Here is a 113,449-nt window from a genome sequence, read left to right as displayed (position 1 = left end):
GCGGGGCGGCTCGAATCGTCGCTGCGCCCGGACGTCACGGAGATCCTGCGCTGGGTCGGGCTGGAGGCGCGGGCCGATGCGCTGCCGCCGCAGCTCTCGGGCGGCGAGCAGCAGCGCGTGGCGATCGCCCGCGCCGTGGTGGGCCGGCCGGAGCTGCTGGTGGCGGACGAGCCCACCGGCAACCTCGATTCCCGGCAGGCACGCCGCCTGCTGGCGCTGCTGACGGAGATGAACCGGATGGGCACGACCGTGGTCGTCGCCACCCATTCCGAGGATCTGGTCGCCGCCTTCCCCGCGCCGATGCTCGTGCTCTCGCGCGGCCGGCTCGTCTCCTATGACGGTCCCGGCCCGGAGGAGCAGGCCATGCCCGCCCGGGAGGACCGGGTGGCCGGGGCGCCGGGCCACGTGCCCGCCCCGCCCGCGGACCCGCCAGCCGGCCACGCCGTCTCCACCTGGCCTATGGAGGAGTGGGAGGACCCCGCCCCGCCGCAGCCCCCGGAGGATGGCGGCTGGGGGGCGGCGCCGCGGGACGCACGCCTGCCGCCGCGCCCCACCCGGCCCGTCCGCCCCTACGACCCGGCGCGCGAGGTGCCGCCGCCCGCCCTGGACCCGCGCTCCCCCTGGGAGGACGGGCCGGACCCGCGCCATGGCTGAGCGGCGGCGTCGTTCACGCGATCCGCTCGGCCTCCGCCGGGCGCTGTCGGGGCGCCTTCTGCCCGGGCTGGTGGCGGCCATGTCGCTGCTGGCCGCCCTGGCCCTGGCCGGCGCCCATGGCGCCGCCGGCCTGGCCGAGCGGTGGCAGGAGGGGGCGGCGGCGGCCGTCACGGCCCAGGTGCCGCGCCCGGAGGAAGGGCGGATGGCGCTGGCCCTCTCCGTCCTGCGTGCCAGTCCGGAGGTGGCGAGCGCCACGCCCGTGGACCCGGAGCGCATGGCGACGTTGCTGAAGCCCTGGCTGGGCGATGCGCCCGCCTTGCCGCTGCCCGGGGTGATCGAGGTGCGGCTGCGCGACCTCGACGCCGATCCTGCCCTCCTGGCGCGCCGGCTGTCCGAGGCGGTGGAGGGGGCGGAGCTGGAATCCCACGGCATCTGGGTCGCCCGCCTCGCCGCCCTCGCGCGCAGCGTGCAGGGCCTGGCCCTCGCCACGCTGGCCCTGGTCGCGGGCGTGGCCGCGGCGGTGGTGGCGGTCGCCACCCGGGCCGGCCTGGCGGCGCGGCGGGAGGCGATCGGTATCCTCTACGACCTGGGCGCCACCCATGGCGACATCGCCGGCCGCTTCTCCGTGCGCGTGGCCGGGTTGGCGGCAGCGGGGGCGATGCTGGGGACGCTGATCGCCGTTCCCGCCCTGCTGGCGCTGGCCCGGCTCGCGGCGCCCTTCGCCGGCGGGCCGGCGGTGCCTGGGCTGCTGTGGGAGTCGCTGCCCTGGATCGGGCTCGTGCTGCTGCCCTTCGCCGCGGCGCTGATCGGCTGGCTCACCGCCCAGGCCACCGTCCGCCGGTGGTTGCGGCGCCTGGCCTGATACGCCGGGTCGCCATGCGGCTGCCCCCCGTCCTGCGGCGTGCGCTGTTCTCGCTGGCCGTGCTGGGGCTGCTGCTGGCGGGTGCGGGCTTCGCCTGGTTCCAGGACGCCGCCTCGGCGCCGCCCGCCGCGCCCCTGCCGGCCACGGACGGCATCGCCGTGCTGACCGGCGGACCGGATCGCGTGGAGGCGGGGTTGCGCCTCGCCCTCGGCCGTCCGGAGGCCCGGCTCATCGTCTCCGGCGTCGGCGAGGATGCCGATCTGGCCGCGCTGACCCGGGTGGCGGGGGTGGAACCCTATGCGCTGCTCGGGCGCGTGCATCTGGGACGGGAGGCGCGCAGCACGCGGGGCAATGCCGTGGAAGTGGCCGCCTGGGCCCGGGCGGAGGGGCTGCGCTCGGTGACGGTGGTGACGGCCGGGTTCCACATGCCGCGCGCCATGCTGGAGCTGCGCCGCGCGGCGCCCGGCGTGGAGCTGGTGCCCTATCCGGTGCAGCCCTTCCACGCCCGGCCCCCGGCGATGCTGCGCGAGTACGCCAAGCTGGCGGGCGCCTGGATGGGGTTGTCCTCGCTATCCCGGCGGCGCTGAGCGGGTCCCGCGCCACCCTGGGGATAACTTCGTGGACGGGATGCCGGCCGTCCTTGTCACCACTTGCCAGGACTGCCTTCCAAGCACTTGCCGAAGCTGGATTGCGGGCGTTGCCATTCTGTTCATACGGGAAAAAATACCCTTTCTTTTCATGTCGTTGGCAAGTAGTATCCCCTTGTCGCCGGGCCGTCTGTGGGTAACTGCGCCGGGCCCCTGGACGAACGGGATAACGGCGCCGGGTGCCTGTGGAAAACTCGGCGGAAAACCTTGGCGGCCCTGCCGATGGCGGGCGGCTATCCCTCCATGCCCGCCGGGGGCGGCGGCAACAGGGAGGCCAGCTGTTCCAGCCTGCCATCGCGCACCCCCATGGCGCGGAGCCGGGCGACGGTCTGGAGCAGGTAGTCGCGGTTGGCGCCCATCGCGCCCTGGCCGCGGGCGATGGTCGCCGCCGTCTGGGCCGGATCGGCCCGGCCGCAGTAGTCGGCCGCCCGGCGGTTCGCGACATAGGCCAGGGCCTGGACCTCCCGCCCGTCGTCCAGCAGTCGCACGCGCAGCCGGGTCTCGTGGTAGACGCCGCCCAGCATCTCCCGCTCGTGCAGGTACGCCAGGACCTCGGCGGCCCGCGGCCCGCCGACGCGCAGCACGGCGCCGCGGCAGGCACCGCCCCGGTCGAGCCCCAGCACCAGCCCCGGCGTCTCGGGCGTGCCGCGGTAGTGGGTGGAGCGGATGCAGAAGCTGCGGTGGTAGCCCCGCAGCAGCGCGGGGTGCACCGCATCCGGGATGAAGCCCGGCCTCCAGATCAGCGAGCCGTAGGCGAAGACGTAGAGCGACCCGTCCGGGTCCAGCAGCCTGTCCAGGGCGGGGGGAGGATGGGCTGGGGTGGCGCCGGCCGGGGGCGGAATGGGATCGGGGGTCATGCGGGGCGGGGGCAGGCGCGCTATAGCGGCCCGCGTGGACACCGAGAAGGACCGCGACCCCGAGGGGCGCGCATGGCAGGCCGCGAACGGGGGAACCGATGCGCGGCCAGGTGGAGGAAGGGCGCGGCCGGCGCGACGGTTGCGCCTGGGCTGGCTGCTGCTGCCCGCCGGGCTGGGGCTGCTGGCGCTCCTGGCCCTGGGCCACACCCTGTTGTGGCGAACCATGGCCAGCCGGCTGGAGGAGGGCTTCACCGTCTGGGCCAATGCCCGCCGGGCCCAGGGCTGGCGGGTGGAGCACGGTCCGCCGCAGCGGGGCGGCTGGCCCTTCGCCGCCAATCTGCGCCTGCCCGACTTCCACCTGGAGGGCGGCCAGGCCAGCGTGCCGGGCGGGGTGGAGTGGCAGGCCACGGCCGTGGTGCTGCGGGTGGTCCTGCCGCGCCTGGACGAGCTGCGGGTCGAGGCGCGGGGCCCGCAGCGGCTGCGGCTGGGCCATGTCGACCTGCCCTTCGCCGCCGACCGGCTGGAGGCGCGGGTGCCGATCCAGGCGGACGTCCTGCCGCGTGGCGGCGACCTGCTGGCGGAGCGGCTCCGTCTGGGCCTGCCGGGCCCGGACGGCTCCCCCGCCCCCGGCGGGCTGGAGTTCCGCAGCCTGCGCGGCACCATCGAGACCCGCTCCACCGCGACGGAGGGGGAGCCGGCCGTCACCCTGACCGCCGAGGCGGGGGAGGTCATGCTCCCGGCGCCGCCCGGCGGCGGCAGCTACGCACTGGGCCCCAGCATCGGGCAGATGGGGCTGGAGGCGGTGCTGACCGGCCCCAACCCCGGCGGGCGCCTGCCTGCGGCGCGGGCCGCGGCCTGGCGCGATGGCGGCGGCGTGCTCGAGCTGCGCGGCGTCACGCTGCGCTGGGGCGAGGTGGAGGCCACCGCGGCGGCGACCCTCGCGCTCGACGAAGCGTTGCAGCCCATGGGTGCGGGGACGCTGCGGCTGACCGGGGCGCAGGCCGCGCTGAACGCCCTGGTGCAGGCCGGGCTGTTGCCGCAGCGCAGCGCTGCCATGGCCGGACAGGTCGCGGGCTTCCTGGCACGTCCCACGGCCGAAGGCGGGCCGCCGCAGCTGGAGATCCCGGCCACCCTGGAGGAGCGCACCCTGGCCGTGGCCCGCATCCCCATCGCGCGTCTGCCGCCGCTGGCCTGGCCGGAGCCGCCGGCGGCGGAGCCCGGGCCGGAAGGGGAGGTGTCCGATCCTTCCCTGCCCGGCACGCGGCCCTGAAACGCCCGGGGCGGCGTTGACCGGGCCAGCGCTTTCGGGCGCCATCGGCGGCGTGACCACAACCGCCGCCGACGTGACGACCGTGCCACCGCCTGCGGCCGCCCCGCCCGGTAGCCGGGAGCTGTTCCTGGGCTACCTGCGCATCGGCCTGTTCGGCTTCGGCGGCGTGAACGCCTGGTCGCGCCACGTCATCGTGGAGGAGCGGCACTGGCTGAGCGAGCGGGAATACGCGGAGCTGCTGGGGCTGGGGCAGGTGCTGCCCGGGCCCAATGTCGGCAATGCCGCGATCATGCTCGGCCGGCGCTTCGGCGGGCTGCGCGGGGCGGTGGCCACCACCGCCGGGCTCTACGCCATGCCGCTGGCGATCCTCGTCATCCTGGCAGGGTTGTGGGAGCGCTTCGGCAGCCTGCCGCCGGTGCAGGGGGTGATGGCCGGCGTCGCCGCGGCGGCGGCGGGGATGACGCTGGGCAACGCGCTGCGGATGGGCGAGCGGCTGCGCCTGCCGCTGCCGATGGTCGGCCTGGCCCTGCTGACGGTGCTGGCCGCCGCCTGGTTCCGCGTGCCGCTGCCGCTGATCGTCCTGGGCCTGGGGCTGCCGGGCATCTGGCTGGCCTGGCGCGGGCCATGATCGCCTGGCAGGTCTTCACGATCTTCGCGACCCTGTCGCTGCTTGCGGTCGGCGGCATGAGCGCGCTGCTGCCGGAGATCCACCGGCAGATCGTCGAGCTGCACGGCTGGCTGGACGATGCCGACTTCGTCCAGATGTTCGCGCTCGCCCAGGCGGCGCCGGGGCCCAACGTCCTGGTCGCCTCCCTGCTCGGCTGGCGCGTCGCGGGCGCCGCCGGGCTGGCGGCGGCGACGGCGGGCATCCTGCTGCCCTCCGGCGCGCTGGCCTGGGTGGTGGGCGGGGCGCTGATCCACCGCGGCGACTCCCGCTGGCTGAAGGCGATCCGCCTCGGGCTGGTGCCGGTCGCGGTCGGGCTGATGTTCGCCTCCGGCCTGGTGCTGGGCCGGGCCGCGGGACATAGCTGGGCGCTGGTGGCCATCACCGTCGGCGCCACCGTCTTCGTCTGGCGCGCGCCGTGGTCGCCGCTCTGGGTGCTGGCCGCCGGCGGCATGCTGGGGCTGGTGCTGGTGCTGCTGTGACCGGGCGGGCCGGAACCGGCTTCCGGCCACCCGCCGGCTGTGGCAGACGAAGCGGAATGTCGTGCCGCGCCTGCAGCCTGTCCTTGCAGCCGACGCCGTGCCGTGCCGCCAGCCGGACCCGGGCCGGATGGGCATGACGCGCCGCTTCCTGTCCGCAGGGGGCGAGATGGGCGCGCTGGTCCGCGCCTACGACTGGGCGGCCAACCCGCTCGGCCCGCCCGAGACCTGGCCGCAGCCGCTCCGGACCGTGGTGGGCGTGATGCTGGGCTCGCGCCAGCCGATGTTCGTCGCCTGGGGGCCGCAGCGCATCGTGCTGTACAACGACGGCTACGCCCCGATGCTCGGCCTGCGCCACCCGGGGGCTCTGGGGCGGCCCTTCCACGAGATCTGGTTCGACATCATCGACGAGGTCGGCCCCATCCTCGACCGCGCCTATGCGGGCGAGGGCACGCACATGGACGACATCCGCTTCGTCATGACGCGCAACGGCTACCCGGAGGAGACGCATTTCGCCTTCTCCTACACGCCCGTGCGCGACGAGGGCGGCGAGGTGCGGGGCATGTTCTGCGCCTGCACGGAGACCACGCAGCAGGTTCTGGACGAGCGGGACCGCGTGGCCCAGCGCGAGCGGCTGACCCAGATGTTCGAGCACGCGCCGGGCAGCATGGCGCTGCTGCGCGGCCCGCAGCACGTCTTCGAGCTGGCCAACGCCGCCTACCAGCACCTGGTCGGGACCCACCGCCCCGTCATCGGCCTGCCCGTGGCCCAGGTGCTGCCGGAGGTCGTCGGCCAGGGCCTGATCGACATGCTCGACCGCGTCTACGCGACGGGCGAGCCCTTCGTCGGCACGGCGGTGCAGGTGGTGTTGCAGCGCCATCCGGAAGGGCCGCCGGAGGGGCGGGTGCTGGACTTCGTCTGGCAGCCGCTGCGCAACGCCGAGGGCCAGGTCGACGGCATCTTCGTCGAGGCGACGGACGTCACCGAGCGCCGGCGCGCCGAGGAGGCGATGCGCGAGAGCGAGGAGCGCTTCCGCACCATCGCCGACCAGGCGCCGCTGATGCTCTGGGTCACCAATGCCGAGGGGCGATGCACCTTCCTCAACCGCGCCTGGTACGAGTTCACCGGGCAGCGCGAGGAGGAGGCGCTGGGCTTCGGCTGGCTGGATGCCACCCATCCCGAGGATGCGCAGCGTGCGGAGCGCGCCTTCCGCACGGCGATCGCGGACCGCGAGGGGATCTGGCTGGAATACCGGCTGCGGCGTGCGGACGGCGCCTGGCGCTGGGCGATCGACGCCGCGGCGCCCCGCTTCGATGGGGAGGGGCGCTTCCTGGGCCATGTCGGTTCGGTGGTGGACATCACCGAGCGCAAGGAGGCGGAGCAGGCCCAGGCCCAGGTCAACGAGATGCTGGAGCGCCGCGTCGCCGAGCGGACGCGGGAGCGCGACAGCATGTGGCGCCTGTCGGACGACCTGATGCTGGTGTGCGACGCGGCCGGCAGCCTGCTGGCGACCAATGCCGCTTGGTCGGCGCGGCTGGGCTGGAGCGAGGGGGAGCTGCTGCGGCACCGCTTCCTCGACCTGGTCCACCCGGAGGACCGGGCAGCGGTCGGGGAGGGGCTGGCGCGCCTGGGCCGCGGCGAGACGGCGCGGTTCGAGGGGCGCGTCCGCCATCGCGACGGCAGCCACCGGGCCATCGCCTGGGCCGCGGCCCCGGAGGGCGAGCGCTCCTACGCCATCGGGCGCGACGTGACCGACCAGCGCGAGCTGGAGGAGCAACTGCGCCAGTCGCAGAAGATGGAGGCGATCGGCCAGCTCACCGGCGGCATCGCGCACGACTTCAACAACATGCTGACCGGCATCATCGGCAGCCTGGAGATGCTGAAGCGGCGGATCGAGGCCGGCCGCCTGGACCAGGTGGACCGCTACGTCGCCGCCGCCGCAGCGTCCGCCCAGCGCGCCGCGGGGCTGACGCACCGGCTGCTCGCCTTCTCCCGCCGGCAGTCGCTCGACGTGCGCGCCACGGACGTCAACCGCCTGGTGCACGGCATGCAGGAGATCCTGCACCGCACCCTGGGCGAGAACATCCGGCTGCAGCCCGCGCTCGACGCCCGCCTCTGGCTGGCGGAGACGGATGCGAACCAGCTGGAGAGCGCGCTGCTCAACCTGGTGATCAATGCCCGCGACGCGATGCCGCATGGCGGGCGGGTGACGATCAGCACGCGCAACCTGCACTGGGAGGCGGGAGAGCGGGACCACGGCTCCGGCAACATGGCGGAGGCGCTGCGTCCCGGCGACTACGTGGCGATCGCCGTCACGGACAGCGGCACCGGCATGACGTCCGATGTCGTGGCCAAGGCGTTCGACCCCTTCTTCACCACCAAGCCGATCGGGCAGGGGACGGGGCTGGGCCTGTCCATGATCTACGGCTTCGTCCGCCAGTCCGGCGGGCAGGTGCGGATCGAGAGCGCCCCGGGCCATGGCACCTCGGTGACCCTCTACCTGCCGCGCGCCCTGCGGCGGGAGGCCGCCGCGGCCGCGCCGCGCCTGCACGAGGTGCCGCGCGCCGTCGCCGGCGAGCGCGTGCTGGTGGTGGAGGACGACCCCGCCGTCCGGATGCTGGTGCTCGATGTGCTGGAGGAGCTGGGCTACGCCGCCATCGAGGCGGCGGACGGCCGCAGCGCCCTGCCGATCCTGGAAGGCGGGGAGCGGATCGACCTGCTCGTCTCCGATGTCGGCCTGCCCGGGTTGAATGGCCGCTAGCTGGCGGAGGTCGCGCGCCGCCATCGCCCGGGGCTGAAGGTGCTGTTCATGACCGGCTATGCCGAGAATGCCCTGCAGCGGGCGGATTTCCTGGAGGAGGGCATGGAGATGGTGACCAAGCCCTTCACCACCGAGGCGCTGGCCCGGCACATCCGCGGGATGATCGAGCGGTAGGGGCGGGCCGACGCGGCGCGGCCCCCTGGCCTTCGGGATTTGTTTCTTGTTAGCATCGGATCGGGCCGCGCCGCGGTCCGGCCGGACTCCCCTGCCCGGCCGCAGCCAGACGGAAGGGAAGGTGGCATGGCGGGTTCGGTCCTGCAGACGATCGGCCGCATCAGCGCGCTGACGGCGATCACGACGATCAAGCCCGGCGAGGCACCTGCCCTGCGGCAGGCGCTGCAGCGCCTGACGGCGGCCAAGGGCGGCCTGATCTCCTCGCTGGGCACGATCCACATGGTCCGCTGGGTGATCTTCGACAACGACACGCGGCTGCTCTTCGCCACGAACTTCGACGGCGACGTCGAGACCTACATGCGCGACTTCGCCGAGCGCGCGCCGGACGGCATCGACGCCATCTGGGGCCATTGCGAGGGCTATCCCGGCGCGCGCGACTACGAGAAGCTGCGCGACTACATCCTGGGCTCGGCGATCGAGACCACCGGCTACTACGTCGCCTATCCCGAGGCGACGGTGGCCGACATCAACAAGGCGCTGGACTGGAAGGCGAAGTTCGAGACCTTCCTCGACCAGCTGGGCTGATCCGCCATGCCGGATGGCACCGCGCCTGGCCTGGTGGTGCCGGATCTGGACGACATCCAGGGCATGGCCCTGCGCGTCTACCGATTCCCCGTCGCCCGCCACCGCCTCCTGCGCATCGACGACGCGGCGGCGGCGCGCGGCTGGCTCGGCATGCTGGCCGCGCAGGTCGCCAGCGTCGCCGCGATCGATGCGGGGCCGCCGAGCGCGGTGAACCTGGCGGTGAGCGCCTCGGGGCTCGTCGCGCTGGGGCTGCCGGCGGAGAGCCTCGACAGCTTCGCGGAGCCCTTCCGCCAGGGCATGGCGGCGCGCGCCGCGGCGCTGGGCGATGTCGGGGACCAGGCGCCGGACCGCTGGGACCCGCCCTGGGGCCGGCGCGAGCTGCATGCGCTGCTGACCCTGTCCGCCATCTCGCCCACGGCGCTGGAGGCGGCCGATCCGGCCCTGCGCGACGGGATGCGGGGGGTGACCGTGCTGGGCACGGAGGAGGTCGCCCTGCTGCCGGATGCGGCGGGACGGCCGGCGCCGGTCGAGCATTTCGGCTACCGCGACGGCATCGCCCAGCCGGCCATCGCGGGGGATGGCGCGGCCAGCGCCCGCGGCCAGGGCCGCGCCGGCCCCGGCGGGAGCTGGCGCAAGCTGCAGCCCGGGGAGTTCGTGCTGGGCCTGCCGGACGAGAGCGGCGCGGCCCCGCCGCTGCCGCGGCCCGAGGCGCTGGCGCGCAGCGGCACCTACCTGGCCGTGCGCAAGCTGCACCAGCATGTCGCGCGCTTCCGCGCCTATCTCGACGGCGTCGCCCGCGACGACGGGGACCGGGAGTGGCTGGCCGCGCGCCTGCTGGGCCGCTGGCCGAGCGGCGCCCCCCTGGCGCTGGCGGCGGAGGCCGACGACCACGCCCTCGCTGCCGACGATGCCCGGGTGGATGATTTCGACTATGCCGGGGACCCGGGCGGGCGCGCCTGCCCGGTCGGCGCGCATCTGCGCCGGATGAACCCGCGCGCCGGCCTCGCCGGCCCGGCGGGCGCCACCGTCCATCGCCACAGGGTACTGCGCCAGGGCCTCCCCTACGGCCCCCCCCTGGCGCCCGGTGCCCCGGAGGACGGCGTCCCGCGCGGCGCGCTGCTGCTGATCGGCGGCGCCGATCCCGCGCGGCAGTTCGAGTTCGTCCAGAAGGTCTGGATCGGCGACGGCGACTTCGCCGGGCTCGGCCGCGACAAGGACCCGCTGATCGGGGCACAGGACGGGACGGGCGGGTTCACCATCCCGCAGCGCGGCCAGCCGCGCCGGCGCCTGTCCGCCCTGCCGGCCTTCGTGGCCACGCGCGGCGGCGAGTACTTCCTGCTGCCCGGCCGCCGCGCCCTGGCGCATCTGGCGGCGGGTCCCGGAGCGCCCCCGAAGGAGGGAGAGGAACGGCCATGAGGAAGCGGATCGCGGCTCTGCTGGTGGCCGTGCTGGGGAGCGCCTGCGCCGGCCCGTCGGAGGTGATGCCGGAGGCGACGCCGCCGCAGGGCCTCGGCGCGGCGGGGCAGGGCTGGAGCGAGGCGCAGCGGCGCTGGTTCTACCACGCCTCGCAGGGGACCATGCTGCTGCCGGTGAGCTGGTTCCTGGCGCTGGAGCGGCCGTCGGCGCCGTTCCAGGAGGCGCCGCTCTTCGCCACGACCGAGAATCTCAGCCGCTATGGCTTCCTGCCGGACGAGGCCTCATCCGAGAACCCGCTGGGCCTGCCCGTGGGCTTCGCCCTGGATGACCGCGGCGGCTTCAGCCGGGCGGGGCTGGGCGGCCGGGAACAGGTGGTGGGGCTGACCTGCGCTGCCTGCCACACCGGGCAGATCGAGCGCGGCGGCCGCGCCCTGCGCATCGACGGCGGGCCGGCGATGACCAATGTCGGCGCCTTCCAGAAGGATCTCGGCCTCGCCCTGGCGCAGACGCTGCGGCCGATCCGCTTCGGGCGCTTCGCCGGGCGGGTGCTGAAGGAGGGCGACACGCCCGCGGCGCGCCTCGCGCTGCGCCGCCAGGTCCGGAGCATGGTGCTCGGCGGGCTGACCGAGCAGGCCGAGGCCCACTGGGCCAAGGTCTACCCGCTGGAGGAGGGCTATGGCCGGCTCGACGCGCTGGGGCGGGGCGGCAACTTCGTCTTCGGCACCCAGGCGCGCGACCGCAACAACCTGGTCCCGGCCGACGGGCCGGTCAGCTACCCCGCCCTGTGGGACGCGCCGTGGTTCGACTGGGTGCAGTACAACGGCGCCATCCGGCAGCCGATGGGCCGCAACGTGGCCGAGGCGATGGGCGTGCGCGCCGTCACGACGGTGACCGGCTCGCCCGACACGCTCTACGATTCCACCGTCCGGCTCGACACCATCGCGGCGATGGAGCAGCAGCTCGCCGGCCCGGCGCCGGGGCAGGGGCTACGCCCGCCGCGCTGGCCGGAGGAGCTGCTCGGCCCGATCGACCGCGCCATGGCGGAGCGCGGGGCCGCCCATTACGCGCGGCTCTGCGCCGGCTGCCACGAGGGCGGGGCCGTGGCCTGGACCGAGCCCGACGCCTTCGGCCGCCGCTACCGCCGGATCACCATGGTGGCGCTGGAGAAGATCGGCACGGACCCGACCGCCGCGATGAACTTCGTGAACCGCCGGGGCCGGCTGGAACGCGACCAGGCACCGATCCCGGCCGACCAGGCGCTGAAGGCCGTGACCGACCGGGTCATCGCCCGCTGGTACGAGCGCAACGCCGTCCCGCCGGCGCGGCAGGAGGAGATGAACGGCTTCCAGCCCAATGACTGGCGCGCCCTGGCCGCCTACCGCGCCAAGCCCCTGGACGGGGCCTGGGCCACGGCGCCCTTCCTGCACAACGGCTCGGTGCCCAGCCTGTACCAGATGCTGCTCCCGGCCGCGCAGCGCGACGCCGTGTTCCATGTCGGGCGGCGCGAGTTCGATCCCGTGCAGGTCGGCTTCGTCAGCACGCCCTCGGCCGGGGCCACCCGCTTCGACACCGCGCTGCAGGGCAACCGCAACACCGGGCACGAGTTCCGCAATGCCCCGCCGGGCACGCCCGGCGTGCTGGGGCCGGAGCTGAGCGAGCCGGAGCGGCGCGAGATCGTGGAGTACCTGAAGACGCGCTGACGCGCCTGCGCCCCCCCGCCCATCCGTCGGCGTGCCGGCCCGCGGCCGGGATGACCGGCGCCGGCGCGCCACGGCCTTGGCCAGGAAGCCGCACCGGGGGCAGGCGAAGCTCAGTCGTTGGCGCCGCGGATCGCCTTGACCACGGCGGCGGTGACGTCCGCCGTGCGCGCCGTGCCGCCCAGGTCGGCCGTCAGCACGCCATCGGCGCAGACCTGCTCCACCGCCGTCATCAGCCGCTTCGCCGCGGCCGCCTCGCCCAGGTGCTCCAGCATCATCGCCGCTGTCCAGAAGGTCGCGACGGGGTTGGCCACGCCCTGGCCCGCGATGTCGAAGGCGGAGCCGTGGATCGGCTCGAACATCGAGGGCGCGCGGCGCGAGGGGTCGAGGTTCGCCGTCGGCGCCACGCCCAGCGAGCCCGCCACCGCGCCGGCCAGGTCGCTCAGGATGTCGGCATGCAGGTTGGTCGCGACCACCGTGTCGATGGAATCCGGCCGGCGCACCATGCGCGCGGCCATGGCGTCCACCAGCTCCTTCTCCCAGCGCACCTCGGGGTAAGCGGCCGCGACCTCGGCGGCGATGTCGTCCCACATCACCATGCCGTGCCTCTGCGCGTTGGACTTGGTGACCACGGTCAGCAGCTTCCGGGGCCGGGAGCGCGCGATATCGAAGGCGGTGCGCATGATCCGCTCCACCCCCGCGCGGGTGAAGATCGCCGTCTCCGTCGCCACCTCCTCCGGATGGCCGCGATGCGCGCGGCCGCCATGGCCGGCATACTCGCCCTCGGAGTTCTCGCGCACGATCACCCAGTCGATGTCGCCCGGCCGCACCGCGCGCAGCGGCGAGGTCAGGCCGGGCAGCACCCGCGTCGGGCGGATGTTGGCGTACTGGTCGAAGCCCTGGCAGATCCGCAGCCGCAGCCCCCACAGCGTGACGCTGTCCGGCAGTTCCCGGTCGCCCACCGCGCCGAAGAAGATGGCGTCGAAGCCGCGCAGCGTCTCCAGCCCGTCCTGCGGCATCATCTCGCCATGGGCGCGGTAGTGGTCGCTGCCCCAGGGGAAGTCCGTGACGTCGAGGCGGAAGCCGCCGTCGCGCTCGGCCAGGGCGTGCAGCACCTCCAGCCCGGCGGGGATGACCTCCTGGCCGATGCCGTCGGCGGGGATGGCGGCGATACGGTGCGTGCGCATGGCGTTCCTTGTCGTTGAGTCGGGGCTGTTGCGGCGGGTGTCCCGGGACATGGGCGGGAGGGCGGGGACATCGCCCTTCTGTTCCCGCGTCCCGCCGCCCGGAGGCCTGGACATGGGGAGCGGCGACCGCCCCACCCGCCGGCGGCCGGGCGAGCCGGCCGGCCGCCCCAGCCTGGCGGACGAGGCTATGCCGCGCTGCGCCGGAGGCAAGCCTCGTGTCGGTGCCTCGCGTGCGGGCGAGGCCAGGGTGGCCCCCGGCCGGACAGGGAACGCCGGGCCCCTGGCCAGCCGGCGGAGCGGGAAACCCGGCCTGTCTCCCCCCCCCGGGGCACAGGGCCGGCGGGATGCCGCTCCTACCGCCCGGACCAGTGGACGAAGCGCTTCTCCGCCAGCAGGAAGAGCAGGTTCAGGACGTAGCCCAGCGCGCCGGCCAGGAAGATGGCGCCGTACATCAGCCCGCTCTCGAACAGCATCTGGGCGTTGATGACGCGCTGGCCGATGCCGTCGGTGGAGCCGATGAACATCTCCGCCACCACCACGATCACCAGCGCGAGCGAGACGCCCTGGCGCATGCCGACCAGGATCTGCGGCAGCGCCTCCCACACCAGCACGTCCCACAGCACGCGCCCCGGCCCGGCGCCCATGACCTTCGCCGCCAGGACGCGGGTGCGGCGGGCGTTCATCACGCCATAGGCGGCGTTGAACAGGATGACGAGGGCGGCGCCAAAGGCGGCGACGGCGATCTTGGTCGCCTCACCCGTGCCGAACAGCACGAGGAACAGCGGAAAGAGGGCCGAGGCGGGGGTGGAGCGGAAGAAGTCCACCACGAACTCCACCGCGCGGTAGAGGCGCTCGCGCGCGCCCAGCGCCACGCCCAGCGGCACGCCGATCAGGCTGGCCAGCAGGAAGGAGAGCAGCGTGCGCCACACCGTCATGGCCAGGTCGTGCCCCAGCGTGCCCGTGCGGAAGGCGGCCCAGGTGTCGTGCGCCGTCTCCAGCGGCGAAGGGAGGAGGACCGGATCGGCCACGCGCAGCAGGACGGCGAGCTGCCACACGGCGAGGAAGCCCAGCGCGCCCAGGACGGGGGAGAGGATGCCCCTCATGCCGCCTGCACGGCGCGGGTGAAGGCGTCGAGGCAGCGGCGCTTGATGGCGACGAAGTCGAGGTCGGAGAGCGTCTCCGCCGTGCGCGGCCAGAACAGCGGCACGGGCACGTCGTCGGCGACGCGCGTGGGCCGGCGGGTCAGCATCAGCACGCGGTCGCCCAGCACGATGGATTCCTCCAGGTCGTGCGAGACCAGCAGCGTCGTCACCCCGGCCCGCTTCAGCACGTCCTGCAACAGCTCGCGCAGCGAGAGCGTCGTCTCGTAGTCGAGTGCGGAGAAGGGCTCGTCCAGGAACAGCACCTCCGGCTCCACCGCCAGCGCGCGCATGATGGAGACGAGCTGCTGCTGCCCGCCCGACAGCTCGTAGGGATAGCGGTTCAGGTCGAAGCGCACGCGGAAATCGGCGCTCAGCGCCTCGACCCGCCGCTCGATCTCCGCGCGCGGCAGGCCCATCAGCCGCAGCGGGTAGCGGATGTTGTCGGCGGCGCGGCGCCAGGGGAACAGCGCCTCGCGGTAGTTCTGGAAGACGTAGCCGATCCGCACCTCGGCCGGCAGGCGGCCGTCGAACAGGATCTCGCCGCCGTCGGTCGGCAGCAGCCCCGCCAGCATGTTGATCAGCGTCGACTTGCCGCAGCCGTTCGGGCCGAAGATGGACAGGATGTCGCCCTGCCGCACCTGGAGGTCGAAGCCGTCATAGACCGGCTGCCCGGCGAAGAACTTCCGCAGGCCCCGCACCGTGAGGGCGAGGCGCGCGGTCGGAAGCCGGACGACGCTCAAGCCCCGCTCCTCACAGGGCGCGCAGGAAGGTCTTCACGTCGATCTTCTCCCGCACCACGCCCTGGGCCACGGCGAGGTCCACGAATTTCTGGAAGTCCGCGACATCCTGCCCGCTCAGGTCGCGCACCATGCGGAAGTTCACCAGCGGGATGGTGGGCGCGAGCTCGGCGGAGGTGTTCATGAAGCGCACCAGCAGCTCGCGCGCCGAGGCGTCCTCCCGCGCCACCTGGCACGCCTTCGCCCAGGCGGCGGCGAAGCGGCGCGCCACGTCGGGCTTCGCATCGAGGAGGCGCTGCGGCAGCGCGGTGCCGGCCGCCCAGGCATTGGCGCCCGGCCGGCCGATCAGGTGGGTGGCGATCACCCCCGCCTCCAGCCGCCGGGCGACGCCCTGGCGCTCGGCGATGGTCGCCTGGGGCTCCAGCGTATAGGCGGCGTCGAAGGTGCCGGCGGCCAGCGCGCCGACGTGGACGCCCATCTGCTGCTCGGTGATCGTGTAGTCCGTCCCTTCCTTCAGCCCGACGGAGGCCAGCACCGCGCGCGCCGCCGAGAGGTTCGCGGGACCGGGGGCGGAGACGATGCGCGCGCCCTTCAGGTCGCGCAGCGTCGTGCCCTGCCAGTTCGGGCGGACGATGAACTGCTCCATCTGGTACTGCGCGTTCTGCCCGTTCAGGCTGATGTAGACGGCCGTGCCGGCGCGGCGGGCGTTGATATTCGCCCCCTCCAGCGTGACGAGGTTGGCGGCCGCGTCCACGTCGCCCGAGACCAGCGCCTGGACGATCAGCGGCGCGGTCTGCAGCGGCACGGCGGTGACGGCGAGGCCCTGCTCCGCGAACAGCCCGCGCTCCTGCGCCACGTAGAAGGGCAGGGCGGAGGAGACGTTGAAGACCGCGACCTTCATTGCATCCGCGGCCTGCGCGCCGCGCGCGAGGAAGGGCAGGGCCAGGGCCGGCAGGGTGGCGAGGAGGGGGCGGCGGTGCATGGCGGGTCTCCTCAGCCGAGCTTCGGATAGGCGGCGGGGTCGAAGAAGCTGCTGCCGGCGACGTAGCGGCGGCCCTCCGACATGTCGGGCGGCGGGCCGTCCTCGGCGGCGCCCTCGAAGGTCAGCTCCAGCTGCACGCCGGAAGGGTCGTAGACGAAGAGCTGCCAGAGGGTGGTGCCGGGCACCAGGAACTCCCGCCAGTCCAGCCCCGCCGCCCGGAAGCGCGCGACGAAGGCGTGGTAGCCGCGGCAGGCGAGGGAGACGTGGTCGATCGCCGCCGTGCCCATGGGCGCCCGTCCCTCCGCCCCCAGGGCCGGTCCGCCGGCATAGACGTGCAGCAACGCCGGCCCGCCCGGTAGCGGCACGGAGAGCCAGGCGCCCGGGTAGCCGAAGTCGGGCCGGTGCGTCTCCCGCAGGCCGAGGATGCCGCAATAGAAGGCGACGGTGGCGGCGAGGTCGTTCGTCTTCACCGCCACGTGGAACAGGCCGGCCACCAGCGGCTCGGCCGGCGGGCCTGCGGGCGTATGCGGCAGCGGGGCATGGTCGTTCATGGCAGGCTCGTTCTTGGGTCCGGCCGGCAGGGCAAGCCGCATGCCAGACCGATGGCTTGGTGCGGCCCATGGCGCGGCCCAAGGCGCGGCCATGCAGGACCCGTGGCCGAGGGGAGGGGGGCGCCGCCCGTCACGGCCCTTGCCGGTATCGCACCGGAGCGAAGGCCCGCCCCACGCGCCGTCCACGCCAGGGCTGCGGGCGCGGGAGGCGGCCCCGGATCGGGCCGCACCCCGGCGACCGGGCGCGGCGCGATCCTGGAGCCTGGCGCGCTACATCGCCCCGGCGGCCTCCGGCTGCTTCCACGACACGCGGTCGCGCTGGAAGCCGGCATAGACGCTCTCGCCCGCCACGATCGGCGCGTAGTCCGGCTTGGCGGGCGCTTCGCCGACCAGCGCCTGCGGGTCGATCACCGTGTGGAAGGAGGGGTGGACGAAGAGCGGCATGGAGTAGCGCTCGCGACCGGAGCTGTTGATCACCCGGTGCAGCGCGGCCGGGTAGCGGCCGTTGGTCCAGTGCCGCAGCAGCCGGCCGACATTGATCACCACCGCCTTCGGGTCGGGCACCACGGGCAGCCAGTCGCCTTCCGGCGTCTGCACCGACAGGCCGCCGTTCATGTCCTGGATGAGGAGGGTGATCAGGCCGCGGTCCACATGCGCGCTGACACCGAACTCGGAGGTCTCGGCGACCGCCTCCTGCGGCGGGTAGTGGATGACCCGCATGTTGGAGTAGGTCTGGCGCGACATCTCGGCGAAGAAGTCCTCCGGCGCGCCCAGATGCAGGGCGCAGGCGCGCAGGATCGCCTCGCCCAGGCCGAACATGGCGCGGTAGCAGGGCTCGATCCGCTCGCGGAAGCCCGGCAGCTCCGGCCAGGGCGTCGGGCTGTAGAAGGGCAGCGCCAGCAGCTCCGGATCGTCCGGGCGGTCCGGATGGCCGATGCTGAAGGCCTCGTGGCCGCTGGGCTTCTGGCCGGCCAGCTGGCTGTCGAACATCGGCACGAAGCCGCGGTTGTTGCGCTTGTCCTGCACCAGGCGCTTCTCCTCCTCCGGCCGGGCGAAGAACTCCTGCGCGGCGTCGAAGGCGCCCTGCACCACCTCGGGCGGCAGCCCGTGCCCGACCAGCGAGACGAAGCCGTAGCGTTGGAAGGTGTCGCCCAGCGCGGCGACGGTGGCGGCCCGCCCGGCGGCGTCGCCGGACAGGAAGGGCGCGAAATCCACGGTGGGGATGCGGTCGACGGCGTTGCTCATCTCGTCCTTCCTCTGCGGTTCCTCCGGCCCCTCACAGCATCCGCATCTCGCGCGGCGGCAGGTAGGCGTCGGTATAGACATCCTCGGGCCTCAGCCGCGGCGGCAGGCCGAAGGCCTCCTCCACCGCGCGGATCCCGCGCCCGAGCCGCGCCGGATCGACCGAGGACAAGCCGTTGCGCAGCACGTTCTCGGTGACCAGGTGCTGCTCCGCGTTGAAGCGGTAGCGCTCCAGCTCGATCGGCGCCTCGCTCAGCGGCTCCGCCTTCACCAGCGCGGCGATCGCCTCCTCCGGGTGCCGATAGGTGTAGGAAAGGCTCCGGAACAGCGCGCGAAGCATGCCGCGCACCGCCCCGGGCTCGCGCGCCAGGTAGTCCCGCGTGGTCAGGTAGCAGGTGGCATAGAGGTCGAGCCCGTGGTCGCGGTAGAACAGGATGCGCTGCTGCGGCAGGTCGAGGCCGAGCGCCTTCAGCGACAGCGCCGTGCTGGTGACGATGCCGGTGATGGCGTCCGCCCGCCCCTGCAGCAGCATCGGCTCGCGCAGCTCGGCCCGCACCGTCAGCCATTCCGTGCGCTTCATGTCGATGCCCGCGGCCCGGGCGAAGGCGGGGAAGAGCTGCCGCCCGGCGTCGATGTCCGGGGCGCAGAGCACGCGGCCCTCCAGGTCCTTCGGCAGGCGGATGGGCCCGTCGCCCTTGGCGGTGACGCAGAGGCCGCTGCGGTCCGCCGCCACCGCGACCGCGACCAGCCCGCTGGAGGGGTTCTCCGCCATGAACTTCAGCGTCGGGTTGATGTCCCCCTGCCCCATGTCGAAGGTGCCGGCGGCCACGTCCACCGGCACCCGGCCGGAGCCGAAGCCGCGGCTGAGGGCGAGGTCGATCCCCTCCTCGCGGAAGAAGCCCTTGTCGCGCCCCAGCAGCGCATAGGAATTGGGGCCCTGGAAGGCCCAGTCGAGCGTGAAGCGGACACGCTTCGCAGCCCCCTCCGCCCGCGCGATCCCGGGCCGGGCCAGGGGGGCGGCCGCCAGCGTCCCGCCGGCGGCGAGCAGGCCCCGCCGGCCGAACGCCACCGCGCTCACAACCGGCGGTCCGCCAGCGGCGGCAGGAAGCTGTCGTTGTAGATCGCCGCGACCTGCAGCTTCGGCGTCAGGCCATAGGCCTCCTCGACGGTCGCCAGCGCCTTCTGGAAGCGCGCCTTGTCCGGGTTGGACAGGCCGTTCGCCTTCACGTGGTCGGAGGAGACCTGCTCCTCGAAGCTGAGGTCCTGGCGCTGGCTCTCGATCGCCACGTCGGTCAGCGGCTCGACCTGCTTGAGGATCGTGATGGCCTCCTCGCGGTGGCCGTTGGTGTAGATCAGCCCGCGGAACAGCGCCTTCAGCGCGCCGCGCACCACTTCCGGGTTCTTCTCGATGAAGGCGCGCGTGGTGAGGAAGCAGGTGCCGAGCAGGTCCAGCCCGTAGTCGCGGTAGTACATGATCCGCTGCTGCGGGAAGTCCATGCCCAGCGCCTTGAGCGACATGCCCGAGGAGGTGACGGCGCCGGTGATGCCGTCGGCGCGCTTCTGCACCAGCATCGGCTCACGCAGCTCGGGGCTGACCGTCATCCAGTTGACCTTGGCGGCGTCGATCCCCGCCGCCTTGGCGAAGGCGGGGAAGAGCTGCCGGCCCGCATCGGATTCCGGCGCGGCCAGGGTCTTGCCCTCCAGGTCCTTCGGCGTGCGGATCGGCCCGTCGGCGCGCACCGTGGCGCAGAGCAGCGAGCGGTCGCCCCAGACGCCGACCACGACCAGCCCGGCATTCGGGTTCTCGGCCATGAACTTGATGACCGGGTTGATGTCCGCTTGGCCCATGTCATAGGCACCGCCCGCGATGTCCACGGGCACGCGGCCTGAACCGAAGCCGCGGTCCACCGTGGCGTCCACCCCGGCCTCGCGGAAGAAGCCCTTCTCGCGGGTCAGGGTGACATAGGCGTTGGGCCCCTGCCGCGCCCAGTCGATGGTGAAGCGCAGCTTCGGCAGGCTCTGGCCCAGGACCAGGCCCGGCATGGCCAGCGCGCTGGCGGCGCCCAATCCGGCGCCAAGGGCGATGCGTCGCGGGAGGAGGGTCATCGGCGGATCCTGGACGGTCATGGCCGCCGGCGGCGCCGGCGGGCCGAGGTGACGGGGCCGGGCTGCCCCTGTGGCGGAAGCCGAGCAAAAGCCGCGCCAGGGACCGCCGCCCCGGGGTGCAGGACCGCCCCGCGGCCGCCCCTCCGGGCTGGTCCCCGGGCGGCGGACAGCGCCGACGCCGCTACCGCCCCGCGCCGCCGATCAGCGCCAGCCCCTCGGCCACCGAGACGAACTCGCTGCCCCCCGCGATCCGCGCGGGGTCGAAGCGGGTCTCGAACAGCCGCCGCACCGCCGGGACCAGGGAGGTGCCGCCGGTCAGGAAGACCCGGTCCACCTCCGCCGCGCGCAGCCCCGCATCGGCCAGGGCGCGGTCGATGGCCGTGCCGAACTGCGCCAGCTCCGGCGCGATCCAGCCCTCGAAATCGGCGCGGGCGACCTCCGCCTCCACCCGGAACCCGCCATGGGCGAAGCGCAGCACCGTGCTCGCCGCCCGCGACAGCTCCGCCTTGGCCGAGGAGACGGCCTGGTAGAGCGCATAGCCCGCCTCGTCCTCGACCAGCCGCACCAGATGCGCCAGCCGCTCCGGCGCCTCCGCCGTACGCATCACCTCGCCGATCTCGCGCAGCGTCTTCGGCGCGCGCATCAGCGACAGCCGGTGCCAGCGGGCGAAGCTGGCGTACCAGGCGGGCGGGACGGGCAGGGGGCTGCCGCCCATCACCGTGTAGTGGCTGCCCTTGCCCAGCAGCGGCGAGATCACCCGGTCGATGATGCGGTAGTCCAGCGCGTCGCCCGCCAGCCCGACGCCGGCATGGCCCAGCGCCTCGACCCGCCGGCGGGCGCCGGGATCGAAGCGCAGGATCGAGAAGTCGCTGGTGCCGCCGCCGAAATCCCCGACCAGCACGGTGGCCGCCCCCTCCAGCGTGGCGGCGAAGCGGTGGCCCGCCGCCTCCGGCTCCAGCGCCACGGTCAGGTCTCGCCAGCCCGCGGCGGCGAAGGCGCCGCGCAGCCGGCGCTCGCCCAGGGCGTCGTCGGCCGTCCCGCCCACGAAGCGCACCGGCCGCCCCGCCACCACATGCGCCCCGGCCAGCGCCCCCATGCCGCCCAGGCTGCCCGCGGCGGCGCCCAGCAGCCCGCGCAGCAGCAGCGCCGCCAGATCCTCCAGCGGATAGGCCCGGCCCAGGATGCGCACCTCGCCCAGGCTGCGCTGCGCCAGGTAGCTCTTGAGCGACATGATCAGGCGGCTGCCCAGCGGATCGTCCAGATAGGCGTCGATCGCCGCCGGTCCCGTCGCATGGCGCAGCGCGGCGCGGCCGGAGACCCCTTCCTCCGCCCAGAAGCAGAGGACGGAGCGGAACACCTCCAGCTCCGCCGCGCCCACGGCATAGCGCGCGGTGGCCACCTGCCCGTCCGGCTGCAGCAACGCGACGACGCTGTTGGTCGTGCCGAAGTCGATGCCGATCACCGGGGGCATGGCGCAGGTCCAGGGGAAGGAGGGGAGGGAGGGGAGGGGGCGTGGGTGTGCCCGTATTCGGTCGCCCCGCAAACCCCGGGCGGCGCCGGGACAGGGGTTGAGCGAAGCCTTTCCGGGCTCGGGCGCCGTTAACCCTTCGCTAAGCGTTGCGGCGCAACAACGTCGCCGCGCCTCCCCGAATGGACTGCCATGCCGAACCGCCCCAAGTCCTGGGTCCCCCTGTTCCTGGAAGAGCCGGCCCTGTTCGAGCAGATCATGGCCCACCCTTCGCTGGACCGGCGGATCAGCGCCTGGCCCGGCTTCCCGGATCTGCTGGTGGGCGAGTCGCTGCGCCAGATCCGCAGCCCCGATGCGGATGCCCTGGGCGCCATGCGGGACCTCTACGCCTTCGGCCTGGCCAACGGGCTGCCTCCGGCCGCCCGCCGCTCCGCGGTCGAGGCGATGCGGGCGCATCGGGACGGCCGCCGCGTCCCCGCCCTGGCTTGGGCCACCTTCCTGGCACTGGACCCGGACCCGCTGGTGGCCTTCGGCGCCGCCTGCGGCTGGCTCGATGCGGCACCGAAGGAAGCCCTGGCGGCGCTGGACGCCCTGCTGTCCGGCAGCGGCTGCGCCTGCCGCGGCGGCGTCTTCGGCGCCCTGCTGCAGCGGATGCAGCCCGGCTGGTCGGACCGCATGGCCGCGTGGCGGGAGGTGCTGGCACTGGAGGAGGTCGCGGTGGCCCTGGCGCTGCCGGGGCTGTCCCTGACGGTGCCGGCCCGGCGCTGGCTGGAAGGCTGGCTGGCCGGGCTGGACCGCGCGCGCGACGCCGTCCTGGCCGACCTGCTGGCCCAGGCGCTGCGTCAGGCGGCCGACACGGTCCGCGACCCCCGGCGGGTGGCGGAGGCGCTGCTGCCGCCCCTGGCCCGCCTGCGCCCGATCCGCCTGGCCGCCGTCCCGGCGCCGTCGCCCGGCAGGGGCGGCGAGGCCGCCTCGCGCCGCTGACGGATGGCGGGGCGGCGGGGGCGCGCGCCTCCCCGCCCGTGACCTCGCGGCCGGCGCGGCGTTCAGCCCGCGTGGCCCGGGGCCGCCGGGTCCGCTATCCCTGGCCCTGACCCATCCGCCAGGAAGCAGGAGACGCGCGTGACGACGACGGCCCGCATCGTGACCCTCACGCTGAATCCCTCGATCGATATCGCCTGCGAGGCGGAGAAGGTGATGCCGATCCGCAAGATCCGCACCACCAACGAGCGCCAGGACCCCGGCGGCGGCGGCATCAACGTCGCCCGCGTGGTCACCGCCTTCGGCGGCGACGCGCTGGCCCTGGTGCTGGCGGGCGGGGTGACGGGGCAGTTCCTGTCGGAGCTGCTCGAGGAGGGCGGTGTGCCGCACCGGACCATCCCGATCGCCGGCCGCACCCGCATCAGCCAGACGGTGCTGGAGCGCAGCAGCGGGCAGGAATACCGTTTCACCCCCGAAGGGCCGGAGGTGGCCGAGGCGGAGTGGCGCGCCGCGCTGGAGGCGCTGGAGGAGGCGGAGGGCGAATGGCTGGTGGCCAGCGGCAGCCTGCCGCGCGGCGTACCCGCGGACTTCTACGCCCAGGCCGCCCGGATCGCGCGCCGCCGCGGGAACCGGCGCTTCGTGCTCGACACCTCGGGCGAGGCGCTGAAGCAGGCCCTCTGCGAGCGGCCGTATCTGATCAAGCCCAGCCTGGGCGAGTTCGAGGCGTTGCTCGGCCGCAAGCTGCCCGGCCGCGCCGAGCAGGAGGAGGCGGCCATCGCCCTGGTCCGCGAGGGCCATGCGGAGATGGTCGCGCTGACCCTGGGCCGGGACGGCGCCATCCTGGCGACGGAGGCCGGGGCGGTCTTCCTGCCGGCGCTGGAGGTGGAGATTCGTGGCGCGGTCGGCGCCGGGGACAGCTTCACCGCCGCGATGGTGATGGCCCTGTCCCGTGGCCGCCCGGCCGAGGAGGCCTTCGCCTGGGGCGTCGCGGCGGGCGCCGCCGCCGTCTCCAGCCCCGGCACGGCGCATCCGGAGCGCAAGACGGTGGAGGCGCTGTTCCACCGGCTGCCGGTCCCCGCCCCCTGAGCGGCGCCCGGGACGCCCCGCTGCCGGCGCGGGTGGTGCCACCGGCCCGGCCGCTGCGCGACCTGGCGCTGCTGCGCGCGGTGATCCGCAACCCGCTCGAATCCGTCCCCGCCGCCGCCTATGTCGAGGGGCTGGTGCGGCAGCGCTTCCTGGGCCGCGAGCGCCTGCTGGTGACCGATCCGGCGCTGGTGCAGCGTGTGCTGCTGGACGAGGCGGACGCCTTCGGCAAGGCGGAGGCGATGCGGCGCGCCCTGGCCCCGGCCCTGGGCGATGCGATCCTGACCGCCGATGGCGAGCGCTGGCGCTGGCAGCGCCGTGCCGCGGCGCCCGCCTTCCGGCACGAGCAGTTGCTGGGCGTCCTGCCGGAGATGATCGCGGCCGCCGGGCGGACCCGCGACCGCTGGCTGGCACGGCTGGAGGCGGGCGCCGCCGGGATCGAGCTGGGCCACGAGATGATGCGGACCACCTTCGACATCATCCTGGCCACCATGCTGCCCGGCGAGGAGGGGCTCGACGTCGCCCGGGTGGAACGCGGCATCACCGACTACCTCGATTCCACCAGCTGGGCGATCGCGCTCGCGCTGCTGAAGGCGCCCGCCTGGGTGCCCTATCCCGGCCAGGCCCGGGCGGCGGCCTCGCGCGACCACCTGCGCGCGGAGATCCTGCGCATCGTCGCGGCAGCCCGGGCGCGCGGGGAGGACGGCCGCCGCGACCTCGCCTCCCGCCTCGTCGCCGCGCGAGACCCGGAGACGGGGCAGGGGATGAGCGACCGCGACGTGGCCGACAACCTGCTGACCTTCATCACCGCCGGGCACGAGACGACGGCGCTGGCGCTCACCTGGACCTTCTACCTGCTGGCGCTGCACCCCGGGGTGGAGGCGCGGCTGCTGCGGGAGATCGACGCGCTGACCGGGGGCGGGCCCCTGCGGCCGGAGCACCTTCCCGGCCTCGCCTACGGGCGGCAGGTGCTGCAGGAGGCCATGCGGCTCTACCCGCCGGCGCCGCTGGTGGTGCGCACCGCGCTGCGCGACATGGAGCTGGGCGGCGAGGCGCTGCGGGCGGGCACGCCGGTCTATGTCCCCGTCTATGCGATCCACCGCCATCGGGCCTTGTGGGCGGAGCCGGACCGCTTCGACCCCGACCGCTTCGCGCCCGGGGCGCCGGCCCGGCACCGCTTCGCCTACCTGCCCTTCGGCGCCGGCCCGCGCATCTGCATCGGCGCGGGCTTCGCCATGCTGGAGGCGGCGGCGATCCTGGCCGTGCTGCTGCCGGCATTGCGCCTGTCGCTGCCGCCTGGGGCCGCGCCGACCCTGCGCATGCGGATCACGCTGCGGCCGGCGCGCGGCATGCCCATGCGGGTCGCCCGGCGCGGGGCCTGACGGCCGCGCCGGCCCGCGGGGCGGCTACTTCGTCCCGAACAGCCGGTCGCCGGCGTCGCCCAGGCCGGGGCGGATATAGGCGTGCTCATCCAGCTCGCGGTCGATGCCCGCGGTGAAGATGGGCACGTCCGGATGCTCCTCCGCCATCACCCGCAGCCCTTCCGGGGCGGAGAGCAGGCTGACGAAGCTGATCTGCTGCGCCCCCGCCTGCTTGATGCGGCCCACGGCGGCGGCGGCCGAATGGCCGGTGGCGAGCATCGGGTCCACGGCGATGACGAGCCGCTGGTCGATGTCCTCGGGCAGCTTCAGGTAGTATTCCACCGGCACCAGCGTCTCCGGGTCGCGGTACAGCCCGACATGGCCGACGCGGGCGGAGGGGACGAGGTCCAGCATCCCGTCCAGCAGACCGTTGCCCGCGCGCAGGATGGAGACGAAGCACAGCTTCTTGCCCGAGAGCAGCGGCGCCTGCATCACCTCCAGCGGCGTCTCGATCGTCACCGTCTCCAGCGGCAGGTCGCGCGTGACCTCATAGGCCATCAGCAGGCTGATCTCGCGCGCGAGGCGGCGGAACTCGCCCGTCGGCGTCTCCTTACGGCGCAGCAGGGTCAGCTTGTGCTGCACCAGCGGGTGGTCGATCAGCGTGACGGTGTCGGGAAGCGGGCCGGGCATGCGGATGGTCCTCTCGGGCTCCGGCGCAGGTTAGAAGACGGTGCCGTCGCTGACGACCTGCAGCGGCGGCGCCCCGCCCGGCCGTTTCTCCGCGGCGATGCGCCGGCCGGCGGCCCAGGTGCCGCCCTCCAGCACGCGGGCCAGCGGCATCTCCGCGGCCGTCTTCCCCAGCCGCGCGCGGACGAGGTCGGCGACGCGGTCGAGCAGGGCCACGGTCAGCGCGCGCCATTCCACCACCGCCTCGCTGTCCACGTGCAGCAGCTCGGCCGGCAGGCCAGGGTCGCGCGGGACCAGCACGCCCGTATCCAGGAACAGCCCGCCGTTGCGGTATTCCGGCAGGCCGGTCAGCGCGTCGAGATCCGTGACGGCGAGGCCGGAATCCTCCAGCGCCTCGACCAGCGAGTAGGAGAGCCACTGCGACAGCTTGTGGAACGGCACCAGCCCCGGCGCCGGCCCTTCCGGCGCGGCGAGGCGGTGGCGCCAGACATCGCCCAGGTTCACCCCGTGCAGCCGCAGCCGCGCCGGCCAGATCGGGCCGAGCCCCTCCAGCACCGCCGCCAGGATCGCCGTGGCCGGCAGGGCGCCGCCCACCGCCTGCGCGGCGAGGTGGTCGTAGAGCCCGCCGATCCGGGCATCCGCCCCGAACAGGTCCGGCCGCGCGCGCAGCGCCTCGCCCAGCCCGTGCAGCAGCGCCGCGCGCCCCTCCACCCCGGTCAGCGGGTTGCCCGGCCCCACCTGGAAGGCGGCGGCGAGGCGCGAGGGATCGAGCCGCGACAGCCCTGCCGCGTCGGCGCGCAGCCGCTGCGCCGGATCGCCGGAGAAGAGCCCGGCGCGGAAGGCGTCGAGGCTCGCCACCGCCAGCCCCTCGGAGCGTCCGATGGGCGCGCCCCCCGGTTCGGCATAGCGCCAGTCCGGCCCCGCCCCGGCATCGAGCAGCACGGAGACGACGCAGAGGTCGAAGCGCCGCCGCGCCACCTCCGCCGCCGGGACGTCGGCCATGGTCGCGGCCAGCGCGCCCCAGCGGTCCACGCCCCCGGCCGCGAAGTGGCGCCAGCGCGCGTGATAGGGGATGTCGAGCGTCGGGTAGTTCGACCGGATGGTCGCGGCCACCAGATCCGCCGCGGCCTCCAGCTTGTCCGGATGCACCCGGAAATGCGGCAGCCCGTCCTGCTCGCCCAGCGCCAGCAGGGCATGGGCGCGGGCGCGCACGGTGGCCGGATCGCGGAGGAGGGCGATCTCCGCCGCTTCCGTCTCTGTCAGGGTCAAGCGCGTCAGTCCTGCAGCCCGCGGCCCTTGGCCACGGCGAGCTCCGCCGCGTCGGGGACGGTCATGCTGAAGTAGCCAGCGGCCTTCTTGGCATCCATCTCCACCCTGGCATCGGCGGGGATCAGCTCGTCCGGGATGGGCACCCGCTCCATCACCGCGATGCCGCTCGCCACGATCGGCTCGAACTTCATGTTGCTCATCGAGACGAGGCGGTCGATGCGCGCGATGCCCAGCCAGTGCAGCACGTCCGGCATCAGCTCCTGGAAGCGCATGTCGGAGACGCCGGCGACGCATTCGGTGCGGGTGAAGTAGCTCTCCGCCCGGTCGCCGCCCTCCTGGCGCTTGCGCGCGTTGTAGACGAGGAACTTCGTCACCTCGCCCAGCGCCCGGCCTTCCTTGCGGTTGTAGACGATGACCCCCACCCCGCCGCGCTGTGCCTCCTCGATGCAGACCTCGATCCCGTGCACGAGGTAGGGGCGGCAGGTGCAGATGTCGGAGCCGAACACGTCGGAGCCGTTGCACTCGTCATGGATGCGGCAGGCGATGCGCGTCTCCGGCCGGCCGAGCTTCGTGGGGTCGCCGAACAGGTAGACCGTCATCCCCCCGATCGGGGGGAGGAAGACCTTCAGGTCGGAGCGCGTCACCAGATCGGTGAACATCCCGCCCGTCTGCTCGAACAGCCCGCGGCGCAGCGCCGTCTCGCTGATGCCGAAGCGCTCGGCGATGCCGGGCAGCCACCAGACGGGCTCGATCGCCACCTTGGTCACGCGCACGTCGCCGGTGGCGCCCAGCACCTCGCCATCGGGGGAGAGGCGGCCCATCCGCATCGCCTCGACCAGCTCGGGCATGTTGATGTGCGCGCGGGTGACGGCGATGGAGGGGCGGATGTCCATCCCCGCGGCGATCTCCTCGCGGAACGCCTCGGCCGTCAGGTGTCCCCAGGGGTCGATGGAGACGATCTTCGCCGGGTCGCCCCATTGCGCGAAGGGCCCCAGCGGCACCGCGGGCAGGGTGTTGGTCAGGTCCGGCCGGTGGTTCGCCTTGAGCTGCCCGGCCGCGACCGCCAGGGCGCGGTACAGCGCATAGGCGCCGGCATGGGTGCCGATGGCATTGCGGTTGCCCGAGGGCTCCGGGGTGGCGATGACGGGTCCGCGCAGGCGCGGGTCGGCCTCGCCCCAGCGCACGGTGGCCGCCCGGCCGCCCGGCCCGGGGTGGGAGCTGAGGATGATGGGTCGCTTGGCAGCGGGCACCGGCGCGCGGGGCCAGCTCGGGTCGCTCATGGCCGGTCCTCAGGCTCGTCCCGGAAGCGCCCGGTCCGCCCGGGTGGCTGCCGGCCTGCGGAGGGAGGGCAGGCCGCGCGGGCGGCGCGTCGTGCGGCGGGACAGCGGAAACGCATCGGTGGTCACGCTAGGGCCCGCCTCACGCCACGGTCAATCTGTGTCCGGCCGGGATGTGTGATCGAAGCGGGGGCGTTTTCATTTTTGTGACTTGTTGCGAAAACACCATAGCATTTCATGCATTTTGCGGCAAACTATTACGGTGTGCGTTAAACCGCCGATTGCACCGATCCGGATCGCCGGGGGCATCCCCTCGGCCACCGCATCATGACCGCGCTGCTGGCCCTCAGCCAACGGAACGATGATGCCGGACCGCGTGGCGTGCGCCGCCTCCATGCCGCATGGGAGGAGTTCGCGGCCCGCTTCGTCATGCCCGATGGCCGGGTGGTGGATACCGGCAATGCCGGCATCTCGCATTCCGAGGGGCAGGGGCTGGGGATGCTCCTGGCGCTGCAGGCCGACGACCGCGCACGCTTTGGCGCCATCGCCGCCTGGACCCGCCGGCATCTGCGCCGCCGCGGCGACGCCCTGCATGCCTGGCACTGGAGCCCCGCCACCGGCCAGGTGATGGACGACAACAACGCCTCCGACGGGGACCTCTTCGTCGCCGCGGCGCTGATCACGGCGGGCCAGGCGTGGTCGCGCCCCGACTGGGTCGCCGAGGGGCGTCAGGTCGCGGCCGACCTGCTGCGGCTCTGCATCCGCCGCGTGGCCGGGCGCACCCTGCTGCTGCCGGGCGCGCGCGGCTTCGAGCGGACGGACGAGACGGTGGTGAACCCGTCCTACTACGCCCTGCCGTTGCTGCGCCTGGTCGCGCGCGGCTCGCCCGACTCGGCCTGGCTGCCGCTGGCCGTCGACGGGGTACGCCTGCTGCGCGATGCCTGCCTCGGCCCATGGGGCCTTCCGGCCGATTGGGTCGCCGTCCCGCATGACGGCGGACCGGTCACCGCCGCGTCGGGCTGGCCGGCGCGCTTCTCCTACGATGCCGTGCGCGTCCCTCTCTGGCTCGCCTGGGCCGGGCTGCCGGACGAGCCGGGCTGTTCCGGCCCAGCGCAGTTCTGGTCGACGCACTGGGGTCGGGGGGGCAGCGTGCCCGTCCCCGCCTGGGTCGAGCTGCACGGGGGGCCGGTGGCGCCGCATCCTGCCTCGCCCGGCATCGTCGCGGTGGCGCAGTTCGTGACCGGGTCGCGGGGGGAGGGGCGTTTCGCCCCGCCCGTGGAGCATCCCGACTACTACTCCGCCGTCCTGTCGTTGCTGGCGATGGTGGCGGCCGCAGAGACCGGGAGGCCCCATCCATGAGCGGTCCGGTTCCGGGCAGATGTTCCGCTGCTCCACCTCCCAACAGAAGGGTTGTGGAGATGATGGGTATTTCTCGCTTAAGGTTAGCAAGGCATCGTTGCTCCGCTGCTGGAGTCGCCCATGGCGGATGAGACGGACGTGACACGTGTGGCGGCGGCTCTCGGAGCTCCAGCCATCCGCTACCGCAGCTTCGGCAACGAGGCTGTCCGGAAGGTGACGCCGGCAGCCCCCCCGGCGTCGCCGGAGCCCTTTCCCCTGCTGGACGCGGCCATGGCCGAGGCGCGGGCCCAGGAGCAGCTGGATCGCCTCGCCGCCACGCCGGCGGCAGCCCCCGTCACGCCGCTGCACCTGGTCACGCCCGACCCGTTCCAGCCCGTTCCGCCGCCGCCCGGCCCGGCGCAGATGCCCCAGGAGCCGCCGGGCGCCGCGATGCCGCCCGCGCCGGAGGGACCCTTTCCCTATGCGGCCCCGCCCCCCGGCTGGCCGCCCCCCGCGTCGCCCCAGCCCGCGCCGCCGGCCTGGCCACAGCAGCCCCCCCGGGGCTGGGCGCCGCCACCGCCGCCCTGGAACCAGGCGCCGCCGCCCTACCCCTTCTTCGGTGCCGTGCCGCCCGCGCCGGGCTGGGGGCCGCCACCGGCCCCGGGCTGGGCTCCCGCCGCCCCCGTGCCGCCCCCGCCCGGGGCAGGCTGGGGACCGTTGCGCGAGCCCTTCCCCGTGCCGCCCGCCGCCTCCTGGCCGGGCGCGCAGCCGCCGCGGCCGGCGGCGAACTACCCCTTGCTGGAGCAACTGGACAGCGTGATGCGACAGATCCCCGCGGCCCCGGCCGGCGCCGGACAGGGCAGCGTCTCCTCTCTGCTGCGGTCCGTGGCGATGGGCGGCGGTGCCGCGTCCACCGGGTCCGGTCGGGGATAGCGGGCGGGTGCCCCTGATCTGCTTCACATCGCCCAAGGGGGGCGTCGGCAAGACCACCCTGGCGGCCAACATCGCCTATGCCCTGAGCCAGACGGGGCGGCGCATCCTGGCCATCGACTGCGATCCGCAGAACGCACTCCGCCTGCATTTCGGCGCCCCCATCGCCGAGCAGGAGGGCTGGCTGGGGAGCCTGCTGCGCCAGCCTGACATGCGGCCGGCGCTGCGCCATACCGGCTCCGGCGTGGTGCTGCTGCCCTACGGGGCCTCCGACATGACCGGCGCGCTGGGGCTGGACGTGGCGCTGGAGCGCCAGCCGCAGCTGCTGACCGGCCCGGTGCGGGCGCTGCTGGCGGACGGGGCGCTGACCATCGTGGCCGACATGCCGCCCGGCCCCTCCCAGGCGCTGGCCGCCCTGGCGCCGATCGCGGACATGATCGTCTGCGTCCTGGCCGCGGAGCCGATGAGCGCCGCCCTGGTGCCCGAGATCGAGAGCGGGCGGTTCCTGGGCGGCGGCGTCGCCGGGACGGCCGCCGGCCAGCGCCTGCGGGTCGTGGTGAACGCGGTCAACCTCGACTCCAACCTCTCGCGCAGCGCCGCGGAGGCCGTCGCCCGCCATGTCGGCTGGCGCCTGCTGGGCGCCGTCGGCCGGGAGGAGGTGGTGGCGGAGGCCCTGGCCTGCCAGCGCCTGGTGCTGGACCACGCACCCCATTCCCGTGCGGCCGCCGACCTGCGCGAGGTCACGGCCGCCATCAACGAAACCCTGGCCGCGCCGCAGCAGGGCCAGACCTACGCCTGGGGAAGCCGATGAGCGCCACGACCACGGCAGGCGGACAGGGCGGAAGCCGCCCGGGGCGCGGCCTGCGCGGCACGCCCGGGCCTGCGCCGCGCAGCCGCTGGCTCCTGGTGCTGCTGGGGCTCTGGGTGGGCATCCCCTTCATCGTCGCGCCGCTGGGGGCGGAGCAGCAGGCCTGGCTCGCCGTGGCCGGCTTCCTGGTGTTCCTGATCGTCTCGCGGCTGAAGGGCCGTCTGGCGCCGGTCATCCTGGTGATGCTCTCGGTGCTCATCTCCTTCCGCTACCTCTACTGGCGGCTGACCGACACGCTGGACGTCACCGGCTTCTGGCAGACCTTCCTCGGCACCGGGCTGCTGCTGGCCGAGCTCTACGCGGTGGTGGCGCTGCTGCTCTCCTACCTGCAATCGGTCTGGCCGCTGCAGCGCAAGCCCGTGCCCATGCCCGAGGACCTGGACGCCTGGCCGACGCTCGACGTCTTCATCCCGAGCTACAACGAGCCGCTCTCGGTGGTGAAGCCATCCATCTTCGGTGCGCTGGCGATGGACTGGCCGCGCGAGAAGCTGAACGTCATGGTCCTCGACGACGGGCGGCGCGAGGATTTCCGCGCCTTCTGCGAGGAGATCGGCTGCGGCTACATGATCCGCCCGGACAACAAGGGCGCGAAGGCCGGCAACATCAACCACGCCCTGGGCAAGACCAAGGGCGAGTTCATCCTGATCTTCGACTGCGACCACGTCCCCGTGCGCGCCTTCGCGCAGATGACGCTGGGCTGGATGCTGCGCGACGAGCGCATCGCCATGCTGCAGACGCCGCACCACTTCTACAGCCCCGACCCGTTCGAGCGGAACCTCGCCTCCGGCCTGCGCATCCCCAATGAGGGGCTGCTGTTCTACGGGCTGATCCAGCCGGGCAACGACCTGTGGAACGCCGCCTTCTTCTGCGGCTCCTGCGCCGTCATCCGGCGCACGGCGCTGGAGCAGGTCGGCGGCGTGCCGCACCAGACGGTGACGGAGGACTGCCACTGCTCCCTCAAGATGCAGCGGCTGGGCTGGCACACCGCCTTCATCCGCCTGCCGCTGGCCGCCGGCCTCGCCACCGACCGCCTCGTCTCGCATATCGGCCAGCGCATGCGCTGGGGCCGCGGCATGGTGCAGATCTTCCGCGTGGAGAACCCGCTCTTCGGGCCGGGGCTGAGCCTGGCGCAACGGCTCTGCTACGTCTCCTCGATGTGGCACTTCCTCTTTCCCGTGCCGCGCTTCGTCTTCCTCACCGCGCCGCTCGCCTTCCTGCTCTTCGGGCAGAACCTGATCGCGGCCTCGCCGCTGGCCATCGTCGCCTATGCGGGACCGCACGTGGTCCATGCGGTGGCGACGAACAGCCGCCTGCAGGGCGCGGTGCGCCATTCCTTCTGGTCGGAGATCTACGAGACCGTGCTGTCGCTGTGGCTGCTGCCCGTGGTGGTGACCACCCTGCTCGACCCGCGCAAGGGCAAGTTCAACGTGACCGACAAGGGCGGCGTGCTGGACGAGGGCTTCTTCGACATGCGCGCCGTGGGGCCGAATGCGGTCCTGGCGGTGGTGCAGGCGATCGGCCTGGCCGTGGGGATCTGGGGCATGCTCACGACCACCCCCGGCACGCTGCCCTTCCAGGCCTATGCGCTCAACACGCTGTGGATCTTCCTCTCCCTGTTCGTCGTGCTGGCCGGCATCGCCGTGGGACGCGAGCGGCGGCAGGTGCGGGAGCGCGCCCGCGTCGGCGCCCGCCTGCCCATGACGGTGGTGCTGCCGGACGGCCAGCGCTTCGAGGGGCGGACGCTGGACCTCTCCCTGGGTGGCGCGGCGCTGGAGATCCCGGCGGTCCCCGGTGCCGAGGACGGGGAGCTGGTGGCGCTGGAGGTGACCATCGGCGACGAGCGCATCGCCCTGCCGGCCCAGGTGCTGCGCTGGCGGGAGGGCCGGATGCAGGTCCGCTTCGCGCCGCAGAACGTGCGCGACGAGGGCAACGTCACCCGTGTCGTCCTCGGCCGGGCCGATAGCTGGGTGGAATGGGACAAGGTCCGGCGCGACCGCCCGATGCGCGCCCTGTGGGAGGTGATGGTGTCCATCCGTGGCCTGTTCCGCGGCGACAGCCAGATCTCCCTGCGCCGCAACCGCGCCGCCGCCCGCAACCGCCCGCCGGCCTCGCCGCCGCCGCGCCTGGGTCCGCCGACGCGTTCGGCCCAGCGGGCCGCCGCGGTGCTGCTCGGCCTCGGTCTCGCCCTGTCGCCCGCCATGGCCCAGGCCCAGCGCGGGGCGCAGCGGCAGGCGCCGGCCACGCCGCCGCCTGCCGCGGCCCCGGCCACGCCCGCCCCGCCCCCGGTCGTGGAGCCCGTGCCCGCGGCGCCGGCGCCTGCCGAGGTGGTGGTGCCGGAGGCCGCGCCCGCCGCGACCCGGGTGGCCAGCCCGACCGCACGGCAGGTCAGCCGGACCCTGCGCCAGCTCGGCCTGCGCAGCCCGATGCAGCTGCGCGGGCTGACCGATCTGCAGGGCGTGCTGTTCGGCCTGCGCGCGGACGAGGTGGCGACCGAGGCACGGCTGGTGCTGCAGGGTGCCAGCTCCCCGGCGCTGATCCCGGAACTGTCGCAGATCGCGGTGACGCTGAACGAGCAGTTCGTGGGCACCATCACCCCGGACCGCGCGCGCCCGAACTTCGGGCCGGTGGAGTTCCCGATCAACCCGGCCTTCTTCGCCGAGACCAACCGCCTGAACTTCCGCTTCACCGGGCGGTACGCGGTGGAGTGCAACGACCCTCTCTCCGGCCTGCTCTGGGCGACCGTCTCCGACCTCTCCACCCTGCACCTGACGGTCGAGCGCCTGCCGCTGGCGCCTGACCTGTCCCGGCTGCCGGAGCCCTTCTTCGATTCCCGCGTGGTGCGGGACACGCTGGTGCTGCCCATGGTGGTGCCGGACGGGGCGACGGATGACGTGCTGCGCGCGGCGGTCGTCGCCTCCTCCTGGTTCGCGGTGCAGGCGGACTACCGCGGTGCCAGCTTCCCCACCTCCGCCAGCCTGCCGGCGCAGGGGAACGCCGTGGTCATCGCCCCCGCGGGCGATCAGGCGGCGCGCCTCAACCTGCCGCGGGTGGACGGGCCGACCCTGGTGCTGGTGCCGAACCCCAACGACGCGGCGGGGCTGCTGCTGGTGGTGACCGGCCGCACGGGCGCCGAGATCGTGGCGGCCGCCCAGGCCCTCGCCGTCTCGCGGGCCGGGCTATCGGGGCAGGCCGTCACCGTCTCCCCGCCGCAGATCGCGGCGCGCGCGCCCTATGACGCGCCGCGCTGGATCCCCTCCGACCGGCCCGTGCGCATCGGCGAGCTGGTCGACCCGTCGGAGCTGCAGTCCTTCGGCTTCGCGCCCGGCAACATCGCCGTGCCCTTCCGCACGGCGCCGGACCTCTACACCTGGCGGCAGCACGCCCTGCCGGTGCAGCTGCGCTACCGCTCGCCGCCGGGGCCGGTGGCGGACCTGTCCGTGTCGCGCCTCGACGTCTCCGTGAACGACATCTACCTGAAGTCCCTGCCGCTGCGTGCCGGCGATCCGTCCTGGCCCTGGAACTGGATCATCCGCCGCCTCGGCCTGCCGGAAGGCTCCGACCGCGGCGAGGGCTCGGCGGGGCTGCCCCCCTACCTGCTGTTCGGCCAGAACGAGCTGCAGCTTCGCTTCGACATGCGGCCGCTGAACCGCGGCGACTGCACGGCCGTGCCGGGGGACATCCGCGCCTCGGTCGATCCGGACAGCACGATCAACCTGTCCCGCGCGCATCGCTACGCCGTGCTGCCGAACCTCGCCTTCTTCGCGGGCTCCGGCTTTCCCTTCAGCCGCCATGCGGATCTGTCGCAGACGGCGCTGGTGCTGCCGGACCGGCCGAACCCGATCGAGCTGTCCGCGGCGCTGACCCTGGTGGGGCGGCTGTCGGCCAATCTCGGCCTGCCCGCGCTGAACATCACCGTGGCGCGTCCGGGGGCGCTGCCGCAACTGGCCAACCACGACCTCCTGGTGGTCGGGCCGCTGCCGCGGCTGGGCGGGGTCGCGAACCTGCTGCGGGAATCGCCGGTGACGCTGGAAGGCAACCGCCTGACGGTGGCGCTGCCGACCCCGATGGAGAACTTCCGCAACCTGTTCCAGTCCAGCAACGCGGCGCGGGAGCGCGACCGCCTCAGCGCCACCCTGTCCAACACCGCCGACGGGCAGGGGATGCTGCTGGCCACGCAGAGCCCGCTGGAGCCGGGCCGCTCCGTCGTCATCCTGACGGGCACCACGGCCGAGGGGATGGAAGGCATGCTCGCCGCCCTGCGCGATCCGGCGCAGCTGCCCCGCATCCAGGGCGATCTCGCCTGGTTCTCGGGCGGGCGGGTGGATTCCTTCCAGGTGGGCAGGACCTATTCGGTCGGCGAGCTGCCCGTCTGGCTCTGGCCGCAGCTCTATCTCGGTGACCGGCCCGACCTGGTGCTGCTGCTGCTGATCGGCGGGGCGGTGCTGCTGGCGATTCCCGCCTACTGGTCGCTGCGGCGACGGTCCGCCGCCCGGCTGCGGGCGCGCACGCAATGAGCGGCCGCCCCTCCCGGCCGGGCGCCCGGCGCCGTCCCGTGGCCCGCCGCCTCGCCCCCCCGGCCAGCCTCGCCCTGGCCCTCCTCGTCGCGCCGGCCCTGGCGCCGGCAGCGCTGGCGCAGGATCGGGGCGTCCAGGTCCTGCTCGACCAGGCGAATTTCTGGCGTTCGCAGAACCGCCTCGACCAGGTGGTGCGGGTGCTGGAACGCGTCCTGGCCTCCGACCCGGACAATGTCGAGGCCCTGGCCGGACTGGCCGCGGCCCAGGCCGAGCAGGGCAACCGGGCCGCCGCCGAGCGCGCCCTGGGCCGGCTGCGCCAGGTGGCACCCAACGATCCGCGCCTGGGCCGGACCGAGCTTTCGGTGCGCGGCGCCTCCGTGGACCAGGGCCAGCTGGCCGAGGCGCGCCGGCTGGCGCAGTCCGGCCAGGCGGCGGCCGCGGTGGCGCGCTATCGCACGCTGTTCCAGGGCAGCACGCCGCCCGATGCCTTCGCGACGGAGTACTACCTCGCCCTGGCCGCCACCCCGGATGGCTACCAGGAGGCCCGCATCGCGCTGGGCCGCCTCGCCGACCGCAACCCGGGCGACCGCCGGCTGCAGCTCTCCTACGCGCAGATGCTGACCTGGCGGGAGCCATCGCGGGACGAGGGCATCCGCCGCCTGCGCCAGCTCGCGCAGACCCCGGAGATGGCGCAGGCTGCCGGCAACGCCTGGCGCGACGCGCTGCTCTGGCGTGGCGCCAGCCCGTCGGTCGTACCGGACCTCGAAGCCTATCTGCAGCGCTTCCCCAACGACCAGCAGGTGCAGCAACGGCTGGCGGAGGCGCGGAACCCCTCGCGCACGCCGCAGGACGAGCTGGGCGCGTTGCGCCAGCAGGGCTTCGAGGCGCTGAACGCCAACCGCACCGCCGCGGCGCAGCAGGCCTTCGAGGCGGTCCTGGCGCGCGTGCCGGAGGATGGCGACGCGCTGGGCGGCCTCGGCCTCGTGCGGCTGCGCCAGGGCCGCAATGCCGATGCCCGGCAGCTCCTCGCCCGCGCCATCGCCGCCGACCCGCAGCAGGGTCGGCAGAAATGGGGGCGCGCGCTGGAGGGGGCGAGCTTCACGGGCGAGGTGAACGTCGCCCGCAACCAGCTCTCCCGCGGGCAGGTGGACCAGGCGGAGCAGACCCTGCAGCGGATCGCCCGCGGCAATACCGGCGAGCGGGCGGATGCGGAGGTGCTGCTGGGCGACATCGCCCTGCGCCGTGGCGACCCCGCCGGGGCGGAGCAGCGCTACCGTGCGGCGCTGTCGCGCCGGCCGGACCTGCCGGGGGCGCTCTCCGGCCTCTACGACGCGCTCCAGGCCCAGGGCCGGATCGCCGAGGCGGAGGAGCTGGCCGCGCGTCGCGGCAGCGTCTTCGCCAATGCCGCCGCCGCCAGCCGGGCGGAGCAGCTGCGCAACGAGGCGCAGCGCAGCACCGACCCCGAGGCCGCGGCCGCGCTGCTGCGCGGTGCGCTCGCCGCCAATCCCGCGAACCCCTGGGTCCGGCTGGACCTGGCCCGCATCCTGGCCCGCCAGGGGCGCGGCGCCGAGGGGCGGGCGCTGATGGACGAGCTGGCCAGCTCCCGCAGCGATGCGGACAGCCTCTACGCCGCCGCGCTCTTCGCGCAGGAGGAAGGCCGCTCGGCGGAGGCCGCCACCCTGCTCGAGCGCATCCCGGACCGGCTGCGCTCGGCCGATGCCAACCGGCTGCTGCGCGCCACGCGGGTGGAGCGCGAGGTCGCCCTGGCCGTCGAGCCAGCCCGCTTCGGCCGGCCGGAGGAGACCCGGCGGCGCCTGCTGGAGATCGCCGCGCGGCCCGACCCGACCGGCGCCGTGCCGGCCGCCGTGGTGCGCGCCTTCAACGGCATCGGCGATGCGCGCGGCGCGGCCGAGGCGGCGAGGGTGGCTCTGGCGGTGAACCGCGGCGCGCCGCCGGCCGGCCGGATCGCCCTGGCCGGGGCGCTGCTCGATGCCGGGCAGCAGGCGGAGGCGACGGAGGTCATCCGTTCCGTCCAGGCCGATCCGCGGCTGAGCGCGGAGGACCGGCGGCAGGTCGCCGGGCTCCAGACCGGGCTGGCGATCCGCGCCTCCGACGAGGCCAACGAGGCCGGGGACCAGGCCGCCGGCTACGACCGGCTGCTGCCGGCGCTGCGCGCCAACCCGCAGGACCCGGCGGCGAACCTGGCCCTGGCGCGCCTCTACCAGGGCGCGCGCGACCCGCGCGAGGCGCAGCGCATCGCCGAGGCGGTGCTGCAACGCGAGCCGCGCAACCTCGATGCCCGGCTGGCCGTGGCCGATGCCGCGATCGCCCAGCGGCAGTGGGGCCGGGTCGAGAGCCTGCTGGCCGAGGGCCGGGCCATCGCGCCGAACGATCCGCGCATCGCCGTGCTGGAGGCGCGCTACGCCCGTGCCTCCGGCGATCTGCTGCGCGCCCGGGCGGCGCTGGAGCGGGCGGCGGAGCAGCGCCGGGCCCAGCTCGGCGCCGCGGCGCAGGAGGAGGCGGCCAGCCCCCCCATCGCGGCCGGTCCCGGGCCGGTGTCGCAGAACCCCTTCCGCCGTGTCGCCCTGGCCGGCGGCGGCACGCCGCTGACCCCCGTATCCACCGGCGCGCCGGCCGACACGATGCTGGCCGACATCAACCGCGAGCTGGCGGACGTCCGCAGCGAGGCCGCGCCCTACGTGCTGGGCAATCTGGGGACGCGCGTGCGTTCCGGCACCGCCGGCACCGACCGGCTGCGCGAGTTCAGCGGCACGGCGGAGGGCTCGGCAGTGCTGCCGGGCGTCGGCGGGCGCCTGACGCTGCGGGCGCAGGCGGTGACCATCGATTCCGGGCAGCTCGGCAGCAACACCGCCGCGCTGCGGGCCTTCGGCACCAACCCGCTCAGCCTGCCCGGACCCGGCGTCAACATCCTGACCACGACCGCCGACCGGTTCCGCTCGCAGGACACCACCGCCTCCGGCGTGGCGCTGGGGCTGGCCTATCAGCGCGGCTGGTTCTCGGCGGATATCGGCACGACGCCGCTGGGCTTCCGGCAGGAGAACATCCTGGGCGGCGTCGAGATCTCGCCGCCGCTGGGCGCCAATGCCAGGCTGCGGATCACCGGCGAGCGGCGGGCGATGACGGACAGCCTGCTCTCCTGGGCCGGGTCACGCGATCCCTCCACCGGCCTGATCTGGGGCGGCGTGGTCCGCAACACCGGCCGTGGCCAGGTGGAGTTCACCTCCGGCCGGACGAACTTCTATGTGGGCGGCGGCTACTCCACCCTGGAAGGGCAGGGGGTGGCCGACAACACGCGCTTCGAGGGCGGGGCAGGCTTCGCCACGCCGCTGTTCCGGCAGCCGGATGCCGAGCTGACCACGGGCCTCGACCTCGTCTATCTCGGCTACGACAAGAACCTGCGCTTCTTCACCCTGGGCCAGGGCGGCTATTTCAGCCCGCAGACCTATGCCGCCGCCAATATCCCGATCGACTACCGCGGGCGCGCCGGCAACCTAGCCTATCGCCTCGGGGCCCAGGTCGGCATCGCCTATTTCAAGGAGGACCGATCGCCGCTCTTCCCCAACAACCCGTCGATGCAGGCGCAGGCCGTCGCCGCGGCGGCAGCGGACCCGACCGTCTCCGCCTACTATGCCGGGCAGACGCAGACCGGCTTCGTCGGCGGGCTGCGGGCCGATGCGGAGTATGCCGTGACGCCGAACTTCCGCATCGGCGGCCTGCTCCGCTACGACAAGGCGGCCGACTGGAACGAGCTGCGGGCCATGCTCTACGCCCGCTACCGCTTCGAGTAGGGGACGGCGGGACCCGGGCCGGCCGTCTCGCCCGCGCCCCGCTCCACCGTGCCCAGCGCATCGGCCAGCCGGGCATTGGCACTGCCGCGCGGGGCGGGCTTGGGCTGGTCCGGAGCGGGGGCCCAGCCGGTCAACGTCAGCAACCGCAGCGTGACGGGCGTGGTGCCGTCTGCGCCGGGCAGCCGCGACAGCGCGGCAGGGAACAGCGCGCGGGGCACCGGCCGCGGGTCGCGCGCCAGCACGGCGTTGGATTCGCCCGCCGCCTGGAGGTCGCGCAGCAGGGCGAGCGGGTCGCGATAGGCCAGCGCGATGCCCTCCGCATCCGCCACCGGCAGGGCGAAGCCCGCGCGTTGCAGCAGGGCGGCGCCGTCCACCACCTCGGGGAATGGGGAAACGCGCGGCGCGGCGCCGTCACGCAGCGCCGACTCGGCCGCCGCCAGCGACTCGCGCAGGGCCTGCAACGTCCCCAGCGCCGGCAGGCTGGCCAGGAACAGCCCGTCGGGCGCCAGGGCGCGGCGGAGCTGGATCAGCGCGCCGGGCAGGTCGTTCACCCAGTGCAGCGACAGGCTGGCCACGATCAGGTCGAAGGTGCCGGCGCCGAAGGGCAGCCATTCCTCGTCGCCGCAGACGGCGAGCCCGCCCGCCCGCGCCGCCATGCCGGCCGAGAGGTCGAGCGAGACCACCGTGCCGATCCCGCGCGCCTTCAGTCGCGGCGCCACCGCCCCGCGCCCGCCGATGTCGAGCGCCCGGGCGAAGCGGTGCGTCGTGTCGTCCAGCCGGTCGAGCAGCCGGTCCGCCGCCTCCTCCAGCACCGGGGCGACGCGATCCACCGTGCGGGCGGCGCGGTCGCGGCGGAGCCGGTGCAGCCGGCGGTCGAAGATCAAGGCTGGGGAGGACATGCCCCGGAGATGGACCGGCGGGCTGCGTGGCGCCAGGGGGGAGGCCCGGGGGTGCGAGGGCGGCGGGAATGCGCGCCGCCGATGCCGCCGCACCCCTGGCGCGATCCGGCGCGGCGGGGCAGGAAACGGACCATGCTCTCCACCGCGATCATGTTGGACCGGATGGACGCGGTCGCCGCGGCCATCGCCCGCATCCGCGCCATCGAGGCCGCGCGCGGTCCGACCCCGGACGGGCTCGGCGCGATCCTGGAGGAGATGCTCGCCCTGGCCGCCCGGCCGGAACTCTTCCCCGTGGAGACCTTCCCCGCCCCGCATGGCCCGCCGCCGCGCGCGCGCCGCTACCACCTCAGCGAGGACCCGGACGGTCGCTTCTCGCTGCATCTCAACGCGCTGTCGCCGGGCGTCTCGACCCCCCCGCACGACCACCCCGGCTGGGCCGTGCTGGTGGCGCTGGAGGGGCAGGAGCGGAACCGCCTCTTCGATCCGCCCAGGCGCGGGGAGGCCCCGGTCCTGCGCGAGGAGCGGATGGTGGAGCCCGGCCGGGGCCTGGCCCTGCCGGCGGGAGCGATCCATGCCATCGACATCCCTGGCCCATCCCCCGCACGGCACCTGCATCTCTACGGGCTCGCGCTGGAACGCCGCGGCGGATGAGACTCCTGGCCCCCGTGCAGGCGGCCCCCGCGGCGCTGCGCCGGCTGGCCGGGCGCGCAGGGATCGGCGTGCTGGACGCGCTGCTGCCGCCGCACTGCCTCACCTGCGACGCGCCCGTGACGGCGCACGGCACGCTCTGCGCGGACTGCTTCCGCGGCCTGCACCTGATCGGCGAGCCGCTCTGCGCCCGCTGCGGCGTGCCCTTCCTGCATGCCGGCCAGGGCCTTCGCGCGGAGGGCGGCGCCGCGCCGGTCTGCCCGCGCTGCGCCGAGCGGCCGCCACCCTGGGACACGGCGCGGGCGGCCTTCGCCTATGGCGAGGGGGCGAAGCGCCTGCTGCTGCCGTTCAAGCACGCCGATCGGCCCGACCTCGCCGGGCCGATCGCCCGCCACATGGCGCGGGCGGGGGCGCCGCTGCTGGCCAGGGCCGAGCTGCTGCTGCCCGTGCCGCTGCACTGGCGGCGGCTGTTGCGGCGGCGCTACAACCAGGCGGCGCTGCTGGCGGCCCGGCTGTCGCGGCTTTCCGGAACGCCCTGGCTGCCGGACGCCCTGCGCCGCGCCCGCGCCACCCCCTCCCTCGACGATCGCGGTGCCGAGGAGCGGGCGGCGGTGCTGCGGGGTGCCTTCGTCCTCACCGCCGCCGGCGCGGCGCGGGTGCGGGGCCGGCGCGTGCTGCTGATCGACGACGTGCTGACCAGCGGCGCCACCGCGGGGGCCTGTGCCGAGGCGCTGCGCGCCGCCGGGGTGTCCGGGGTGGACGTGCTGGCGGCGGCGCGGGTGCCGGACCCCGCCCTCTCGCGCGATGCGGCGCCCTCGGGTGGCCCCCGGCGGGGCGAGTGAAGGGCCTTCGCCCAAGGCCGCGGCCGGTCGGCCCGATGCGGCAGCATGGCGATCCTGCCGGCGATGCGTCCGGCACGCCTTGACCGCGCCATGTTCCGGAACGACTTGCAGCGCATGGCCAAGGTCGAGATCTACACCACCCCCTTCTGCCCCTATTGCGCGCGCGCCAAGGCGCTGCTGTCGCGCAAGGGCGCCAGCTTCGAGGAATTCGACGCGCCGCACGGTTCCACGGCCCGCGAGGACGCCATCCGGCGCTCCGGCGGGCGCACCACCGTGCCGCAGATCTTCATCGACGGGCAGGCGATCGGCGGGTCCGACGACCTCGCCGCGCTGGAGCGGGCGGGCAAGCTGGATGCGCTTCTTTCTGCCTGAGCGCCGCGGGGCGTGGTGGCTCTGCGGCATGGCAAGTGCCAGATTGGCGGCCCGATGACGGCCGGGACCGAGACGGAACAGGAATGATCCACTACCAGTTGCGCTGTGACGGGGGCCATGCCTTCGACGGCTGGTTCAAGGACAGCGCGGGCTTCGACAAGCTGGCCAGGGCGGGAATGGTGGAGTGTCCCGTCTGCGGCGGCACCCAGGTGCAGCGCGCACTGATGGCCCCGGCCATCGCCAAGGGCCGCGCCGATCCGGTGCCCGACGTGCCGCCGGCCCCGCCCCCCGCTGCGGCCCCCGCCCCGGGCCAGGTTCCGGCCCATGGCCAGGCGGCCGCGGCCGGCCCCCTGCCGGCGCAGATGATCGCGTTGCTGCAGCGGATGCGGGCCGAGGTCGAGAAGAACTGCGACTATGTCGGCAGCGATTTCGCCGAGGAGGCGCGCCGCATGCATGCCGGCGAGAGCGAGCGGCGCGGCATCTACGGCGAGGCGAGCGACACGGAGGCCGAGGAGCTTCGCGACGACGGCATCGAGATCGCGCGCATCCCCTGGCTGCCGCGCGCCGACGGCTGAGCCGGGCGGCCTGTCGCGCCGGCACGCCGCACCGGGGACAGGGAAACCGGCGGGGCGTGGCACGCCCTGCGGCAGGTCCATCCAAACAGGTGTATTTCAGCGGATTGCTCGCCCTTAATGAAGAACCCTGCCGAGGCCGTCGGGCCCGGTAATCGGCGGAGGTCGCGGGCATGTCGAAGCAGCGTGCGGGAAGGCCCGGGGCGGCCGAGAGCGTCGAATGCTTCGTCGAGGGCACCCGCCTGACCACTTGGCGCGGCGAGGTCCCCGTGGAGGAGATCGAGCCGGGCGACATCCTGCCCACCGTCTCGGGCCTGCGCGCGGGCTATGGCCGGGTCCGTTGGGTCGGCTGGCGCCAGGTGGATCTGCAGCGCCATCCGCAGCCCGAGAAGGTGCAGCCCGTCCGGGTGCGCGCCGGTGCGCTGGGCGAGAACCAGCCGGTGCGCGACCTGCTGCTGAGCCCTGATCATGCGCTGTGGCTGGAAGGCGCGCTGATCCCCGTGAAGCTGCTGATCGACGGGGTGGGCGTGGTGCAGGAAAGCGGCTGGCCCCGCGTGACCTACTTCCATGTCGAACTGGAGGCGCATGACGCCATCCTGGCCGAGGGCGTCCCGGCGGAGAGCTACCTGGACACGGGCAATCGTGGCGCCTTCTCCAACGTCGCCGGCGTGACGATGCTGCATGCCGAGTTCGGACCCATGAGCGACCACGCGCCGGAACGCCTGGCCCCCCGCATGGCACGGAACGGCGGCCCCGCCCTGCGCCGGGTGCGGATGGCCATCGCCGAGCGCGGCGGCCAGATGGTCCCCGCGGCGAGGAAGCGCCGCGCCGCGCGGAGCTGAGGCCGGGGAGGCGCTACGTCTCCTTCTTGCGGCTGACGCGACGGCGTGGGGCGGCTTCGGCCGCGAGGGATTCCGCGACCGGCGCTTCCACCCGGATGGCGGCCTTGCGGCGGGGCTTGGCGGGCTTCGCCTCCGCCGCCGGCGCGGCGACCGGAGCCGGGCCGGGCTCCGCCCCGCCCTCGATTTCCTGGCGGGCACGGTCCCAATGGTCGGCATCGCGGCCATGCGGGCGGCCCTCGCGTTCCCAGATGGCATAAGCGCGCTCGCGAATCCGGTCCTGATCCTGCATCGACTCCTCCGGCGGGTCTGGCACCAGCCTAACGCCCGCTGCCGGCGAGGCGACGCACAAGAACACGAGCGGCCGAGGGGCTGCGCCGCCGCCGGGCTCGGCCGGAACTGCCGGGTGAGGGGATCGAACCCCCGACCTTCGGTTTACAAAACCGCTGCACTACCGCTGTGCTAACCCGGCCCCGCGCGCGGTCTAGACCCGGCGGCAGCCTTTCTCAAGCGCGTCGGAGGGCTGTCACGCATGGCCCGCCGGGACCATCGCCTCGGCGTTGGTGGCCCGCACCACCGCGGCGAAGAGACGCAGCGCGTCGGGCCCGCCACGGTCCAGCAGCGTGCCGGCCTCCATCTCCACCGCCAGCATCTCGGCATGGCCAGCCAGGGTTTCCGCCGCGTGGCGCAGTGCCTCCCGCGACAGGGTCAGTTGCAGGTCGTCGCTCAGGGACTGCCACTCGAAGGGCCGCATGGGTTGTTTCCCTCTGGGCTGGCCGTCCTGGCCGATGCTTCGCCCGAAACGGGTCGCGACGGCATCATCGCCGGGAAAGGTTAACCGCCCCTTCCGCGGACGGCCGCTCCCTCACTCGAAGCGCGCGACGGCCTCGCCCAGCCCCTCGAAGGCAGCCCGGACGGTGCAGCGACCCTCCAGCCAGATCGGCGGGGTGACGCTTCCCAGGAATACCACCTGCCCCGCCCGCAGCCCGCCAAAGGCCTCGGCTGCGCCGGAGCCGGCGAGCCAGGCCAGGGCGTTCAGCGGATGGCCGAGCAGCTCGGCGCCCAGGCCCTCATGCACGAAGCTCCCGTCGACCTCGATGTGCCCGCGCGTCCCGGCCAGGTCCAGGGCGCGCCAGCCGGGGGCCGGCGCGCCGGTGACACCGCCGGCATGGAAGACCTGGTCGGCCACGAGCATCGGCGTGCCGAGCAGGCCGAGATCGTTGTAGCGGCGGTCCACCACCTCGATCGCGGCGAAGACCTCGCCCACCGAATCGGCGAGGGAGGCCGGGGCATGCGTGCCGAAGGGGATGTCCCGCGCCAGGCGCAGGCCGATCTCGCACTCCACCCCCGGCTCGACATGGTCCGCGAAGCGGAAGCTACCCTCGCGCTCGCGCAGCCCGGAGCGGCCGACGAAGGCGGCGACCGGCCCGCCCAGCCCGAGGTAGCGCTGCATGTGCTGCGCCGTGGCGCCGATCTTGAACCCGGCGGGCGGCACCTCGCCCCACCGCTCCGCCAGGCGCCGCTGCAGGGCATAGCCGGCGGCGAGGTCGGCCGGGGCATCCCCCGGCGGCACCGGGGCCAGGATCGCCACCGCGCGCCGCGCGGCGAGGATGGATTCCAGCGGATCGGCCATGCCTGTCCCTCCCGTTCCGTTCTTCGTCCGGCCGTGCCGCTAGTCGCCGCGCGCCAATTCGTACAGCGCCACCGCGGCGGCGGCGGCGACGTTCAGGCTCTCCATGGCCGGGGCGATGGGCAGGCGCACCAGCTCGTCGCAGGTCTCGCGTTGCAGCCGGCGCAGGCCGCTGTCCTCCGCCCCCAGCACCAGCACGGCGCGGCGGTCGCGCGGGGCGGCTTCGGCCAGGGTGCGGGTGGCCTCGCCGACCAGCCCCAGCACCCAGGCGCCCTTGCCCTGGAGCAGCTGGATCACGCGCGACAGGTTCACCTCCCGCACCACCGGCACGACCTCCAGCGCGCCGGAGGCGGCGCGGGCGAGGGCGCCCGTCTCGGGCGGCGCGTGGCGGTCCTGCATGACCACCGCCGCCGCGCCGAAGGCCGCCGCCGAGCGCAGGATGGCGCCGACGTTGCGCGGGTCCGTCACCTGGTCGAGCAGCAGCACCGGGCCGGGCGAGGCGGCCAGCGCCTCCTCCAGCCGGGCGTTGGGCAGGGGATGGACCAGCAGCGCCGCGCCCTGGTGCACCGAATCCTCGGGCAGGAAGCTGTGGAAGCGGGTGCGGTCCTCGACGCGCTCCGCCTGGACGCGCCAGGGCTTCGGCAGGCGCTCGACCAGCGCGGCCTCGGCCTCGGCGGTCAGCAGCAGGCGCTTCACCCCGCGGCGCGGATTGGCCAGGGCGGCCGCGACCGCGTGCAGCCCGTAGAGCCAGTGGGTGCCGGGCTCCGCCCGATCCGCCAGGCCCGGCGGCGGGCCGCCCTGGGCGCGCGCCGGGATGGGGCGGGGCGAGGGGGCGTCCTCCGCGCCGTGGCGCCGTTGCGGGGCGGGGCCGGCCGCACCCCGCGGCGCGGCACCGCCCTTGCCGCGCGGGGCATCGCCGCGGCCGGGGCGCGTGCCCTCTCGCGCTGCGCCGCGCATGGCCTCGGCGGCGGCGGGTTCCGCCGCCCGGCCGTCGCGCGGCGGGCGGCCACCGGTTTGGCGGCCACCGGACGGGAAGCCACCGGACGGGAAGCCACCGGACGGGAAGCTACCGGGCGGACGGCCACCGGGCGGGCGTCCTGCGCCGCCGGCGGAGGCGCCGCCTGGGGCGGAGGGGCGGGGGCGGTTCGGGCCCTGGGGCCGGCGGGGGGGAGCCATGGCGGCATCCTGCGCATCGTGCGGCGCGCCACAAGGGCATGTCCCGCGGCGGATCGCAGCTTCCTGCCGGGGGTCCGATTGACACCGCCCCGGCTTGTCGGATAGTCCGCCGGCTCCCGCCGGACGGGAGCCATGCGGAGGGGTGCCCGAGTGGCTAAAGGGGACGGACTGTAAATCCGTTGGCTAGCGCCTACGTTGGTTCAAATCCAACCCCCTCCATATCTCACGCTCCTGGTCCGGCGGCGGGTGTAGCTCAATGGTAGAGCCCCAGCCTTCCAAGCTGGTTGTGCGGGTTCGATTCCCGTCACCCGCTCCAGGACCCGGAAGCACCCTCTAGACCGCCCCCCAAACAACCGCCTAGGGCCCAGCCCCCGGGCGCGCTGCACGAGGATCGAGCACCACCATGGCGAAGGCGAAGTTCGAGCGGAACAAGCCGCACTGCAACATCGGGACGATCGGGCACGTTGACCACGGCAAGACGTCTTTGACGGCTGCGATCACGAAGGTGCTGGCGAAGGCGGGTGGGGCGACCTTCACGGCCTACGACCAGATCGACAAGGCGCCGGAGGAGCGCGCGCGCGGGATCACGATCTCGACGGCGCACGTGGAGTACGAGACGGCGAACCGGCACTACGCGCACGTGGACTGCCCTGGCCACGCCGACTACGTGAAGAACATGATCACGGGGGCTGCGCAGATGGACGGCGCGATCCTGGTGGTCTCGGCGGCCGACGGCCCGATGCCGCAGACGCGCGAGCACATCCTGCTGGCGCGGCAGGTGGGCGTGCCGGCGCTGGTGGTGTTCCTGAACAAGGTGGACATGGCGGACCCGGACCTGCTGGAACTGGTGGAGATGGAGGTGCGCGAGCTGCTGTCCTCCTACCAGTTCCCGGGCGACGACATTCCCATCATCCACGGCTCGGCGCTGATGGCGCTGGAGGACAAGCAGCCGGAGATCGGCGAGCAGGCGATCCTGAAGCTGATGGAGGCGGTGGACGCCTACATCCCGCAGCCGGAGCGCCCGAAGGACCTGCCGTTCCTGATGCCGATCGAGGACGTGTTCTCGATCTCGGGCCGCGGGACGGTGGTGACGGGCCGCGTGGAGCGGGGCATCGTCAAGGTCGGCGAGGAAGTCGAGATCGTGGGCCTGAAGGACACGGTCAAGACGACGGTGACGGGCGTGGAGATGTTCCGCAAGCTGCTGGACAGCGGCGAGGCGGGGGACAACATCGGCGCGCTGCTGCGCGGGACGAAGCGTGAGGACGTGGAGCGCGGGCAGGTGCTGGCCAAGCCCGGCTCGATCACGCCGCACACGAAGTTCAAGGCCGAGGCCTACATCCTGACGAAGGAGGAGGGCGGGCGCCACACGCCGTTCTTCACCAACTACCGGCCGCAGTTCTACTTCCGCACGACGGACGTGACGGGGATCGTGAAGCTGCCGGAAGGGGTGGAGATGGTGATGCCGGGCGACAACGTCGCCATGGACGTCGAGCTGATCGCGCCCATCGCCATGGACCAGGGCCTGCGCTTCGCCATCCGCGAGGGCGGCCGCACCGTCGGCGCCGGCGTCGTCGCCTCGATCGCGGCCTGACCCGCCCGGCCTGACCTGACGCAAAGGGGCGGGGGGCCTGGCGGCCTCCCGCCCTTTTCGCATCCGGCCCGATGGCTGGACAGCGGCGCCCGCCCGGTGGTCCCATCCGGGGCGAACGGAATCCGGAGGGCGCATGGACGGCCGCTTGGATCCCGCCGGCCGGCCCCTGGCGGGCTTCGGCCGCCGCCTGCTGGCCCAGTTGGCGGACGCCGTCTGGATGCTGCCCTTCGCCCTGTTCCTGCTCCTGCTGGGAAGCCTGGTGCGCGGCGGAGCGGGCCTGTCGCCGGGCAGCCACGACCTGGTGAAGCTGATCCTGCTCCTGACCGTGCTGCTGTTCTGGGCCGGCCGCGGTGCGACGCCAGGGAAATGGATCATGGGGCTGCGCATCGTGGACGCGGCGACGGGTGGCGCGCCATCGATGGGACAGCTGGTCCTGCGCTGCCTCGGCTATGTGGTCTCGGCCCTGGCCATGGGGCTGGGCTATCTCTGGGTGCTGTGGGACCCGCGGCGGCAGGGCTGGCACGACAAGCTGGGCCGGACCCTCGTGGTGCGGGTGCAGCCGCCTGTCTGAGGCGCCGTCCGTCCGGGACGTCGCCGCTCTGAAACCCTGACGGGACCATCCGGGACCTCGTGCCGAACCCGGCCTCCCGGCCTCGACAGGACGCCCGGGCTGACCTATAGGACCGGCCTCGCGTGGCCGGGTTGGCCCTGCAGGGGCGTAGCTCAATTGGCTAGAGCGCCGGTCTCCAAAACCGGAGGTTGGGGGTTCGAGACCCTCCGCCCCTGCCACCCCTCCCTGCCGCGTGGCATCATCCCCGGGCGGTGCCGGTTGCGGCGCCGCCCGCGAAGCGTTTGGAGAGGCCGCCCTTGGCCAGCTTGAATCCTGTCCAGTTCATCCGCGAGGTGCGGCAGGAGGTCAGCCGCGTCACCTGGCCTTCGCGCAAGGAGACGCTGATCACCACCGGGCTGGTGCTTGCCCTCTCGACCGTGGCGGCGATCTTCTTCCTGGTGGTGGACAAGCTCATCCAGCTGGCCATGAGCCTGCTGTTCGGATTCGGCTGAGCGGCCCGCGCGGTCGCCGCCCCCCGGCCCCGGCCGGGTGCGGGCGCGGCCGGTTGCAGGGCACGAGACACGGGAGCATTCGGCCATGGCCGCCATGAAGTGGTACGTCGTCCACGTCTATTCGGGCTTCGAGAAGAAGATCGCCGAGCAGATCCAGGAGCAGGCCCGGCAGAAGGGCCTGGAGGACAAGTTCGCCGAGGTGCTGGTGCCCTCCGAGGAGGTGGTCGAGGTCCGCCGCGGCCAGAAGGTCAATGCCGAGCGCAAGTTCTTCCCCGGCTACGTGCTGGTGAAGATGGAGATGACCGACGAGGCGTGGCACCTGGTCAAGGACACGCCCAAGGTCACCGGCTTCCTCGGCGCCCGTAACAAGCCCAGCCCCATCCCGGAGGCCGAGGCGCAGCGCATGCTGAAGCAGGTGCAGGAGACGGTGGACAAGCCGCGCCGCCCCTCCGTCGTCTACGAGGTGGGCGAGCAGGTCCGCGTCGCCGACGGGCCCTTCACCAGCTTCAACGGCACGGTGGAGGAGGTGGACGAGGAGCGCGGCCGCGTGAAGGTCTCCGTCTCCATCTTCGGCCGCGCCACCCCGGTGGAGCTGGAATACGCGCAGGTCGAGAAGGTCTGACGCACCAGGCCGGGCGGTCGGCCCGGCCGCCCTCAAGGCCCCGCGCATGCCGGAGGTGCCTGATCCGCGCGGCGGGATGCGCTGACGCCTGCCGGCGTGGTACCGGTGGCCCGGGGGCAAGGCTCCGCCTCGCCCCCGATACCCCCACTCCGCCAGGACCCTGCGGGCCCTGGACCCGATCAGCGCTGCCGCGGGACAGCCTGCGACGGGGTCGAGGCGCCGAGGAGCCATGCTCCTCGGCGGGACCGGCCGCCGCCCTCGCTGACGCCTGTGATGCTTTTTCAGAGTCCCGCCTATCCGTGTTCCGTCAGGCTTCAGCCCGCAGGCTGACGCCACCATACGGAACCAACTCCCAGCGGGGACCGGGGCCCGCTTGTGGCCCCGGCAGGGGAGGGTCTGGGAGGGGACGGCGTCCCCTCCCGGTGCCACCGCCGGAACACCACAGCACCACGGGTCAACTCATCCCGCTGTCGGTATCACCTCCGCATCGCTCCGTGCGGTGTGGTCAGGCGGGCAGCCCGGCGGCCGTCGACGCGCCGGCCAGGCCGAACCGGGCCACCGTGACGCAGCCTTTCATCAGTGCGGCGGCGACGTCAGCGCCATTCGCATCGCCCCCCGCGTCAGCGCGGGGTGACGCAGCGGCGCAGGGGGGCCGGGAACTCGGCGCAGTCCGGGAAGCGGATCGTGTCCGGCCCCAACCGTTCCACCCGCAGCAGGGCGGGGTCGGGGCAGCTGAAGCCCGCATCGGGGGGGACGCGGCCGCCGACCATGGGCACGGAGGCCTGCGGCGCCACCAGCCGGATATCCACCCCGCCATCCGGGCGCGGTGTCACCGTGTCGACGAAGCGCTGCCGGTACGCGACGTCGAGCGAGGAGACGCGCATCACCACGTCCCGGGTGAAGATCACCGTGGGCTGCTGGAAGCATGTCGCGCCTTCGCTGTCGGCGGCCGGGAAGATGCCGCCGGTCCAGGAGCCGAAGAGGAAGGCATGGGGCGGTCCGCCGGGTGGCGTCTGGCCCGGCTGCTGCGCCTGCGTCCCGGCCAGGGGGAGGGTCAACGGCAGAACAATCCCCAGCACGGCCAGCCATGTGCGCATCGCGGCAAGCTCCCTCTCATCCTGTCGCTTCCTGCCATGCGGGCCGCCTGCGTTCCAGGCCCCCCGGCCATGCCTCCTGTCGCAAGGCGCACTGGACCGTCGCCGGCCCGGCAGGGGATGCTGCCCAGGAACGGAGGAGGGCAGGGCCATGACGCGCCAGGTTCGGTTGGAGGCGTTGAACACCCGCGACTTCCAGGCGGGGGGCTTCACCACGGCCATCCTGCCGATCGGGGCCTGCGAGAGCCATGGCGACCACATGCCCTTCGGCACGGACGCCCTGACCGCGCATGCCCTGGCGCTGCGGGTGGCGGAGCGTCTGACGGCCACCGTGGTCGCGCCGCCGCTGAACTTCGGGATGAGCGACCATTACCGGCACAAGCCGATCTGCCTCTCGCTCTCCTCCGACACGGTGGTGCGGGTGATCCGCGACCTGCTGCTCTCCTTCCACCACTGGGGCATCGAGCGGGTGCTGATCCTCAACGGCCATGACGGCAACATTCCCTGCGCCGAGATCGCGGCGCGCGAGGTGAAGGTGGCGCACCCCGCCATGTCGCTCGCGGTGTTCGACTGGTGGGTGATCGTGCCGAAGTTCCTGCCGCCCGAGACCTTCGAGGTCTGGAACGGCTGGGGCCATGCGGGGGAGGTGGAAAGCTCAGTCGGCCTCGCCCTGTTTCCGGAGCTGATGCACATGCAGCACGCGCGGGGGATGGTCCCAAAGACCGACCCCTTCGTGAAGGAGATCTGGACCTTCGACGAGCTGACCGCGCACGGCGCCACCGGCGGCCCCGCCCGCGCCACGCCGGAGAAGGGGGCGAAGGTGGTGGGCGCGGTGATCGACTACCTGGCGGAGTACATGGCCCGCTTCGAGCGCGAAGGGCTGCGCCACGACCCGCAGGAGCCGTGACGGTTCCAGGAGAGCACGTCAGCCGCTCGCCAGCAGCGCCACCGGCAGGGTGCGGAACAGCGCCGCCAGCGCCAGCCGCCCGTCCCGCCCGGGCGCCTCGCCGCCGTTCAGCACATCGCGCAGCGCCGGCGCCTCGGCGGGCAGGACCGCCGCCGTGTCGCCCCAGGCCTCGGCGGGCGGCAGCGGCAGGCTCGCCTCGCCCAGCAGCGGCGAGGGCAGGCGGGTGACGGCCACCACCGCCATCGCCGCGCCCTGACGGCGGGCGAAGGCCAGGACATGCGCGGCCCGTTCGCCCTGCACCTCCAGCGGCAGGTACTCGCCCGCCCCGAACAGCGCCGGCAGGTGCCCGCGCAGCGCCAGGGCGCGGGCGATCACCGCCTGCTTCACCCGCCCGTCCTTCCAGTGCGCCAGCAGCGCCGCCGGGGCCTCGCCCGACGCCAGCGCCGCCGCGCGGGCGGGAAAGTCCACGGGCCGGCGGTTGTCCGGATCGACCAGCGAGAAGTCCCAGAACTCCGTCCCCTGGTAGAGATCCGGGAAGCCCGGCGTGGTGCAGCGGAGCAGGGTCTGCGCCAGCCCGTTCACGGCGCCGGCCGGGGCCAGGCGCCACGCGAAGTTCGCGATCTCCTCGCGCATCCGGCTGGGCCGGTTGGGGTCGAGGATGGCATGCACGAAGTCGCGGCAGGCGGATTCATACGCCTCGTTCGGCACCGCCCATTCGCTGCGCCGCTTGCCCTCGCGCAGCGCCTTCTCCTGCCAGCCCAGCACGCGGCCGATGAAGTCCTCCATCCCCGCCTCATCCGCCGGATCGAGGTCGAGCGGCCAGGCGCCGACCAGCGTCTGGTAGAGCATCAGCTCATCCGTCGCGTCGGGCGCCGGGCCGTCCTCCACCTGCTTCTTCAGCCCGGCATTCAGCCGCGTCCAGCGCCGCAGCGCCGCCGCCCAGTCCTCCGGTCGCTCCGACAGGACGGCGAGGCGCATCCGGTTGTCCTCGCCGCGCTTGTGGTCATGCGTGGCCGTCGCCAGCATCTCGTGCGGGAAGCGCCTCGCCCGGTCGCGGCAATCGGCGTGGAAGGCGGCCGGGGTCTCGCTGAAATGGCTCGGCTCCGAGCCGACCTCGTTGCGCGAGATCAGCCGGCCGTAGCGGTAGAAGGCCGTGTCCTCCACCGACTTCGCCGCCACGGGCGCGGAGAGCTGCTGGAAGCGCACGGCCGTCCGCCAGCGCTCGCGCCGCCGGTCGTGCGGCAGGGAGCGCGGCAACTCCCCGCCCAGCCAGGTGTCGAGCAGGTCGAGCAGCGGCCTCTCCGTTGCCCGCACCGTGCGGCGCGCCCCGGCCAGCGCCCAGTCGAGGATGCGCTTGTCCTCCTCCGTGCGGCCGGCGACGTTCACGTACATGCGGTAGACGGGAAAATGCGCGAGCACCTCGGTCAGCGCACGGCGGATCGCGGTGAGGGTGAAGTCGCGGGTCGCCAGGTCGTGCGCCGCGACGCGGTGCAGGGCGGCGGCGGTGCCGTTCAGTTCGCTCGCCAGGTTCTCGCGCAGGATCTGGCGCCGGGCCTCGCGCGCCTCCTCCTCGAAGCGGGCGGGGCGACCGGTCAGCTCCGTCCACAGCGCGGTCAGCGGCGCCTCGCCGGCCGGGTCGTGCAGCAGGCCCGACACCTCGTCCATGAAGTTGTAGCCGGTGGTGCCGTCCACCTTCCAGTCGCCGCGCAGCCGCTCGTGTGGGGCGAGGATCTTCTCCACCACCAGCAGCGGCCGGCCCTTCGGCGCGCCCTCCGGCCGCTCCTTCCCCGCCGCCTCCAGCCGGCGCCGCAGCTTGCGGCAATAGGCGCGCGGATCGGCGAGGCCGTCGACATGGTCCACCCGCACGCCGTCGATCAGCCCCTCCGCGTAGAGGCGCAGGATCAGCTCGTGCGTCGCCTCGAACACATGCGGACGCTCGACCTGGAGGCCCGCGAGGCTGGTCACGTCGAAGAAGCGGCGCCAGTTGATCTCGTCCGTGGCCGCCCGCCACCAGGCGAGGCGGTAGTTCTGCGCTTCCAGCAGCCCGTGCAGCCGCTCCCGCCCCTCCGGGCTCCCCGGGCCGAAGCAGGCCAGCGCCGCTGCCACCGCGCGCTGCCCCTCCGGCCCGGCGGCGAAGCGCGCCAGCACGTCGAGCGCCACCCCGGCCGCGGCGCGCGCCGCATCGCGTTCGGCCGCGGCGCCCACCCCCTCGAAGATCTGCGCGAGGCCCAGCAGCGTGGGCTCGCCCGGCGCGCGCAGGATGCGGGCATAGGTCGCGGGCGCGATCGGGAAGCGGTGCTCGAAGTACTGGGCGAAGATCTTGCCCGTCTCCGCCTCGAAGTGCAGCGCGAGGTCGCCGGATTCCAGCACCGTGCCGTAGGGACCGCCAAGGAACGGCGCCAGCATCCGCCCGCGCAGCGCCGGGTCGGGCGGATTCCAGTCGATGTCGAAGGTCTCGGCGAAGGGAGAGGCCGGACCCCATTCCAGCACGTCCAGCCACCAGCCATTGTCCGCGCCGCCCACCCCCATGTGGTTGGGCACGATGTCCAGGATCAGCCCCATCCCGGCCGCCCGCAGTGCCGCGACCAGCCGCCGGAGCGCCTCCTCGCCGCCCAACTCCGGATTGATCCGGGTGGGGTCCACGATGTCGTAGCCATGGGTCGAGCCCGGCCGCGCCTTCAGCAGCGGCGAGGCGTAGAGATGGCTGATCCCCAGCGCCCGGTAATAGGGAACCAGCGGAACCGCATCGTCGAGGGTGAAGCCCTCGTGGAACTGCAGCCGCGCGGTGGCGAGGGGGATCATCGGAATCACGCTGCGGGCCTCCTGGCGCACTGGGGCGCGCAGGGGCCTAGCGGCTGCGGCGCCATCCGGTTGCGGTGCGGCACGGACGCCACCCCCGGCGGAGTTGCCCGCCTGGCACCGCGGGCGGCTCCTGCGCCTCCCCCGGGCCACCCGCGCCACGTCCGGCGGGCACCGGCCGCGGCAGGGGGCCGTCCGCGCGTGCGTGGATCAGGCGAAGCTGGTGCCGGCGGCGTGGTGCCCGGTGCGGTCGTTGAGCGTCAGGTCGATGCCACGCCGCTCCAGCGCCTCGCGGACGGCGCGCAGGCTTTGCGGGCGGACGGTGCGGCGGCCCAGCTCGATCCGCGAGACGGTGGAGGGAGACAGCCCCGCCTCGGCCGCCAGCGTCTCCTGATCCATCCCCGCCAGCATGCGGCCGGCTGCGATCGCGCGCCCCCGCGCGACGAGGGTGTTCAACTGCATTCTGCTCTCCTTGTGCGAGGACAGGAGATGGGTATCCGACCGGACCGTTTCAAGAACGAAGACCAGGCAAGCCGCTGAAAAGGCTTAGCCTGGGCTGGTGCGTGCGTCGGCCAGGGCTGCCAGCCGCGCGGCGCATCCCGGGTCATCCAGCAACCTCGCCGCCGGGCCGGGCAGGCGCCGGCGCCAGTTCGGATGCTGCTCGGTCGTGCCGGGCAGGTTGGGCTGCTCCACCAGCGCCAGTGCGTCTTCCATGGGCAGCAGCGCCAGGGCGCAGGCGGCGTGGCCGATATGGGCGGCGGCGGCATCGGCGACCGGGGTGCCGTCCTCCGGGGCGGGGGGCTCGCCCCGGGCCGCGCCGCTGTCGCGCATGGCCTGCCAGAGGTTCGCGCGGTCGCGTGCCCGTTCCGCCTGCTGCATGCCGCCGTCGGAGCCCGCGCCCAGCAGGCCCAGCTCCGCGCGCCAGGCGATGTCGCGACCGCGCCACCAGCCGGCGACGGTGGGCAGGTCGTGGGTGGTGGTCACAGCCACCGCGCCGGGGGACCAGCGCGAGGGCGGGATGAAGCGGCCATCCGTCTCCTGCTCGAACCACAGCACGCGCAGCCCCATCACGCCGGCGCCGTCCAGCCGCTCGCGGAAGCCGTCGGGCAGGGTGCCGAGATCCTCGCCCACCACGATGCAGCGGTGGCGGTGCGATTCCAGCGCGACGAGGCGCAGGAGGTCGTCCACCGGGTAGTGGAGATAGGCGCCCTCCATCGGCGAGGCGCCGTCCGGGATCAGCCAGAGCCGGGCGAGGCCCATCACGTGGTCGATCCGCACCCCGCCGGAATGGCGCATGGCGGCGCGCAGCATCTCCAGGAAGGCGGCATAGCCCCCCCGTTTCAGCCCGCGCGGCGAGAAGGCGGTCAGGCCCCAGCCCTGGCCCAGCGGCGAGAAGATGTCCGGCGGCGCGCCGACGCTCAGCCCGTGCAGCATCTCGCGTGGCCGGCTCCAGCCATGGCTGCCGCCGCCATCCGTCCCCACGGCGAGGTCGGCGACCAGCCCCACCCGCGCCCCGGCACCGGTCATCGCCGCCTGCGCCGCCGCGAGCCCGCGATCGGCCAGCCATTGCAGGAAGGCGTGGCGCATCACCTCCCGCGCCTGCTCCCGGGCGAAGCGCGCCACGCCCGGCCCGGATGGGTCGCGGTACTCCGCGGGCCAGTCGCGCCAGTGCCAGCGCGACGGGTCGGCGCCATAGAGATGGGCGTGCAGCGCCTCGAAGGTGGCATGGCGCTCCAGCGCCTCGCCGCCTGCGGCGCGGAAGCGGTCGAACTCCGGGCTGCCCTCGAAGTCGTCGTACAGCGCATGGAACAGCGCCAGCCGCGCGTGGGCGGCGGCGGGCCAGTCCACGAGGTCCAGCGCCTCCAGCCGGGCGAACTCCTCCGCCAACCCGCTCCGCACCAGGGCCACGCGCAGGGCCGGCCCGCCCAGCGTCGCCGGGTCGGCATGCAGCACGTTCAGGAACAGGCGCGAGGAGGGGGAGTAGGGCGAGAAGCGGTCCGGGTCGGCCGAGAACTGCGCGTGCACCGGGCTGATCGCCAGCGCATCGGCGCCGCGCGCGGCGGCGGCACGGCCGAATTCCGACAGCGCGGCGAAGTCCCCCAGCCCGCCGCCGCCCTCCCGCCGCAGCCCGTAGAGCTGCACCGCCAGGCCCCAGGGGCGGGCGCCGTCCCGGACGGGCGCCGCCGCCTCCAGCGCGAAGCAGCGCGGCGGCGCGACGGCCAGGATGGTCTCCAGCCCGCCGATGGTCAGGCGGTGGTAGCCGGGGGGCGGGGAGACGGGCAGGTGGACCAGCCGCTCGCCCCAGCTTTCCGCCCGGCCGCCGAGGGTGTGGCCGTCCTCCTGCACCAGATGGAAGTCGGGCGTGCCCGGCAGGCCGAGCAGCACCGGCTGGCCGGCAACGGCGGTGCAGAGGGGGGGCAGGCGCGATTCCTCCGCCAGCCGCTCCCGGCTGGCCGCGACCTGCGCCGGCGAGTCGCTGGGCAGGCCGAGCGCGTCCAGCACGGCGCGGACGGTATCGGGCGCGACGCCCCGCTCCTCGCCACGGACGTCGCGCCAGCGGGTGGCGAGGCCCGCCGCCCCGGCCAGAGCCAGGAGGTCGGGCGCGAGGGGATCGGCGTCGCGGCTCATGGGGCGGCATCCTGCGGCGGGGCCAGTAAAGCGACGGTGCATCGCGGCGGCAGCCGGCCGGCGGCGAGGGCGGCGGCGGCACCGGCCTCCGTCTCGAAGAGGAGGTCCCCCGACACCCGGGCCGCGGCCGGCTCGGGGCCGAGGTTGACCGCCAGCGTCAGCACCGCGCCATCGCCCATCCGCCAGCGCGCGACCACCGCCGCCTCGCCCATCGCTGCGGCGTCCAGCGCCGTCGCCCCCGGTAGGCGGGGGATGATCCGGTCGCGCCGGATCGCGAGGAGCTGCCGGTGCAGCGCGAGCATGGCCGCGTGCTCGCCCTGCTCCGCCTCCGCCGGGTCGGGGATGGAGGCGCGGAAGGTGGCCTCCTCGTTCGGGTCGGGGATGCGCGTGCGCCGCTCCGGGTCCTGGAAGGCGGCGAACTTCGCGAACTCCTTGCGGCGCCCGTCGCGCACCGCTTCGGCCAGCTCCGCGCCGAGAAAGCCGGTGAAGAACAGGAAGGGTGCGGTGGCGGCCCATTCCTCGCCCATGAACAGCATCGGGATCTGCGGGCAGAGCAGGAGCAGCGCGGTGGCGGCGCGCAGCGCCTGGGGATCGGCCAGGGTGGCAAGGCGCTCGCCCATGGCGCGGTTGCCCACCTGGTCGTGGTTCTGCAGGAACAGCACGAAGGCGGTGGGCGGCAGGTGCGCGCTGGGCTCGCCGCGCGGATGGCCGAGATGGGGCGAATCCTGGCCCTGGAACAGGAAGCCCTCGCGCAGCGCGGTGGCGAGCTTCTCCGCGCCGCCCGCGTGGAAGTCGCCATAGTAGCCCTCGCTCTCGCCGGTCAGCAGCGGGTGGAGGATGTTGTGGCCGTCGTCGTTCCACTGCGCGTCGAAGCCAGGCGCGCCGGGGGCGGGGCGCAGGTGGTGCGCGGCGTTGCGCTCGTTCTCCAGCACGAGGTGGACGTGGCGGCCGGGGGTCTCGGCCTCGATCTCGCGCCGGATGCGGGCGGCGAGGGTGTCGAGCCAGTCCTGCTCGGCGATGGCGTGCACCGCGTCGAAGCGCAGCCCGTCGAAGCGGTACTCCTGGAGCCAGTAGAGCGCGTTGGATTCGAAGTAGTCGCGCACGGCGGGGCGGGTGAAGTCGATCGCGGCGCCCCAGGGCGTGTGGGTGCCCGCGTCGAAGAAGGGCTTCGCATAGGCGTTCAGATAGGCGCCGTCCGGGCCGAAATGGTTGTAGACGACGTCGAGGAACACCATCAGCCCCAGCCCGTGGGCGGTGTCGATCATCGACTTCAGCGCGTCCGGCGTGCCGTAGGCATAGGCGGGCGCGAAGGGCAGCACCCCGTCATAGCCCCAGTTCCGCTCGCCGGGGAAATCGGCGATCGGCATCAGCTCGACCGCCGTGATGCCGAGGTCGCGCAGTCGCGGCAGGTCGCGCTCCACCCCGGCGAAGCCGCCCAGCGCGCCCACATGCAGCTCGTAGAGCACCGTCTCGTGCCAGGGGCGGCCGCGCCAGCCAGGGTTCTTCCAGCGATAGGCGCGCGGATCGACCACCAGGCTCGGATCGTGCACCTCGCCCGCCTGGGCGCGTGCCGCCGGGTCGGGCACGGCGAGGTCGGGCGCGACGCGGTAGCGGTAGCGCGCCCCGGCGCCCACCGGGGCGGTCACGGCGTACCAGCCCTCGCCCTCCGCCCGCATGGGCAGCGGCGCGCGCCCCTCCACCTCCAGCGAGACGGAGCCTGCCGAGGGCGCCCAGAGGCGGAAGCGCGTGCCCGTGCCATCGGGCAGCAGGTTGGCGCCCCAGGGAAGGTCGAGGGCGAAGGTGGTCATTCAGTCCGTTCTCGCGACCAGCAGCATGGCCGAACGGCTGCCGACGGCGAGGGTTGTCTCCTCCGTGCCGATCGCACGTTCCTGTGCCTCCGGCGCCGCGCTGTCGAGCAGGCACGTCCAGCCCTGGCGCGGCTCCGGCAGGACGAAATCCACCGCCTCCTCCCCGGCGTTGAGCAGCAGCAGGCTGACCTCCACGCCGCCCGCCTCCAGCGGCACGGCGCGGCGCATGGCCAGGGTGCGTCCTTCCGGATCGTCCCACAGATCGGGCCGCATCGGCGTGCCGTCGGCATCGAACCATTCCAGGTCGCGCAGGCCGGGCAGGGGCTCGGTGAGGCCGTGCAGGAAGCGGCGCTGGCGCAGCGTCGCCAGGCGGCGCCGCGCGGCGGAGAGCCGGGCGACGAAGCCGGCCAGGCTCTGCGCCTCCGGGCTGGTGGCCAGCTTCCAGTCCAGCCAGGAGACGTCGTTGTCCTGGCAATAGGCGTTGTTGTTGCCGCGCTGGGTGCGGCAGGCCTCGTCGCCGGCCAGGAGCATCGGCGTGCCGGCGGCGGCGAAGACGGTGACCAGCATCGCCCGCTTCAGCCGGGCACGGACATCCCGGATCTCCGGGTCGTCGCTCGGACCTTCCACGCCCCAGTTGCGCGAGAAGTTCTCGCCATGGCCGTCGCGGTTGCCTTCGCCGTTGGCCAGGTTGTGCTTCTGCTCGTAGGAGACGACGTCCTGCAGCGGCTGCCCGTCATGCGAGGCCACGTAGTTGACCGAGGCCCAGGGCTGCCGCCGCCTGCGGTCGAACATGCCGGAGGAGGCGTTGAGCCGCGCCGCGAGCTGCGGCCGCATCCCCGCATCGCCGCGCCAGAAGCGGCGCACCCCGTCGCGGAACTTGTCATTCCACTCGGCGAAGCCGGGCGGATGGTTGCCGAGCTGGTAGCCGCCGGGCCCGATGTCCCAGGGCTCGGAGATCAGCTTCACGCGCGAGAGCACGGGGTCCTGGCGGATCGCGTCGAAGAAGCCGGAGCCGGCGTCGAAGCCGTGCGATTCCCGTCCCAGGATGGTGCCGAGGTCGAAGCGGAAGCCATCCACGCGGAAGGTGGTGACCCAGTGGCGCAGGCTGTCCATCACCATCTGCAGCACGCGCGGATGCGACAGGTTCACCGTGTTGCCGGTGCCCGTGTCGTTGATGAAGCGCCGCTCGTCGTCCGGCAGGAGGCGGTAGTAGCTGGCATTGTCCAGCCCCCGCCAGGACAGGGTGGGGCCGCGCTCGTCGCCCTCGCAGGTGTGGTTGTAGACGACGTCGAGGATCACCTCGATGCCCGCCGCGTGCAGCCGGCGGATCGCCATCTTGATCTCGCGCAGCGAGCCGCTGGCGAGATAGGCCTGCTCCGGCGCGAAGAAGCCGAGGGTGGAATAGCCCCAGTAGTTGCGCAGGCCCTGCTCCACCAGGAAGCGGTCCTGGGCGAAGGCATGGATCGGCAGCAGCTCCACCGCGGTGATGCCCAGGCGCTGCAGGTGCTCGATGACGCGCGGATGCGCCAGCCCGGCGAAGGTGCCGCGCGACGGCTGCGGGATGTCGTCGCGCCGCATGGTCAGGCCGCGCAGATGCGCCTCGTAGATCACCGTGTCGGACCAAGGCACGTCGGGGCGGCGGTCGTCGCCCCAGGAGAAGCTCTCGTCCACCACGAGGGCCTTGGGCATGGCGGCGGCGCTGTCGCGGCGGTCGAAGGACAGGTCCGTCCGCCCAGCCCCGGGCCGGTAGCCGTAGAGCACGTCCGACCAGGCGATGGTGCCCACCAGCTTGCGGGCATAGGGATCGAGCAGCAGCTTGTTCGGGTTGAAGCGGTGCCCGCGCTGCGGCTCGTAGGGGCCGTAGGCGCGGTAGCCGTAGACGATGCCCGGCGTCGCATTGGGCAGGTAGCCGTGCCAGACTTCGTCGGTGCATTCCGGCAGAGGGAACCGGGCCAGCTCCTTGCGGCCGGAATCGCTGAACAGGCAGAGCTCGATCTTCTCCGCATGGGCGGAGAAGACGGCGAAGTTGATTCCCAGCCCGTCCCATTGCGCCCCGAGCGGATCGGGCCGCCCGGGGAGGAGGCGCTTAGGTAGCGACGGCGGGAGCATGCTCCACGGGGACTCCTGGCGAAAGGACCAGGGTGGCCAGGGGGGGCAGGGTCAGCAAGAGGGAGCGTCCCTCGCCGTGGCTGGGCAGGGGCTCCGCCGCCACGCCGCCGCCATTGCCCACCCCGCTTCCGCCGTAGTCCAGGGCGTCGGTGTTCAGCACCTCCCGCCACCAGGTGACGTCGCCCTCGCCATGTCGCCAGCCGGGGACGCCGATGCGGTAGCCCTGGCGGGGCACGGGGGTGAGGTTGCAGACCACCAGCACCGGCGCCTCGCCCCCCTCGCCCTCGCGCAGATAGGCGAAGACGCTCTGGTCGGCATCGTCGCCGATCACCCAGCGGAAGCCGCGCGGCTCCGCGTCGAAGCGATGCAGGGCCGGCCAGCCGCGATAGGCGCGGTTGAGGTCACGGACGAGGCTCTGCACGCCGCGATGCGCGGGATCGTCGAGCAGCTGCCAGGGAAGCTGCGCATCGTGGTTCCACTCCGTGGGCTGCGCCAGCTCGCCGCCCATGAAGAGCAGCTTCTTGCCGGGATGCGTCCACATGAAGCCGAGATAGGCGCGCAGGTTCGCCCGCTTCTGCCAGTCGTCGCCGGGCATCTTGCCGAGCAGCGAGCCCTTGCCGTGCACCACCTCGTCATGGCTGAGCGGCAGGACGAAGCGTTCCGAGAAGGCATAGACCAGGCCGAAGGTCATCTGGCCATGGTGCCAGCGCCGGTTGACCGGGTCCTCCTGCATGTAGTGGAGCGTGTCGTGCATCCACCCCATGTTCCACTTGTAGGAGAAGCCGAGCCCGCCCTCCCAGACGGGCTTCGTCACCCCCGGCCAGGCGGTGGATTCCTCGGCGATCACCATGGCACCCGGGCAGCGCTCGTGCACGATGCCGTTCAGCTCGCGCAGGAAGGCCACCGCCTCCAGGTTCTCGCGCCCCCCATACTGGTTCGGCACCCATTCGCCGGCCTTGCGCGAGTAGTCGCGGTACAGCATCGAGGCCACCGCATCCACGCGCAGCCCATCCACGTGGAAATGCTCCAGCCAGTGCAGGGCGCTCGCGATCAGGAAGCCGCGCACCTCGTCGCGGCCAAAATTGTAGATCAGCGTGTTCCAGTCCTGGTGGAACCCCTCGCGCGGATCAGCGTGCTCGTAGAGCGCCGTGCCGTCGAAGCGGCCCATGCCATGCGGGTCGGTCGGGAAATGCGCCGGCACCCAGTCGAGGATGATGCCCAGGCCCGCCGCGTGGCAACGATCCACGAAGCGCGCGAAGCCCTCCGGCGGGCCCAGCCGCGCGGTGGGGGCGAAGAGGCCCAGCGGCTGGTAGCCCCAGGAGCCGCCGAAGGGGTATTCGGTGATCGGCAGCAGCTCCAGATGGGTGAAGCCCAGCCCGGCGGCATAGGGGATGAGCCGGTCGGCGAGGGTGTCCCAGTCGGGCTCCCGGCCGTCCTCGGTCTTCCACCAGGAGCCGGCATGCACCTCGTAGATGGCGATCGGCGCATGCGGCGAATGCGCGGCGCTGCGCCAGGCCATCCATTCGCCGTCCGTCCATTCCGGCGGCTCCGGCGCGGCGACGACCGAGGCGGTGGCCGGGGCATGCTCCGCGGCCAGGGCGATCGGGTCCGCCTTCAGCGGCAGCACCGCGCCGTCCGGCGCCGTGATCTGGTACTTGTAGCGCGTGCCCGGGCCGATGCGCGGGACGAAGATCTCCCACAGGCCCGAGACGCCGCGCCGGCGCATCGGATGCCGCCGCCCGTCCCAGGCGTTGAACTCGCCCACCACGGCCACGCGACGCGCATTCGGCGCCCAGACGGCGAAGCGCACGCCGGGAACGCCGTCCACCGTGAGCGCCTGCGCGCCGAAGACCTTCCCCAGCTCGCGGTGCCGGCCCTCGCCGAACAGGTAGACGTCCAGATCGCCGAGCAGCAGGCCGAAGGCATAGGGGTCCTCCGTCTCCTGCACCCCACCCGGCCAGCGGATGCGCAGGCGGTAGGGGCCCGGCGGCACCGCGCCGGCGAAGAGCCCGGCCGGGTGGATGCGCTCCAGCGGCACGGGGTCGCCATCCTCCGGCAGCACCTCCACCGCCTCGGCCCCGGGCTGGAAGCTGCGCACGACGTCGCCGTGACGGCCGAGCAGCGCGAAGGGATCGCCGTGCCGCCCCTCCACCAGGGCGGCGATCTCCGCCTCACCCGCCATGCGGCACCAGCCGGTCGGCGATGTCGGCCAGGCCGCGCAGCGGCACGCCGATCCAGGCGGGGCGGTTCGCCGCCTCGTAGCGGATCTCGTAGGCGGCCTTCTCGATGAGGAACAGGTCGAGCAGCGCGCTCTCCCCTCCCTCGGGGACCCAGTGCGTCATGGCTTCCGCCTCCACTGCGCGATAGGAGTCCAGGAAGGCCGCGCAGGCCTCGTCCCGGAAGCGCTCCAGCAGCGCCTGCTTGCGTTCGGCCGGGGCCGCGCCGGCCCCCCCGTGATCCTGCCCCGCGACGGAGGCGGCATAGTCGAAGGAGCGCATGAGGCCCGCGACGTCGCGCAGCGGGCTGCCCTTGGCGCGCCGTTCCTCCAGCGGCCGGGCCGGCTCGCCCTCGAAGTCCACGATCACCGCGTCGCCCTGCGCCACCAGCACCTGGCCCAGGTGGAAATCGCCGTGCACCCGCGTCTTCAGCGCGCCCGCCGCGGCCTCGGCCAGCCGGCGCACCCGCTCCCGCAGGGCCTGCCGGCGCTGCAGCAGCCCCGCGGCGATGGCGGCGGTGGTCTCGTCCGGCCACTCCGCCTGCCGCTCCAGCAGGTCGAGCGCCGGCTCCAGCTGCTCCAGCGCGCCGTCGGCCCAGGCGATCCGGTCCTCCGCCCCCGCCGGCTCCGGCGCGAAGGCCGTGTCCTCGCTGGGCCGCGCCAGCACCGCGTGGAGCTCGCCCAGCCGCGTCCCGAGGGCGCGGGCGAAGGCCAGGTAGCCGGCCAGGACGCCCTCCGGCGCCTGCTCCGCCAGGGCGGCATCGTCCAGCGCGCGGGAGAGCCAGTCCAGCGTCCAGGCCCAGCCATCGCCTTGGTTGCGCACGAAGCCCTGGAGCAGCATCAGCGTGACGGGCGTGCCGTCCGGACCGGTGCGCACCACCTCCCCCAGCAGCGGCGCGATGTTCTGGAAGCCGGCCTCCGTCAGGTGGCGGGTCATCTCCGCCTCCGGATGGATGCCCGGTGCCAGCTTGCGCAGGATCTTCAGCACCACCTGCTCGCCCACGATCATCGAGGAGTTCGACTGCTCCGCGGAGAGGCGGCGGATCTCCGGCGCCTCCGGCATCTCGACGGAGGCGAGCTGCTGGCTGCCGAGGAAGCGAATCTCTCCCTCCTCGCTCTGCGTCGTGGCGCCGGCGCGGAAGTTCGCGATGGCGGCATGGGCGAAGTCGTCCGAGGCGAAGGCGTCCGTCAGGTAGCCGACCCGCCGCACCTGGCGCACCCGCGACAGGGCGAGCTGGTAGGCCAGCGGGCTGGCGCTGTCGTCATCCTCCACCGCCGCCATGGGCAGGCAGTAGCGCTCGACGCGGCCGGGCAGCCTCGCCTCGACCTCGGCGAAGAGAACGTAGCGGGCGCCAGGGAAGGGGGCCATCGCCTTCAGCTCCACCGCCTCCAGCGCCTCGCCCTTGGCGGCGAACCAGCGGCGCTTGGGCAGGTAGCTGGGCAGCACCTCCCGCTCCAGCTCCCGCCGCTGCGCCGGGCCGAGGCTGGTGGCGGTGGAGGGGAGGACCAGGGTGCGCAAGTCCGGCAGCGGCTCCGGCGCCGTGGTGTGCCAGGCGGGCAGCGCCTGCTCGGCGGCGAGCACGAACCAGTAGAAGCCGTAGGGCGGCAGGGTCAGCAGGTAGTTCAGCTGCCCCACGGCGGGGAAGGCGGTGCCGCCCAGCATCTCCACCGGCACCCGGCCGGCGAAGGCGGAGAGGTCCAGCTCCACCGCCTGGGCCGAGCGCGAGAGGTTGAAGACGCACAGGATCGTCTCCCCCTCGTACTCGCGCAGATAGGCCAGCGCCTTGCGGTTGCCGGGGTAGAGCAGGCGCATGGCGCCGCGGCCGAAGGCCTGGCTGCGCTTGCGGGTGGCCAGCATCCGCTTGGTCCAGTTCAGCAGCGAATGCGCGTCGCGCGACTGCGCCTCGACGTTCACCGCCTGGAAGCCGTAGAGCGGGTCCTGGATCGCGGGCAGCACCAGCTCCGCCGGATCGGCGCGGGAGAAGCCGCCGTTGCGGTCGGGCGACCACTGCATGGGCGTGCGCACCCCGTCGCGATCGCCCAGGTGGATGTTGTCCCCCATGCCGATCTCGTCGCCGTAGTAGATCACCGGCGTCCCGGGCATGGAGAGCAGCAGCCCGTTCATCAGCTCCACCCGCCGCCGGTCGCGTTGCAGCAGCGGCGAGAGGCGGCGGCGGATGCCCAGGTTGATGCGCGCCCGCTTGTCGGCGGCATAGGTGTTCCAGAGGTAGTCCCGCTCCTTGTCGGTGACCATCTCCAGCGTCAGCTCGTCGTGGTTGCGCAGGAAGATGGCCCACTGGCAGCCCTCCGGGATGTCCGGGGTCTGGCGCAGGATGTCGGTGATCGGGAAGCGGTCCTCCTGCGCGATCGCCATGTACATGCGGGGCATCAGCGGGAAGTGGAACGCCATGTGGCATTCGTCGCCCTCGCCGAAATACTGCTGGGTGTCCTCCGGCCACATGTTGGCCTCGGCCAGCAGCATCTTGTCGGGGTATTCCTCGTCCAGCTTGCGGCGCAGCGTCTTCAGGATCTCGTGCGTCTCGGGCAGGTTCTCGTTGCTCGTGCCGTCGCGCTCGATCAGGTAGGGCACGGCGTCGAGGCGCAGCCCGTCCACCCCCGCGTCCAGCCAGAAGCGCATGACGTTCAGCACCTCGACCATGATGCGCGGGTTGTCGAAGTTCAGGTCCGGCTGGTGGCTGAAGAAGCGGTGCCAGAAATAGGCCTTCGCCTCCTCGTCCCAGGTCCAGTTCGACTTCTCCGTGTCGAGGAAGATGATGCGCGTGCCGGAGTAGAGCTGGTCGTTGTCCGACCAGACGTAGTAGTCGCGCATCGGGTCCCCGGGCTGGGCCTTGCGCGCCGCCTGGAACCAGGGGTGCTGGTCGCTGGTGTGGTTGATCACCAGCTCGGTGATGACGCGCAAGCCCCGCTTGTGCGCCTCCTCGATGAACTGCCGCGCGTCGTCCAGCGTGCCGAAATCCGGGCTGACGTCGCGGTACTCGGCGATGTCGTAGCCGTCGTCGCGGCGCGGCGAGGGGTAGAAGGGCAGCAGCCAGAGGGTGTCCACCCCCAGCTCCTGCAGGTAGTCGAGCTTCTGCAGCAGGCCGGGGAAGTCGCCCACCCCGTCATTGTTGCTGTCGAAGAAGCTCTTGACGTGCAGCTGGTAGATGACCGCGTCGCGGTACCAGTGCGGGTCCTGCTCCCCCGCCGGGCCAGGGGCCGGCGCGGTGCCGGCGAGGATGGTCGCCGCCGGTCCGGCGCCGGACGGGCTGGCCCCGGAGGGGGCGGCGGTCGGGGAGTCCGGCGATTGGGCCTGGGACATCGTTCGGGCGTACTCCAGGGTCGTGCCGTCAGGCGCCCGCGGGGCGGACGCGCCAGATGGCGAAGGGCAGGTCGGCCGGGTCCAGCCGCAGGCGCTGGTGCTTGCCGGTCAGGGTGAAGCGGTTGCCGCGCATCAGGTCCTCCACCTCCAGGCTGCCATGGTCGGGCAGGCCCCATTCCCACAGCGGCAGCTCGTAGTCGGCCTCCTGCGGCTGGAACGGGTCCAGGCTGACCGCGACCAGCAGCACGTTGGAACGGTCCGGATTCGCCTTCGCGTAATACAGGATGTTGTCGTTCCAGGCGTTGTGGAAGGCGACGCCCAGGTGGCTATGCAGCGCCGGGTTGGCCCGGCGGATGGCGTTCAGCCGGGTGATCTCGGCGATGATGTTGCCAGGGCGGTCGTGGTCCCAGGCCCGGATCTCGTACTTCTCGCTGTCGAGGTACTCCTCCTTCCCTTCCTTGACGGGCGTCGCCTCGCACAGCTCGAACCCGTTGTAGACGCCCCAAAGGCCGGAGAGCGTCGCCGCCAGCGCCGCGCGGATCAGGTGGCCCGGCCGGCCGCTGTGGTGCAGGAAGAGCGGGTTGATGTCCGGCGTGTTGACGAAGAAGTGCGGGCGGAAGAAGTCGCGTGGCGCGGTGGTGTTCAGCTCCACCAGGTAGTCGCGCAGCTCCGCCTTGGTGTTGCGCCAGGTGAAGTAGGTATAGGACTGCGAGAAGCCGACCTTCGCCAGCCGGTACATCACCTTGGGCCGGGTGAAGGCCTCCGACAGGAACAGCGTGTCCGGGTGCTTCGCCCGGATGTCGCCGATCATCCATTCCCAGAAGGGCAGGGGCTTGGTGTGCGGGTTGTCGACGCGGAAGGTTTTCACCCCCTGCTCCACCCAGAACAGCACGGCGTCGCGCAGCGCGACCCAGAGCGACGGCTTCGCCCCTTCGGCGTAGAAGTCGACGTTGACGATGTCCTCGTACTTCTTGGGCGGGTTCTCGGCGTATTTGATCGTCCCGTCCGGGCGCCAGTCGAACCATTCCGGATGCTCGCGCAGCCAGGGGTGGTCGGGCGAGCACTGGATGGCGAAGTCCAGCGCCAGCTCCAGCCCATGCGCCTCGGCCGCCTCGCGCAGCCGGCGGAAGTCGTCCAGCGTGCCCAGGGCGGGGTGCAGCGCGTCGTGCCCCCCATCCTCGGAGCCGATGGCATAGGGGCTGCCGACATCCTCCGGCCCGGGGGTCAGGGTGTTGTTGCGGCCCTTGCGGTTCTTCCGCCCGATCGGGTGGATCGGCGGGAAGTAGAGCACGTCGAAGCCCATGGCCCGGATGCGCGGCAACTGGGCGATCACGTCGTCCAGCGTGCCGTGGCGGCCGGGATCGCCGCTCTGGCTGCGCGGGAAGATCTCGTACCAGCTCGCGAAGCGGGCGGCGGTGCGCTCCGCCTCCACCAGCCCGGCCGATTCCTGCCGCACGCGGTGCGGCCGGTCGTCCGCCTCGGCCATCAGGGTCGCTGTCGTGGGGGCGAGCAGGGCCTCCACCCGGGCCGCGTTGTCGCCCTCGGCCAGCCGCGCCGCGAGTGCCGCCAGCGCGCTGCCCAGCTCGCCGGCATCGCGCTCCGCCGCGGCGGCCACCAGGCGGCGGCCCTCCTCCAGCTCCAGCGTCACGTCGATCCCGGCGGCGTGCTTCTTCTGCAGCTCGTCGCGATAGGTGGCGAAGACGTCCACCCAGCCCTCGACGGCGAATTCGTAGCGGCCCTGGCGCTCCAGCGGGAAGCTCGCCGCCCAGCGGTCGTTGTTGAGGAAGGCCATCCGCACCTGCTGCCAGCCCGGCTCGTCCGCCGCGCGCCAGAGCAGCGCCACCCCCAGCTTGCCGTGCCCATCGGTGAAGACGTCCGCCTCCACCAGCACCGCCTCGCCCACGATGCGCTTCACCGGGAAGCGGCCGCCATCGACCAGCGGCGTCACCGCCTCGATGGCGACGCGCGGCGCTTCCACCGCCTCGTCCGGCGTGGGGCGCATCCGCTCCGGCCGCTCGATCGGCGTGGCCGGGCCGGCGGCGAGCAGCCGGACCTCCCCCGCCTCCAGCAGCAGCGGCACGCCGGGGCGCAGCGGCGCGGCCTCCGCCTCGCCCAGCATGCGGAAGGGCCCCAGGGCGCCGCCCGCCTCGGGCAGCAACGCCTCGGGCGAGACGGCGCCGGCCACCCGCAGGGCCGGATTGGCCAGGATCACCACGCCCTGCCCCGCCGTGCGGGGATCGCCGCCCTCCAGCCGCAGGATCGCCGCCACCGGCGCATCCGGGCCGGTGAGCGGCAGCATCGCCCCGCCGGCCAGCGGCGCCAGCTTCGCCGCCAGCGCATTCGCCTCGGCCAGCCCGTCGGACAGGTCATAGGGCGCAGCCCGCCGCAGCGCGGCCCATTCCTCGGGCGAGCCGGCGGCGGGGGAAAGCGGCGCGCTCGCGCCAAACTCGAAGCCCATCGGCACCAGCAGCCCGTCGCCGAAGGCGGCGGCGAAGCGCAGCGCCCGGCGGGCGGCGCGCTCCCGCAGGCCGGAATCGCCCTCCCCGGCGTCGAGACGCGGGCCGAAGGGCGCCTCGGGGAAGGCCAGCAACGGCGCGGCGGTGGCGAGGGCGCCGTGCTCGGCCATCAGCCAGCCGGCGCGGAAGTCCCACCAGGCGGCGGAGGAGGCGAGCCGGGCGAAGCCGGCCTCCCCGAGCGCGGCAGCGGCCGGCAGGGGCAGGCCGGGCGTCCAGGCGAGGAAGGCGCAGCCCGGCGCTGCGGCGATCAGCCGGCGCCACGCCTCCGGCGGCAGCCGCTCCGGGTGCAGGGCGCGGAAGCCCGCCACCCCGGCCTCCGCCCAGGCGCGCAGCCGCGCCTCCCACCAGGCGGCCAGCCCGTCCGGGAAGCCCTGGGAAAGAGCCAGGGCGCGGTCCTCGGGCGACAGGCGAGGATCAGTATAGGCGGCCTCTGCGACCCGGAACCACTCCGGATGCGCGGCGGCCATGGCGCCATCCGCCGCCACCTGGTCCGGCGACAGGTCCATCACCAGCGAGAGGCCGTGCCGGCGGCAGGCGGCAGCGATCGCGGCCACGGCGGCGGTCCCGTCGCCCGCGACCCCCAGCCCCGGATGCGGCTCGTCGTAATCCGCGACCCGGCCGAGCTCGCCGGCCTGACCCGGGCGGAAGGCCGGCGGGATGGCCACGCCCCGGAAGCCCAGGGCGGCGATGCGCTCCAGCTCCGGCTCCCAGGCCGGCAGGGGGCCGGCGAGCAGCGGGTGGAGGTAGTAGAGCGGAAATACGGACGGCTTGGCGTCGGTCATGGGGTCGCTGTCTTCGGCTTGTGGCCGACCGCGAGGCGATCGACGGGGGAGGGGAGGGGACGAGAGTGTCGCCGGCCGCGGCCGGACCAAAGCGGTGCCCGGCTAAACAGGGCGTGAAGCGGCGCCCTCGGCGGACCGGGCCCGGGACGCGGCCGCGAAGCGCCAGGACAAGTTGCCGGCCGCGGGATCGGCCGCTGGGTCAGGTCTGACAGGGATCATGGCCACAGCAACCGCCGCCGTCCCGCACGGTTGCGTCGCATCATGCCGATGCGCGGCGGCTCAGCCCGTCGGACTGCCTGGCCGGGTGGTCAGCCAGACTCCCAGCAGGACGACCGATCCGCCCAGCAGGATGCGCGGCTCCGGCCATTCCGCCAGGGCCAGGGCGGCCAGCAGGGCGGCGAAGACCGGCTGCAGGTAGCCGACCATCGCGGCATCGGTGGCGCGCGCCCGCTGGATCAGGCCGGTGAACATCGTCACCGGGACGGCGGAGGCGAGCACTCCCGTCGCCAGCAGCACCAGCCAGATGCTCCAGGGCTGCGCGAGCCCGGCGGCGCCCCCCTCCACGGTCCACATCAGCGTGCCCGCCCCCAGGGCCGAGACCGTCTGCTGCCCAAGGGCGAGCTGGGCCGCGACCCCGGGCATCATGATCCGGGTGTAGACGGTGCCGATGGCGTAGGAGGCGGCGGTGGCCAGCATCAGCAGCCCGCCCGCCAGATCGGCCCCCGGCGCCAGCGCGGCCGGCCCGATGATCAGGGCGATGCCCGCGAAGCCCGTCAGCAGCCCCGCCACCGCCGCCAGGCCGGGCCTCTCGCGCGGCAGCAGCAGCGCCGCCAGCACGCCGATGAAGAGCGGCGAGGCGGACTGGATCAGCGCCGCCTGGGCGGAAGGGATGCTGCCGAGCGCCGTCGCCGTCATGACGTTGGGCAGCCAGCCATTGGTGGTTCCCAGCACCAGGGCATGGCCCAGCATGGCGGGGCGGTAGCCGCGCAGCGCCCCGCTGGCGATCACCCAGACGAGCATGCCCGTCGCTGCCATGCTGCCGCGGGCGCAGGCCAGGGCGAAGGGCGGCATCTCTCCTGCCAGATAGCGGACCAGCGGGAAGCCCGAGCCCCAGAGCGCCGAGATCAGCAGCAGCCGCCACCACAGCGGCCAGCCCGACAGGGTCATCGGGACATGGCGTCAGGGATTGGCGGCGTTGCGGGCGCGCCAGCGGGCCACGTTGCGGTTGTGCTCCTCCAGCGTCCGGGCGAAGGCATGGCCACCGGAGCCATCGGCGACGAAGTAGAGCTCCTCCGTCCTGTCCGGGTTCAGCACGGCCAGCACCGCCTCCCGCCCCGGAGCGGCGATCGGCGCGGGCGGCAGGCCACGGACGCGGTAGGTGTTGAAGGGGTGGTCGCGGTCCAGGTCGGCCCGGGTCAGCGGCCGGTCCAGCGGCCCGCCATCGGCCGCGGCATAGGCCACGGTCGGGTCGGATTGCAGGGGCATGCCCCGGCGCAGGCGGTTGATGAAGACGCCGGCGACCCGGGCGCGCTCGTCGGCGCGGCCCGTCTCGCGCTCGACGATGCTGGCCAGGATCAGGGCCTCGCGTGGGGAGGCGAGGGGCAGGCCGGCCTCCCGCTTCTCCCAGGCCTCGGCGAGGAAGCGCTCCATCGCCTGCCCGGCCCGGCGCAGCAGCGGCGCGCGGGCGTCGCCCCACTGGTAGGCATAGGTGTCCGGCAGGATCTCCGCCTCGTCGAGCGGCGGGGTGTCGCCGGTCAGCCCCTCGGCGCGCCCGACCAGCGCGGCGATCTCGCGCGCCGTCAGCCCCTCGGGGATGGTCAGGCGGCGCTGGACGGGCCGGGCGGTGCGCAGCACGGCCAGCACCTCGCGCAGCGAGCTGTTGGCGGGGAACAGGAACTCCCCGGCGCGCAGCGGGCCGTCCTGCCGCGTCAGCCAGGCCGCCAGGGAGAAGGCGCGCGGATCGGCGATGACGGCGCGGTCCTGCAGCGCCTCGGCGATGGCGGCGGTGCCGCCGCGCGGCACCACCACGGCGGTGGGCGAGGCCAGCGGGCCAGGCGCCTGGTAGCTGCGCCAGCCCCACCAGGCGGCACCGCCGGCGCCGAGGGCGGCGACCAGCACCAGGATCAGGAGGAAGCGGAACAGTCGGCGCATCTCACCCCCGGATGGGATGGCGGAGGCGGCTCCGCAAGGGTGGCCGGGCGGCCACGCTGTCGCGAGGAGCCGCTCCGGTCCCGGCTGCGGGCGGACCCTTGGGACGTGGCGTGGAACGGGCCTCCGCGCCCGTCAGGCTGCGGCGCGGAACAGGCCCCCCGCGCCCGTCAGGGCGCGGCGCGGAACAGGATGGAGGCGTTGGTGCCGCCGAAGCCGAAGGAGTTGGACAGCGCCACCTCGATCGGCCGCTCCTGCGCCACCAGCGGCACCCGGTCGATCACGCTGGGGCGCGAGGGCTCCTCCAGGTTCAGCGTCGGCGGCGCCACGTCGTCGCGGATGGCGAGCAGGGAGAAGACCGCCTCCACCGCGCCGGCGGCGCCCAGCAGGTGGCCGATCGCCGATTTGGTGGAGGACATCGCCACCTTGTCCGCATCGCCGTTGAACAGCTTCTCCACCGCCTCCAGCTCCAGGTCGTCGCCCATCGGCGTGCTGGTGCCGTGGGCGTTGATGTACTGGATGTCGGCGGGGACGATGCCGGCCGACTTCAGGCAGGCCTTCATGGCGCGGTAGGCGCCGTCATGGCCCTCGGCCGGGGCGGTGATGTGATAGGCGTCGCCGGACATGCCGTAGCCGATCACCTCGCCGTAGATCTTGGCGCCGCGCTTCTTCGCGTGCTCCAGCTCCTCCAGCACGAGGACGCCCGCGCCCTCGCCCATGACGAAGCCGTCGCGGTCCTTGTCCCAGGGGCGGGAGCCCTCGGTCGGGCGGTCGTTGAAGCCGGTGGAGAGCGCGCGGGAGGCGCAGAAGCCCGCCATGCCGATCTCGCTCACCGCCGCCTCCGTGCCGCCCGCGACCATCACGTCCGCGTCGCCGAAGGAGATCAGCCGCGCCGCGTCGCCGATCGCGTGCACGCCGGTGGCGCAGGCGGTGACCACCGCGTGGTTGGGGCCCTTGAAGCCGTAGCGGATGGAGACGTGGCCGGAGGCCAGGTTGATCAGCGCGGAGGGGATGAAGAAGGGCGAGAGGCGCTTGGCCCGGCCCTGGCTGACCTGGACGGAGGCATCGTAGATCGCCGGCAACCCGCCGATGCCGGAGCCGATCATGACCCCGGTGGCCCAGCGATCCTCCTCGGTCTGGGGAACCCAGCCGCTATCCTCCACCGCCTCGGTGGCCGCGACCATGGCGAGATGGATGAAGCGGTCCATCTTCTTCTGGTCCTTCACCGGGACCCATTCGGCGAGGTCGAGCCCCCCCGTCTCCCGCGTGCCGGCCGGAACCTGCCCGGCGATCTTCGCGGGCAGGTCCTTCACGTCGAAGGACTGGATGGCGCCGATGCCGCTTTCGCCGGCGAGCAGCCGTTGCCACACCTTCTCCACGCCCACGCCGAGCGGGCAGGCAATGCCCATGCCCGTGACGACCACGCGCCGGGGCGCAGAGAGCTGACCGAACACCTTGGCGCTTCTCCCGTTTCTTGACTCAGGCCCAGGCCGCCCGGATCAGGCGGCCTTGTGCTCCTCGATGTACTTGATGGCGTCGCCGACGGTGGTGATCTTCTCGGCCGCGTCGTCCGGGATCTCCACGCCGAAGGCCTCCTCGAAGGCCATCACCAGCTCCACCGTGTCCAGGCTGTCGGCGCCCAGGTCGTCGATGAAGGAGGCGCCCTCGGTCACCTTCGACTCCTCGACGCCGAGATGCTCGACGACGATCTTCTTCACCTTGTCGGCGGTGTCGCTCATGCGCGGTTCTCTTCTCCTGCGGCTGGGCAACGCCCGCCAGAAACCCGGATCGCACGGGAAAGCCCGAAGTTGCCGTCCCGCGCGGGCGGCGGCCTTAACATGGAAGTCAGGGGTGGCCTAGGGGATAGAGCCACGCCCCCGCCACGCTTCCGCCATGATCGGCGCGGGGTGTGGCGGGGCTGTCGCGGCGGCCGCGCCCGCCCCGGCGCACCTGGCGGAACCCCGGCGCGCCGTGCCCGTCGCGCCATGGCCCGAGGGTCGCCCCGGGGTGGTGGTCCCCCAGGGCGGTGGTCCCGGGACGCAGCCCGGAAGCGGCGACCGTTCCGCCCCGGGGATGCACAGGCCGGCCCGCCCCCGCGCGGATCGACCCGTTCGGGAGCGTTCAGCGCCCGCTTCCGCCCTCCCCGCCCGGGCTCAGCGCCGCCGTCTGCACGTCCATGGTGTTGCCGCGCCAGGTGACCCGGTCCCCGGCCCAGCCGTGCACCCACAGGCCCAGCACCATGGCATCGCGCACCAGCGCGGCGGCCGGCAGCCACCACGGTGCCTCCCACCCCTTGCTCCGGGCCAGCCACGCCTCCGCCCCGTAGGAGAGCAGCAGGATGCTGGCCGCGGCCGCCCAGGCGGGATGGCCGGACAGCCCGGCCGCGAGCATGCCCAGCAGCGCGGCCAGGATGGCGCTGACCAGCCCCTCCAGCAGGAACAGCCCCGGGAAGGTGACCCGGCGCAACCGTGCCCAGCGGGCCTGCCGGCTCCAGACCTGCGCCGCGGTGCGGCGGCCCAGCGGCTGCGCGAAGGGGTCGTCCACCAAGTGGACCCGCAGCCCGGCCCGGCGCACCAGCTTGGTGGCGGCGGCGTCCTCGGCAATCTCCGCCCCCAGCGCGGCGATGCCGCCCAGCGACTCCAGGGTGGGGCGGTGCCACAGCATGCTCTTGCCCTGGGCGAAGCCGCGGCCCAGCCGCTCGCCGGCATACTGCCAGCGGGCCTGGAGCGTGTTGAGGAAGGCCGCCTCGATCCCCGCCCAGAAGCCCAGGGCGCGGGTGCCCAGCGGGGTGGAGCAGACCAGCCCGCTGTCCGGCCGCCACGCCGCCCGCAGGCGCTGGAGGTAGTCGGGCGGCATCAGCACGTTGGAATCGGCCAGCACCACCCAGTCGTGCCGGGCCGCTCGCCAGCCCTTGACGCAGTTGTTCAGCTTGGGATTGCCGCTGACCGGGTCGTCGCCCAGCAGCAGCCGGGACGGGATGGCGGGATTCGCCGCCATCAGCCGGCGCACCACCGGCACCGCCGGATCGTCGGCCCGGGCGGCGCAGAAGACCAGCTCGTAGGCCGGGTGATCGAGGCGGAAGCCGCTGCCCAGGGTCTCCGCCAGGAAGGGCTCCGCGCCGCAGACGGGGCGGACGATGCTGACCGGCTCGGTCCCTGCCGGCGGACGCGGCAGGCGGGGGCGCGGCCGCAGCCGCAGCGCCGCCAGGGCCAGGCTGCCGAGGTTGACCGCGACCAGCAGGAGGCAGGCCACGAGGGCCAGGGAGGCTGCGCTCATGCCCAGCGCCCGGCGGCGGGCGGGGCGGCGGGGTGGGACAGGAAGGCCATGCCGTCGTCTCCGGCTGGGGGCGGATCGCCGCCGCGCCGGCAGATGCCCCGGAACGGTCGGCGGAAGCGGCCCGCCCGGAGGCCGGCCGCTCCCGGCGCGGCCCTAGCACGCACCCCACGCCGCCGGGCCACGCGGCCGGTGGCGGAAGACGAAGTTCATCGGAACGACACGGAAGCCGGACCCGCGCCCATGTGGGGCCCGACCTCCGTGTCGGATGTTCCGGCGGCGGACCGGGAGGAGATGCCGGCCTGCGGCATCGACGCCGTGCGTCGATCCCCACCCCGGACCCTCCCCTGCCGGGGCCACAAGCGGGCCCCGGACCCCACTGGGAGTCTGGTGCTGCGCGGCTGCCGGCAGCCTCTGGGCTGAACCCTGACGGAGCTCGGACAGGCGGGACTCTGAAAAAGCGTCATAGGCGTCAGCGAGGGCGGCCGTACCCGCCGAGGAGCATGGCTCCTCGGCGCCTCGACCCCATCGCAATCATCCGCGCGGCAGCGCCCACCGGGTCCAGGGCCCGCAGGGTCCTGGCGGAGTGGGGGACCGGGGGCGAGGCAGAGCCTTGCCCCCGGGGAACGGGCGCACGCGCATTCAGAGGCGCAGACAGGGCGCGAGCGCCGCCCGCACGGCCTCTCGCGCGTTGCGCAGGCCCAGCGTGCCCTGCTGTCCGCCGTTCATGGTCAGGCGCAGTCCGCTTCCGGGCGCGGCCAGCAGGCGCGGCAGGGTGGAGCCGCGCAGGTCGGCGACCCAGACATGGGCGCCGCGGGTGCGGTCGCTGGCCTGGGGGCGGATCGGCACCTCTGCCCGGCCGGCGGAACCGGCGAAGCCCACCGTCACCGAATCCCAGGGCGGGCGGGCGCGCAGGGTGAAGACCGCCATGGGCACCTCTCCGTTGCAGGTCAGCGCGAGACCCGTCACCGCCGAGCCCTGCGGCCCCTGCACCATGGCGGCGGGGGTGCGACCGGGAATGTCGCGGAGTTCCCAACCGCCGGCACCCGGGGCGGCGGCCGGTTCCCGCGGGGCCGGAGAGGGGCGGCGGCCCGCCGGTGGCGGGGCGCCGAGGGCCGCCATCCGCTGTCCGTTCCAGGCGATGCGGCGCTCGCAACCATCGGCACCCGCGCGGCCGCAGCCGCCGCCGTGGAGCATCAGCTTCATCACCGGGGGCGAGGCGGCCCGGTCGAGCTCCCAGCCCTGCACATGGCCGAGGTGTTCGGCGACATGGCCACGTGGGGTAGAGAGGAAGAGCGAGACGGGACAGCCGGCGGAGCCACAGAAGAAGCTCTCCGCCCCGGCGCAGTTCAGGCCAGAGAGGTCCAGGATGTAGTCCGGGATGCCGTCGCCGTTGAGGTCCACGACCGTCTGGTACTCGCGCCCGGCGCTGGGGCGGCCGCCGGCGCCACGGCAATCGGCGAAGGTCTCCTGCGTGGAGCGCCGCACGATGTCCGGGACCTGCTGGGCCCGCGCCGACGGGACCAGCGCCGAGGGGGCCAGTCCCGCCAGGAGCAGCAGGGCCACCAGCCAGCGTCCAAGCCAGCCTCTCCCCGCGACGGGGAACCCGTCCCGCTCGCCTGTTGCCATAGTCAGCCTCCCGTTCGCTGCCGGCGGGAGTTTGTGCGATTCCCGATCAGGGAAGGAAGGGAAACGCGCCGCTACCGCACGCCCCACTCCACCGTGTCGTCCGCCAGCGGGCGGAAGCCCTCCGCCGTCAGCTCGGAAGGCATGCTGGCCGCGATGCAGCCCAGCCCGTCCTTGTAGAGGCAGGGCACGACGTGGAAGCACATGCCCGCCTCCAGCACCATGTCGCTGTTGCGGCGGATGGCGGCGACGTCGTCCTCGCCCCAGCCGGGCGGGAAGGAACCGCCGATGCTGTAGGCGGGACGGGTGACCATGTATTCCGCATAGCCGGCCTTCTCGATCACCGTCTCGAAGACGCGCGCCGCCTCGTGGGAGGTCATGCCGGGGCGCACGGCGGCATAGCCGGCGTCCAGCGCCTCGCGGCAGACGGCGAACATGCGCCGCGCCTCCTCCGGCGGCTCGCCCAGCGAGGCCATGCGATAGACCGGGGTGGTGTAGTCGCGCACCGAGGCGGCGGGCTCCACGTTCACCACCTCGCCCGGCAGGATCGTCTCGCCGCACCAGGTGACATGGGCGCGGGCGGTGCGCGGGCCGGCGCAGACATTGGGCATCTGTGCGATGCGGTCGGAGCCGTGGCGGATCAGCGCGGCCGTCACCACCGCCGCCAGCTCGCTGTCCGTCATCCCCGGGCGCAGCGCCTCGTAGCCCTCGCGGCAGGCCGTGGCGACGATGTGCCCGGCCCGGCGCAGCAGGGCGATCTCGGCCGGGCTCTTCACGCGGCGGAGGCTCTCCACCAGGCCGGAGACGTTCTCGCAGGCGAAGCCTGTCTCGGTGATGCCGAGGAAGCTGGCGAGGCTGGCCTTGACCGAGCCCAGCTCGATCCCGATCCGCCGCGCGGCGGGGAAGCGTTCCCGCAGCGTGTCGCGCAGGACGGTGCCGAACTCCTGCCCGTCCGCGACGCCCACGCCCTCCTTCGCCCAGAGCTCGGCGTTGAGCGCCCGGATGTTGCTCAGCTCCGTGCGGCGGATCACCCAGACGCCCGTGCCGTCCGCCCCCAGCAGCAGCGCCGTGCCGGCGTACGCCAGCGAGCCGAAGCCTGTGAGGTAGTAGATGTTCTCGGAGGAGGTGAGGATCAGCGCATCCAGCCCGCGCTGCGCCATCAGGGCGAGGGTGGCGGCGCGGCGGCCCTCGAACTCCGCGGCCGCGAAGGGCAGCAGCGGGGTCATGCCGTCTTCTCCAGGTTCCAGAAGACGGAGACGTCGAGCGAGTCCAGGATGCCCGTCACCGCGTTGCGATGGGCGATGTAGCTGGTCCACTGGCCGAGCGGGACGTGGTGCCCCGTCTCGAAGGCGCGCTCCTGGTACGCCTTCGCGATCGCGAGCTGGGCATCGCGCCCCTCGGCCAGCGCCCAGTCGAGGCGCAGGTCCTCCAGCTTCGCGTCGCAGGGCTGGCCGAAGAGTCCTTTGTCGCAGGCGCCGGAATAGGCGACGCTCCAGACGGGCGTCGACATGCCGATGGTGCTGTTATACGAGTGCAGGATGTTCCACCCGCCCTGCGACACGGGCGTGGTGGAGTTGCGCCGGCGCAGCGCCGTCGCCCAGTCCAGCGCCTGCGCATCCACGTTCAGCCCGATCGCGCGCATCGCCTGCGCCGTCACCAGCGTCGCCGGATGGGCGATGCCTTCGTCCACCGGGTCGAGCAGCACGATCGGCTGGGCGAAGTCCCACCCCGCCTCGCGGAACAGCGCCTTCGCCTTCTCGGCGTTGGGGTGCAGCAGCGGCTCGCTGCCGGCCTCGTTCGCCATCGGCGTGCCGCAGGCGAAGAAGGACGCGCAGGTGCGGTAGTAGTCGGGATTGCCGCTGATCGCCTGGAGGTAGTCCTCCTGCTTCGTCAGCCAGAACATCGCCTGCCGCGCCTTCGCGTTGTCGAAGGGCGGGATGGTGTGGTTGAAGTAGATCTGCCCCTGGGTGCCCGTCTTGTTGATGACGCGGGTTTGCACGCCGCGCATCGCCTTCAGCACGGGCAGGAGGTCCATGATCGGCGCCTCCCACAGATCGACCTGACCGCTCTGCAAGGCGCCCATCGCCGTCTGCTGGTCGCGGATGGTGACCCACTCCACGCGGTTCAGCTTCACGACCTTGCCGCCGGCGAAGGCCGAGGGCGCCTCGGCGCGCGGGGCGTAGCCGTCGAACTTCTCGTAGACCACCTTGCTGCCCGGGTCCCATTCGCCACGCACGAAGCGGAAGGGGCCGGAGCCGGTGGGGTCGGTGATGGCGGTGAAGGGGTCCGTCTCCGCCAGCCGCTTCGGCATCATGAAGGGGACGTTGGAGGCGACCTTGCTGAAGCTCTCCAGCACGATGCCGTAGGGGCGCGTCAGCTTCAGCTCGAAGACGCGGTCGTCGACGGCGCGGAGATTCTCCGTCATCCGCATCATCAGCTGCCCGGCGGCGTCGCGAGCCCCCCAGCGGCGCAGCGAGGCGACGCAGTCCTCCGCCGTGACGGGCGTGCCGTCATGCCAGCGCAGCCCCTCGCGCAGGCGGAAGCGCCAGGTCCTGCGGTCGTCCGAGAGCGTGTGGTCCTGCACCATCTGCGGGCGCGGCGTGAAGCCCTCGTCCAGCGCGAAGAGCGTATCGTAGACCATGTAGGCGTGCATCTTGACGATGTTCGCCGTGGAGCCGAGCGGGTCGAGGATCGACAGGTCCGCATGCGGCACGAAGCGCAGCGTGCCGCGATCCTGGGCATGGGCGCGCCGGGACAGAAACGCGGGGGCCGCCGCCCCGAGCGCGAGGGCTCCGGCAAGCTGGCGGCGGGACAGGTTCGGCATGGGAGGTTCCCGTTTCCTGGCGCGGGCTTCGCGCCCGGTCATGGCGCGAAGGATGCAGGAAAGGGGCCAGGCAAGAAAAGACGGGGGAGTGACCTCCCCCGAATCCCCCTCCCTCTTTCAGGAGTCCGCACCTTGCGGGGCCTGCGCCCCACCCGCGGGCGGCGCCCGCGTGGAACGGGCGCAGATCGGCGTCCCTGGCGGACTCCCGGAAGAAGGAGGGGGTCCCGGGGGAGTTCCCTCCCCCGGGAGAGCCACGTCAGATCATCGCCATCCCGCCATTGACGTGCAGCGTCACCCCCGTGACCCACGCCGCCTCGTCGGAGGCGAGGTACGCCACGGCGGCCGCGATGTCGGAGGGCGAGCCCATGCGCTGCATCGGGATGCGGCCCATGATGGCGCCCTTCTGCGCCTCGTTCAGCGCATCGGTCATGGCGGACTTCACGAAGCCCGGCGCCACCACGTTCACCGTGACGCCGCGCGGCGCGACCTCCTGGGCCAGGGCCTTGCTCATGCCGATCAGCCCGGCCTTGGCGGCGGCGTAGTTCGCCTGCCCCGGATTGCCGGTCACGCCGACGATCGAGGCGATGGAGATGATCCGCCCCGTGCGCCGCTTCATCATGCCGCGCAGCGAGGCGCGGGCGAGGCGGAAGGGGGCGGTGAGATCGACCTCGATCACGTCCGACCAGTCCTTGTCGCCCATGCGCAGCGCGAGGCCGTCGCGGGTCAGCCCGGCATTGTTGACCAGGATGTCGAGCCCGCCGAGCTCCGCCTCCACCTTCTCGATCAGCGCCGCCGGCGCCTCGGGGTCGGAAAGGTCGGCGGGGAGGACGAGGACGCGCTCGCCCAGCTCCTTGGCGAGCGCGGCCAGCTCCGCCTCGCGCCGGCCGGTCAGCGCCACCTCCGCCCCCTGGGCGTGCAGGGCGCGGGCGATGCCCTCGCCGATGCCGCCCGTCGCACCCGTCACCAGGGCCGCCTTGCCGTCGAGCCGGAACATCGCCGCGCCCTCCCTAGCCATGTGTTGCCAGATTGATCACCGGACATGGTCCAGCGGCCCGGCATCGCCGGGCCGAGGCCGCGAAGGCGGCCCGCCGCCCGTGCGGCGGAAGCCAAGCGCGCGGATGCGCGCGCCCGGCGCCTGAGGGCACAGGAAACATCTCAGATCGCCTTCAGCACCGCCTCGATCTCCGCGGGCGTGCCGCAGGCGAGGGCGGCGGCATCCGGCGCGTTGCGCTTCATGAGGCCGGTCAGCACCTTGCCGGCGCCCAGCTCCACGAAGCGGTCGATGCCCATCTCCGTCATGGCGGCGACGCTCTCGCGCCAGCGCACCGTGCCGGTCACCTGCTTCACCAGCAGGTCCCGGATCGTCGCCGGGTCCGTCACCTTGGCGGCGGTGACGTTGGCCACCACGGGGATCGCCGGCGCCGCCATGGCCGCGCGTTCCAGCGCCTCGCCCATGGCGTCGGCGGCCGGCGCCATCAGCGAGCAGTGGAAGGGGGCGGAGACGGGCAGCGGCACGGCGCGCTTGATGCCCTCCGCCTTGGCCAGCTCCATCGCCCGCTCCACCGCGCCCTTGTGGCCGGAGACGACGACCTGCCCGCCGCCATTGTCGTTGGCGACCTCCACCACCTCGCGCGTCCCGGTCGCGGGGTCCTTGGCGGCGCGGCCGCAGATGGCACGGGCCTGCTCCGCCTCGGCGCCCAGCAGCGCGGCCATGGCGCCGACCCCGGCGGGAACGGCCTTCTGCATGGCCTCGCCGCGCAGCTTCAGCAGGCGCGCGGCGGTGGGGATGTCGAAGGTGCCGGCGGCGGCCAGCGCCGCGTACTCGCCGAGCGAATGGCCCGCGAGGAGGGAGACCCTGCCCTTCAGGTCGAGCCCGCCCTCGCGCTCCAGCACGCGCAGCACGGCCAGGGAGACGGCCATCAGCGCCGGCTGGGTGTTGGCGGTCAGCGTCAGTTCCTCCGCCGGCCCCTCGAACATCAGCTTGGAGAGGTGCTGCTTCAGCGTCTCGTCCACCGCCTCGAACACCTCCCGCGCGGCGGGGAAGGCGGCGGCCAGGTCGCGGCCCATGCCGACGGCCTGGGAACCCTGGCCGGGAAAGACGAAGGCGAGGGCCATGCTGCGGTCTGCCTGCTCTGCTGGGGGTGGAACGGTCGGAAGGGGGTGCCCGGTAGCGGCGCGGGCGGGGCGCTGTCAACGGCGGGCCCCGCCCGCCCCGCGAGCGGGCATGGCGCCGGCCCTGCCGCGATGGTCAAATGCCTTGAAATCGCCCTGGAATCGCCCGGAACCCGCGCCGCCGGCCGGGTGTTGTCGCGAATGGAGCGCCCCCGGATCACACCCGTGGCCCGGGCCAGCGGAGAACGGGAAGGACATCGCCGGCATGCCCCTGAGACACGTGATCGCCCTGGCCGTGGCGCTGGGGCTGGGTGGTGGCCTCGCCGCCACGGAGGCGAGCGCGGCCTTGCCCGCGCCGCCGGAGGGCGCCCGGCCCGCCGCCACGCCCCTCCTCTACCAGCCCGGCGGGGAGAGCCTGCTGGAGGAGGTGCGCTGGGTGAACCGCTGCCATCGGGTGCGCGACCATCGCTACCGCAGCGGCTGGCGCCAGGTCTGCCGCCGCGTCTGGGTGGAGCCGCCGCGCCACAACCGCCGCGGCCCGCCCCCCCGCCACCCCGGCCCGCCGCCCCCGCAGCACTGGCGCTGAGGCACCGCCGCTGAACCCGGCGCCCCCGCCGCCCCTTCGGGTGGCGGGGGCAACCCGCGCCTTCCGCTCCACGTTCCTCTGGACGGAAGCCAGGCGGGAAGCACCATGAAGGCGTTGACGTGGCACGGGCGGGGCGACATCCGTTGCGAGACGGTCCCGGACCCCACCATCCAGGACGGGCGCGACGCCATCATCAAGGTGAAGGCCTGCGCCATCTGCGGTTCCGACCTCCACCTGATGGGCGGCTTCGTCCCCACCATGGAATCGGGCGACGTGCTCGGCCATGAATGCATGGGCGAGGTGGTGGAGGTCGGCCGCGACAACACGACGCTGAAGGTGGGCGACCGCGTCGTCGTGCCTTTCACCATCTGTTGCGGCGAGTGCCGGCAGTGCCGCTGGGGCAACTGGTCCTGCTGCGAGCGGACCAACCCCAACGCGGCGATGCAGGCGGAGCAGTTCGGCTACGCCACCGCCGGGCTGTTCGGCTATTCCCACATCACCGGCGGCTTTCCCGGCGGGCAGGCGGAATACCTGCGCGTGCCCTATGCCGATGTCGGGCCGATGAAGATCCCCGACGGCATCTCGGACGAGCAGGCGCTGTTCCTGTCCGACATCTTCCCCACCGGCTACATGGCCGCCGAGAACTGCGACATCAAAGGCGGCGAGACCATCGCCGTCTGGGGCTGTGGCCCGGTCGGGCTCTTCGCCATCAAGTCCTGCTTCCTGCTGGGCGCCGCGCGGGTCTTCGCCGTGGACGACGTGCCGGAGCGGCTGGCCCTGGCCAAGGCTGCCGGTGCGGAGGTGCTGAACCACGCCGACGGCAACGTGCAGGAGATGCTGCTGGAGGCGACCCAGGGCAAAGGCCCGGATGCGGTGATCGAGGCGGTGGGGCTGGAAAGCCACGGCGCGGAGACGGTGGTACAGAAGGTCGCCTCCGCGGTGCTGAGCCACACGGTCAGCCTGGAGCGTCCCTTCGCGCTGAACCAGGCGATCCTGGCCTGCCGGCCGGGCGGCATCGTCTCCATGCCCGGGGTCTATGTCGGGCCGGTGGGGCCGCTGATGCTGGGCGCCTTCATGAACAAGGGCCTGACCCTGAAGACCGGCCAGACCCACATGCTGCGCTACATGGAGCCGCTGCTGAAGCGCATCCAGGCCGGCGAGATCGACCCCACCTTCCTCATCACCCACCGCTCCACCGATCTGGAGGACGGCCCGAAGCTCTACGACACCTTCCGAGAGAAGAAGGACGGCTGCGTGAAGGTGGTCTTCCACCCCAACGGCTGAGGCAGGCGGCGCGGCCCCGGACGGTCCGGGGCCCGCCCGCGCTACATCTCCGCCCAGCGGCGCAAGAGGTTGTGATAGCTGGCGGTCAGCGCCAGCACGCCGGGGTGGTCGTCCGGCAGGGAGCGGCGGATCTCGATGATCCCCATGTCCATGTCGTAGAGGAAGGCGCGCTTGCCGTCGTCCTTCACCATGGACTGGGACCAGAAGAAGCAGCCCCAGCGCGAGCCGCGGGTGATGGGGCGCACGCTGTGCAGGCTGGTGGCCGGATAGACCACCATGTCGCCCGCCGGCAGCTTCACCGCGTGCTCGCCATAGGTGTCCTGCACGACCAGCTCGCCGCCGTCGTACTCCTCCGGCGGGGTCAGGAAGAGGGTGGAGGAGACGTCCGTGCGCAGCCGCGTCCCCGTGGCGGCCACCATGCGGATCGAGCTGTCGACATGGGCGGCGAACTGCATCCCCACGTCGTAGCGGTTGAACATGGGCGGATAGACGCGCAGCGGCAGGGCGGCGGTGGAGAAGAGCGGGTTGCGGCCCAGGGCACGCAGCACCAGGTCGCCCAGCTCCCGCGCCTCGGGCGAGTTCTCCGGCACCTGGAGGTTGAACTTGGCGATGGCCGCCTGGGCGCCGGCGGTCACCTTGCCGTCCACCCAGGCCGCCGCCTCCAGCCGCTCGCGGCAATAGGCGACCTCGGCGGGGGTCAGGACCTGGGGGATGCGGACCAGCATGGAAGGCTCCGTTGCGGCGGGCCGGGTCATAAGATGGATCGCGCCCGGAGGAAATCGCCCGGGCGAGGAGGATCACAGACCGCGTCCGGACGGGCCACCTGTCGCGGCGGCCCGGATGGACGGTTCACCCGGATGGATCGACCGGGCGGGAGAAACCGCGCCGGTGGAGGGCGTCGGGCGGGGACGGAGGCCCCCGCCCGGGCAGGTCAGAAGTTGACCCGCAGGCTTCCCAGCACGGTCCGCCCGGCCAGCACCACGGCACGGTTGCCGAAGACGGCGCCGTAGTTCGTCTCGTCCGTCAGGTTGTAGCCGTTCACCGCGATCGTGACGTTCTGGTTGATCCGGTGCGAGAGCAGCGCGTCGAGGCTGAAGTTGGCCGGCACCTCGGCGGTGTTGGCGGCGTTCGCGTAGATCTTGTCGCGCCAGGTGATGCCGCCGCCGACCGTCACGTTCCAGGGCGACTGCGGGGCGATCTCATAGGTGGTCCAGAGCGAGGCGGCGTTCTCCGGGACGTACTGCACGCGCTTGCCGACATTGGCCGCGGTGGTGGAGCGCGTCGTCTCGCTGTCCAGGTAGGTATAGGCGGCGTTGATCGTCCAATCTGGGGTGATGCGGCCGCTCACGCCCAGCTCGACGCCGCGCACGCGCTGCTTGTCGCTGGTCTGGATGACGGCGGTCGGGTCGTTCGGGTCCTGCTGCGTGGCGTTGTCCTTCTCCACCTGGAACAGCGCCGCGCTGAGGCCGAGCCGGTTGTCCAGGATGCCGATCTTGGCGCCGACCTCCAGGTTGGTGTTGCGCTCCGGCTTGCCGGTGTCGGCGGCCGCGTTGACGCCGGCGGGGAAGGTCGTGAACAGGCTGCCCGGCGGGGTGGAGGAGGTGGAGTAGGAGAAGTAGTAGGTCTGGTTCGGCGTCGGCTCGAAGATGATGCCCGCGCGCGGGTCCCAGAAGCTGTCGCTGACGCTGAGGTCGGTGGTCGGCGTGGCGCCGGGGGCGCCGGCCTGGTAGTCCAGGTTGTACTTCGTCCAGCGCACGCCGGCGAAGATCGAGACCTCCGGGATCAGCCACATGCGCTCGTTCAGGAACAGGGCGACGTTGTCGTTGTCCGTCTCGCGCCGGTTGTTGGCGGCGCCCGTGGGCAGCATCAGGTTGTTGTTGATCTCGGGCGTGAAGAGGCCGGAGGTGCGGGAGGCGGTGGACAGGTAGGGATAGGCGGTGCGGTCGACCGATTCGTGCCAGATGTCGAGGCCGCCGACCAGCTCGTGCCGCAGCGGCCCGGTGTTGAAGCGCGCCGTCGCGGTGGTGATGTTCTGGATCGCCCAGTTCTCCTGATGGTAGGGCGCGTTCGAGCCGCCGCCATAGGTGAGGGCCGTGTTGAGCCCGTTCAGGAAGCGGCCGGAGCAGCTGGCGAGGAAGGCGCTGTAGCTCGCCGTGCTGCCGCCGCAGACCGGCGCCGTCAGCGAGGTGTAGCGGTCGACGAAGGTCAGGCGCGTGTCATTGGCGATCGTCAGCCATTCCGTCGCGCGGTGCACCAGCCGCGCGGTCAGCCGGTCGACGGTGACGTTGTCGCGGTCGTTCTCCAGGTTGTAGGAATTGGCACGGCGCAGGCCGAACTCGGTGGCCGGGCGCCCATTCTGTCCCCAGGGCGTGATGAAGGGGATGCCGCCGTCGATCGAGCTCCAGTCGCGGTAGTGCATGTAGTCCACCGTGAAGGTGGTGTCCGTGCCCAGCCCGACCGCGACGGAGGGCGCGATGCCCCAGCGCGAGACCTGCTGCATGTCACGGTCCACCAGGTCGCTCTGCTGGCCCATCACCACCATGCGGATCGCGGCGGTCTCGCCGATCTGGCGGTTCACGTCGGCCACGACGCGGGCGAAGGGGCCCATGCCGCCGGTCACCACGCCGCTGATGCTGTTGCCCAGCCGGGCGGTGCGCGCCGTGCTGTTGATGGCGCCACCGACCGTGTTGGTGCCCATCGCGAAGCCGGAGGGGCCGAGCAGGACCTGCACCTCCTCGATGTTGAAGGTGTCGCGCTGGTAGGAGCCGAAGTCGCGCAGCCCGTCCACGAAGACGTCGTTCTGGGCGCTGAAGCCGCGGATGCGGAACTGGTCGCCGGTGACGCCGCCATTGCCCTCGCCGATGGTCGCGGTCACGCCGGGGACGTTGCGCAGCGCCTGCTCCAGCGAGGTGACGTTCTGCTGCTCCATCACCTCCGGCGAGACGGTGCGGATGGTCTGCGGCGTGTCCTGCACCGTGCCCGGCAGGCGGGAGATGCCGGTCGGGGCCTGCAGGGTGTTGGAGGGGCGGGCGCCTTCCACCCGGACCTCCGGCACGGAGTAGGCACCCTCCGGCTGGGGCCGCGTCGCGGACGTGGCGGGATCGCCCGTGCCGGTGGCGGCGGTCTGCGCCTGGGCGGCGAAGGGCGCGATGGCCGCCGCCCCGAGGCTCAGGCTGGCCACCAGGGCCGTGTGCGATGCGGACAGGCCGATGGAACCGAAACGGCTCATGCTACCCCACGATTGAGAATGATTCTGATAATGTCTCGCAAAAGCCGCTGGCGTGACCTTTTGTCAATCTTGGTGATAGGGGACAGGCGTTGCGCGACGCCCCCCTGTTGCCTGATGGCCACAGGCCCTGTGGCCGATCTACCCAGCCTGGGTTACCGCAAGGCCCGCCATCCGTCGCGGCACGCTTGCCTTTCAGCGAGGGGAGGGCTAAACGCCCGCCACCCTGCCGGGCGCGAGGCATCGCGCCCGGCTATGCCCGTTCGCGCCCATGGCATCCCGCCATGCCGGCCCTGGGCTGAGACATCCGCAGGGAGACACGATGCCGCTCTACGAAACCGTGCTCATCGCACGTAACGATCTCACGCAGCAGCAGGTCGAGGCGGTGGCCGATCAGGTCGCCTCCATCCTGGCCGAGCAGGGCGGCGAGATCCGCAAGCGGGAGTACTGGGGCCTGCGCGGCCTCGCCTACCGCATCAAGAAGAACCGCAAGGCGCACTACATGCTCCTCGGCCTCGACTGCCCGCCGGCGGCCGAGCAGGAGGTCGCGCGTCAGCTCGGCCTGAACGAGGACGTGCTGCGCCACATGACGCTGCGCGTGGAAGAGATCACCGAGGAGCCCTCCGCCATCCTGGCCCGCCGTGGCGAGGACCGCGAGCGCGATCGCGGCTTCCGTGGCCCCCGCCCGGCCGGCCGCTTCACCTCCGGCCGCCGCGAGCGCGGCGACGACCGCGAGGAGTTCCGCGCCCGTCCCCGCGACGAGATGGAACCTGCCGGCCAGGGCGAGGAGTAAGAGACCATGTCCGAGACGACCGACCTCTCCCCCGCCGCCCGCCGCCCGGCCGTCGGCGCCCGCCGCCCGTTCTACCGCCGGCGGAAGTCCTGCCCCTTCTCCGGCCCGAACGCGCCGAAGATCGACTACAAGGACGTGCGCCTGCTGAGCCGCTTCCTGAGCGAGCGCGGCAAGATCGTGCCCTCCCGCATCACGGCGGTCTCCGCCAAGAAGCAGCGCGAGCTGGCGAACGCCATCAAGCGCGCCCGCTTCCTGGCGCTGCTGCCCTACGTCATCAACGACTGAGGACGGGACGGGGCGGCGATGCCGCCCCGGCCGGGGGATGCACGTGGTGGATGCCCGCAGCCAGGCCGGAGTGCTGAACGACCCGCGATGCCTCGCGGGCGCGGCGGCCGGCTTTGCCTGCGCGGCGGTTTCGCTCTGGGCCTTCCGCGGGATGCCGCTGGGGACGCTGGCCTTCTGGCTGGCCTCCCTGCCGGTGTACCTGGCGGGGCTGTCCTTCGGCCCGGTGGCCGGCGGGCTGGCCGCGGCGGTGGGCGGCATCGCCCTGCTGCCGGTGGCGGGGCTGCGCGGCAGCGTGGTCTTCCTGCTCTCCGCCGGGCTGCCGGCGGCGCTGATCCTGCTCGCGGCGCTGCGGCCGGGGCGCACGGACCTCTCCGTGCCGCTGGCCCTGCTCGGGCTGGGGCCGGCCGTCGCCGCCTGGGCCTCCATCGCCGTCAGCCCGGCAGGGCTGGAGGCGGCGCTGGCCACGCAGCTCGCCGGGATGCTCGCCGCCTCCGGGCTGGAGGTGTCGGCCGAGGCCGTCGGGGGGCTGGTGCGCCTCGCCATCGCCCTGGCCGGCGCCTCGCTGGCGCTGCCGCTGCTGCTCTGCGGCACGGCGGCCCAGCGCTGGCTGGCCCGGCGGCGCCTGGCGCTGCGCCCGATGCCGGCCTGGAAGACCGCACGCCTGCCGGGCTGGTACGCCGGCCTGCTGGCGCTGGCCCTGCTGGCGGCCTGGCTGACCGGCGCGCTGGAAGCCCTGACGGTGGCGGCGGCGCTGCTGGTGCCGGTCTTCCTGCAGGGGCTGGCGGTGATCCACGGCCGCCTGCGTGGCCCGGTGCTGGTGCTGTTCTACCTCCTCCTCGTGCTCTTCTCGCTGCCGGCGGCGACCCTGGTGGTCGGCCTCGGCCTCCTCGAACAGTTCGGGCGGAAGCCCCCCAGAACCTGAAGGTACCAACCCGATGATCGACGTCATCCTGATGCAGCGGGTCGAGAAGCTCGGCCAGATGGGCGACCGCGTAACGGTCCGTCCCGGCTATGCCCGCAACTTCCTCCTTCCCCAGGGCAAGGCGATCCGCGCCAATGCCGCCAACCTCGCCCGCTTCGAGACGGAGCGCGCCCAGCTGGAGGCGCAGAACCTGAAGCGCCGCGAGGAAGCCGAGCGCATCGCCGAGCGTATGGACGGGCTGGCCGTCGTGCTGATCCGCCAGGCGGGCGAGGGCGGCAACCTCTACGGCTCCGTCTCGCCGCGCGACATCGCCGATGCCTGCCGCGACGCCGGCCTGGGCGTGGAGCGGGCGCAGGTGCTGCTGGAGCACCCGATCAAGACCCTGGGCCTGCACACCGTGCGCATCGCCCTGCACCCCGAGGTGGACCTGCCGGTGGTGGTGAACATCGCCCGCAGCCCCGAGGAGGCGGACAAGCAGGCCCGCGGCGAGGATCTGCGCGCCGAGCAGGAGGCCGAGGAGGAGAGCCTGGAGGCCGAGCTGGCCGCCGAGCTGTCCGATCTGGGCGCCGCGCGGGATTGATCTCCCGGCCGGGTCTCTCGACGGACCCGACGGACCGGGAGGGGGCGCCGCCCCCTTCCAGACCCTCCCCTGCCGGGGGCGGGCCGGCCCCCGGACCTCGGCGGGAGTCTGGCGCCGCATGGCGGCCGTGGGTCCCGTGCCGGTCCCGGCAAGATCGTGGACGGCCTTTCCAAGAGAATGTCCCGAGCCCCCAGGCTGACGGCGCAGTCGCCGGAGGTCATGGACCTCCGGCGTGCCGAAGCCTCCATGAACGGGGGTGCAGGGGCTCTGTTCCTGCCGGATAGGGGCGGCGGCGGGGAAAGGCGGTGCCTTCCCCCCGGCGGCCGGCCACGGTCACGGCGTGAGTTATCCACAGTATCCACCGTTACCCACAGGCTCCGGTGCCCCCGGTCCCGTGCTAGGCTGACCGCATGAACGCGGTCGACCAGAGCGGCAGCCTGCTGGGGCTCTCCCAGCGCCTCCCGCCGCAGAACCTGGAGGCCGAGCAGGCCCTGCTGGGTGCGCTGCTGGCCAACAACAAGGCCTATGAGCGGGTCTCGGACTTCCTGGCGGCGGAGCATTTCGCCGACCCGATCCATGGCCGCATCTTCGCCGCCATCCAGCGCCGGCTGGAGGCGGGGCAGCTCGCCGACGTGGTCACGCTGCGCGCCGAGTTCGAGCATTCCGGCGTGCTGGACGAGGTGGGCGGGCCCGCCTACCTGGCCCAGCTCCTCACCGCCATGGTCGGCATCATCAACGCGGGCGAGTATGCCCGGGTGATCCACGATGCCTGGATCCGCCGCCAGCTGGTGGATCTGGGCGAGGTGGTGGTGAACCGCGCCTTCGGGGTGGAGGCCGATCTCGACGGCAAGGGCCAGTTGGAGGCTGCCGAGCAGGCGCTGTTCGACCTCTCCAAGGAAGGCGGGGCGGAGGGCGGGCTGATCAGCTTCGACCGCGCCCTGGTCCGCGCCGTGGAGATGGCGGAGAAGGCCTTCACCAACGGCTCCGGCGTCTCCGGCCTGTCCACCGGGCTGCGCGACGTGGACGCCAAGATGGGCGGGCTGCATCCCTCGGACCTGCTGATCCTCGCCGGCCGCCCGGCCATGGGCAAGACGGCGCTGGCGACCAAGATCGCCTTCGGGGCGGCACGCTCCATCCTGCGCGAGGCCCAGGCGGAGAACCCCAACGCCGTGCCCAAGGGCGGGGTCGCCGTCTTCTCGCTGGAGATGAGCGCGGACCAGCTCGCGACCCGCCTGCTGTCGGAGAACTCCCGCATCTCGGGCGACCGGATCCGGCGCGGCGAGATCGGGCAGCGCGACTTCGACCGCTTCGTCGAGACCTCGCGGGAGCTGGCGTCGTTGCCGATCTACATCGACGACACGCCCGCCATCACCATCTCCGCCATGCGCACCCGCTGCCGGCGCCTCAAGCGCACGCGCGGGCTGGACCTGATCGTGGTGGACTACCTCCAGCTGATGCGCCCCGCCGCCGGCACCCGGCCGGAGAGCCGGGTGCTGGAGATCAGCCAGATCACCCAGGGGCTGAAGGCGATCGCCAAGGAGCTGTCCGTCCCGGTGATCGCGCTCTCCCAGCTTTCCCGTCAGGTGGAGTCGCGCGAGGACAAGCGGCCGCAGCTCTCGGACCTGCGCGAATCGGGCTCGATCGAGCAGGATGCGGACGTGGTGATGTTCGTCTACCGTGACGAATACTACCTGGCGCAGCGCGGGCCGAAGCAGATGAACTTCGACAACGACGCGAAGTTCGCCGAGGCGATGGACAAGTGGCAGCAGGACATGGAGCGCGCCCACAACAAGGCGGAGCTCATCATCTCCAAGCAGCGCCACGGCCCCACCGGCACCATCCACCTGTTCTTCGAGGGCGAGTTCACCCGCTTCGGCGACCTGGACCACACGCATGGGGACCACGACCACGGCGAGTGAGGCGACCCTGCGCGACGAGCGGCAGGAGGATGCGGCGGCCATCGCCGTCCTGGTCGCCGCGGCCTTCGACGGCGCGCCCCATGCCAGCGGCGCCGAGGCGGCGCTGGTCGGCGCCCTGCGCCGGGCCGGGGCGCTGACCCTCTCCCTGGTGGCGGAATCCGGCGGCGCCCTGGTCGGCCTCCTGGTCGGGCATGTCGCCTTCTCGCCGGTGCGGATCGGGGGCGCGGCGTCGAACTGGCACGGGCTGGGGCCGGTCGCGGTCCGGCCGGACCGCCAGCGCGGGGGAATCGGCACGGCGCTGGTGCGGGCGGGGCTGGAACGGCTGCGGGCGCTGGGGTCGGGGGGCTGCGTGGTGCTGGGCGACCCGGGCTTCTACGGCCGCCTCGGCTTCCGGCCCGACCCCCGCCTGTGGCTGGAGGGCGTGCCGCCGGAATACTTCCAGGCCCTGGCCTTCTCGGCCGGGACGCCCGAAGGTGCCGTCACCTACCACCCCGCCTTCGACGCCACCGCGCCGGAGCGGGAACCACCCCCGCGGTAACGTCCCCGCCGGCCCGGTTGCCCCCGGCGGGAGGCGCGGCTATCTGCATGCTCGGCCACCGCGTGACACGGCAGGCCATCCACCCGTCTTGCCGGCCCCGCCGGACGCCAGGGACGGCCACTCCAGGGACCCGCCTCATTCGCGACCCCGTGCATCCTCGCCCCAGCCCGGCCCGGCCCGCGTGAACGCCCTGCTCGACGCCGTCGCCCGGCTTGGCCGGGGCGGGCTCGACCTGTGCCGCTCGGTCGGTGCCGTGACGCTCTTCGCGCTGGAGGCGCTGTCGGGCCTGGTGCGGCCGCCCTTCCACGGCCGCCAGTTCGTGCGCGCCTTCGTCGAGACGGCCTATTTCTCGCTGCCGGTGGTGGCGCTGACGGCGGTCTTCACCGGCATGGTGCTGGCGCTGCAATCCTATACCGGCTTCTCGCGCTTCAGCGCGGAGAGCGCGGTGGCCTCGATCGTCGTCATCTCCCTGACGCGGGAGCTGGGGCCGGTGCTGGCCGGGCTGATGGTGGCCGGGCGGATCGGCGCCTCCTTCGCGGCCGAGATCGGCACCATGCGCGTCACCGACCAGATCGACGCGCTGACCACCCTCTCCACCGACCCGATGAAGTACCTCGTCACGCCCCGCCTGCTGGCCGGCATCCTGGCCATGCCGCTGCTGGTGCTGGTGGCGGACGTGCTGGGGGTGATGGGCGGCTGGCTGGTGGCGACGCTGAAGCTGGACTTCACCTCCGGCGCCTACCTCAAGGCCACCTTCGACGCGCTGCAGACGATGGACGTGGTGTCCGGGCTGGTGAAGGCCGCGGTCTTCGGCTTCGTCATCACGCTGATGGGCACCTGGTGCGGCTACAACTCCAAGGGCGGGGCCCAGGGGGTGGGCGGCTCCACCACCGCCGCGGTCGTGACCTCCTCCATCCTGATCCTGGCGCTGGACTACGTGCTGACCGAGGCCTTCTTCTCGCGATGAGCGCCCCCCTCTCGGAAGCGGCCGTCCCCAAGATCCGCCTGCGCGGGCTGCGCAAGGCCTTCGGCGCCAAGCAGGTGCTGGACGGGGTGGACCTGGACGTGATGCCCGGCCATTCCATGGTCATCCTGGGCGGGTCGGGCTCCGGCAAGTCCGTCACCATCAAGTGCATCCTGGGCATTATCACGCCCGATTCCGGCACGATCGAGATCGACGGCAAGGATCTGCTGGCGATGAGCCGGGCTGAGCGGCGCGCGGTGCTGGACCGCACCGGCATGCTGTTCCAGAACGCCGCCCTGTTCGACAGCCTGCCGGTCTGGGAGAACGTCGCCTTCAAGCTGCTGGCGCAGCGGCGGCTGAACCGGGCGCAGGCGCGCGACCGGGCGGCGGAGGTGCTGGCCCAGGTCGGGCTCGATGCCAGCGTCGGCGACCTTTCCCCCGCCGAGCTGTCGGGCGGCATGCAGAAGCGCGTGGGCCTCGCGCGCGCCATCGCCTCCGAGCCGGAGATGCTGTTCTTCGACGAGCCCACCACCGGGCTCGACCCGATCATGGGCGCGGTGATCGACGGGCTGATCGTGGATTGCGTGAAGCGCCTGGGCGCCACCGCCGTCTCCATCACCCACGACATGTCCAGCGCCCGGCGCATCGGCGACGATGCGGCGATGATCCACCACGGGCGGATCGTCTGGACCGGCCCGGCTGCGAGCCTGGGCGAGACGGGCAACGCCATGGTGGATCAGTTCGCCCGCGGCGAGCGCGACGGGCCCATCGCCATGGAGCTGCGGAAGTAGCCCTTCCGCCTGTCCCATGGTGACCGACACGTCTCCCGCTCCCTCCTCCGATACGCGCGCCCCCGACCGGCGCTGGACCCCGCGCCTGGCGACCTCCCTCGTCTTCCTGGTCGCCGGGCTGGGCTTCGGCGGCTGGGCGGTGAACATCCCCCTCCTCAAGGCCGGGCTCGGCCTGACAGATGCGACCCTGGGCGTGGCGCTGCTCGGCGTGGCCGGCGGCGCCATCCTGGCCATGCCGCTGGCCGGGCACCTGGCGGGGAAGGTCGGCGCGGCGCGGCTGATCTTGCTCTGTGGCCTGGGCTTCGCCGCCGTGATGGCGGCGCTGCCGCACGCCCCCACGCTCTGGGCCTTCGTGCCGCTGGTGACGCTGCTGGGCATGGGCTTCGGCAGCGTGGACGTGGCGATGAACACCCACGCCGCCCTGATCGAGCGGCACTGGGGCGCGGCCATCATGTCCTCCTTCCACGCCGCCTTCTCGCTGGGCGGGCTGGCCGGGGCGGCGCTGGGCGGCGCCCTGCTGGCGGCCGGGGCGGATGCGGCGCTCTGCCTGGGCGTGCTGGCGGCGCTGTCCGCCGTGGGCCTGCTGCTGGCGGTGCCCTTCCTGGGCCACCCCACCCCGCCACCCGGCGAGGCGGCGGAGGCCGGCCACGGCTTCGTCCTGCCCGACCGCGCCATGCTGGGGCTGGGAATCCTCGCCCTGCTGGCCTTCTTCACCGAGGGCGCGGTGGCCGACTGGTCCGCCCTCTACCTGATCGGCAACGGTGCCTCCGACGCGGCCGCCGCCGGCGGCTTCGCGGCCTTCTCGCTCGCCATGACGCTCGGCCGACTGACGGGCGACGCGGTGGTGCGCCGCTTGGGGGGCGAGCGCGCGCTGCGCTGGGGCGGGACGCTCGCGGCAGCGGGCCTGCTGCTCGCCCTGGCCGTGCCGCGGCTGGAGGCGGGGATGACCGGCCTCGCCCTGGTGGGGCTGGGCCTGTCCAACGCCGCCCCCGTGCTGTTCACCGCCGCCGGGCGCGCGGGTGGGGCCACGCCGGGACGCGGCGTCGCCGCCGTGGCAACCCTGGGCTATGCCGGGATGCTGGCCGGGCCGCCGCTGATCGGCTTCCTCGCCCAGGGCGCCAGCCTGCGCGTGGCCCTGCTGCTCCTCGCCCTGGCCCCGGCGCTGATCGCCCTGCGCGCCGTGGCGGCCCGGGAACAGCCAACCTGATACGGGCGACGGGATGCGCCGGTCCCGTGCCGGCGCGGGGTGCGCCCGTGGCCCGGGGGCAAGGCTCTGCCTCGCCCCCGATACCCCCACTCCGCCAGGACCCTGCGGGCCCTGGACCCGATCAGCGCTGCCGCGGGACAGCCTGATACGGGGTCAAGGCGCCGAGGAGCCATGCTCCTCGGCGGGTACGGCCGTCGCCCTCGCTGACGCCTTCAAAGCTATTCTGGAGTCCCGCCTGTCCGCGTTCTGTCAGGGTTGAGCCCGGAGGCTGACACTACCGGAAGTACCAGACTCTCAGCGGGGTCCGGGGCCCGCTTGTGGCCGGCAGGGGAGGGTCTGGGACGGGGATCGACGCACGGCGTCGATGCCGCAGGCCGGCGTCCCCTCCCGGTCCGACGCCCAAACACCACAGCACGACGGGTCAGGTCATCCCGCCAGCGGTATGATCCGGATGTGGTGCCGGGGCCGGCGGTACGCCTACTCCCCGACGTTGAGCAGCGCGCCGGTGCGGCGGGCGCGGCGGAACTCCGCCAGGAAGACGGCGGCCATCGCCGCCAGCCACAGCGCGTCCAGGGCGAAGGCCGCGCCCAGATGCCCCCAGGCGATGCGCCCTTCCAGCAGCGCGGCGCGCATGCCCTCGAAGACATGGGTCGCCGGCAGCGCCAGGGAGAAGGGCTGCACCCAGCCGGGCAGGGCGGCGACGGGATAGAAGACCGCGGCGAAGGGGGCGAGCCCGAACATCAGCGACCAGGCCAGGCTCTCCGCCCCCGCGCCGTGACGCAGGACCATCGCCGTCACCCCCAGCGCCACCGCCCAGCCCAGCACCATCAGGGCGGCGAAGAACAGCACGACCACCGGCCCGAGCCGCCAGAGGCCGAAGCCGTAGAGCAGCCAGGCCAGCAGCATCGCCGGCAGCACGCCGATCAGCATGCGCAGCAGGCTCACCACCATCAGCGCCCCCACCAGCTCGCGCGGGCGCAGCGGCGAGACGAAGAGGTGGCCGAGGTTGCGCGACCAGATCTCCTCCAGGAAGGAGATGGCGAAGCCCATCTGGCTGCGCAGCGCCACCTCCCACAGCAGCACGCCGCCCAGCAGCGCCCCGGCGGCGGCGACGGCCAGCCCGCCCGCCCCGGCCTGCGGCAGCCGCCCCGCCCCGGCGCCCGCGATCCAGGCGGTCATGAAGCCCCAGATCAGCATCTGCAGCACGGGGAAGTACATCAGCTCCAGCAGGCGCGGCCAGGATCGGCGGAACAGCGCGAGGTGGCGGTAGACCAGCCCCCAGACGCGGCGCAGGGAGGCGGGGAGCCCGGCGGGCATCACACCTCCTCCCGCACGCGGTCGCGGGCGATGTCGAGGAACACCTCCTCCAGGTCGTCGCGGCCGTAGCGGCGCAGCAGCTCCTCCGGGCTGCCCTCGTCCACCAGCCGCCCGCGCTTGAGCATCAGGACGCGGCCGCAGAGCCGCTCGACCTCCGCCATGTTGTGGCTCGCCAGCAGGATGGCGCAGCCGCTCTCCTGCCGGTAGCGCTCCAGCATGCCGCGCACCCAGTCGGCGGTGTCGGGGTCGAGGCTCGCCGTCGGCTCGTCCAGCAGCAGCAGGTCGGGGCGGTTCAGCAGCGACTTGGCCAGCGCCGCGCGGGTCTTCTGCCCGGCGGAGAGCTGCCCGGCCGGCCGGTCCAGGAACTCGCCCAGCGCCAGCTCCTCGCTCAGCGCCGCGATGCGCCGGTCCGCCTGCCGCACGTCGTAGAGATGGGCATAGACCATCAGGTTCTCCCGCACGCTCAGCCGCGAGGGCAGGGCGACGTAGGGAGAGGAGAAGTTCATCCGCGCCAGCGCCCGGAAGCGGTCGCGCGCCATGTCGTGCCCCAGCACCGTGACCCGCCCGGCGCTCGGCAGCAGCAGGCCGAGCAGCATGGCGATGGTCGTGCTCTTGCCCGCGCCATTGCCGCCCAGGAGCCCCCAGGTGGCCCCGCGCGGCAGGGAGAAGGACAGGTTCTCCACCGCCGGTGGCGCCTCCGGGTCGTCGCCGTAGCGCTTGGTCAGGGATTCGGCCTGGATCGCGGGCTGCATGCTTCCGCATATGCCCCCGCACGGCCGGGCGTCAGCCCCGCGCGCGCTGCACCAGCCGCCCCTGGAAGACGCGCAGCCCGTTCTCCCAGCCCCAGGCGATGGCGGCGGCGCTGTCGGCCCCGGCCAGCACCACCTGGACCGCGCCGCCACGCTGCGCCTGCGCCGCCAGCCGCGTGAGCGGGGCGGGGTCGGCGGTCAGGGCCGGGGAGAAGGGGATGCGCACCGCCTCCACCCCCAGCCGTGTTGGCGGCATCAGCACAAGGGCCGCCGGCCCCGGCACCTCCAGGGCCAGGCGGTAGCCCTGGCCGCGGGCGAAGTCGCGCGCGAAGCGGAAGGCCGGGGGGTCCGCCAGGATCTCCGCCGCGGCGATGCCCAGCATCAGCATCGGCTTGGCGGTGCGCGGCAGGATGGCGTCGAGCCGCAGGAAGGCGGGGGAGGTCAGCCCGGCGACCGGCAGCGGCAGGTGCAGCGGGCGGGGCCGCCCGCGCCATTCCGGCCGGGCCAGCGAGGCGAGCAGCCGCGCCGCGATCGCCTCCGCCAGCCGGGATGCCAGGGCGGGCGAGGCGGCGGCATCGCGCCCGGCCAGCAGCCGCTCGGCCACGGCACCGGGCAGGGGGCGGACATCCTCGCGCAGCGCCTGCACCGCGCCGGTCTCCGGGCAGAGGCGGCAGACCATCTGGCGGGCGTGCAGCGGCCAGACATCCGCCTGCGCCAGCGCCTGCTCGGCCGCCGCCAGGGAGGCGGGGTCGAGCGGCGGGGCCGGCGCCGCGGCCCGGGCCGGGCGCGTGGGGCTGAGGCATTCCTCGACCGCCGCCAGCAGCGCCGCCGCCTCCTGCGGCAGGCGCATGCCGCGCAGCACCTGGCCGAGCGCTTCCTCCTGCACCGCGCCGGACAGGGCGGCGCGGGCCTGGGCCAGGGCCGCTTCCAGCGGCTGGTGCGAGGGCAGGGTGACCACCACCAGGTCGCCATCGGGCAGGCGGAACAGGCGGCAGGGCTGGCCGCGCCGCGGCATCGCCGCCTCCCGCAGCAGGCGGCGGTGGTGCGGCCGGTCGAGGGAGGGCGGCATGGCGGAGAAGCGCAGCCACAGCACGTCGCGCGACGCGCCGCTGGCCAGGCTGTCGCGCACCAGCTCCATCAGCTCCGCCGGGCCGCCATCGGGGCCGGTGGGGGCGGGGGGCGGCACCACGGCGGGAAGCGCCCCGGGCAGGGCGCGGCCCAGGGCCGGCGCGGGGCGCGGTGCGGCGGGCGGCAGGGCCAGGGCCGTCATGCCGCCTCCTCCAGCAGCCGCTCGGCCCAGGGGCCGGTGAAGCGGCCGATGCCGAGGGACAGGCCCCAGGACAGCACCCACTCCTCCGCCACCCCCTCCAGCACCAGCCGGCCGGGTTCCAGCGCCGCTACCAGCCCCGGCTGGCGCGCCAGGTCTGGATCGAAGGCCAGGTGCACCACGGCCCCCGGCACCGCGCTGGGCTCGCAAAGCTCCAGCAGCGCCTCCCGCATGCCGGCGACGCCGAAGGGGCCCGCCGGCATCCCCTCGGCGAGCCGTGCCAGGGGCAGCACGGGCAGCACCGGCAGCGAAGCAAGCCCCGGCGGGGGCGGCAGCGGGGCGAGGGGCCGGTCCAGGTGCAGCGGGGTGTCCGGGACCTCGCCCAGCAGGCGCTCCGCCCCGCCGGGCGCGGCGAGCGCCTCGGCCGCCCGCTGCAGCAGGCGGTCGGCGGCGTGGCGCCGCAGATGGGCGGGTGCCGTCGCGTTCATCCCTGGCCATTCCCGCGGCAGCACCAGCCGCAGCCCGGCGAGACGCGGCGCGGCGCCGCTGGCCAGCCCCAGGATCGGCCGCCGCTCCAGCAGCACCGGCTCGGCCGGGCGCGGGGGCGGGGGCCGCGACAGGGCCGCGCGCGGGGCGAGCAGGCTGACCCGCCCGGAAAAGAGCGGCGCCAGCACGGTGGCCGTCCGGTCCAGCACCGGCTGCGGCGCGCGCAGCAGCAGCGCGCCGCTGAGCGGTTCCTCCGTCACCTGCCCGCCCTGGCCACGCGCCGCCTCCTGCATCAGGGCCAGCGCCACCCGCCGCCGCTCCGCCTCCCCGTTCCACGCCTCGGCGGCGGGGCGGCCGGGGGGGCGTGGGGGCGGGGCGACAGCCAGGCAGGGCAGGGCCGCCGCCCTGTCCGGCGGCGGGCTGGCGGGGCGGGCCGCGGTCCTCGCGGCGGTGTCGGCATCGGGGGGCATGGCGCGCCGCAAGCCTGACGGCCATGCGTTAAGGCATCGCTGATGCCCGCACCGCCCGGCGCATTCCCGGCGAGGGCGGCTTGTGTCCGCCTGTGACCTTCGGCTACCGAGACCCGATGAGCGGCCCGCAGCCGGACCAGACCCCTCCCGTCGACCTCGCCGAGGCCGTGCGTGCCCTCAAGCGCGCTTCCGTCCTCGTGGTCGGCGACGCCATGCTCGACCGTTTCGTCTACGGCAGGGTGACCCGAGTCTCGCCGGAGGCGCCGATCCCGGTGCTGGCGGTGGAGCGCGAGGTCGCCATGCCCGGCGGCGCCGGCAACGTAGTGCGCAACCTCACCGCCCTCGGCACGCCCGTCGCCTTCCTCTCCGTGGTGGGCGACGACCAGGCGGGGTCGGACCTGACGGCGCTCATCGGCGGCCAGCCAGGGGTGGAGCCCTGGCTGCTGGTGCAGGGTGGCCGCGCCACCACCACCAAGACCCGCTACGTCGCCATGGGCCAGCAGATCATGCGCGCCGACCACGACGCGCGTGGCGACATCCACCCCCGCCTCGCCGACCGGCTGGTGCGCATCGCCCAGGACACCGTGGCCGCGACCCGCGTCATGGTGCTGTCCGACTACCGCAAGGGCGTGCTGACCGCCGAGGTGACGGAGCGGCTGATCGCCGCCGCCCGCGCCGCCGGGCGCAAGGTCGTGGTGGATCCGAAGGGCGAGGATTACGGCCGCTACGCCGGGGCCGACCTGATCACCCCGAACCGGGCGGAGCTGCACCTGGCCACCGGACTGTCCGTGGACAGCGAGGCCGCGCTGGTCGAGGCCGCCCGCGCGCTGCGCGACCGGCACGGCTTCGGCGCCGTCCTCGTCACCCGCAGCGAGGACGGCATGACGCTGCTGGATGGCGAAGGGGTGCACCATTTCCCCGCCGAGGCGGCGGAGGTGCACGACGTCTCCGGCGCCGGCGACACGGTGGCGGCCGTGGCCGCGGCGGCGCTGGCCGCCGGCCTGCCGCTGCCGGTCGGCGCGCGGCTCGCCAACATCGCGGCCGGAATCGTCGTCGGCAAGGTCGGCACCGCCGTCGCGCGCGAGCAGGACCTGCTGGAGGCACTGGCGCCCGAGCGCGGTGCGCTGCGCAAGGTGGTGTCGCGCGCCGCGGCGGTGGAGCAGGCGGAGCGCTGGCGGCAGCGCGGCTGGCGCATCGGCTTCACCAACGGCTGCTTCGACCTGCTGCACCCGGGCCATGTCCACCTGCTGGAGCAGGCGCGGAGCTGGTGCGACCGGCTGATCGTCGGGCTGAACTCGGACGCCTCCGTCGCACGGCTGAAGGGCCCGACCCGGCCGGTGCAGGGCGAGGCGGCGCGGGCCGCGGTGCTGGCCTCCCTGGCCACGATCGACCTCGTCACCGTCTTCGACGAGGACACGCCCGTCGAGCTGATCCGCGCGATCCGTCCCGACGTGCTGATCAAGGGCGCCGACTACCGCGTGGACCAGGTGGTGGGCGGCGAGCTGCTGTCCGAATGGGGCGGGATGGTCAGGCTGGCCGAGCTGCTGCCCGGCAACAGCACCACGGCGACGGTGGCGCGCATCCGCAGCTGATGCCCGCGCGAGGCCCGGGCAGGGGCTTCGCGTTCCGGGAGATGACACGATCCTCATTTGCACGCCGCGCGGGCCCCGCGCAGGCTGGCGCCGGGACGGCCGGAACAGGCCGCCCGAGGAGGAACGTCCATGAAGCTTCCCGGTATCCGCGCGGCCGGCGTCGCGGCCGCGTTGCTGGCCGCCGCCCCCGTCCTGGCCCAGCCCGCGCCCCCCGGTTCCGCCGCCCAGGGGGGCGCCTCGGGTGCCGCCCCGCCCGCCGGACGCCCCGATCAGCAGAACCTCGACCGGCTGCAGGGCTTCCGCACCACCAACACCGCCCGCGAGATCGAGACGGTGCCGCAGGACGGCCGCCGCGCCGACGCGATCCGCCGCAACCTCCAGGCCATCCGCCTGCCCGAGGGCTTCCGCATCGAGCTCTACGCCCTCGTGCCCGATGCGCGGCACATGGCGGTGGGCACGGCAGGCGTCGTCTTCGTCGGCACCCGCAAGCAGCGCGTCTGGGCGGTGACGGATCGCGACCGCGACCGCGTCGCCGACGAGGTGAAGGTCTTCGCCCCCTCGATCGCCTTCAACGTCCCCAACGGCCTGTGCTTCAGCCCCGACGGCATCCTCTACGTCGTCGAGCACAACCGCATCCTCGCCTTCCCGGCGGCGGAGTTCTTCTACGAGAGCCCGGACGTCGCGACCGCGACGGTGGTGCCGCAGGGCCAGCTCATCCCGGTGGAGGACGAGAGCTTCAACCACGGCGCCCGCGTCTGCCGCATCGGGCCGGACAACAAGCTGTACGTCGCGCTCGGCCAGCGCTTCAACGTGCCGCCGCCGAACCTGCGCGAGCACATCTTCGGCGCGGGCATGGGCGGCATCATCCGCATGGACCGCGACGGGTCGAACCGCGAGATCTACGCCACCGGCATCCGCAACTCCGTCGGCATCGCCTTCCGCCCCGGCACGAACGAGCTGTGGTTCACCGACAACCAGGTGGACGGCATGGGCGACGACCAGCCCCCGGGCGAGCTGAACCGCATCACCCAGGCCGGGCAGAATTTCGGCTTCCCCTGGTACGGCGGCGGCAGCGTCCGCACGGTCGAGTACCAGAACAGCACCCCGCCCGCCGGTACCGTGCCGCCGGTGGTGGAGATGGCGCCGCACGCGGCCGACCTCGGTATGACCTTCTACACCGGCCGCATGTTCCCGGCCGAGTACCGCGGCGCGATCTTCGACGCGCAGCACGGCTCCTGGAACCGCACCACCCCCGTCGGCGCGCGGGTGATGGTGACCTTCCTGAACCCGGACGGCACGGTGAAGGAGAGCAAGCCCTTCGCCGAAGGCTGGCTGGACGCGGAGACCAACGAGTACAGCGGCCGCCCGGTGGATGTCGCGCAGCTCGGCGACGGCTCGCTCCTCGTCTCCGACGACGCGGCGGGGGCGATCTACCGCATCTCCTACGGGGCGCGGAACTGATGCTCGCCCGCGTGGCGCTGGCGCTCGCCCTGGGGGCCGCGCTCGCCGGGCCCTCCCTGGCGCAGCAGCCGGGCGACGCGCGGGCGGGACGCCGCGTGGCAGGGGGCCTCTGCGCCGCCTGCCACGGCAATGACGGCATCGCCGTGCAGCCGGATGCGCCGAACCTCGCTGGGCAGAACCCGCTCTACCTCGCGACCCAGCTTCGCGCCTTCCGCGCGGGCCAGCGCGACAACGAGCAGATGAAGGTGGTCGCGCAGCAGCTCACCGACACGCAGATCGCCGACCTCGCCGCCTGGTACGCCGCGCTCAAGGTGGAGGTGACGGTGCCGCGCTGAGGCCCCCCCGGCGCCGGCCGGCGTTGCCCTGCCGGGCCGGCCCCCGGGAGAGGCGCTGCCGCTCCCGGGGCCCCTCCGCCGGGTGCCGGCGGGCCTGCCCTTGCCGGCGGGGCGTTTTCGCGCTTCCTGAACAGGCAGAGGCCCGCGCGCCCGCAACCGGCGGTACGGCGGGCGGCCAGGAAGGCGGTGCGATGGATTGGAGAGCGCTGTTCGAGACGCGCCGCCTGGGGGACCCGAAGCCGCCGCGTGACGAGGCCAACCGCAACCCGTTCCAGACCGACCAGGACCGCATCGTCTTCTCGCGCCCCTTCCGGCGGCTGCAGCAGAAGACCCAGGTGCATCCGCTGCCCTTCAACGCGCATGTCCGCAACCGGCTGGTGCACACGCTGGAGGTGGCCTCGGTCGGGCGCTCGCTCGGCTATGCGATCGGCACCCGGCTGCGCGGGGATCTGGCGGCGGCGGGGCGCAGCCCGGACGACATGGGCTATCTGGTGCAGGCGGTGTGCCTGGCGCACGACATCGGCAATCCGCCCTTCGGCCATGCGGGCGAGGAGGTGATCGCCGCCCGGCTGTCGCGCTGGCTGGCGGCGGAGGGGGCGGCGAGCGGGCTCGACCTCGATGCCGACCTCGCGCATTTCGACGGCAACGCCCAGGGCTTCCGCATCCTGGCGGCGGCGGACGGCTATCGCGGCGACGGGGGTCTGCGCCTGACCATGGCGACGCTGGGCGCCTTCCTGAAATACCCGTGGGAAGGCGCCGATCCGCGCGCCGGCCGGGAGGGGCGCCCGGGGGTGAAGTTCAACGTCTTCGCCACGGAACGCGCGTTGTTCGAGCAGGTGCGCGCGGCCTGCGGCCTGTCCGGCCCGCTGCCGCGCCATCCGGCGGTGTGGATCATGGAAGCCGCGGACGACATCGTCTACACGCTCGCCGACCTGGAGGATGCGGTGGAGCTGGGCATCATCCGCTTCGCCGACTACCGCGAGCTGATCCAGCCGATGACGCAGCTGACCGCCGCGCGCCTGGCGCAGGAGCTGGACGATGTGGGTCGCATCTCCCTGCTGCGCGCGCATGCCATCCGCCACCTGCTCGATGCGCTGACCGAGGCCTTCGTCGCGCATCGCGGCGTGATCCTGGCGGGCGAGATGCAGGCCGGCGACGGGCTGCCCGAGCTGCTGGACGTGTCGGAGCCCGAGCTTTCGGCGAGCTTCGAGGCGGCGCGCAAGCAGATGCAGGACGTGGTCTACTTCAACGCGCGCAAGGTGGAGTTCGAGATCGGCGCGCATGACGTGCTGGACAAGGCGTTGAGCGTCTTTCTCCCCGCCTGCATGGCCTTCGCCCAGCTGGGGGAGGAGCGACTGAACCTGCGGCAGAAGCAGGCCCTCTCGCTGCTGCTCGACTACCGTCCCCGGCCGGGGATGAGCCACAGCGAGATCATGCGCTGCGCGGTCGACTTCGTGGCGGGCATGACCGACGCCTATGCGTCCTGGCTGGCGGCGCGGCTGCGCGGGCTCGACATGCAGATCTGATCCCGACAGCGGGATGGAGCTGATCCGTCATGCTGTGGTGTTCGGGCGTCGGACCGGGAGGGGACGCCGTCCCCTCCACGGACCCTCCCCTGCCGGGGCCACAAGCGGGCCCCGGTCCCCGCTGGGAGTTGGCTCTACGCGGTAGGAGTCAGCCTGCGGGCTGATTCCGGGGAGAGCGCGGACAGGCGGGACTCTGAAAGAAGCGTCAAAGGCGTCAGCGAGAACGGACACCGTACCCGCCGAGGAGCCAAGCTCCTCGGCGCCGTGACCCCGTCGCAGACTGTCCCGCGGCAGCGCTGATCGGGTCCAGGGCCCGTAGGGTCCTGGCGGAGTGGGGGCCCGGGGGCGAGGCGGAGCCTTGCCCCCGGGCCACGGGCGCACCCGGCGCCGGCACGGACAGGGGACATCCCGCTGTCCGTATGACGGCTCCTGGAGCCCTTTGCCGGGACCCGGGGGCAGGTTCAGGCGGCGCGCAGCCCGGCCAGGAAGGTGTCGACCTGCCCGCGCAGTTCCTCCGCCTGCCGCGCCAGCTCGCTGGAAGCGGTGCGCACCTGGCTGGCGGCGGCACCGGTCCGCTGCGCGCCCTCACTGACGCCGGCGGCATGACGCGAGGCGTCCTGGGTTCCGGCCGCGGCCTCGGCCACGGCGCGGCCGATCTCCTGCGTGGCGCTGGCCTGCTGCTCGGCGGCGGCGGCCATGGCGGCGGTGTTGGAATCCATCCGCTCGATGGTGCGGGCAATGCCGGCGATCGCCTCCACGGTGCGCCGCGTCTCCCCCTGCATCGCCTCGATCTGGGCGGCGATCTCCTGGGTCGCCTTCGCCGTCTGCGCCGCCAGCCCCTTCACCTCGCCCGCCACCACGGCGAAGCCCTTGCCGGCCTCGCCAGCCCGGGCCGCCTCGATCGTGGCATTCAAGGCCAGCAGGTTGGTCTGTCCGGCGATGTCGCCGATCAGTCGCACCACCTCGCCGATCCGGCTTGCCGCCTCGGCCAGTCCCTGGACCGTGGCGTTGGTGGCGCGGGCGTCGTCCGCCGCCTGCCGCGCGGCCGCGGCGCCGTCGGTGACCTGCCGCGCGACCTCGGCGATCGAGGCGGCCAGCTCCTCTGCCGCGGCGGCGACGGTCTGCACATTGGCCGAGGCCTGCTCGGCCGCGCTGGCAACCGAGCCGGCGCGCTCCGTCCCGTCCCGGGCGGTGCCGGTCATCTCGCCCGCGGTGGCGTCCAGCTCGGTCGCGGCGGCAGCCACGGCGCGCAGCACCTCCGCCGTTTCCGCCTCGAAGCGGCCGACGAGGGTGGAGATCTGCTCGGCACGGGCCAGCCGCGCCTGCTGCTCCGCCTGCTGCGCGGCGACCAGGGCATCCGCGTCGCGCAGCCCGGTGCGGCACTCGTCGATGGCGCGGGCCAGTTCGCCGATCTCGTCCGCACGGGCGGCGCAGGGCAGGTCGAAGGCGTAGTCGCGCCGGGCCAGCTGCCTCATGCTGCCGCGCAGCCGCAGGATCCGCGCGACCACCTCGCGGTTGAGCCACCAAGCGGAGACGAGAGCGACGACCAGCAGCAGGGCGGTGCTGCCCGCCAGGAGCAGCGTCGCGCGGGCCTGGACGGCCTCGGCCGCGGACCGGGCCCCGTTGGCGCCACGGGCGTTCATGGCCGTCAGCTCGTCCAGCACGGCGACGACGCCGCGGTAGTGCTGGACCTGCACGTCGAGGAAGGCCTCCACCGCCGGCAGGCTGCGCTGCGCCGCGGCCAGGGCCCGGTCCTCCGCGGCGAGGTAGCCCTGCCATCGCTCCAGCAGCCGCTCGAGCAGCCGCTTCTCCTCCGGCGTGTCGGCGAGCGGCCGGTAGCCCTCGATGCCCTGGGCGACCCGGCTGATGAACTCCCTGCGTCGCTCCGCCTCCTCGCGGCGCGAGGCATCGTCGGGTGCCACGAAGAGACGGAGGCTGACGCTGCGCAGCCGGGCGGCATCCGTCGCGACATGCTCCAGCAGGCGCACGGAGGGTAGCCAGTTGCCGTGCAACTCCTCGACGCCGGCGGAGACGGCCCGCAGCTGGAGGAAGCTCAGCGCGCCGCTGGCGGAGCCCAGCAGCAGGAGCACGCCGAAGGCGGCAAGCAGCCGGCCGCGGACGGAGATCTGGAACTTGCTTGGCATGGCGGCATCCCATCATGGCCGGCCCGGCCAGGTCCGGACCGGTACTGGAGGGGCGGCAGGCGGCCGCGCATCGGCGCCATCCGTCCGGCCGCATGATCCCGCCGATGGGTAACCGCAGGCATAACGGGGCTGCGTTCCGCCCCGGGGCCGCGCTATTCGCAGCGCAGGGCGGCGCGCATCTCCTGCGCCCCGGCGGGGTCGCAGAGCGCCGCCAGCCGCCCGGCGGCGATGACGGCGTAGCGGTGCAGCAGCGACTTCCGCCGCGCCGGGGCGAGCCGCGTCTCCGGCGCCTCCCGCACCATCGCCGTCTCGTAGCCGTCGGTGACCAGCAGCCCGACCTCCTCCGGGATCAGCGCCTGCGGGAAGTCGCAGTCCACGGCGAAGTAGAGCCGGTCGCACCAGTCGCGGTACTCGCGCCACTTGGCGTCGGAAAGGTAGTCGCGCGGCCCGCTCTTCACCTCGATGGCCACGAGGCAGCCTTCGGGCGTCAGCGCCATGATGTCCAGCCGGCGGCCGCAGGGGATCGGCACCTCCGCCACCGGGGCCCAGCCGCGTTGGGCGCAGTGACGCATGGCGGCGCGGCAGACCAGGAGGGTGCGTTCGGGGATGGCGAGGTCGAGGGGCATCACGAACGAATCGGCAACAGGGCCCGGCCGGAGTCAAGCGCGCCATGCCCGGCGAAACCGGAGGCGGTGCAGGGGCCCGCGCCGAAAGGCGGCGGAGGCGGGTTTCCGCCCCCGCGGGTCCGGGCGCATGCTGGCGGCCTGGCCGGCCGGGCGCCCCCGCCCGCCCCGGCCATCCGTCCCCTCCCTCCCGGTGGGACGCCGCACAGGAGCCTTCCCATGGAACGTCGTCCGCTCGGCCGCTCGGGCCTCTCCGTCCCGCCCTTCGTCTTCGGCGGCAATGTCCTGGGCTGGACGGCGGACGAGCCCACCTCCTTCCGCCTGCTCGACCGGCTGGTGGAGGCGGGGTTCGACACGATCGACACGGCGGATGTCTATTCCGCCTGGGCGCCGGGCCATCAGGGCGGCGAGTCCGAGACGGTGCTGGGCAACTGGCTGGCCAGGCGCGGCCGGCGCGACGACGTGAAGATCCTGACCAAGGTCGGGATGAAGATGGGCTCGGGCGAGGAGGGGCTTTCTCCGGCCTGGATCCGCAAGGAGATCGACGCCTCCCTGCAGCGGCTGAAGACGGATTACGTGGACCTCTACCAGGCCCACAAGGACGATCCGGACACGCCGCTGGAGGACACGCTGGCCACCTTCGCCGAGCTGATCAAGGCCGGGAAGGTGCGGGCCATCGGCTGCTCCAACTACTCCGGCGCCCGGTTGAAGGAGGCGCTGGAGGTCGCCGCATCGCACGGCCTGCCGCGCTACGAATCCCTCCAGCCCTCCTACCACCTGATGAACCGTGCCGAGTTCGAGACGGACACCGCCCCGGTGGTGCGCGAGGCCGGGCTGGGGGTCATCAGCTACCACGCGCTGGCGGCGGGCTTCCTGACCGGCAAGTACCGCAGCAAGGCGGACCTGGCGAAGAGCCCGCGCGGCAAGGGGGTGGAGAAATACCTCGACGCGCGCGGCGAGCGGGTGCTGGCGGCGCTGGACGCCGCCGCGGCGAAGCTGGGCGCCACCCAAGGGCAGGTTGCCCTGGCCTGGGTCATCGCCCGGCCGGACATCACCGCCCCCATCGCCAGCGCCACCAGCCTGGAGCAGCTGGAAGGGCTGATCGCCGGCGCCACGCTGCGGCTGGATGCGGACACGATGGCGGCGCTGGACGCGGCCAGCGCCTGATACGGACGGCGGGGTGCGCCCGTGGCCCGGGGGCAAGGCGCTGCCTCGCCCCCGATACCCCCACTCCGCCAGGACCCTGCGGGCCCTGGACCCGGAGGGCGCTGCCGCGCGGATGATTGCGATGGGGTCGAGGCGCCGAGGAGCTTGGCTCCTCGGCGGGTACGGCCTCCGCCCTCGCTGACGCCTTCTGAAGCTTTTTCAGAGTCCCGCCTGTCCGCGCTCCGTCAGGGTTCAGCCCGGAGGCTGACGCTCACCGGAAGCACCAGACTCCCAGCGGGGTCCGGGGCCCGCTTGTGGCCCCGGCAGGGGAGGGTCCGTGGAGGGGACGGCGTCCCCTCCCGGTCCCCCGCCCGAACACCACGGCGCCACGGGTCAGGTCATCTCGTTGTCGGTATGGGCAGGCCGGAGCGGGAGGGTGCCCCTATAGTTCCACTCGCAGGCCGAGCCGCCGGACCAGCCCACCCCAGCGCTCCGTCTCGTCGGCGACGAAGCGCGCGAAGGCGGCGGGCGTGTCGCAGCTCAGGGTGAAGCCTGCCGCCTCCAGCGTGGCACGGGTCTGCGGCTCGGCCAGGGCGCGGCAGGCCTCCTCTCCCAGCCGGTTGCTTACTGCCTGTGGCATCGCGCTCGGGACGAAGAGGCCGTTCCAGCCGGTCAGCACGAAGCCGGCCATGCCGGATTCGACCAGCGTCGGCACCTCCGGCAGCTGGGCCGTGCGCGTCGCGGCGGTGGAGGCGAGGGCGGTCGCCTGGCCCTGGCGCACCGCCTCCAGCACCGTGGTCACGGGGCAGATCATGGCGCCGACCCGGCCGGCGACGAGGTCGATCGCGGCCGCCGGGAAGCCCCGGTAGACCACGTGGTTCATCGCGCTGCCCTCGCGCTGCGACAGCTCCTCCATCCCCAGATGCCCCGCGGAGCCGATGCCGACGGAGGCATAGGAGATGGCCTCCGGCGCCTTCCGGGCCTCGGCCACGAAATCCGCGAGGCGGCGCGCCCGCACGGCCGGGCCCACCACCAGGACCAGGTCGCTGGCGGTCAGCAGCGCCACCGGCCGCAGGTCGCGCGCCGGGTCGTAGCGCAGGTTGGGGTAGAGCGCCCCGGCCGTGGCGATGGTCCCGGCATTGGCCAAGCCGATCGTGTGCCCGTCCTCCGCCTGGGCCAGGGCAGTGACGCCGATCGTGCCCCCGGCGCCGCTGCGGTTCTCCACCACGAAGGGCTGGCCGAAGACCTTTGCGAAATGCTGGGCCACCGGGCGCGCGGAGATGTCGGGGGTGGTGCCGGCGGGGAAGGGGACGATCACCCGCACCGGGCGCTGCGGCCAGGCGGGGCCCTCGGCCCGGGCGCCACGGACGGCGAGCAGGGGCAGGGCCGTCAGGGCGGTTCCCAGGAAGCGGCGGGTCATGGGCATGGGGGGATTTCCTCCGGACGGCCTCTCCCGGGCCGGGGGCGATCCTCCCGATGCGCCCTTGCCGGCGCCAATAGCGAGTGCTGCACCGTCCATAACGCCGTGCTATGGCCCGGCCCATGAGCCTCGGCGGCGCCATCACGGAGCGGCAGGTGGCGGCCTTCCGCGCCGTGATGCTGGCCGGCAGCGTCAGCGGCGCCGCACGCCAGTTGCACCTGTCGCAGCCCGCCGTCAGCACGGTGATCCGCCGGCTGGAGGATGTGCTGGGCGCCCGGCTGTTCGACCGGGTCGCGAACCGGCTGGTGCCGACCATGGAGGCGCAGCGGATCTTCGAGGAGGTCCAGCGCGTCTACGGCCAGTTCGACCGCCTCGCCACGGTGATGCGGGCCATCGCGCGCGGCGAGCGCGCGTTGCTACGCCTGGGCAGCACGCCCAGCGTCGGGCGCCGCCTGGTGCCGCGTGCCCTGGCCCGGATGATGGCACAGCGCCCCGACCTGCGCTGCTACTGCGATCAGGTGGGCGTGGCGCGGATGGTGGACTACCTCGCCCTCGGGCAGGGGGAATGCGTCGTGACGCTCGCCGCCCTGGACGATCCGGTGATCGAGACCCGGCAGGTCGCCGCCGGCCGGCTGGTCTGCGCCCTGCCGGAGGGACACCGGCTGGCGGGGATGGCGGCGCTGCCGTTGGCCGCCCTGTCGGACGAGCGGCTGATCTCCTGGGAGAGCGGCACGGTGCACGGCGACATGCTGGACCGCGCCTTCCGCAGCGCCCAGGTGGCGCGCCAGGTCCGGGCCTATGTCTGGAGCAGCGAGACCGCCCTGGGCCTGGTGCGCGAGGGGGCGGGCATCGCCGTGCTGGACAGCTTCAGCGCCACCGGCGCGGAGCGGGAGGGGCTGGTCGTCCGGCCCCTGGCGGAATCCGAGCCGGTCCCCCTCTACCTGCACTGGTGCCGGCTGCGGCCGCATTCCGCCCTGGTGCCGGAGCTGGGGGAATGGCTCTCCGCGCTTTCGGCCATGCCGGGCTGAGGCGCGTCGCGGCGGGTCTTCAGGCAGTCCCGTCCCGCCCCGCGGAGGGGCGGCACCCCCTGGTATAAGACGGCGTTATCTCCCTTCGCATGGAAGCGATGGGACAGGCCGGCCATTGCGCGGCAGGCTGCCGGCCATGCCCCGCCGCTTGCCGCGGGGCCGTGGGAGACGTCCGCTTGGCCAGCCAGGAACGGTTCGATGTGGTGGTCGCCGGCGGCGGTGCCGGCGGGGTGGGGGCGGCCATCGGTGCCGCACGGGCCGGGGCGCGGGTGGCGCTGCTGGAACGCTATGGCTTCCTGGGCGGCGCGGCGACCAATGCCAACGTGCTCTCCTATTGCGGCTTCTATGCCCAGGGGCCGGAGCCGCTGCCGGCGGTGGGCGGCGTCGGCGCGGAGGTGCTGGCGCGGCTGCGGGCCCTGGGCTGCGACACCACCCCTATCCGCTCGCCCAGCGGCAACTGGATCGTGCTGTTCGACCCGGAGGCGCTGAAGCTCGTGCTGGACGGGATGCTGGCCGAGGCCGGTGTCGCGTTGCGGCTGCACGCCCTGGCCAGCGGGGCGGAGGCGACGCCGGAGCGGCTGCACGCCGTGCTGGCCACCGATCACGCCGGCACCGTGCGCATGGCCGCCAGGGCCTTCGTCGATGCCAGCGGCGAGGGCGATCTCGCCGCCCTGGCCGGGCTGCCCTCCCATGTGGATGCCGCGCGCGGCGACGCGGTCCAGGCGGCGTCCTTTCCCTTCCGCGTCGCCGGCGTGCCGCCGGGGGCCGAACCGGACCGCGCCGCCCTGACCGGCCTCGCGGCCGGCATCAACGCGGCGCGGGACGCGGCGGGCGATCCCGGCCCGCGGCTGCGGCCCGGGGGCGGCACCTTCATCCGCCTGCCGATGGGGCAGGAGATCTGGTGGATGGGGATCGACCTGGCTACGGACGGTCTCGGCGCGGCCGGGCTGACCAGGGCGGAGCAGGAAGGGCGGCGCCTGGCCTGGGAGTGCGTCCGGGCGCTCCGCCGCCTGCCGGGGGCGGAGGGGGCCTATCTGATCGGCACCGGGCCGCAGCTCGGCATCCGCGAGACCCGCCGCCCCATGGCGCGGCGGACCCTCACCGGCCAGGCCGGGCTGGAGGGGCGCCGGGACCCCTGCGCGGTCGCGCGCGCCGCTTGGCCGATGGAGGTGCATGGCGAGGCCGGCCGCCCGACCTTCCAGCCGATCGGGGGGGCGGGGTTCTTCGACGTGCCGCTGGATGCGCTGCGCGCGGCGGGGGTGGACAACCTCTGGCTGGCCGGACGGCTGATCGGAGCGGATGCCCAGGCCTATGGCTCCGTCCGGGTGATGGGGACGGGCTTCGCCACCGGCCAGGCGGCAGGGGTGGCGGCCGCGCTGCAGGCGGCGGGGGGCGCGCCGGCGGAGGCGGTGCGGGCGGCCCTGCGGGAGCAGGGCGCGATCCTCTGACCCGGGGCCCGCGTCGGCCATCGGGGTGGGGCCCGGGATGGCCGGCTGCATCCCCGCGCCCGCCTTCCCGCAGGCCCCCACCGTCCCGCAGGCCACGGTGGCAGCCAGGGACCGCAATGCGCGCTGGACGCTGGTTTCCACCGGCCGCCGGAGCGTAGGTTGGGCCGATGGCCGACGAGACGACGCCCTTCTGGAAGCGCAAGACCCTGGCGCAGATGAGCCGCGCGGAGTGGGAATCCCTCTGCGACGGCTGCGGTCGCTGCTGCCTGCACAAGCTGCGCGACGAGGATACGGACGTGCTGCACTGGACGGAGGTCGGCTGCCGCCTGCTCGACACCGGCACGGGGCTGTGCCGCGACTATGCCAACCGCCGGTCGCGCGTGCCCGACTGCGTGAAGCTGACCCCCGCGCGGCTGGCGAAGATCGACTGGCTGCCCCCCACCTGCGCCTATCGCCTGGTGCGGGATGGCCAGGACCTGCCGTGGTGGCACCCCCTCGTCTCGGGCGATCCGGGCACGGTGCGCCAGGCCGGGGTCTCGGTCGGCGGCCGGGTGGTGAGCGAGCGCGACGCGGGCGCGCTGGAGGACCACGTCGCCGCCTGGCCGGGCCGCTGGCCGGAGCAGGCGCGGGCGCGGGCGATGCGCATCGTGCGCCGCGTGGCGGCGACGCCGGAGGCGGTGCCCGCGGCGGCACCGGGTGCCATTCCCGGCAAGGGAAAGCGGGAGGAAGCGGCCTGAGGGAGGGGCGGGGCGTGACGCCACGGCCGCTTGCTGCCAGCCTGCCGCCAGCCCCGGGGCAGCCCCCCGGGCGCCGCCATCCGAGGAGCCCGCCTTGAACCAGACCGCCCGCGAGCCGCTGCGCTGCCGCGTCCCCGCCGTCGCCACCGTGCAGGCGGACAACGAGCGTGTCCGGGTCACGCGCTGGGACTTTCCGCCGGGGGCGGAGACGGGCTGGCACCGCCATGGCTGGGCCTATGTCGTGGTGCCGGTGACGGACGGCACCATGACGCTGGAGCTGCCGGGGGGCCAGACGGGCTCCGCCACCATCAGGGCCGGCATCGCCTATGACCGCCTGGCCGGGGTGGAGCACAACGTGATCAACGAGGGCGACACGCCCTTCGCCTTCGTCGAGATCGAGATGAAGGGCCTGCCCGGCTGAACCGGGTTGCGCGTCACGGGGCCACCCTGTCGCGCCTCGCACCCTGTCAAGTCATGGACCGCCGGCCCGGCGCCGGGCCATGCTGCACCGCATGGAACACCCGCTGACCGAGAGCGTGCCCTTGCGGGTCGGCCCCGCCGCGGGTCCCGTGGACTGCCCGGTGCGCTGGCAGC

At 73.7% G+C, this 113,449-nt stretch carries 96 protein-coding genes and 4 tRNA genes (2 of these 100 only partly in view); 53 read left to right on the top strand and 47 right to left on the bottom strand.

What is annotated here, in order from left to right; translation table 11 throughout:
* The 3 genes in view from LPC08_RS15040 to LPC08_RS15030 are tightly spaced (at most 14 nt apart) and all read left to right on the top strand, a layout consistent with a single transcriptional unit that may run on beyond the window.
* Nucleotides 1–654, top strand: the 3' portion of a protein-coding gene (locus LPC08_RS15040) for a cell division ATP-binding protein FtsE (protein ID WP_230449053.1). It extends 351 nt beyond the left edge of the window; the window shows 654 of its 1,005 coding nt (coding positions 352–1,005); its start codon lies off the left edge, out of view; it ends in the stop codon at nt 652–654.
* Nucleotides 647–1,516, top strand: a complete 870-nt coding sequence (locus tag LPC08_RS15035) for a cell division protein FtsX (protein ID WP_230449052.1) — start codon at nt 647–649, stop codon at nt 1,514–1,516. The genes LPC08_RS15040 and LPC08_RS15035 overlap by 8 nt, the downstream gene beginning before the upstream one ends.
* 14 nt (nt 1,517–1,530) lie before the next feature.
* Nucleotides 1,531–2,103 (top strand): YdcF family protein, encoded by a 573-nt coding sequence (locus LPC08_RS15030; protein ID WP_230449051.1) that lies wholly within the window; start codon nt 1,531–1,533, stop codon nt 2,101–2,103.
* Nucleotides 2,104–2,396: 293 nt separating this feature from the next.
* Here the strand turns inward: LPC08_RS15030 and LPC08_RS15025 are convergent, their stop codons facing one another.
* Nucleotides 2,397–3,020 carry a gamma-glutamylcyclotransferase gene (locus LPC08_RS15025; protein WP_230449050.1) on the bottom strand — a complete coding sequence of 208 codons (624 nt, stop codon included), beginning with the start codon at nt 3,018–3,020 and terminating at the stop codon, nt 2,397–2,399.
* Between the two features lie 139 nt (nt 3,021–3,159).
* Between LPC08_RS15025 and LPC08_RS15020 the strand changes: the two genes are divergently transcribed.
* From LPC08_RS15020 to LPC08_RS14990, 8 genes are all read left to right on the top strand, one after another.
* Nucleotides 3,160–4,290 carry a DUF2125 domain-containing protein gene (locus LPC08_RS15020; protein ID WP_230449049.1) on the top strand — a complete coding sequence of 377 codons (1,131 nt, stop codon included), beginning with the start codon at nt 3,160–3,162 and terminating at the stop codon, nt 4,288–4,290.
* Between the two features lie 52 nt (nt 4,291–4,342).
* The gene (locus LPC08_RS15015; protein WP_230449048.1) at nt 4,343–4,918 is read left to right on the top strand and encodes a chromate transporter; all 576 of its coding nucleotides are present in this window, start codon (nt 4,343–4,345) and stop codon (nt 4,916–4,918) included.
* A complete protein-coding gene (locus LPC08_RS15010; protein WP_230449047.1) occupies nt 4,915–5,436 on the top strand; it encodes a chromate transporter in 522 nt (173 codons plus the stop codon). The genes LPC08_RS15015 and LPC08_RS15010 overlap by 4 nt, the downstream gene beginning before the upstream one ends.
* Nucleotides 5,437–5,569: 133 nt before the next feature.
* On the top strand, nt 5,570–8,194 hold the full coding sequence (locus tag LPC08_RS15005) for a PAS domain S-box protein (RefSeq protein WP_230449046.1): 2,625 nt from the start codon (nt 5,570–5,572) through the stop codon (nt 8,192–8,194).
* A 48-nt stretch (nt 8,195–8,242) separates the two neighbouring features.
* Entirely contained in the window at nt 8,243–8,368 is a 126-nt protein-coding gene (locus tag LPC08_RS26090; RefSeq protein WP_255702275.1) for a hypothetical protein, read from the top strand.
* 126 nt (nt 8,369–8,494) lie between these two features.
* Entirely contained in the window at nt 8,495–8,953 is a 459-nt protein-coding gene (locus LPC08_RS15000; RefSeq protein ID WP_230449045.1) for a hypothetical protein, read from the top strand.
* A gap of 6 nt (nt 8,954–8,959) precedes the next feature.
* Nucleotides 8,960–10,369: a Dyp-type peroxidase gene (locus tag LPC08_RS14995; RefSeq protein ID WP_230449044.1), complete on the top strand. Its 1,410-nt coding sequence runs from the start codon at nt 8,960–8,962 to the stop codon at nt 10,367–10,369.
* On the top strand, nt 10,366–12,069 hold the full coding sequence (locus LPC08_RS14990; protein ID WP_230449043.1) for a c-type cytochrome: 1,704 nt from the start codon (nt 10,366–10,368) through the stop codon (nt 12,067–12,069). The genes LPC08_RS14995 and LPC08_RS14990 overlap by 4 nt, the downstream gene beginning before the upstream one ends.
* Before the next feature lie 110 nt (nt 12,070–12,179).
* Here the strand turns inward: LPC08_RS14990 and LPC08_RS14985 are convergent, their stop codons facing one another.
* From LPC08_RS14985 to LPC08_RS14945, 9 genes are all read right to left on the bottom strand, one after another.
* Complete coding sequence (locus LPC08_RS14985) at nt 12,180–13,253, bottom strand: tartrate dehydrogenase (RefSeq protein WP_230449042.1); 1,074 nt, start codon at nt 13,251–13,253, stop codon at nt 12,180–12,182.
* A gap of 353 nt (nt 13,254–13,606) precedes the next feature.
* On the bottom strand, nt 13,607–14,356 hold the full coding sequence (locus LPC08_RS14980) for an ABC transporter permease (RefSeq protein ID WP_230449041.1): 750 nt from the start codon (nt 14,354–14,356) through the stop codon (nt 13,607–13,609).
* Nucleotides 14,353–15,135, bottom strand: coding sequence for an ABC transporter ATP-binding protein (locus LPC08_RS14975; RefSeq protein ID WP_230449040.1), 783 nt, complete (start codon nt 15,133–15,135; stop codon nt 14,353–14,355). Before LPC08_RS14975 ends, LPC08_RS14980 begins: the two co-directional genes overlap by 4 nt.
* A 10-nt stretch (nt 15,136–15,145) precedes the next feature.
* Nucleotides 15,146–16,114 (bottom strand): ABC transporter substrate-binding protein, encoded by a 969-nt coding sequence (locus LPC08_RS14970; RefSeq protein ID WP_230449039.1) that lies wholly within the window; start codon nt 16,112–16,114, stop codon nt 15,146–15,148.
* A gap of 11 nt (nt 16,115–16,125) precedes the next feature.
* A complete protein-coding gene (locus LPC08_RS14965) occupies nt 16,126–16,665 on the bottom strand; it encodes a VOC family protein (RefSeq protein WP_230449038.1) in 540 nt (179 codons plus the stop codon).
* Between the two features lie 270 nt (nt 16,666–16,935).
* Entirely contained in the window at nt 16,936–17,910 is a 975-nt protein-coding gene (locus LPC08_RS14960; RefSeq protein WP_230449037.1) for an isopenicillin N synthase family dioxygenase, read from the bottom strand.
* A gap of 31 nt (nt 17,911–17,941) precedes the next feature.
* Complete coding sequence (locus LPC08_RS14955) at nt 17,942–18,985, bottom strand: ABC transporter substrate-binding protein (RefSeq protein ID WP_230449036.1); 1,044 nt, start codon at nt 18,983–18,985, stop codon at nt 17,942–17,944.
* A complete protein-coding gene (locus tag LPC08_RS14950; RefSeq protein ID WP_230449035.1) occupies nt 18,982–20,013 on the bottom strand; it encodes an ABC transporter substrate-binding protein in 1,032 nt (343 codons plus the stop codon). Before LPC08_RS14950 ends, LPC08_RS14955 begins: the two co-directional genes overlap by 4 nt.
* Before the next feature lie 181 nt (nt 20,014–20,194).
* Entirely contained in the window at nt 20,195–21,484 is a 1,290-nt protein-coding gene (locus LPC08_RS14945; RefSeq protein ID WP_230449034.1) for an Hsp70 family protein, read from the bottom strand.
* A 189-nt stretch (nt 21,485–21,673) separates the two neighbouring features.
* Between LPC08_RS14945 and LPC08_RS14940 the strand changes: the two genes are divergently transcribed.
* The 3 genes from LPC08_RS14940 (at nt 21,674) to LPC08_RS14930 (ending at nt 24,927) form a co-directional block, all read left to right on the top strand.
* A complete protein-coding gene (locus LPC08_RS14940) occupies nt 21,674–22,465 on the top strand; it encodes a hypothetical protein (RefSeq protein WP_230449033.1) in 792 nt (263 codons plus the stop codon).
* Between the two features lie 138 nt (nt 22,466–22,603).
* Nucleotides 22,604–23,548, top strand: coding sequence for a 1-phosphofructokinase family hexose kinase (locus tag LPC08_RS14935; protein WP_230449032.1), 945 nt, complete (start codon nt 22,604–22,606; stop codon nt 23,546–23,548).
* Nucleotides 23,549–23,583: 35 nt separating this feature from the next.
* Nucleotides 23,584–24,927, top strand: a complete 1,344-nt coding sequence (locus LPC08_RS14930; protein WP_230449031.1) for a cytochrome P450 — start codon at nt 23,584–23,586, stop codon at nt 24,925–24,927.
* Between the two features lie 24 nt (nt 24,928–24,951).
* Here the strand turns inward: LPC08_RS14930 and upp are convergent, their stop codons facing one another.
* Genes upp through LPC08_RS14915 form a run of 3 tightly spaced genes read right to left on the bottom strand, consistent with a single transcriptional unit; the run spans nt 24,952 to nt 28,142 of the window.
* Complete coding sequence (upp, locus tag LPC08_RS14925; RefSeq protein WP_230449030.1) at nt 24,952–25,596, bottom strand: uracil phosphoribosyltransferase; 645 nt, start codon at nt 25,594–25,596, stop codon at nt 24,952–24,954.
* A gap of 30 nt (nt 25,597–25,626) precedes the next feature.
* On the bottom strand, nt 25,627–26,862 hold the full coding sequence (locus tag LPC08_RS14920; RefSeq protein ID WP_230449029.1) for a URC4/urg3 family protein: 1,236 nt from the start codon (nt 26,860–26,862) through the stop codon (nt 25,627–25,629).
* A gap of 5 nt (nt 26,863–26,867) precedes the next feature.
* Nucleotides 26,868–28,142 (bottom strand): GTP cyclohydrolase II, encoded by a 1,275-nt coding sequence (locus LPC08_RS14915; protein ID WP_230449028.1) that lies wholly within the window; start codon nt 28,140–28,142, stop codon nt 26,868–26,870.
* 324 nt (nt 28,143–28,466) lie between these two features.
* On the opposite strand from LPC08_RS14915, the gene LPC08_RS14910 reads away from it, so the two are divergent.
* The 5 genes from LPC08_RS14910 (at nt 28,467) to LPC08_RS14880 (ending at nt 39,598) form a co-directional block, all read left to right on the top strand.
* Nucleotides 28,467–29,498: a family 8 glycosyl hydrolase gene (locus LPC08_RS14910; protein ID WP_230449027.1), complete on the top strand. Its 1,032-nt coding sequence runs from the start codon at nt 28,467–28,469 to the stop codon at nt 29,496–29,498.
* A gap of 120 nt (nt 29,499–29,618) precedes the next feature.
* Complete coding sequence (locus tag LPC08_RS14905) at nt 29,619–30,410, top strand: hypothetical protein (RefSeq protein WP_230449026.1); 792 nt, start codon at nt 29,619–29,621, stop codon at nt 30,408–30,410.
* 7 nt (nt 30,411–30,417) lie between these two features.
* On the top strand, nt 30,418–31,218 hold the full coding sequence (locus LPC08_RS14900; RefSeq protein ID WP_230449025.1) for a cellulose synthase operon protein YhjQ/BcsQ: 801 nt from the start codon (nt 30,418–30,420) through the stop codon (nt 31,216–31,218).
* Complete coding sequence (gene bcsA / locus LPC08_RS14895; protein ID WP_230449024.1) at nt 31,215–35,789, top strand: UDP-forming cellulose synthase catalytic subunit; 4,575 nt, start codon at nt 31,215–31,217, stop codon at nt 35,787–35,789. The genes LPC08_RS14900 and bcsA overlap by 4 nt, the downstream gene beginning before the upstream one ends.
* A gap of 38 nt (nt 35,790–35,827) precedes the next feature.
* The gene (locus LPC08_RS14880) at nt 35,828–39,598 is read left to right on the top strand and encodes a cellulose biosynthesis protein BcsC (RefSeq protein WP_304622029.1); all 3,771 of its coding nucleotides are present in this window, start codon (nt 35,828–35,830) and stop codon (nt 39,596–39,598) included.
* Here the strand turns inward: LPC08_RS14880 and LPC08_RS14875 are convergent.
* Nucleotides 39,583–40,497: a methyltransferase domain-containing protein gene (locus LPC08_RS14875; RefSeq protein ID WP_230449023.1), complete on the bottom strand. Its 915-nt coding sequence runs from the start codon at nt 40,495–40,497 to the stop codon at nt 39,583–39,585. The two genes, LPC08_RS14880 and LPC08_RS14875, sit on opposite strands and share 16 nt — an antisense overlap.
* 132 nt (nt 40,498–40,629) lie before the next feature.
* Between LPC08_RS14875 and LPC08_RS14870 the strand changes: the two genes are divergently transcribed.
* The 5 genes from LPC08_RS14870 (at nt 40,630) to LPC08_RS14850 (ending at nt 43,773) form a co-directional block, all read left to right on the top strand.
* Nucleotides 40,630–41,148 (top strand): cysteine dioxygenase family protein, encoded by a 519-nt coding sequence (locus LPC08_RS14870; RefSeq protein ID WP_230449022.1) that lies wholly within the window; start codon nt 40,630–40,632, stop codon nt 41,146–41,148.
* Nucleotides 41,145–41,987 carry a ComF family protein gene (locus LPC08_RS14865; RefSeq protein ID WP_230449021.1) on the top strand — a complete coding sequence of 281 codons (843 nt, stop codon included), beginning with the start codon at nt 41,145–41,147 and terminating at the stop codon, nt 41,985–41,987. The genes LPC08_RS14870 and LPC08_RS14865 overlap by 4 nt, the downstream gene beginning before the upstream one ends.
* Nucleotides 41,988–42,101: 114 nt before the next feature.
* Nucleotides 42,102–42,359: a glutaredoxin 3 gene (grxC, locus tag LPC08_RS14860; RefSeq protein ID WP_230453085.1), complete on the top strand. Its 258-nt coding sequence runs from the start codon at nt 42,102–42,104 to the stop codon at nt 42,357–42,359.
* A gap of 83 nt (nt 42,360–42,442) precedes the next feature.
* A complete protein-coding gene (locus LPC08_RS14855) occupies nt 42,443–42,934 on the top strand; it encodes a DUF1178 family protein (protein WP_230449020.1) in 492 nt (163 codons plus the stop codon).
* Nucleotides 42,935–43,104: 170 nt separating this feature from the next.
* Nucleotides 43,105–43,773: a Hint domain-containing protein gene (locus tag LPC08_RS14850; protein ID WP_230449019.1), complete on the top strand. Its 669-nt coding sequence runs from the start codon at nt 43,105–43,107 to the stop codon at nt 43,771–43,773.
* 13 nt (nt 43,774–43,786) lie between these two features.
* Here LPC08_RS14850 and LPC08_RS14845 read toward each other — a convergent pair whose 3' ends face one another.
* From LPC08_RS14845 to rlmB, 5 genes are all read right to left on the bottom strand, one after another.
* Nucleotides 43,787–44,062, bottom strand: a complete 276-nt coding sequence (locus LPC08_RS14845; protein ID WP_230449018.1) for a DUF2934 domain-containing protein — start codon at nt 44,060–44,062, stop codon at nt 43,787–43,789.
* Nucleotides 44,063–44,170: 108 nt separating this feature from the next.
* Nucleotides 44,171–44,242 (bottom strand) — tRNA-Thr (locus tag LPC08_RS14840).
* Between the two features lie 54 nt (nt 44,243–44,296).
* Nucleotides 44,297–44,524, bottom strand: a complete 228-nt coding sequence (locus tag LPC08_RS14835; RefSeq protein WP_230449017.1) for a hypothetical protein — start codon at nt 44,522–44,524, stop codon at nt 44,297–44,299.
* Nucleotides 44,525–44,635: 111 nt separating this feature from the next.
* Entirely contained in the window at nt 44,636–45,403 is a 768-nt protein-coding gene (locus LPC08_RS14830) for a 2-keto-4-pentenoate hydratase (RefSeq protein ID WP_230449016.1), read from the bottom strand.
* 39 nt (nt 45,404–45,442) lie between these two features.
* Nucleotides 45,443–46,357: a 23S rRNA (guanosine(2251)-2'-O)-methyltransferase RlmB gene (gene rlmB, locus LPC08_RS14825; RefSeq protein ID WP_230449015.1), complete on the bottom strand. Its 915-nt coding sequence runs from the start codon at nt 46,355–46,357 to the stop codon at nt 45,443–45,445.
* Nucleotides 46,358–46,712: 355 nt separating this feature from the next.
* Here rlmB and LPC08_RS14820 point away from each other — a divergent pair.
* The 7 genes from LPC08_RS14820 to nusG all read left to right on the top strand — a co-directional run bounded on the left by LPC08_RS14820 (nt 46,713) and on the right by nusG (nt 49,851).
* A tRNA-Tyr gene (locus LPC08_RS14820) sits at nt 46,713–46,795 on the top strand.
* Between the two features lie 23 nt (nt 46,796–46,818).
* A tRNA-Gly gene (locus tag LPC08_RS14815) sits at nt 46,819–46,892 on the top strand.
* A gap of 87 nt (nt 46,893–46,979) precedes the next feature.
* Complete coding sequence (gene tuf / locus LPC08_RS14810; protein ID WP_230449014.1) at nt 46,980–48,167, top strand: elongation factor Tu; 1,188 nt, start codon at nt 46,980–46,982, stop codon at nt 48,165–48,167.
* Nucleotides 48,168–48,300: 133 nt separating this feature from the next.
* Entirely contained in the window at nt 48,301–48,738 is a 438-nt protein-coding gene (locus tag LPC08_RS14805) for an RDD family protein (RefSeq protein ID WP_230449013.1), read from the top strand.
* Nucleotides 48,739–48,879: 141 nt separating this feature from the next.
* Nucleotides 48,880–48,956 (top strand) — tRNA-Trp (locus LPC08_RS14800).
* Nucleotides 48,957–49,034: 78 nt separating this feature from the next.
* On the top strand, nt 49,035–49,229 hold the full coding sequence (gene secE / locus LPC08_RS14795) for a preprotein translocase subunit SecE (protein ID WP_230449012.1): 195 nt from the start codon (nt 49,035–49,037) through the stop codon (nt 49,227–49,229).
* 85 nt (nt 49,230–49,314) lie between these two features.
* Nucleotides 49,315–49,851, top strand: coding sequence for a transcription termination/antitermination protein NusG (nusG, locus tag LPC08_RS14790; protein ID WP_230449011.1), 537 nt, complete (start codon nt 49,315–49,317; stop codon nt 49,849–49,851).
* Nucleotides 49,852–50,471: 620 nt separating this feature from the next.
* Here the strand turns inward: nusG and LPC08_RS14785 are convergent.
* A complete protein-coding gene (locus tag LPC08_RS14785; protein WP_230449010.1) occupies nt 50,472–50,948 on the bottom strand; it encodes a hypothetical protein in 477 nt (158 codons plus the stop codon).
* 148 nt (nt 50,949–51,096) lie between these two features.
* On the opposite strand from LPC08_RS14785, the gene LPC08_RS14780 reads away from it, so the two are divergent.
* Nucleotides 51,097–51,852, top strand: coding sequence for a creatininase family protein (locus tag LPC08_RS14780; protein ID WP_230449009.1), 756 nt, complete (start codon nt 51,097–51,099; stop codon nt 51,850–51,852).
* Nucleotides 51,853–51,870: 18 nt separating this feature from the next.
* Here the strand turns inward: LPC08_RS14780 and treY are convergent, their stop codons facing one another.
* The 18 genes from treY to fabD form a co-directional block, all read right to left on the bottom strand.
* Complete coding sequence (gene treY, locus LPC08_RS14775; protein ID WP_230453084.1) at nt 51,871–54,654, bottom strand: malto-oligosyltrehalose synthase; 2,784 nt, start codon at nt 54,652–54,654, stop codon at nt 51,871–51,873.
* A 207-nt stretch (nt 54,655–54,861) separates the two neighbouring features.
* Nucleotides 54,862–55,113, bottom strand: a complete 252-nt coding sequence (locus LPC08_RS14770) for a helix-turn-helix domain-containing protein (RefSeq protein WP_230449008.1) — start codon at nt 55,111–55,113, stop codon at nt 54,862–54,864.
* 84 nt (nt 55,114–55,197) lie between these two features.
* Nucleotides 55,198–57,279 carry a 4-alpha-glucanotransferase gene (malQ, locus tag LPC08_RS14765; RefSeq protein WP_230449007.1) on the bottom strand — a complete coding sequence of 694 codons (2,082 nt, stop codon included), beginning with the start codon at nt 57,277–57,279 and terminating at the stop codon, nt 55,198–55,200.
* Complete coding sequence (treZ, locus tag LPC08_RS14760) at nt 57,276–59,087, bottom strand: malto-oligosyltrehalose trehalohydrolase (protein ID WP_230449006.1); 1,812 nt, start codon at nt 59,085–59,087, stop codon at nt 57,276–57,278. Before treZ ends, malQ begins: the two co-directional genes overlap by 4 nt.
* Nucleotides 59,088–61,196, bottom strand: coding sequence for a glycogen debranching protein GlgX (gene glgX, locus LPC08_RS14755; protein WP_230449005.1), 2,109 nt, complete (start codon nt 61,194–61,196; stop codon nt 59,088–59,090).
* A complete protein-coding gene (glgB, locus tag LPC08_RS14750; RefSeq protein ID WP_230449004.1) occupies nt 61,174–63,378 on the bottom strand; it encodes a 1,4-alpha-glucan branching protein GlgB in 2,205 nt (734 codons plus the stop codon). The genes glgX and glgB overlap by 23 nt, the downstream gene beginning before the upstream one ends.
* Complete coding sequence (gene treS, locus LPC08_RS14745; RefSeq protein ID WP_230449003.1) at nt 63,368–66,730, bottom strand: maltose alpha-D-glucosyltransferase; 3,363 nt, start codon at nt 66,728–66,730, stop codon at nt 63,368–63,370. The genes glgB and treS overlap by 11 nt, the downstream gene beginning before the upstream one ends.
* 28 nt (nt 66,731–66,758) lie before the next feature.
* Nucleotides 66,759–70,028, bottom strand: a complete 3,270-nt coding sequence (locus LPC08_RS14740) for a maltotransferase domain-containing protein (RefSeq protein WP_230449002.1) — start codon at nt 70,026–70,028, stop codon at nt 66,759–66,761.
* A 279-nt stretch (nt 70,029–70,307) separates the two neighbouring features.
* The gene (locus tag LPC08_RS14735; RefSeq protein ID WP_230449001.1) at nt 70,308–71,195 is read right to left on the bottom strand and encodes a DMT family transporter; all 888 of its coding nucleotides are present in this window, start codon (nt 71,193–71,195) and stop codon (nt 70,308–70,310) included.
* A 12-nt stretch (nt 71,196–71,207) separates the two neighbouring features.
* Nucleotides 71,208–72,179 (bottom strand): endolytic transglycosylase MltG, encoded by a 972-nt coding sequence (mltG, locus tag LPC08_RS14730; RefSeq protein ID WP_230449000.1) that lies wholly within the window; start codon nt 72,177–72,179, stop codon nt 71,208–71,210.
* Nucleotides 72,180–72,346: 167 nt separating this feature from the next.
* Entirely contained in the window at nt 72,347–73,630 is a 1,284-nt protein-coding gene (gene fabF / locus LPC08_RS14725) for a beta-ketoacyl-ACP synthase II (protein ID WP_255702274.1), read from the bottom strand.
* Between the two features lie 45 nt (nt 73,631–73,675).
* Nucleotides 73,676–73,915 (bottom strand): acyl carrier protein, encoded by a 240-nt coding sequence (locus tag LPC08_RS14720; protein WP_230448999.1) that lies wholly within the window; start codon nt 73,913–73,915, stop codon nt 73,676–73,678.
* A gap of 382 nt (nt 73,916–74,297) precedes the next feature.
* Nucleotides 74,298–75,452, bottom strand: a complete 1,155-nt coding sequence (locus LPC08_RS14715; protein ID WP_230448998.1) for a ceramide glucosyltransferase — start codon at nt 75,450–75,452, stop codon at nt 74,298–74,300.
* 639 nt (nt 75,453–76,091) lie between these two features.
* On the bottom strand, nt 76,092–77,015 hold the full coding sequence (locus LPC08_RS14710) for a hypothetical protein (protein WP_230448997.1): 924 nt from the start codon (nt 77,013–77,015) through the stop codon (nt 76,092–76,094).
* Nucleotides 77,016–77,149: 134 nt separating this feature from the next.
* On the bottom strand, nt 77,150–78,301 hold the full coding sequence (locus LPC08_RS14705; protein WP_230448996.1) for a M24 family metallopeptidase: 1,152 nt from the start codon (nt 78,299–78,301) through the stop codon (nt 77,150–77,152).
* Nucleotides 78,298–79,899 carry an ABC transporter substrate-binding protein gene (locus LPC08_RS14700; RefSeq protein WP_230448995.1) on the bottom strand — a complete coding sequence of 534 codons (1,602 nt, stop codon included), beginning with the start codon at nt 79,897–79,899 and terminating at the stop codon, nt 78,298–78,300. Before LPC08_RS14700 ends, LPC08_RS14705 begins: the two co-directional genes overlap by 4 nt.
* A 256-nt stretch (nt 79,900–80,155) precedes the next feature.
* Complete coding sequence (gene fabG / locus LPC08_RS14695) at nt 80,156–80,893, bottom strand: 3-oxoacyl-[acyl-carrier-protein] reductase (protein ID WP_230448994.1); 738 nt, start codon at nt 80,891–80,893, stop codon at nt 80,156–80,158.
* A gap of 161 nt (nt 80,894–81,054) precedes the next feature.
* On the bottom strand, nt 81,055–82,014 hold the full coding sequence (gene fabD, locus LPC08_RS14690) for an ACP S-malonyltransferase (RefSeq protein ID WP_230448993.1): 960 nt from the start codon (nt 82,012–82,014) through the stop codon (nt 81,055–81,057).
* Nucleotides 82,015–82,276: 262 nt separating this feature from the next.
* Between fabD and LPC08_RS14685 the strand changes: the two genes are divergently transcribed.
* Nucleotides 82,277–82,597, top strand: coding sequence for a hypothetical protein (locus tag LPC08_RS14685; RefSeq protein ID WP_230448992.1), 321 nt, complete (start codon nt 82,277–82,279; stop codon nt 82,595–82,597).
* A gap of 105 nt (nt 82,598–82,702) precedes the next feature.
* Nucleotides 82,703–83,881 (top strand): zinc-dependent alcohol dehydrogenase, encoded by a 1,179-nt coding sequence (locus tag LPC08_RS14680; RefSeq protein WP_230448991.1) that lies wholly within the window; start codon nt 82,703–82,705, stop codon nt 83,879–83,881.
* A gap of 41 nt (nt 83,882–83,922) precedes the next feature.
* Here LPC08_RS14680 and LPC08_RS14675 read toward each other — a convergent pair whose 3' ends face one another.
* Nucleotides 83,923–84,606, bottom strand: a complete 684-nt coding sequence (locus LPC08_RS14675; RefSeq protein WP_230448990.1) for a Fe2+-dependent dioxygenase — start codon at nt 84,604–84,606, stop codon at nt 83,923–83,925.
* A gap of 206 nt (nt 84,607–84,812) precedes the next feature.
* Nucleotides 84,813–87,110: a TonB-dependent receptor gene (locus LPC08_RS14670; RefSeq protein WP_230448989.1), complete on the bottom strand. Its 2,298-nt coding sequence runs from the start codon at nt 87,108–87,110 to the stop codon at nt 84,813–84,815.
* Between the two features lie 319 nt (nt 87,111–87,429).
* On the opposite strand from LPC08_RS14670, the gene rpsF reads away from it, so the two are divergent.
* From rpsF to LPC08_RS14625, 9 genes are all read left to right on the top strand, one after another.
* Complete coding sequence (rpsF, locus tag LPC08_RS14665; RefSeq protein WP_230448988.1) at nt 87,430–87,900, top strand: 30S ribosomal protein S6; 471 nt, start codon at nt 87,430–87,432, stop codon at nt 87,898–87,900.
* 6 nt (nt 87,901–87,906) lie between these two features.
* On the top strand, nt 87,907–88,185 hold the full coding sequence (gene rpsR / locus LPC08_RS14660) for a 30S ribosomal protein S18 (RefSeq protein WP_230448987.1): 279 nt from the start codon (nt 87,907–87,909) through the stop codon (nt 88,183–88,185).
* Between the two features lie 46 nt (nt 88,186–88,231).
* Nucleotides 88,232–89,107: a hypothetical protein gene (locus LPC08_RS14655; RefSeq protein ID WP_230448986.1), complete on the top strand. Its 876-nt coding sequence runs from the start codon at nt 88,232–88,234 to the stop codon at nt 89,105–89,107.
* A gap of 13 nt (nt 89,108–89,120) precedes the next feature.
* On the top strand, nt 89,121–89,687 hold the full coding sequence (rplI, locus tag LPC08_RS14650) for a 50S ribosomal protein L9 (protein ID WP_230448985.1): 567 nt from the start codon (nt 89,121–89,123) through the stop codon (nt 89,685–89,687).
* A 410-nt stretch (nt 89,688–90,097) separates the two neighbouring features.
* Nucleotides 90,098–91,606 (top strand): replicative DNA helicase, encoded by a 1,509-nt coding sequence (locus LPC08_RS14645; RefSeq protein ID WP_230448984.1) that lies wholly within the window; start codon nt 90,098–90,100, stop codon nt 91,604–91,606.
* Nucleotides 91,581–92,144 carry a GNAT family N-acetyltransferase gene (locus LPC08_RS14640; RefSeq protein WP_230448983.1) on the top strand — a complete coding sequence of 188 codons (564 nt, stop codon included), beginning with the start codon at nt 91,581–91,583 and terminating at the stop codon, nt 92,142–92,144. The genes LPC08_RS14645 and LPC08_RS14640 overlap by 26 nt, the downstream gene beginning before the upstream one ends.
* A gap of 181 nt (nt 92,145–92,325) precedes the next feature.
* Nucleotides 92,326–93,111, top strand: a complete 786-nt coding sequence (locus LPC08_RS14635) for an MlaE family ABC transporter permease (protein WP_230448982.1) — start codon at nt 92,326–92,328, stop codon at nt 93,109–93,111.
* On the top strand, nt 93,108–93,899 hold the full coding sequence (locus LPC08_RS14630) for an ABC transporter ATP-binding protein (RefSeq protein ID WP_230448981.1): 792 nt from the start codon (nt 93,108–93,110) through the stop codon (nt 93,897–93,899). Before LPC08_RS14635 ends, LPC08_RS14630 begins: the two co-directional genes overlap by 4 nt.
* 16 nt (nt 93,900–93,915) lie before the next feature.
* Complete coding sequence (locus tag LPC08_RS14625; protein WP_230448980.1) at nt 93,916–95,106, top strand: MFS transporter; 1,191 nt, start codon at nt 93,916–93,918, stop codon at nt 95,104–95,106.
* A gap of 477 nt (nt 95,107–95,583) precedes the next feature.
* Here the strand turns inward: LPC08_RS14625 and LPC08_RS14620 are convergent, their stop codons facing one another.
* From LPC08_RS14620 to LPC08_RS14605, 4 genes are read right to left on the bottom strand one after another with little or no spacing between them, the layout of a single operon-like run.
* Nucleotides 95,584–96,423, bottom strand: coding sequence for an ABC transporter permease (locus tag LPC08_RS14620; protein WP_230448979.1), 840 nt, complete (start codon nt 96,421–96,423; stop codon nt 95,584–95,586).
* Nucleotides 96,423–97,175 (bottom strand): ABC transporter ATP-binding protein, encoded by a 753-nt coding sequence (locus LPC08_RS14615; protein WP_230448978.1) that lies wholly within the window; start codon nt 97,173–97,175, stop codon nt 96,423–96,425. Before LPC08_RS14615 ends, LPC08_RS14620 begins: the two co-directional genes overlap by 1 nt.
* A 31-nt stretch (nt 97,176–97,206) precedes the next feature.
* Nucleotides 97,207–98,442: a hypothetical protein gene (locus LPC08_RS14610; protein ID WP_230448977.1), complete on the bottom strand. Its 1,236-nt coding sequence runs from the start codon at nt 98,440–98,442 to the stop codon at nt 97,207–97,209.
* Nucleotides 98,439–99,395 carry a hypothetical protein gene (locus LPC08_RS14605; RefSeq protein WP_230448976.1) on the bottom strand — a complete coding sequence of 319 codons (957 nt, stop codon included), beginning with the start codon at nt 99,393–99,395 and terminating at the stop codon, nt 98,439–98,441. Before LPC08_RS14605 ends, LPC08_RS14610 begins: the two co-directional genes overlap by 4 nt.
* Before the next feature lie 116 nt (nt 99,396–99,511).
* Between LPC08_RS14605 and rfaE1 the strand changes: the two genes are divergently transcribed.
* The 4 genes from rfaE1 to dgt all read left to right on the top strand — a co-directional run bounded on the left by rfaE1 (nt 99,512) and on the right by dgt (nt 104,309).
* A complete protein-coding gene (rfaE1, locus tag LPC08_RS14600; protein WP_230448975.1) occupies nt 99,512–100,987 on the top strand; it encodes a D-glycero-beta-D-manno-heptose-7-phosphate kinase in 1,476 nt (491 codons plus the stop codon).
* 129 nt (nt 100,988–101,116) lie between these two features.
* Nucleotides 101,117–102,448: a PQQ-dependent sugar dehydrogenase gene (locus tag LPC08_RS14595; protein ID WP_230448974.1), complete on the top strand. Its 1,332-nt coding sequence runs from the start codon at nt 101,117–101,119 to the stop codon at nt 102,446–102,448.
* Complete coding sequence (locus LPC08_RS14590; protein ID WP_230448973.1) at nt 102,448–102,783, top strand: c-type cytochrome; 336 nt, start codon at nt 102,448–102,450, stop codon at nt 102,781–102,783. Before LPC08_RS14595 ends, LPC08_RS14590 begins: the two co-directional genes overlap by 1 nt.
* A 191-nt stretch (nt 102,784–102,974) precedes the next feature.
* Nucleotides 102,975–104,309: a dGTP triphosphohydrolase gene (gene dgt, locus LPC08_RS14585; protein WP_230448972.1), complete on the top strand. Its 1,335-nt coding sequence runs from the start codon at nt 102,975–102,977 to the stop codon at nt 104,307–104,309.
* A gap of 461 nt (nt 104,310–104,770) precedes the next feature.
* Here the strand turns inward: dgt and LPC08_RS14580 are convergent, their stop codons facing one another.
* Nucleotides 104,771–106,453, bottom strand: coding sequence for a methyl-accepting chemotaxis protein (locus LPC08_RS14580; RefSeq protein WP_230448971.1), 1,683 nt, complete (start codon nt 106,451–106,453; stop codon nt 104,771–104,773).
* A 152-nt stretch (nt 106,454–106,605) separates the two neighbouring features.
* Complete coding sequence (locus tag LPC08_RS14575) at nt 106,606–107,079, bottom strand: MmcB family DNA repair protein (protein WP_230448970.1); 474 nt, start codon at nt 107,077–107,079, stop codon at nt 106,606–106,608.
* 216 nt (nt 107,080–107,295) lie between these two features.
* Here LPC08_RS14575 and LPC08_RS14570 point away from each other — a divergent pair, with 216 nt between their 5' ends.
* Nucleotides 107,296–108,243, top strand: coding sequence for an aldo/keto reductase (locus LPC08_RS14570; RefSeq protein WP_230448969.1), 948 nt, complete (start codon nt 107,296–107,298; stop codon nt 108,241–108,243).
* 421 nt (nt 108,244–108,664) lie between these two features.
* Here the strand turns inward: LPC08_RS14570 and LPC08_RS14565 are convergent, their stop codons facing one another.
* Nucleotides 108,665–109,648 (bottom strand): Bug family tripartite tricarboxylate transporter substrate binding protein, encoded by a 984-nt coding sequence (locus LPC08_RS14565; RefSeq protein ID WP_230448968.1) that lies wholly within the window; start codon nt 109,646–109,648, stop codon nt 108,665–108,667.
* Between the two features lie 116 nt (nt 109,649–109,764).
* Here LPC08_RS14565 and LPC08_RS14560 point away from each other — a divergent pair, with 116 nt between their 5' ends.
* From LPC08_RS14560 to LPC08_RS14540, 5 genes are all read left to right on the top strand, one after another.
* The gene (locus LPC08_RS14560; RefSeq protein ID WP_230448967.1) at nt 109,765–110,670 is read left to right on the top strand and encodes a LysR family transcriptional regulator; all 906 of its coding nucleotides are present in this window, start codon (nt 109,765–109,767) and stop codon (nt 110,668–110,670) included.
* Nucleotides 110,671–110,846: 176 nt separating this feature from the next.
* The gene (locus LPC08_RS14555) at nt 110,847–112,118 is read left to right on the top strand and encodes an FAD-dependent oxidoreductase (protein WP_230448966.1); all 1,272 of its coding nucleotides are present in this window, start codon (nt 110,847–110,849) and stop codon (nt 112,116–112,118) included.
* A 167-nt stretch (nt 112,119–112,285) separates the two neighbouring features.
* Complete coding sequence (locus LPC08_RS14550; RefSeq protein WP_230448965.1) at nt 112,286–112,855, top strand: YcgN family cysteine cluster protein; 570 nt, start codon at nt 112,286–112,288, stop codon at nt 112,853–112,855.
* Nucleotides 112,856–112,949: 94 nt separating this feature from the next.
* Complete coding sequence (locus LPC08_RS14545; RefSeq protein ID WP_304622028.1) at nt 112,950–113,276, top strand: cupin domain-containing protein; 327 nt, start codon at nt 112,950–112,952, stop codon at nt 113,274–113,276.
* A gap of 79 nt (nt 113,277–113,355) precedes the next feature.
* On the top strand, nt 113,356–113,449 hold the 5' end (the start) of the coding sequence (locus LPC08_RS14540) for a M48 family metallopeptidase (RefSeq protein ID WP_230448964.1). Its footprint extends 638 nt past the window's final position; 94 of the gene's 732 nt are visible here — the first part of the coding sequence; its start codon is at nt 113,356–113,358; its stop codon lies off the right edge, out of view.

The sequence above is a fragment of the Roseomonas sp. OT10 genome (genome assembly GCF_020991085.1).
Classification (GTDB): Bacteria; Pseudomonadota; Alphaproteobacteria; order Acetobacterales; family Acetobacteraceae; genus Roseomonas; species Roseomonas cutis.
Note: the sequence above shows the minus strand (reverse complement) of the source record. Positions and strands in the feature narration are given on the sequence as shown.

Excerpts from the sequence above, each read along its gene's own strand:
- LPC08_RS15025 (WP_230449050.1), bottom strand. The coding sequence starts at position 3,020 with ATGACCCCCGATCCCATTCCGCCCCCGGCCGGCGCCACCCCAGCCCAT.
- LPC08_RS14685 (WP_230448992.1), top strand. The coding sequence starts at position 82,277 with ATGCCCCTGAGACACGTGATCGCCCTGGCCGTGGCGCTGGGGCTGGGT.
- LPC08_RS14870 (WP_230449022.1), top strand. The coding sequence starts at position 40,630 with ATGCTCTCCACCGCGATCATGTTGGACCGGATGGACGCGGTCGCCGCG.
- LPC08_RS14915 (WP_230449028.1), bottom strand. The coding sequence starts at position 28,142 with ATGAGCGACCCGAGCTGGCCCCGCGCGCCGGTGCCCGCTGCCAAGCGA.
- treS (WP_230449003.1), bottom strand. The coding sequence starts at position 66,730 with ATGTCCCAGGCCCAATCGCCGGACTCCCCGACCGCCGCCCCCTCCGGG.
- LPC08_RS14945 (WP_230449034.1), bottom strand. The coding sequence starts at position 21,484 with ATGCCCCCGGTGATCGGCATCGACTTCGGCACGACCAACAGCGTCGTC.
- LPC08_RS14590 (WP_230448973.1), top strand. The coding sequence starts at position 102,448 with ATGCTCGCCCGCGTGGCGCTGGCGCTCGCCCTGGGGGCCGCGCTCGCC.
- LPC08_RS14770 (WP_230449008.1), bottom strand. The coding sequence starts at position 55,113 with ATGCAGTTGAACACCCTCGTCGCGCGGGGGCGCGCGATCGCAGCCGGC.
- LPC08_RS14620 (WP_230448979.1), bottom strand. The coding sequence starts at position 96,423 with ATGCCCGCCGGGCTCCCCGCCTCCCTGCGCCGCGTCTGGGGGCTGGTC.
- LPC08_RS14970 (WP_230449039.1), bottom strand. The coding sequence starts at position 16,114 with ATGCACCGCCGCCCCCTCCTCGCCACCCTGCCGGCCCTGGCCCTGCCC.
- LPC08_RS15030 (WP_230449051.1), top strand. The coding sequence starts at position 1,531 with ATGCGGCTGCCCCCCGTCCTGCGGCGTGCGCTGTTCTCGCTGGCCGTG.
- LPC08_RS14855 (WP_230449020.1), top strand. The coding sequence starts at position 42,443 with ATGATCCACTACCAGTTGCGCTGTGACGGGGGCCATGCCTTCGACGGC.
- mltG (WP_230449000.1), bottom strand. The coding sequence starts at position 72,179 with ATGCGCCGACTGTTCCGCTTCCTCCTGATCCTGGTGCTGGTCGCCGCC.
- LPC08_RS14720 (WP_230448999.1), bottom strand. The coding sequence starts at position 73,915 with ATGAGCGACACCGCCGACAAGGTGAAGAAGATCGTCGTCGAGCATCTC.
- LPC08_RS14705 (WP_230448996.1), bottom strand. The coding sequence starts at position 78,301 with ATGACCCCGCTGCTGCCCTTCGCGGCCGCGGAGTTCGAGGGCCGCCGC.
- grxC (WP_230453085.1), top strand. The coding sequence starts at position 42,102 with ATGGCCAAGGTCGAGATCTACACCACCCCCTTCTGCCCCTATTGCGCG.
- rpsF (WP_230448988.1), top strand. The coding sequence starts at position 87,430 with ATGCCGCTCTACGAAACCGTGCTCATCGCACGTAACGATCTCACGCAG.
- LPC08_RS14995 (WP_230449044.1), top strand. The coding sequence starts at position 8,960 with ATGCCGGATGGCACCGCGCCTGGCCTGGTGGTGCCGGATCTGGACGAC.
- LPC08_RS15005 (WP_230449046.1), top strand. The coding sequence starts at position 5,570 with ATGACGCGCCGCTTCCTGTCCGCAGGGGGCGAGATGGGCGCGCTGGTC.
- LPC08_RS14835 (WP_230449017.1), bottom strand. The coding sequence starts at position 44,524 with ATGCGGCCCTTCGAGTGGCAGTCCCTGAGCGACGACCTGCAACTGACC.
- LPC08_RS14850 (WP_230449019.1), top strand. The coding sequence starts at position 43,105 with ATGTCGAAGCAGCGTGCGGGAAGGCCCGGGGCGGCCGAGAGCGTCGAA.
- fabD (WP_230448993.1), bottom strand. The coding sequence starts at position 82,014 with ATGGCCCTCGCCTTCGTCTTTCCCGGCCAGGGTTCCCAGGCCGTCGGC.
- glgB (WP_230449004.1), bottom strand. The coding sequence starts at position 63,378 with ATGGCGGGTGAGGCGGAGATCGCCGCCCTGGTGGAGGGGCGGCACGGC.
- LPC08_RS14550 (WP_230448965.1), top strand. The coding sequence starts at position 112,286 with ATGGCCGACGAGACGACGCCCTTCTGGAAGCGCAAGACCCTGGCGCAG.
- LPC08_RS14645 (WP_230448984.1), top strand. The coding sequence starts at position 90,098 with ATGAACGCGGTCGACCAGAGCGGCAGCCTGCTGGGGCTCTCCCAGCGC.
- LPC08_RS14865 (WP_230449021.1), top strand. The coding sequence starts at position 41,145 with ATGAGACTCCTGGCCCCCGTGCAGGCGGCCCCCGCGGCGCTGCGCCGG.
- LPC08_RS14595 (WP_230448974.1), top strand. The coding sequence starts at position 101,117 with ATGAAGCTTCCCGGTATCCGCGCGGCCGGCGTCGCGGCCGCGTTGCTG.
- LPC08_RS14980 (WP_230449041.1), bottom strand. The coding sequence starts at position 14,356 with ATGAGGGGCATCCTCTCCCCCGTCCTGGGCGCGCTGGGCTTCCTCGCC.
- LPC08_RS14875 (WP_230449023.1), bottom strand. The coding sequence starts at position 40,497 with ATGTCCTCCCCAGCCTTGATCTTCGACCGCCGGCTGCACCGGCTCCGC.
- dgt (WP_230448972.1), top strand. The coding sequence starts at position 102,975 with ATGGATTGGAGAGCGCTGTTCGAGACGCGCCGCCTGGGGGACCCGAAG.
- rplI (WP_230448985.1), top strand. The coding sequence starts at position 89,121 with ATGATCGACGTCATCCTGATGCAGCGGGTCGAGAAGCTCGGCCAGATG.
- LPC08_RS14700 (WP_230448995.1), bottom strand. The coding sequence starts at position 79,899 with ATGCCGAACCTGTCCCGCCGCCAGCTTGCCGGAGCCCTCGCGCTCGGG.
- rlmB (WP_230449015.1), bottom strand. The coding sequence starts at position 46,357 with ATGCGCGGCGCAGCGCGAGAGGGCACGCGCCCCGGCCGCGGCGATGCC.
- LPC08_RS14905 (WP_230449026.1), top strand. The coding sequence starts at position 29,619 with ATGGCGGATGAGACGGACGTGACACGTGTGGCGGCGGCTCTCGGAGCT.
- LPC08_RS14580 (WP_230448971.1), bottom strand. The coding sequence starts at position 106,453 with ATGCCAAGCAAGTTCCAGATCTCCGTCCGCGGCCGGCTGCTTGCCGCC.
- tuf (WP_230449014.1), top strand. The coding sequence starts at position 46,980 with ATGGCGAAGGCGAAGTTCGAGCGGAACAAGCCGCACTGCAACATCGGG.
- LPC08_RS14740 (WP_230449002.1), bottom strand. The coding sequence starts at position 70,028 with ATGACCGACGCCAAGCCGTCCGTATTTCCGCTCTACTACCTCCACCCG.
- LPC08_RS15000 (WP_230449045.1), top strand. The coding sequence starts at position 8,495 with ATGGCGGGTTCGGTCCTGCAGACGATCGGCCGCATCAGCGCGCTGACG.
- LPC08_RS15010 (WP_230449047.1), top strand. The coding sequence starts at position 4,915 with ATGATCGCCTGGCAGGTCTTCACGATCTTCGCGACCCTGTCGCTGCTT.
- LPC08_RS14845 (WP_230449018.1), bottom strand. The coding sequence starts at position 44,062 with ATGCAGGATCAGGACCGGATTCGCGAGCGCGCTTATGCCATCTGGGAA.
- LPC08_RS14560 (WP_230448967.1), top strand. The coding sequence starts at position 109,765 with ATGAGCCTCGGCGGCGCCATCACGGAGCGGCAGGTGGCGGCCTTCCGC.
- LPC08_RS14785 (WP_230449010.1), bottom strand. The coding sequence starts at position 50,948 with ATGCGCACATGGCTGGCCGTGCTGGGGATTGTTCTGCCGTTGACCCTC.
- LPC08_RS14675 (WP_230448990.1), bottom strand. The coding sequence starts at position 84,606 with ATGCTGGTCCGCATCCCCCAGGTCCTGACCCCCGCCGAGGTCGCCTAT.
- LPC08_RS14630 (WP_230448981.1), top strand. The coding sequence starts at position 93,108 with ATGAGCGCCCCCCTCTCGGAAGCGGCCGTCCCCAAGATCCGCCTGCGC.
- LPC08_RS14960 (WP_230449037.1), bottom strand. The coding sequence starts at position 17,910 with ATGAGCAACGCCGTCGACCGCATCCCCACCGTGGATTTCGCGCCCTTC.
- LPC08_RS14985 (WP_230449042.1), bottom strand. The coding sequence starts at position 13,253 with ATGCGCACGCACCGTATCGCCGCCATCCCCGCCGACGGCATCGGCCAG.
- glgX (WP_230449005.1), bottom strand. The coding sequence starts at position 61,196 with ATGCTCCCGCCGTCGCTACCTAAGCGCCTCCTCCCCGGGCGGCCCGAT.
- LPC08_RS14965 (WP_230449038.1), bottom strand. The coding sequence starts at position 16,665 with ATGAACGACCATGCCCCGCTGCCGCATACGCCCGCAGGCCCGCCGGCC.
- LPC08_RS14625 (WP_230448980.1), top strand. The coding sequence starts at position 93,916 with ATGGTGACCGACACGTCTCCCGCTCCCTCCTCCGATACGCGCGCCCCC.
- rfaE1 (WP_230448975.1), top strand. The coding sequence starts at position 99,512 with ATGAGCGGCCCGCAGCCGGACCAGACCCCTCCCGTCGACCTCGCCGAG.
- LPC08_RS14990 (WP_230449043.1), top strand. The coding sequence starts at position 10,366 with ATGAGGAAGCGGATCGCGGCTCTGCTGGTGGCCGTGCTGGGGAGCGCC.
- nusG (WP_230449011.1), top strand. The coding sequence starts at position 49,315 with ATGGCCGCCATGAAGTGGTACGTCGTCCACGTCTATTCGGGCTTCGAG.
- LPC08_RS14735 (WP_230449001.1), bottom strand. The coding sequence starts at position 71,195 with ATGACCCTGTCGGGCTGGCCGCTGTGGTGGCGGCTGCTGCTGATCTCG.
- LPC08_RS14615 (WP_230448978.1), bottom strand. The coding sequence starts at position 97,175 with ATGCAGCCCGCGATCCAGGCCGAATCCCTGACCAAGCGCTACGGCGAC.
- rpsR (WP_230448987.1), top strand. The coding sequence starts at position 87,907 with ATGTCCGAGACGACCGACCTCTCCCCCGCCGCCCGCCGCCCGGCCGTC.
- LPC08_RS14610 (WP_230448977.1), bottom strand. The coding sequence starts at position 98,442 with ATGACGGCCCTGGCCCTGCCGCCCGCCGCACCGCGCCCCGCGCCGGCC.
- LPC08_RS14670 (WP_230448989.1), bottom strand. The coding sequence starts at position 87,110 with ATGAGCCGTTTCGGTTCCATCGGCCTGTCCGCATCGCACACGGCCCTG.
- LPC08_RS14570 (WP_230448969.1), top strand. The coding sequence starts at position 107,296 with ATGGAACGTCGTCCGCTCGGCCGCTCGGGCCTCTCCGTCCCGCCCTTC.
- fabG (WP_230448994.1), bottom strand. The coding sequence starts at position 80,893 with ATGTTCCGGCTCGACGGCAAGGCGGCCCTGGTGACGGGTGCGACGGGC.
- LPC08_RS26090 (WP_255702275.1), top strand. The coding sequence starts at position 8,243 with ATGACCGGCTATGCCGAGAATGCCCTGCAGCGGGCGGATTTCCTGGAG.
- LPC08_RS14910 (WP_230449027.1), top strand. The coding sequence starts at position 28,467 with ATGACCGCGCTGCTGGCCCTCAGCCAACGGAACGATGATGCCGGACCG.
- malQ (WP_230449007.1), bottom strand. The coding sequence starts at position 57,279 with ATGAGCCGCGACGCCGATCCCCTCGCGCCCGACCTCCTGGCTCTGGCC.
- LPC08_RS15035 (WP_230449052.1), top strand. The coding sequence starts at position 647 with ATGGCTGAGCGGCGGCGTCGTTCACGCGATCCGCTCGGCCTCCGCCGG.
- LPC08_RS14640 (WP_230448983.1), top strand. The coding sequence starts at position 91,581 with ATGGGGACCACGACCACGGCGAGTGAGGCGACCCTGCGCGACGAGCGG.
- LPC08_RS14950 (WP_230449035.1), bottom strand. The coding sequence starts at position 20,013 with ATGACCCTCCTCCCGCGACGCATCGCCCTTGGCGCCGGATTGGGCGCC.
- LPC08_RS14680 (WP_230448991.1), top strand. The coding sequence starts at position 82,703 with ATGAAGGCGTTGACGTGGCACGGGCGGGGCGACATCCGTTGCGAGACG.
- LPC08_RS14605 (WP_230448976.1), bottom strand. The coding sequence starts at position 99,395 with ATGCCCCCCGATGCCGACACCGCCGCGAGGACCGCGGCCCGCCCCGCC.
- LPC08_RS14780 (WP_230449009.1), top strand. The coding sequence starts at position 51,097 with ATGACGCGCCAGGTTCGGTTGGAGGCGTTGAACACCCGCGACTTCCAG.
- LPC08_RS14805 (WP_230449013.1), top strand. The coding sequence starts at position 48,301 with ATGGACGGCCGCTTGGATCCCGCCGGCCGGCCCCTGGCGGGCTTCGGC.
- treZ (WP_230449006.1), bottom strand. The coding sequence starts at position 59,087 with ATGACCACCTTCGCCCTCGACCTTCCCTGGGGCGCCAACCTGCTGCCC.
- LPC08_RS14575 (WP_230448970.1), bottom strand. The coding sequence starts at position 107,079 with ATGCCCCTCGACCTCGCCATCCCCGAACGCACCCTCCTGGTCTGCCGC.
- LPC08_RS14565 (WP_230448968.1), bottom strand. The coding sequence starts at position 109,648 with ATGCCCATGACCCGCCGCTTCCTGGGAACCGCCCTGACGGCCCTGCCC.
- upp (WP_230449030.1), bottom strand. The coding sequence starts at position 25,596 with ATGCCCGGCCCGCTTCCCGACACCGTCACGCTGATCGACCACCCGCTG.
- LPC08_RS14715 (WP_230448998.1), bottom strand. The coding sequence starts at position 75,452 with ATGAGCGCAGCCTCCCTGGCCCTCGTGGCCTGCCTCCTGCTGGTCGCG.
- bcsA (WP_230449024.1), top strand. The coding sequence starts at position 31,215 with ATGAGCGCCACGACCACGGCAGGCGGACAGGGCGGAAGCCGCCCGGGG.
- treY (WP_230453084.1), bottom strand. The coding sequence starts at position 54,654 with ATGATCCCCCTCGCCACCGCGCGGCTGCAGTTCCACGAGGGCTTCACC.
- LPC08_RS14940 (WP_230449033.1), top strand. The coding sequence starts at position 21,674 with ATGCCGAACCGCCCCAAGTCCTGGGTCCCCCTGTTCCTGGAAGAGCCG.
- LPC08_RS14830 (WP_230449016.1), bottom strand. The coding sequence starts at position 45,403 with ATGGCCGATCCGCTGGAATCCATCCTCGCCGCGCGGCGCGCGGTGGCG.